General features: G+C 67.3%; 111 protein-coding genes, 2 tRNA genes, 1 pseudogene and 1 riboswitch (2 of these 115 cut by a window edge). Of the genes and pseudogenes, 72 read left to right on the top strand and 42 right to left on the bottom strand.

Annotation, left to right across the window (positions count from 1 at the left end; all coding sequences use genetic code 11):
- The 9 genes from carA to ACZ46K_RS19820 all read left to right on the top strand — a co-directional run.
- Window positions 1-80, top strand: partial view of a glutamine-hydrolyzing carbamoyl-phosphate synthase small subunit gene (gene carA / locus ACZ46K_RS19860; protein ID WP_464744332.1) — the 3' portion only. It extends 1,105 nt beyond the left edge of the window; the window shows 80 of its 1,185 coding nt (coding positions 1,106-1,185); its start codon lies off the left edge, out of view; the stop codon is at window positions 78-80.
- Complete coding sequence (gene carB, locus ACZ46K_RS19855) at window positions 80-3,418, top strand: carbamoyl-phosphate synthase large subunit (RefSeq protein ID WP_464744330.1); 3,339 nt, start codon at window positions 80-82, stop codon at window positions 3,416-3,418. The genes carA and carB overlap by 1 nt, the downstream gene beginning before the upstream one ends.
- A complete protein-coding gene (gene pyrF / locus ACZ46K_RS19850; protein ID WP_464744328.1) occupies window positions 3,415-4,275 on the top strand; it encodes an orotidine-5'-phosphate decarboxylase in 861 nt (286 codons plus the stop codon). Before carB ends, pyrF begins: the two co-directional genes overlap by 4 nt.
- Before the next feature lie 375 nt (window positions 4,276-4,650).
- On the top strand, window positions 4,651-4,971 hold the full coding sequence (gene mihF / locus ACZ46K_RS19845) for an integration host factor, actinobacterial type (RefSeq protein WP_054807928.1): 321 nt from the start codon (window positions 4,651-4,653) through the stop codon (window positions 4,969-4,971).
- 5 nt (window positions 4,972-4,976) lie between these two features.
- Complete coding sequence (gene gmk, locus ACZ46K_RS19840; RefSeq protein ID WP_464744326.1) at window positions 4,977-5,588, top strand: guanylate kinase; 612 nt, start codon at window positions 4,977-4,979, stop codon at window positions 5,586-5,588.
- Between the two features lie 122 nt (window positions 5,589-5,710).
- Window positions 5,711-5,983 carry a DNA-directed RNA polymerase subunit omega gene (gene rpoZ, locus ACZ46K_RS19835; RefSeq protein WP_464749411.1) on the top strand — a complete coding sequence of 91 codons (273 nt, stop codon included), beginning with the start codon at window positions 5,711-5,713 and terminating at the stop codon, window positions 5,981-5,983.
- Window positions 5,980-7,251, top strand: coding sequence for a bifunctional phosphopantothenoylcysteine decarboxylase/phosphopantothenate--cysteine ligase CoaBC (gene coaBC, locus ACZ46K_RS19830; protein ID WP_464744324.1), 1,272 nt, complete (start codon window positions 5,980-5,982; stop codon window positions 7,249-7,251). The genes rpoZ and coaBC overlap by 4 nt, the downstream gene beginning before the upstream one ends.
- 161 nt (window positions 7,252-7,412) lie before the next feature.
- A complete protein-coding gene (metK, locus tag ACZ46K_RS19825) occupies window positions 7,413-8,627 on the top strand; it encodes a methionine adenosyltransferase (RefSeq protein ID WP_464744322.1) in 1,215 nt (404 codons plus the stop codon).
- 17 nt (window positions 8,628-8,644) lie between these two features.
- Complete coding sequence (locus tag ACZ46K_RS19820; protein WP_464749410.1) at window positions 8,645-10,663, top strand: primosomal protein N'; 2,019 nt, start codon at window positions 8,645-8,647, stop codon at window positions 10,661-10,663.
- 6 nt (window positions 10,664-10,669) lie between these two features.
- On the opposite strand, the gene ACZ46K_RS19815 is transcribed toward ACZ46K_RS19820, so the two are convergent.
- The gene (locus ACZ46K_RS19815; protein WP_464744320.1) at window positions 10,670-11,089 is read right to left on the bottom strand and encodes an NUDIX hydrolase; all 420 of its coding nucleotides are present in this window, start codon (window positions 11,087-11,089) and stop codon (window positions 10,670-10,672) included.
- A 144-nt stretch (window positions 11,090-11,233) separates the two neighbouring features.
- On the opposite strand from ACZ46K_RS19815, the gene ACZ46K_RS19810 reads away from it, so the two are divergent.
- The 9 genes from ACZ46K_RS19810 to ACZ46K_RS19770 all read left to right on the top strand — a co-directional run bounded on the left by ACZ46K_RS19810 (window position 11,234) and on the right by ACZ46K_RS19770 (window position 20,980).
- Window positions 11,234-12,196 (top strand): esterase/lipase family protein, encoded by a 963-nt coding sequence (locus ACZ46K_RS19810; RefSeq protein WP_464744318.1) that lies wholly within the window; start codon window positions 11,234-11,236, stop codon window positions 12,194-12,196.
- Window positions 12,197-12,349: 153 nt separating this feature from the next.
- Window positions 12,350-13,273 (top strand): methionyl-tRNA formyltransferase, encoded by a 924-nt coding sequence (gene fmt, locus ACZ46K_RS19805; RefSeq protein WP_464744316.1) that lies wholly within the window; start codon window positions 12,350-12,352, stop codon window positions 13,271-13,273.
- A complete protein-coding gene (locus ACZ46K_RS19800; protein ID WP_464744314.1) occupies window positions 13,270-14,706 on the top strand; it encodes an RsmB/NOP family class I SAM-dependent RNA methyltransferase in 1,437 nt (478 codons plus the stop codon). Before fmt ends, ACZ46K_RS19800 begins: the two co-directional genes overlap by 4 nt.
- A gap of 360 nt (window positions 14,707-15,066) precedes the next feature.
- A complete protein-coding gene (locus ACZ46K_RS19795; RefSeq protein WP_464744312.1) occupies window positions 15,067-15,231 on the top strand; it encodes a hypothetical protein in 165 nt (54 codons plus the stop codon).
- Between the two features lie 274 nt (window positions 15,232-15,505).
- Entirely contained in the window at window positions 15,506-15,955 is a 450-nt protein-coding gene (locus tag ACZ46K_RS19790; RefSeq protein ID WP_464744310.1) for a hypothetical protein, read from the top strand.
- Window positions 15,924-17,519, top strand: a complete 1,596-nt coding sequence (locus ACZ46K_RS19785; RefSeq protein ID WP_464744308.1) for a sensor histidine kinase — start codon at window positions 15,924-15,926, stop codon at window positions 17,517-17,519. The genes ACZ46K_RS19790 and ACZ46K_RS19785 overlap by 32 nt, the downstream gene beginning before the upstream one ends.
- Complete coding sequence (locus ACZ46K_RS19780; protein ID WP_054811079.1) at window positions 17,516-18,175, top strand: response regulator transcription factor; 660 nt, start codon at window positions 17,516-17,518, stop codon at window positions 18,173-18,175. Before ACZ46K_RS19785 ends, ACZ46K_RS19780 begins: the two co-directional genes overlap by 4 nt.
- Complete coding sequence (locus ACZ46K_RS19775) at window positions 18,172-19,677, top strand: SLC13 family permease (protein WP_464744306.1); 1,506 nt, start codon at window positions 18,172-18,174, stop codon at window positions 19,675-19,677. Before ACZ46K_RS19780 ends, ACZ46K_RS19775 begins: the two co-directional genes overlap by 4 nt.
- Before the next feature lie 55 nt (window positions 19,678-19,732).
- Window positions 19,733-20,980: a glycerate kinase family protein gene (locus tag ACZ46K_RS19770; RefSeq protein ID WP_464744304.1), complete on the top strand. Its 1,248-nt coding sequence runs from the start codon at window positions 19,733-19,735 to the stop codon at window positions 20,978-20,980.
- Window positions 20,981-21,150: 170 nt separating this feature from the next.
- Here the strand turns inward: ACZ46K_RS19770 and ACZ46K_RS19765 are convergent.
- Window positions 21,151-21,741: pseudogene (locus ACZ46K_RS19765) on the bottom strand (LLM class flavin-dependent oxidoreductase); the annotation flags it as partial.
- A gap of 15 nt (window positions 21,742-21,756) precedes the next feature.
- On the opposite strand from ACZ46K_RS19765, the gene ACZ46K_RS19760 reads away from it, so the two are divergent.
- Together ACZ46K_RS19760 and ACZ46K_RS19755 are read left to right on the top strand one after the other, a co-directional pair.
- Window positions 21,757-22,308 (top strand): dihydrofolate reductase family protein, encoded by a 552-nt coding sequence (locus ACZ46K_RS19760; RefSeq protein WP_054810877.1) that lies wholly within the window; start codon window positions 21,757-21,759, stop codon window positions 22,306-22,308.
- A gap of 80 nt (window positions 22,309-22,388) precedes the next feature.
- Window positions 22,389-23,318, top strand: coding sequence for a 1-phosphofructokinase family hexose kinase (locus ACZ46K_RS19755; protein WP_054810878.1), 930 nt, complete (start codon window positions 22,389-22,391; stop codon window positions 23,316-23,318).
- A gap of 120 nt (window positions 23,319-23,438) precedes the next feature.
- On the opposite strand, the gene ACZ46K_RS19750 is transcribed toward ACZ46K_RS19755, so the two are convergent.
- Window positions 23,439-24,287 (bottom strand): SDR family oxidoreductase, encoded by an 849-nt coding sequence (locus tag ACZ46K_RS19750; protein ID WP_464744302.1) that lies wholly within the window; start codon window positions 24,285-24,287, stop codon window positions 23,439-23,441.
- A 126-nt stretch (window positions 24,288-24,413) separates the two neighbouring features.
- Here ACZ46K_RS19750 and ACZ46K_RS19745 point away from each other — a divergent pair, with 126 nt between their 5' ends.
- The 15 genes from ACZ46K_RS19745 (at window position 24,414) to tpiA (ending at window position 38,603) form a co-directional block, all read left to right on the top strand.
- Window positions 24,414-24,926 carry a MarR family winged helix-turn-helix transcriptional regulator gene (locus tag ACZ46K_RS19745; protein WP_464744300.1) on the top strand — a complete coding sequence of 171 codons (513 nt, stop codon included), beginning with the start codon at window positions 24,414-24,416 and terminating at the stop codon, window positions 24,924-24,926.
- Window positions 24,916-25,413 (top strand): SgcJ/EcaC family oxidoreductase, encoded by a 498-nt coding sequence (locus ACZ46K_RS19740; RefSeq protein ID WP_054807916.1) that lies wholly within the window; start codon window positions 24,916-24,918, stop codon window positions 25,411-25,413. Before ACZ46K_RS19745 ends, ACZ46K_RS19740 begins: the two co-directional genes overlap by 11 nt.
- A gap of 317 nt (window positions 25,414-25,730) precedes the next feature.
- Entirely contained in the window at window positions 25,731-26,414 is a 684-nt protein-coding gene (gene rpe / locus ACZ46K_RS19735) for a ribulose-phosphate 3-epimerase (RefSeq protein WP_464744298.1), read from the top strand.
- On the top strand, window positions 26,411-27,430 hold the full coding sequence (ribD, locus tag ACZ46K_RS19730) for a bifunctional diaminohydroxyphosphoribosylaminopyrimidine deaminase/5-amino-6-(5-phosphoribosylamino)uracil reductase RibD (RefSeq protein ID WP_464744296.1): 1,020 nt from the start codon (window positions 26,411-26,413) through the stop codon (window positions 27,428-27,430). Before rpe ends, ribD begins: the two co-directional genes overlap by 4 nt.
- Before the next feature lie 34 nt (window positions 27,431-27,464).
- Complete coding sequence (locus ACZ46K_RS19725; protein WP_054807530.1) at window positions 27,465-28,070, top strand: riboflavin synthase; 606 nt, start codon at window positions 27,465-27,467, stop codon at window positions 28,068-28,070.
- Window positions 28,071-28,144: 74 nt separating this feature from the next.
- Window positions 28,145-29,395 (top strand): bifunctional 3,4-dihydroxy-2-butanone-4-phosphate synthase/GTP cyclohydrolase II, encoded by a 1,251-nt coding sequence (locus tag ACZ46K_RS19720; RefSeq protein ID WP_054810745.1) that lies wholly within the window; start codon window positions 28,145-28,147, stop codon window positions 29,393-29,395.
- Complete coding sequence (gene ribH / locus ACZ46K_RS19715) at window positions 29,395-29,877, top strand: 6,7-dimethyl-8-ribityllumazine synthase (RefSeq protein WP_464744294.1); 483 nt, start codon at window positions 29,395-29,397, stop codon at window positions 29,875-29,877. The genes ACZ46K_RS19720 and ribH overlap by 1 nt, the downstream gene beginning before the upstream one ends.
- Window positions 29,874-30,347: a PH domain-containing protein gene (locus ACZ46K_RS19710; protein ID WP_464744292.1), complete on the top strand. Its 474-nt coding sequence runs from the start codon at window positions 29,874-29,876 to the stop codon at window positions 30,345-30,347. The genes ribH and ACZ46K_RS19710 overlap by 4 nt, the downstream gene beginning before the upstream one ends.
- A 10-nt stretch (window positions 30,348-30,357) precedes the next feature.
- Window positions 30,358-32,517 (top strand): excinuclease ABC subunit UvrC, encoded by a 2,160-nt coding sequence (uvrC, locus tag ACZ46K_RS19705; protein WP_464744290.1) that lies wholly within the window; start codon window positions 30,358-30,360, stop codon window positions 32,515-32,517.
- Window positions 32,514-33,437 (top strand): RNase adapter RapZ, encoded by a 924-nt coding sequence (gene rapZ, locus ACZ46K_RS19700; RefSeq protein WP_054811015.1) that lies wholly within the window; start codon window positions 32,514-32,516, stop codon window positions 33,435-33,437. Before uvrC ends, rapZ begins: the two co-directional genes overlap by 4 nt.
- Window positions 33,434-34,459 (top strand): gluconeogenesis factor YvcK family protein, encoded by a 1,026-nt coding sequence (locus tag ACZ46K_RS19695; protein WP_464744288.1) that lies wholly within the window; start codon window positions 33,434-33,436, stop codon window positions 34,457-34,459. The genes rapZ and ACZ46K_RS19695 overlap by 4 nt, the downstream gene beginning before the upstream one ends.
- Window positions 34,456-35,433, top strand: coding sequence for a DNA-binding protein WhiA (whiA, locus tag ACZ46K_RS19690; RefSeq protein ID WP_464749408.1), 978 nt, complete (start codon window positions 34,456-34,458; stop codon window positions 35,431-35,433). The genes ACZ46K_RS19695 and whiA overlap by 4 nt, the downstream gene beginning before the upstream one ends.
- A gap of 123 nt (window positions 35,434-35,556) precedes the next feature.
- Entirely contained in the window at window positions 35,557-36,573 is a 1,017-nt protein-coding gene (gene gap / locus ACZ46K_RS19685) for a type I glyceraldehyde-3-phosphate dehydrogenase (RefSeq protein ID WP_464744286.1), read from the top strand.
- Between the two features lie 29 nt (window positions 36,574-36,602).
- The gene (locus tag ACZ46K_RS19680) at window positions 36,603-37,814 is read left to right on the top strand and encodes a phosphoglycerate kinase (RefSeq protein ID WP_054807757.1); all 1,212 of its coding nucleotides are present in this window, start codon (window positions 36,603-36,605) and stop codon (window positions 37,812-37,814) included.
- A 3-nt stretch (window positions 37,815-37,817) separates the two neighbouring features.
- On the top strand, window positions 37,818-38,603 hold the full coding sequence (tpiA, locus tag ACZ46K_RS19675; RefSeq protein ID WP_464744284.1) for a triose-phosphate isomerase: 786 nt from the start codon (window positions 37,818-37,820) through the stop codon (window positions 38,601-38,603).
- Between the two features lie 80 nt (window positions 38,604-38,683).
- On the opposite strand, the gene ACZ46K_RS19670 is transcribed toward tpiA, so the two are convergent.
- Window positions 38,684-39,595 (bottom strand): tyrosine-protein phosphatase, encoded by a 912-nt coding sequence (locus ACZ46K_RS19670; RefSeq protein WP_464744282.1) that lies wholly within the window; start codon window positions 39,593-39,595, stop codon window positions 38,684-38,686.
- 211 nt (window positions 39,596-39,806) lie between these two features.
- Here ACZ46K_RS19670 and secG point away from each other — a divergent pair, with 211 nt between their 5' ends.
- The 4 genes from secG to ACZ46K_RS19650 all read left to right on the top strand — a co-directional run bounded on the left by secG (window position 39,807) and on the right by ACZ46K_RS19650 (window position 44,559).
- Complete coding sequence (secG, locus tag ACZ46K_RS19665) at window positions 39,807-40,040, top strand: preprotein translocase subunit SecG (protein WP_054807959.1); 234 nt, start codon at window positions 39,807-39,809, stop codon at window positions 40,038-40,040.
- Between the two features lie 47 nt (window positions 40,041-40,087).
- Complete coding sequence (gene ppc / locus ACZ46K_RS19660; RefSeq protein WP_464744280.1) at window positions 40,088-42,844, top strand: phosphoenolpyruvate carboxylase; 2,757 nt, start codon at window positions 40,088-40,090, stop codon at window positions 42,842-42,844.
- Between the two features lie 106 nt (window positions 42,845-42,950).
- Window positions 42,951-43,295 (top strand): YciI family protein, encoded by a 345-nt coding sequence (locus ACZ46K_RS19655; RefSeq protein WP_054807989.1) that lies wholly within the window; start codon window positions 42,951-42,953, stop codon window positions 43,293-43,295.
- Between the two features lie 4 nt (window positions 43,296-43,299).
- A complete protein-coding gene (locus ACZ46K_RS19650) occupies window positions 43,300-44,559 on the top strand; it encodes an RNA polymerase sigma factor (protein WP_464744278.1) in 1,260 nt (419 codons plus the stop codon).
- Window positions 44,560-44,570: 11 nt separating this feature from the next.
- Here ACZ46K_RS19650 and ACZ46K_RS19645 read toward each other — a convergent pair whose 3' ends face one another.
- Window positions 44,571-45,059: an SRPBCC domain-containing protein gene (locus tag ACZ46K_RS19645; RefSeq protein ID WP_464744276.1), complete on the bottom strand. Its 489-nt coding sequence runs from the start codon at window positions 45,057-45,059 to the stop codon at window positions 44,571-44,573.
- A 290-nt stretch (window positions 45,060-45,349) separates the two neighbouring features.
- Window positions 45,350-45,541, bottom strand: coding sequence for a hypothetical protein (locus ACZ46K_RS19640; RefSeq protein WP_464744274.1), 192 nt, complete (start codon window positions 45,539-45,541; stop codon window positions 45,350-45,352).
- Window positions 45,542-45,644: 103 nt separating this feature from the next.
- Here ACZ46K_RS19640 and ACZ46K_RS19635 point away from each other — a divergent pair, with 103 nt between their 5' ends.
- Window positions 45,645-46,595, top strand: coding sequence for a GlxA family transcriptional regulator (locus ACZ46K_RS19635; RefSeq protein ID WP_464744272.1), 951 nt, complete (start codon window positions 45,645-45,647; stop codon window positions 46,593-46,595).
- Window positions 46,596-46,609: 14 nt separating this feature from the next.
- Here ACZ46K_RS19635 and pgl read toward each other — a convergent pair whose 3' ends face one another.
- The 5 genes from pgl to tkt are packed head-to-tail and all read right to left on the bottom strand — an operon-like array spanning window position 46,610 to window position 53,060.
- On the bottom strand, window positions 46,610-47,365 hold the full coding sequence (gene pgl / locus ACZ46K_RS19630; RefSeq protein ID WP_464744270.1) for a 6-phosphogluconolactonase: 756 nt from the start codon (window positions 47,363-47,365) through the stop codon (window positions 46,610-46,612).
- Window positions 47,358-48,266 (bottom strand): glucose-6-phosphate dehydrogenase assembly protein OpcA, encoded by a 909-nt coding sequence (gene opcA, locus ACZ46K_RS19625; RefSeq protein ID WP_464744268.1) that lies wholly within the window; start codon window positions 48,264-48,266, stop codon window positions 47,358-47,360. The genes pgl and opcA overlap by 8 nt, the downstream gene beginning before the upstream one ends.
- Window positions 48,263-49,804, bottom strand: a complete 1,542-nt coding sequence (gene zwf, locus ACZ46K_RS19620; RefSeq protein WP_464744266.1) for a glucose-6-phosphate dehydrogenase — start codon at window positions 49,802-49,804, stop codon at window positions 48,263-48,265. The genes opcA and zwf overlap by 4 nt, the downstream gene beginning before the upstream one ends.
- Before the next feature lie 2 nt (window positions 49,805-49,806).
- Window positions 49,807-50,952 carry a transaldolase gene (gene tal / locus ACZ46K_RS19615; RefSeq protein ID WP_464744264.1) on the bottom strand — a complete coding sequence of 382 codons (1,146 nt, stop codon included), beginning with the start codon at window positions 50,950-50,952 and terminating at the stop codon, window positions 49,807-49,809.
- A gap of 5 nt (window positions 50,953-50,957) precedes the next feature.
- Entirely contained in the window at window positions 50,958-53,060 is a 2,103-nt protein-coding gene (tkt, locus tag ACZ46K_RS19610) for a transketolase (protein ID WP_464744262.1), read from the bottom strand.
- Between the two features lie 211 nt (window positions 53,061-53,271).
- Between tkt and ACZ46K_RS19605 the strand changes: the two genes are divergently transcribed.
- The gene (locus ACZ46K_RS19605; RefSeq protein ID WP_464744260.1) at window positions 53,272-54,249 is read left to right on the top strand and encodes a heme o synthase; all 978 of its coding nucleotides are present in this window, start codon (window positions 53,272-53,274) and stop codon (window positions 54,247-54,249) included.
- Between the two features lie 79 nt (window positions 54,250-54,328).
- Here ACZ46K_RS19605 and ACZ46K_RS19600 read toward each other — a convergent pair whose 3' ends face one another.
- A complete protein-coding gene (locus ACZ46K_RS19600) occupies window positions 54,329-55,294 on the bottom strand; it encodes a quinone oxidoreductase family protein (protein WP_464744258.1) in 966 nt (321 codons plus the stop codon).
- Between the two features lie 22 nt (window positions 55,295-55,316).
- On the opposite strand from ACZ46K_RS19600, the gene ACZ46K_RS19595 reads away from it, so the two are divergent.
- Entirely contained in the window at window positions 55,317-55,658 is a 342-nt protein-coding gene (locus tag ACZ46K_RS19595) for a hypothetical protein (protein ID WP_464744256.1), read from the top strand.
- Between the two features lie 73 nt (window positions 55,659-55,731).
- On the opposite strand, the gene ACZ46K_RS19590 is transcribed toward ACZ46K_RS19595, so the two are convergent.
- The 4 genes from ACZ46K_RS19590 to mptB are packed head-to-tail and all read right to left on the bottom strand — an operon-like array spanning window position 55,732 to window position 60,232.
- Window positions 55,732-56,697 (bottom strand): COX15/CtaA family protein, encoded by a 966-nt coding sequence (locus ACZ46K_RS19590; protein ID WP_464744254.1) that lies wholly within the window; start codon window positions 56,695-56,697, stop codon window positions 55,732-55,734.
- Between the two features lie 57 nt (window positions 56,698-56,754).
- A complete protein-coding gene (locus ACZ46K_RS19585) occupies window positions 56,755-57,555 on the bottom strand; it encodes an ABC transporter permease (protein ID WP_464744252.1) in 801 nt (266 codons plus the stop codon).
- On the bottom strand, window positions 57,552-58,496 hold the full coding sequence (locus ACZ46K_RS19580; protein WP_464744250.1) for an ABC transporter ATP-binding protein: 945 nt from the start codon (window positions 58,494-58,496) through the stop codon (window positions 57,552-57,554). The genes ACZ46K_RS19585 and ACZ46K_RS19580 overlap by 4 nt, the downstream gene beginning before the upstream one ends.
- Window positions 58,493-60,232: a polyprenol phosphomannose-dependent alpha 1,6 mannosyltransferase MptB gene (gene mptB / locus ACZ46K_RS19575; protein WP_464744248.1), complete on the bottom strand. Its 1,740-nt coding sequence runs from the start codon at window positions 60,230-60,232 to the stop codon at window positions 58,493-58,495. The genes ACZ46K_RS19580 and mptB overlap by 4 nt, the downstream gene beginning before the upstream one ends.
- Window positions 60,233-60,351: 119 nt before the next feature.
- Between mptB and ACZ46K_RS19570 the strand changes: the two genes are divergently transcribed.
- The 8 genes from ACZ46K_RS19570 (at window position 60,352) to ACZ46K_RS19535 (ending at window position 67,386) form a co-directional block, all read left to right on the top strand.
- On the top strand, window positions 60,352-61,095 hold the full coding sequence (locus ACZ46K_RS19570; protein ID WP_464744246.1) for a helix-turn-helix transcriptional regulator: 744 nt from the start codon (window positions 60,352-60,354) through the stop codon (window positions 61,093-61,095).
- 100 nt (window positions 61,096-61,195) lie between these two features.
- Window positions 61,196-62,644, top strand: coding sequence for a Fe-S cluster assembly protein SufB (sufB, locus tag ACZ46K_RS19565; protein ID WP_054807034.1), 1,449 nt, complete (start codon window positions 61,196-61,198; stop codon window positions 62,642-62,644).
- Entirely contained in the window at window positions 62,645-63,871 is a 1,227-nt protein-coding gene (sufD, locus tag ACZ46K_RS19560; protein WP_464744244.1) for a Fe-S cluster assembly protein SufD, read from the top strand. It begins immediately after the preceding gene.
- A 52-nt stretch (window positions 63,872-63,923) separates the two neighbouring features.
- Complete coding sequence (gene sufC, locus ACZ46K_RS19555; RefSeq protein ID WP_054807033.1) at window positions 63,924-64,724, top strand: Fe-S cluster assembly ATPase SufC; 801 nt, start codon at window positions 63,924-63,926, stop codon at window positions 64,722-64,724.
- 4 nt (window positions 64,725-64,728) lie between these two features.
- The gene (locus ACZ46K_RS19550; RefSeq protein ID WP_054807032.1) at window positions 64,729-65,985 is read left to right on the top strand and encodes a SufS family cysteine desulfurase; all 1,257 of its coding nucleotides are present in this window, start codon (window positions 64,729-64,731) and stop codon (window positions 65,983-65,985) included.
- Window positions 65,985-66,464 (top strand): Fe-S cluster assembly sulfur transfer protein SufU, encoded by a 480-nt coding sequence (gene sufU, locus ACZ46K_RS19545; protein ID WP_054807031.1) that lies wholly within the window; start codon window positions 65,985-65,987, stop codon window positions 66,462-66,464. Before ACZ46K_RS19550 ends, sufU begins: the two co-directional genes overlap by 1 nt.
- Window positions 66,461-66,871 (top strand): metal-sulfur cluster assembly factor, encoded by a 411-nt coding sequence (locus ACZ46K_RS19540; protein WP_054807030.1) that lies wholly within the window; start codon window positions 66,461-66,463, stop codon window positions 66,869-66,871. Before sufU ends, ACZ46K_RS19540 begins: the two co-directional genes overlap by 4 nt.
- The gene (locus ACZ46K_RS19535; RefSeq protein WP_464744242.1) at window positions 66,868-67,386 is read left to right on the top strand and encodes a MarR family winged helix-turn-helix transcriptional regulator; all 519 of its coding nucleotides are present in this window, start codon (window positions 66,868-66,870) and stop codon (window positions 67,384-67,386) included. The genes ACZ46K_RS19540 and ACZ46K_RS19535 overlap by 4 nt, the downstream gene beginning before the upstream one ends.
- A 30-nt stretch (window positions 67,387-67,416) precedes the next feature.
- On the opposite strand, the gene ku is transcribed toward ACZ46K_RS19535, so the two are convergent.
- Both ku and ACZ46K_RS19525 read right to left on the bottom strand, forming a co-directional pair.
- Complete coding sequence (gene ku, locus ACZ46K_RS19530) at window positions 67,417-68,376, bottom strand: non-homologous end joining protein Ku (RefSeq protein ID WP_054807029.1); 960 nt, start codon at window positions 68,374-68,376, stop codon at window positions 67,417-67,419.
- 116 nt (window positions 68,377-68,492) lie between these two features.
- Window positions 68,493-69,647, bottom strand: coding sequence for a lycopene cyclase family protein (locus tag ACZ46K_RS19525; RefSeq protein ID WP_464744240.1), 1,155 nt, complete (start codon window positions 69,645-69,647; stop codon window positions 68,493-68,495).
- 165 nt (window positions 69,648-69,812) lie between these two features.
- Here ACZ46K_RS19525 and ACZ46K_RS19520 point away from each other — a divergent pair, with 165 nt between their 5' ends.
- Complete coding sequence (locus ACZ46K_RS19520) at window positions 69,813-71,444, top strand: ABC-F family ATP-binding cassette domain-containing protein (RefSeq protein ID WP_464744238.1); 1,632 nt, start codon at window positions 69,813-69,815, stop codon at window positions 71,442-71,444.
- A 139-nt stretch (window positions 71,445-71,583) separates the two neighbouring features.
- Window positions 71,584-71,838 (top strand): helix-turn-helix domain-containing protein, encoded by a 255-nt coding sequence (locus tag ACZ46K_RS19515; RefSeq protein WP_464744236.1) that lies wholly within the window; start codon window positions 71,584-71,586, stop codon window positions 71,836-71,838.
- Window positions 71,839-71,870: 32 nt separating this feature from the next.
- Here the strand turns inward: ACZ46K_RS19515 and ACZ46K_RS19510 are convergent, their stop codons facing one another.
- Both ACZ46K_RS19510 and acnA read right to left on the bottom strand, forming a co-directional pair.
- Window positions 71,871-72,437, bottom strand: coding sequence for a TetR/AcrR family transcriptional regulator (locus tag ACZ46K_RS19510; RefSeq protein WP_054807356.1), 567 nt, complete (start codon window positions 72,435-72,437; stop codon window positions 71,871-71,873).
- Window positions 72,438-72,569: 132 nt separating this feature from the next.
- Complete coding sequence (gene acnA, locus ACZ46K_RS19505; protein WP_054810636.1) at window positions 72,570-75,371, bottom strand: aconitate hydratase AcnA; 2,802 nt, start codon at window positions 75,369-75,371, stop codon at window positions 72,570-72,572.
- Window positions 75,372-75,705: 334 nt separating this feature from the next.
- Between acnA and ACZ46K_RS19500 the strand changes: the two genes are divergently transcribed.
- From ACZ46K_RS19500 to ACZ46K_RS19465, 8 genes are all read left to right on the top strand, one after another.
- On the top strand, window positions 75,706-76,299 hold the full coding sequence (locus ACZ46K_RS19500) for an Rv1476 family membrane protein (RefSeq protein ID WP_054810634.1): 594 nt from the start codon (window positions 75,706-75,708) through the stop codon (window positions 76,297-76,299).
- A gap of 446 nt (window positions 76,300-76,745) precedes the next feature.
- Entirely contained in the window at window positions 76,746-78,362 is a 1,617-nt protein-coding gene (locus ACZ46K_RS19495) for an NlpC/P60 family protein (RefSeq protein WP_464744234.1), read from the top strand.
- Between the two features lie 112 nt (window positions 78,363-78,474).
- A complete protein-coding gene (locus tag ACZ46K_RS19490) occupies window positions 78,475-79,737 on the top strand; it encodes an AAA family ATPase (RefSeq protein ID WP_464744232.1) in 1,263 nt (420 codons plus the stop codon).
- A complete protein-coding gene (locus ACZ46K_RS19485) occupies window positions 79,734-80,684 on the top strand; it encodes a DUF58 domain-containing protein (RefSeq protein WP_054807046.1) in 951 nt (316 codons plus the stop codon). The genes ACZ46K_RS19490 and ACZ46K_RS19485 overlap by 4 nt, the downstream gene beginning before the upstream one ends.
- Entirely contained in the window at window positions 80,681-81,661 is a 981-nt protein-coding gene (locus ACZ46K_RS19480) for a VWA domain-containing protein (RefSeq protein ID WP_054807045.1), read from the top strand. Before ACZ46K_RS19485 ends, ACZ46K_RS19480 begins: the two co-directional genes overlap by 4 nt.
- A 64-nt stretch (window positions 81,662-81,725) precedes the next feature.
- Window positions 81,726-82,472 (top strand): 3-oxoacyl-ACP reductase FabG1, encoded by a 747-nt coding sequence (fabG1, locus tag ACZ46K_RS19475; RefSeq protein WP_054807044.1) that lies wholly within the window; start codon window positions 81,726-81,728, stop codon window positions 82,470-82,472.
- Between the two features lie 51 nt (window positions 82,473-82,523).
- Window positions 82,524-83,330, top strand: coding sequence for an NADH-dependent enoyl-ACP reductase InhA (inhA, locus tag ACZ46K_RS19470; RefSeq protein ID WP_464744230.1), 807 nt, complete (start codon window positions 82,524-82,526; stop codon window positions 83,328-83,330).
- A 17-nt stretch (window positions 83,331-83,347) separates the two neighbouring features.
- The gene (locus ACZ46K_RS19465) at window positions 83,348-84,421 is read left to right on the top strand and encodes a ferrochelatase (protein ID WP_464744228.1); all 1,074 of its coding nucleotides are present in this window, start codon (window positions 83,348-83,350) and stop codon (window positions 84,419-84,421) included.
- 8 nt (window positions 84,422-84,429) lie between these two features.
- Here the strand turns inward: ACZ46K_RS19465 and ACZ46K_RS19460 are convergent, their stop codons facing one another.
- Window positions 84,430-85,101 (bottom strand): winged helix-turn-helix transcriptional regulator, encoded by a 672-nt coding sequence (locus ACZ46K_RS19460; protein ID WP_054810464.1) that lies wholly within the window; start codon window positions 85,099-85,101, stop codon window positions 84,430-84,432.
- Window positions 85,102-85,253: 152 nt separating this feature from the next.
- On the opposite strand from ACZ46K_RS19460, the gene ACZ46K_RS19455 reads away from it, so the two are divergent.
- Window positions 85,254-86,084: a class I SAM-dependent methyltransferase gene (locus tag ACZ46K_RS19455; RefSeq protein ID WP_054807043.1), complete on the top strand. Its 831-nt coding sequence runs from the start codon at window positions 85,254-85,256 to the stop codon at window positions 86,082-86,084.
- A gap of 16 nt (window positions 86,085-86,100) precedes the next feature.
- Here the strand turns inward: ACZ46K_RS19455 and ACZ46K_RS19450 are convergent, their stop codons facing one another.
- Together ACZ46K_RS19450 and ACZ46K_RS19445 are read right to left on the bottom strand one after the other, a co-directional pair.
- On the bottom strand, window positions 86,101-87,492 hold the full coding sequence (locus ACZ46K_RS19450; RefSeq protein ID WP_464744225.1) for a family 43 glycosylhydrolase: 1,392 nt from the start codon (window positions 87,490-87,492) through the stop codon (window positions 86,101-86,103).
- Between the two features lie 127 nt (window positions 87,493-87,619).
- Window positions 87,620-88,447 (bottom strand): hypothetical protein, encoded by an 828-nt coding sequence (locus tag ACZ46K_RS19445; protein ID WP_464744223.1) that lies wholly within the window; start codon window positions 88,445-88,447, stop codon window positions 87,620-87,622.
- 116 nt (window positions 88,448-88,563) lie between these two features.
- On the opposite strand from ACZ46K_RS19445, the gene ACZ46K_RS19440 reads away from it, so the two are divergent.
- From ACZ46K_RS19440 to ACZ46K_RS19425, 4 genes are all read left to right on the top strand, one after another.
- The gene (locus ACZ46K_RS19440; protein WP_464749407.1) at window positions 88,564-89,382 is read left to right on the top strand and encodes a DUF3097 domain-containing protein; all 819 of its coding nucleotides are present in this window, start codon (window positions 88,564-88,566) and stop codon (window positions 89,380-89,382) included.
- Between the two features lie 68 nt (window positions 89,383-89,450).
- On the top strand, window positions 89,451-89,882 hold the full coding sequence (locus ACZ46K_RS19435; RefSeq protein WP_464744221.1) for an NfeD family protein: 432 nt from the start codon (window positions 89,451-89,453) through the stop codon (window positions 89,880-89,882).
- A complete protein-coding gene (locus tag ACZ46K_RS19430) occupies window positions 89,883-91,103 on the top strand; it encodes an SPFH domain-containing protein (protein ID WP_054807654.1) in 1,221 nt (406 codons plus the stop codon).
- Window positions 91,104-91,282: 179 nt separating this feature from the next.
- Window positions 91,283-91,810, top strand: coding sequence for a VOC family protein (locus ACZ46K_RS19425; protein WP_054807655.1), 528 nt, complete (start codon window positions 91,283-91,285; stop codon window positions 91,808-91,810).
- A gap of 25 nt (window positions 91,811-91,835) precedes the next feature.
- On the opposite strand, the gene ACZ46K_RS19420 is transcribed toward ACZ46K_RS19425, so the two are convergent.
- From ACZ46K_RS19420 to ACZ46K_RS19405, 4 genes are all read right to left on the bottom strand, one after another.
- Window positions 91,836-92,813 (bottom strand): DMT family transporter, encoded by a 978-nt coding sequence (locus ACZ46K_RS19420; RefSeq protein ID WP_054810944.1) that lies wholly within the window; start codon window positions 92,811-92,813, stop codon window positions 91,836-91,838.
- Between the two features lie 141 nt (window positions 92,814-92,954).
- A riboswitch (glycine riboswitch) is annotated at window positions 92,955-93,043 on the bottom strand.
- Between the two features lie 55 nt (window positions 93,044-93,098).
- The gene (locus ACZ46K_RS19415) at window positions 93,099-93,614 is read right to left on the bottom strand and encodes a hypothetical protein (RefSeq protein ID WP_464744219.1); all 516 of its coding nucleotides are present in this window, start codon (window positions 93,612-93,614) and stop codon (window positions 93,099-93,101) included.
- Window positions 93,611-94,192, bottom strand: a complete 582-nt coding sequence (locus tag ACZ46K_RS19410; RefSeq protein WP_464744217.1) for a hypothetical protein — start codon at window positions 94,190-94,192, stop codon at window positions 93,611-93,613. The genes ACZ46K_RS19415 and ACZ46K_RS19410 overlap by 4 nt, the downstream gene beginning before the upstream one ends.
- Window positions 94,193-94,223: 31 nt before the next feature.
- Window positions 94,224-94,931, bottom strand: a complete 708-nt coding sequence (locus tag ACZ46K_RS19405; protein WP_464749406.1) for a TVP38/TMEM64 family protein — start codon at window positions 94,929-94,931, stop codon at window positions 94,224-94,226.
- A gap of 250 nt (window positions 94,932-95,181) precedes the next feature.
- On the opposite strand from ACZ46K_RS19405, the gene mutA reads away from it, so the two are divergent.
- Genes mutA through ACZ46K_RS19385 form a run of 4 tightly spaced genes read left to right on the top strand, consistent with a single transcriptional unit; the run spans window position 95,182 to window position 101,058 of the window.
- Window positions 95,182-97,050, top strand: a complete 1,869-nt coding sequence (mutA, locus tag ACZ46K_RS19400; protein ID WP_464744216.1) for a methylmalonyl-CoA mutase small subunit — start codon at window positions 95,182-95,184, stop codon at window positions 97,048-97,050.
- Complete coding sequence (gene scpA, locus ACZ46K_RS19395; protein ID WP_464744214.1) at window positions 97,051-99,297, top strand: methylmalonyl-CoA mutase; 2,247 nt, start codon at window positions 97,051-97,053, stop codon at window positions 99,295-99,297.
- 1 nt (window position 99,298) lies between these two features.
- Window positions 99,299-100,354, top strand: a complete 1,056-nt coding sequence (meaB, locus tag ACZ46K_RS19390; protein WP_464744212.1) for a methylmalonyl Co-A mutase-associated GTPase MeaB — start codon at window positions 99,299-99,301, stop codon at window positions 100,352-100,354.
- The gene (locus tag ACZ46K_RS19385) at window positions 100,351-101,058 is read left to right on the top strand and encodes a lysoplasmalogenase (protein WP_054807036.1); all 708 of its coding nucleotides are present in this window, start codon (window positions 100,351-100,353) and stop codon (window positions 101,056-101,058) included. Before meaB ends, ACZ46K_RS19385 begins: the two co-directional genes overlap by 4 nt.
- Window positions 101,059-101,126: 68 nt before the next feature.
- Here ACZ46K_RS19385 and ACZ46K_RS19380 read toward each other — a convergent pair whose 3' ends face one another.
- The 6 genes from ACZ46K_RS19380 to ACZ46K_RS19355 form a co-directional block, all read right to left on the bottom strand.
- Window positions 101,127-101,729: a hypothetical protein gene (locus ACZ46K_RS19380; RefSeq protein WP_464744210.1), complete on the bottom strand. Its 603-nt coding sequence runs from the start codon at window positions 101,727-101,729 to the stop codon at window positions 101,127-101,129.
- A gap of 72 nt (window positions 101,730-101,801) precedes the next feature.
- Complete coding sequence (locus ACZ46K_RS19375) at window positions 101,802-102,749, bottom strand: sulfite exporter TauE/SafE family protein (protein WP_464744209.1); 948 nt, start codon at window positions 102,747-102,749, stop codon at window positions 101,802-101,804.
- Between the two features lie 270 nt (window positions 102,750-103,019).
- Window positions 103,020-104,264 (bottom strand): saccharopine dehydrogenase family protein, encoded by a 1,245-nt coding sequence (locus ACZ46K_RS19370; RefSeq protein ID WP_054807039.1) that lies wholly within the window; start codon window positions 104,262-104,264, stop codon window positions 103,020-103,022.
- A gap of 9 nt (window positions 104,265-104,273) precedes the next feature.
- Complete coding sequence (locus ACZ46K_RS19365; RefSeq protein WP_054807040.1) at window positions 104,274-104,666, bottom strand: DUF2784 domain-containing protein; 393 nt, start codon at window positions 104,664-104,666, stop codon at window positions 104,274-104,276.
- 18 nt (window positions 104,667-104,684) lie between these two features.
- A complete protein-coding gene (locus tag ACZ46K_RS19360; protein ID WP_464744206.1) occupies window positions 104,685-105,053 on the bottom strand; it encodes a universal stress protein in 369 nt (122 codons plus the stop codon).
- A gap of 138 nt (window positions 105,054-105,191) precedes the next feature.
- Window positions 105,192-106,667, bottom strand: a complete 1,476-nt coding sequence (locus tag ACZ46K_RS19355; protein ID WP_464744204.1) for an SDR family NAD(P)-dependent oxidoreductase — start codon at window positions 106,665-106,667, stop codon at window positions 105,192-105,194.
- 95 nt (window positions 106,668-106,762) lie between these two features.
- Here ACZ46K_RS19355 and ACZ46K_RS19350 point away from each other — a divergent pair, with 95 nt between their 5' ends.
- Window positions 106,763-107,008: a PLDc N-terminal domain-containing protein gene (locus ACZ46K_RS19350; RefSeq protein ID WP_054807359.1), complete on the top strand. Its 246-nt coding sequence runs from the start codon at window positions 106,763-106,765 to the stop codon at window positions 107,006-107,008.
- Between the two features lie 65 nt (window positions 107,009-107,073).
- Here the strand turns inward: ACZ46K_RS19350 and ACZ46K_RS19345 are convergent.
- Together ACZ46K_RS19345 and ACZ46K_RS19340 are read right to left on the bottom strand one after the other, a co-directional pair.
- Window positions 107,074-107,159: transfer RNA gene (locus ACZ46K_RS19345), tRNA-Leu, on the bottom strand.
- 210 nt (window positions 107,160-107,369) lie between these two features.
- Window positions 107,370-107,455, bottom strand: a tRNA-Leu gene (locus ACZ46K_RS19340).
- 119 nt (window positions 107,456-107,574) lie between these two features.
- Between ACZ46K_RS19340 and ACZ46K_RS19335 the strand changes: the two genes are divergently transcribed.
- On the top strand, window positions 107,575-108,927 hold the full coding sequence (locus ACZ46K_RS19335; protein ID WP_464744202.1) for a M20/M25/M40 family metallo-hydrolase: 1,353 nt from the start codon (window positions 107,575-107,577) through the stop codon (window positions 108,925-108,927).
- A 41-nt stretch (window positions 108,928-108,968) separates the two neighbouring features.
- On the top strand, window positions 108,969-109,511 hold the full coding sequence (locus tag ACZ46K_RS19330) for a YbhB/YbcL family Raf kinase inhibitor-like protein (protein WP_054807360.1): 543 nt from the start codon (window positions 108,969-108,971) through the stop codon (window positions 109,509-109,511).
- An 87-nt stretch (window positions 109,512-109,598) separates the two neighbouring features.
- On the opposite strand, the gene ACZ46K_RS19325 is transcribed toward ACZ46K_RS19330, so the two are convergent.
- The 7 genes from ACZ46K_RS19325 to ACZ46K_RS19295 all read right to left on the bottom strand — a co-directional run.
- The gene (locus ACZ46K_RS19325; RefSeq protein ID WP_054807361.1) at window positions 109,599-110,660 is read right to left on the bottom strand and encodes a quinone-dependent dihydroorotate dehydrogenase; all 1,062 of its coding nucleotides are present in this window, start codon (window positions 110,658-110,660) and stop codon (window positions 109,599-109,601) included.
- 41 nt (window positions 110,661-110,701) lie between these two features.
- Window positions 110,702-110,956: a DUF5703 family protein gene (locus ACZ46K_RS19320; RefSeq protein ID WP_464744200.1), complete on the bottom strand. Its 255-nt coding sequence runs from the start codon at window positions 110,954-110,956 to the stop codon at window positions 110,702-110,704.
- Between the two features lie 2 nt (window positions 110,957-110,958).
- Complete coding sequence (locus ACZ46K_RS19315) at window positions 110,959-111,966, bottom strand: NHL repeat-containing protein (RefSeq protein ID WP_464744198.1); 1,008 nt, start codon at window positions 111,964-111,966, stop codon at window positions 110,959-110,961.
- Between the two features lie 132 nt (window positions 111,967-112,098).
- On the bottom strand, window positions 112,099-112,884 hold the full coding sequence (locus ACZ46K_RS19310; protein ID WP_464749405.1) for a heme ABC transporter ATP-binding protein: 786 nt from the start codon (window positions 112,882-112,884) through the stop codon (window positions 112,099-112,101).
- 86 nt (window positions 112,885-112,970) lie between these two features.
- The gene (locus ACZ46K_RS19305) at window positions 112,971-114,032 is read right to left on the bottom strand and encodes a FecCD family ABC transporter permease (RefSeq protein WP_464749403.1); all 1,062 of its coding nucleotides are present in this window, start codon (window positions 114,030-114,032) and stop codon (window positions 112,971-112,973) included.
- A gap of 69 nt (window positions 114,033-114,101) precedes the next feature.
- Window positions 114,102-115,088, bottom strand: coding sequence for a heme/hemin ABC transporter substrate-binding protein (locus ACZ46K_RS19300; protein ID WP_464749402.1), 987 nt, complete (start codon window positions 115,086-115,088; stop codon window positions 114,102-114,104).
- A gap of 44 nt (window positions 115,089-115,132) precedes the next feature.
- Window positions 115,133-115,343, bottom strand: partial view of a biliverdin-producing heme oxygenase gene (locus ACZ46K_RS19295; RefSeq protein WP_054810972.1) — the 3' portion only. It continues 455 nt past the right edge of the window; only the last 211 of its 666 coding nucleotides appear in the window; its start codon lies beyond the right edge, outside the window — the gene reads right to left on this strand; its stop codon occupies window positions 115,133-115,135.

The following is a 115,343-nucleotide window of genomic DNA, read 5'->3' as shown; positions in this document are numbered from 1 at the left end:
CCGAAGCGGCAGCCGGACCGCACGATGCCGCCTACCTGTTCGATCGTTTCACCCGCATGCTCGAGGGAGAGAAGAACTGATGCCACGCCGTACCGATCTCTCCCACGTCCTGGTCATCGGATCGGGCCCGATCGTCATCGGTCAGGCCTGCGAGTTCGACTACTCCGGCACCCAGGCATGCCGGGTGCTGCGCGAGGAGGGCCTGCGGGTCTCCCTCGTCAACTCGAACCCCGCGACGATCATGACCGACCCGGAGTTCGCCGACTCCACCTACATCGAGCCGATCACCGCCGAATTCGTCGAGAAGGTCTTCGCGACCGAAGCCGCGAACGGCACCCCGATCGACGCCGTGCTCGCCACCCTCGGCGGGCAGACCGCGCTCAACACCGCGGTCGCGCTGTCCGAGCAGGGCATCCTCGACAAGTACGATGTCGAACTGATCGGCGCCGACTTCGATGCCATCCAGCGCGGCGAGGACCGGCAGAAGTTCAAGGACATCGTCGCCAAGGTCGGCGGGGAGTCCGCGCGCTCGCGGGTCTGCTACACGATGGACGAGGCCTACGACACGGTCGCCGAACTCGGTTACCCGGTCGTCGTGCGCCCGTCGTTCACGATGGGTGGTCTCGGCTCCGGCATGGCGTACGACGCGGCTGACCTCGAACGTATCGCCGGTGGTGGTCTCGCCGCGTCGCCGACCGCGAACGTGTTGATCGAAGAGTCCATCCTCGGATGGAAGGAATACGAACTCGAATTGATGCGCGACGGCCGCGACAACGTCGTGATCGTGTGCTCGATCGAGAATGTCGACCCGGTGGGTGTGCACACCGGCGACTCGATCACCGTCGCCCCGGCGATGACGCTGACCGACCGCGAATACCAGGCGATGCGCGACCTGTCGATCGATATCCTGCGTGAGGTCGGCGTCGACACCGGCGGCTGCAACATCCAGTTCGCGATGGATCCGCGCGACGGCCGACTCGTCGTCATCGAGATGAACCCGCGCGTGTCGCGCTCGTCGGCGCTCGCATCGAAGGCCACCGGTTACCCGATCGCGAAGATGGCCGCGAAGCTCGCCATCGGCTACACGCTCGACGAGATCGTCAACGACATCACCAAGGAAACCCCGGCGTGCTTCGAGCCGACGCTCGACTACGTCGTGGTCAAGGCCCCGCGATTCGCGTTCGAGAAGTTCCCGGGCGCCGACGGCACCCTCACCACGACCATGAAGTCGGTGGGAGAGGCGATGTCCATCGGCCGCAACTTCACCGAGGCCTTCGGCAAGGTGCTGCGCTCGCTCGAAACCAAGCGCGCCGGATTCTGGACCGGCCCCGCGGTGGACGGCACCCTCGAAGAGCTGCTCGAAGCGATCAAGACCCCCACCGACGGCCGGTTCTACCAGATCGGGCGGGCCCTCGACCTGGGCGCGACCGTCGAGCAGCTGTTCGACGCCACCAAGATCGACCGGTGGTTCCTCGACCAGTTCCAGCAGATCATCGAGCTGGGCGAGGATGTGCGCTCGGCCGAGGAATTCGGCGCGACCGAGCTGCGCTACGCCAAGCACCACGGCTTCTCCGACCGGCAGATCGCGGAGCTGCGACCCGCACAGTTCTCCTCCGAGGACGACGTGCGGGCACTGCGCAGCGAACTCGGCATCCACCCCGTGTACAAGACCGTCGACACGTGTGCGGCCGAGTTCGAGGCGAAGACCCCGTACCACTACTCGACGTACGAGCTCGACCCCGCCGCCGAGACCGAGGTCGCGCCGCAGCCCGACAAGCCGAAGGTGCTCATCCTCGGCTCCGGCCCGAACCGCATCGGCCAGGGCATCGAGTTCGACTACTCGTGCGTGCACGCGGCACTGACCCTGTCGGAGGCCGGGTACGAGACCGTCATGGTCAACTGCAACCCGGAGACCGTCTCCACCGACTACGACACCGCCGATCGCCTGTACTTCGAGCCACTCACCTTCGAGGACGTGCTCGAGGTGTACCGCGCCGAATGCGAATCCGGCACGGTCGAGGGCGTGATCGTTCAGCTCGGCGGTCAGACTCCGCTGGGGCTCGCGCGCCGGCTGAAGGACGCGGGCGTCCCGATCGTGGGTACCAGCCCCGAGGCGATCGACCTGGCGGAGGATCGCGGCGAATTCGGTCGTGTCCTCGACGAGGCGGACCTGCCGGCCGCGAAGTACGGCACCGCCACCACGTTCGACGGCGCACGGGAGATCGCCGCAGACATCGGGTACCCGGTGCTGGTGCGCCCGTCGTACGTGCTCGGCGGCCGCGGTATGGAGATCGTCTACGACGAGAAGGCCCTCGCGACCTACATCGAGAACGCCACCGAGATTTCCGACGACCGCCCCGTGCTGGTCGACCGGTTCCTCGACGACGCGATCGAGATCGACGTCGACGCCCTGTGCGACGGCACCGACGTGTACATCGGCGGCATCATGGAGCACATCGAGGAGGCCGGCATCCACTCCGGCGACTCGGCGTGCGCGCTGCCCCCGATCACCCTCGGCCGTGCCGACATCGAGAACGTGCGGCGCTCCACGGCGGCGCTCGCGAAGGGCATCGGCGTCAAGGGCCTGCTCAACGTCCAGTACGCACTCAAGGACGACATCCTCTACGTCCTCGAGGCGAACCCCCGGGCGAGCCGCACGGTGCCGTTCGTGTCGAAGGCCACCGCGGTGCAGCTCGCCAAGGCGTGCGCGCGGGTGATGCTCGGCGAGACGATCGCCGAACTGCGCGCCTCGGGCATCCTGCCCGCGAGTGGCGACGGCAGCGACACCCGACTCGACACCCCGGTCGCCGTCAAGGAAGCGGTGTTGCCGTTCAACCGGTTCCGCCGCGCCGACGGAACCGGCGTCGATACCCTGCTCAGCCCCGAGATGAAGTCGACGGGTGAGGTCATGGGCATCGACGACGACTTCGGCACCGCATTCGCCAAGAGTCAGGCCGCCGCGTACGGCCCGTTGCCCACCTCGGGTGTGGTGTTCGTCTCGCTCGCCAACAAGGACAAGCGGTCGATGATCTTCCCGGTCAAGCGGCTCGCGGATCTCGGGTTCCACGTGATGGCCACCGTCGGTACTGCGGATGTGTTGCGCCGCAACGGTATCCCGTGTGAGCAGGTGTACAAGGTGTCGGGCGAAGACCGCCCGGAGGGTGCACTGGACATCGTCGACCGGATCCGCGCCGGCGACGTGGACATGGTGATCAACACCCCGTGGGGCAACTCAGGTCCGCGTGTCGACGGATACGAGATCCGTAGCGCGGCGGTCGCGGCCAACATTCCGTGTGTCACCACGGTGCAGGGCGCATCTGCGGCGATCCAGGGTATCGAAGCGGCCCTGCGCGGCGACATCGGCGTCTCCTCGATCCAGCGTCTGCAGGCGCGGCTGCGCGACAGCGTCGCACAGTGACAGAGAACACCGCAGTGGCCGAACACGCAGCACCGGCGCCGTTCGGACGGCGGCTCGCCTCGGCTCTGGCCGAGCGTGGGCCGCTGTGCGTGGGCATCGACCCACACCCGCAACTGCTCACCGCATGGGGCCTGACCGTCGATGTCGCCGGACTCGGGACGTTCTGTGACCGGTGCGTCGAGGCGTTCGACGGGGTCGCACTGGTCAAGCCGCAGGTGGCGTTCTTCGAGGCATTCGGGTCGGCGGGAATCGCCGTCCTCGAACGCACCCTGGATGCGTTGCGGAGCTCGGACACCCTGGTGCTCGCCGACGCCAAGCGTGGCGATATCGGCTCGACGATGGACGCCTACGCACGCACCTGGCTCGCCGACACCTCTGAGCTGCGCTCCGACGCCGTTACCGTGTCGCCCTACCTGGGCTTCGGAGCGCTCGCTCCGGCGCTGGAGCTGGCCGCACAGACCCAGCGCGGGGTATTCGTGCTCGCGGCCACCTCCAACCCCGAGGGGGCCCAGGTGCAACGCGCCCGGGTGGAGGACGGTCGCACCGTCGCGCAGGTGATGGTCGACGAGGCGGGCGGCCGCAACGCGGGCGCCGAGACCCTCGGGTCGGTGGGTGTGGTGGTCGGCGCAACTCTGACCGATGCACCGGACCTGAGCGCGTTGCACGGGCCGATCCTGATGCCCGGTGTGGGTGCGCAGGGCGGTACCGCCGACGATGTGCGTCGTCTCGCGGGCGATGCGCTCCGGTCGGTGGTGCCGAACGTCTCACGTGAGGTCCTGCGAGCCGGTCCGTCCGTCGCAGCGTTGCGCGATGCGGTCGCCCGCACGGTCGACGGGTTCGCGTTCCTCCAGGCCTGAACATGCACAGTGCATGTCTTTGTGCAGCTCTGTGCCCTGCGCGACACGCGCAGGGCACAGATTTTTTTCAACTTGTGCTTCGAACGGGTCGCGCTCGATGTGCGGTGCTGGGGTGCACAAGCTGCGGTGACGTGGCGCGCACGACAAGACGTGCCTCTCACCAGGGCTTTTTCATCGACAGTGGAGATGTTGGATGGTCCGGTCGTGCGTCGACCTGCGGGTTCGCGACCACGGGATCGGAATGCACTACCGCACGGATATTCGAGTGGAACGGCGGGGGTCGGGTTCGCAATCGTCGGCGCGTCTGAGTACGGTCGCTATCGCCGCTGGTTACAGCGGTCGAAGACTGTTTTCCAACGATGAGACGGAGGAACCGTGGCCCTTCCCCAGCTGACTGCCGAGCAGCGCGCCGCTGCTCTGGAGAAGGCGGCTGCTGCCCGTCGTGTCCGGGCGGAGCTCAAGGAGCGCCTGAAGCGCGGCGGCACCGACCTCAAGCAGGTGCTCAAGGATGCCGAGAGCGATGAGATCCTCGGCAAGATGAAGGTGTCTGCCCTGCTCGAGGCACTGCCGAAGGTCGGCAAGGTCAAGGCGCAGGAGATCATGACCGAACTGGAGATTGCTCCGACCCGCCGTCTGCGCGGACTCGGCGATCGCCAGCGCAAGGCGCTGCTTGCCAGGTTCGATTTCGAAGCCTGAGCACAGTGGTAGCTGACGCACAACCCGTGTCGGACAGCGCGCCCGAGACGCGAAGGGGCCGGCTGGTCGTTCTGGCCGGCCCCTCCGCCGTCGGGAAGTCGACTGTCGTGCGCGTCCTGCGCACCTTGGTTCCCGACCTGCTGTTCAGCGTGTCGGCGACGACCCGCGACCCGCGACCCGGTGAAGTCGAGGGACACGACTACTACTTCGTCACCCGGGATACCTTCGATCGCATGATCGAAGGCGGCGATCTGCTCGAATGGGCGGACATCCACGGTGGCCTGCAACGATCAGGAACCCCGGCGGCTCCCGTCGAGGAAGCGCTCGCGTCCGGTCGGCCGGTGCTCGTCGAGGTCGACCTCGCCGGAGCCCGCGCTGTCCGCGCCGCGATGCCCGAGGCCACACTCGCGTTCCTCGCACCGCCCAGCTGGGAGGTGCTCGTCGAGCGACTGACCGGTCGTGGCACCGAATCCGAGGACGTGGTGGCCCGCCGGCTCGAGACCGCGCGCACCGAACTCGCCGCGAAGGACGAGTTCGACATTGTGATCGTCAACGACGATGTCGACCGCGCTTGCGCAGAGTTGGTATCCTTGTTGGTTGGACCCCACGCCACCTAGCCGATGTTCACGACCGACCCGTCGGTCGAGGGCGGTCGGGGCGCGCGTCCGCCACAGTTTTTCAATCCCGCCAATACTCAGGAGAACACCGAGTGAGCAGCATTCAGGCAGCCGCGACCGACATGGCGGGCAACGCCCTCCCGGTCTACGACACCCCGCTGGGTATCACCAACCCGCCGATCGACGAGCTGCTCGAGCGTGCGTCCTCGAAGTACGCGCTGGTGATCTATGCGGCCAAGCGTGCCCGCCAGATCAACGACTACTACAACCAGCTCGGCGACGGCATTCTCGAATACGTCGGCCCCCTGGTCGAGCCGGGCCTGCAGGAGAAGCCGCTGTCGATCGCGATGCGCGAGATCCACTCGGATCTGCTCGAGCACACCGAAGGCGAGTGAACGCTCCGGCTGTCGACGGCGCCCCGGACTCCGGGCGCCGTCGCGTCGTCGTCGGGGTTGCCGGTGGCATCGCCGCCTACAAGTCCTGTGCCCTGATTCGTGCACTCACCGAGTCCGGACACCAGGTTCGTGTCGTGCCGACCGAATCCGCTCTGGAATTCGTCGGGCGCGCGACCTTCGAAGCACTCTCGGGGAACCCGGTACACACGGGTGTGTTCACCGATGTGCCGCAGGTGCCGCACGTGCGGCTCGGTCAGGAGGCCGACCTGGTCGTGATCGCCCCCGCGACCGCCGACCTGATGGCGCGCGCCGCGTCGGGCCGTGCCGACGATCTGCTGACCGCGACATTGCTCACCGCGCGTTGTCCGGTGATGTTCGTGCCCGCGATGCACACCGAGATGTGGGAACATCCCGCCACGGTCGAGAACGTCGCCACCCTGCGCCGCCGCGGCAACATCGTCGTCGAGCCCGCGTCGGGACGCCTGACCGGCAAGGACACCGGGGCCGGGCGCCTGCCCGAACCGGATGAGATCTTCGCGCTCGCCTCGCTGCTGCTCGAGCGTGCCGATGCGCTGCCCCGCGATCTCGCCGGACGTCGCCTGGTGATCTCCGCCGGTGGCACCCGTGAACCGCTCGACCCGGTCCGTTTTCTCGGCAATCGCAGCTCCGGCAAGCAGGGCTACGCGCTCGCTCGTCTCGCCGCGCAGCGCGGCGCCGACGTCACCCTGGTGGCCGGGGCGGTCGCCGGACTCGACGATCCCGCCGCCGTCGACGTGGTGCGGGTCCAGACCGCCCAGCAGATGGGCGACGCCGTCGCCAAACACGCCGTCGGTGCCGATGCCGTCATCATGTCGGCCGCGGTCGCCGATTTCCGCCCTACGGCCTTCGCCACCAGCAAGATCAAGAAAGGCGCGGGGGTGCCGGACTCGATCGCACTGACCAAGAACGACGACATCCTCGCCGGCCTGGTGAATTCCCGCAACGGCGGCGCCCTGTCGGCAGAGACGGTCATCGTCGGGTTCGCCGCAGAGACCGGTGACGAGCAGGGTGACGTCCTCACCTACGCCCGTGCGAAGCTCGCCCGGAAGGGGTGCGATCTGCTGGTGGTCAACGCGGTCGGCGAAGGCAAGGCCTTCGAAGTCGACCACAACGACGGATGGCTGCTCGCGGCAGACGGTTCGGAGACCGCGCTCGCGCACGGATCCAAGGCTCTGATGGCCAGTCGCGTGCTCGACGCGTTGCGCCCGCTGCTTCCCCCGTCCAGTTGATCGGGACTCACTCGGTACTTGTGCTCGAGTGATTTTCAGCACTCGCGCCGACGCGCCGGGAGCAGTAGCGTCGGCACATGGTCGGATGTGTTCCGATCGGCAGCGTTCGTGTTCCACCAGGTACGGTTCAGCGCTACATCCAACAGTCGAGAGGGAGTTCTGTGAGCAAGACCGGCGGTCGGCTTTTCACCAGTGAGTCCGTGACAGAAGGACACCCGGACAAGATCTGTGACGCGATCAGCGACTCCGTCCTCGACGCGCTGCTCACCGAGGACCCCCGCTCGCGCGTGGCGGTGGAAACCCTCGTCACCACCGGACAGGTCCACGTCGTCGGTGAGGTCACCACCTCCGCCTACGCGGACATCCCCAAGATCGTGCGCGATCGTGTCCTCGAAATCGGATACGACTCGTCGTCGAAAGGCTTCGATGGCAACTCGTGTGGGGTCAACGTCGCGATCGGCGCGCAGTCGCCGGAGATCGCCGGCGGCGTCGATGTCTCCCACGAGGCGCGCACCGGCACACTGACCGATGACGAGGTGGCGCTTCAAGGCGCCGGCGATCAGGGCCTGATGTTCGGCTATGCCTGCTCGGACACCCCGGAACTGATGCCACTACCGATCTCCCTGTCGCACCGGCTCGCACGCCGGCTCACCGAGGTCCGCAAGACCGGTGTGCTGCCGTACCTGCGGCCCGACGGTAAGACCCAGGTCACCATCGAGTACGACGGCGACACCCCCGTTCGCCTCGACACCATCGTCATCTCGACGCAGCACGCCGCGGACATCGACCTGAACAACCTGCTCGCACCCGACCTGCGCACCCATGTCGTCGATGCCGTGCTGGCCGACCCGAACCTCGCGCAGCTCGACACCTCCGACATCCGATTGCTGGTCAATCCGTCGGGGTCGTTCATCCTCGGCGGTCCCATGGGTGACGCCGGACTGACCGGCCGCAAGATCATCGTCGACACCTACGGCGGCATGGCCCGCCACGGTGGCGGCGCATTCTCCGGCAAGGACCCGTCGAAGGTCGACCGGTCGGCCGCATACGCCATGCGGTGGGTCGCGAAGAACGCCGTCGCCGCAGGACTGGCCGACCGCATCGAGGTGCAGGTCGCCTACGCCATCGGCAAGGCCGCGCCCGTGGGCCTGTTCGTGGAGACCTTCGGCACCGAGAAGACAGATCCCGCGCAGATCCAGCAGGCTATCGGCGAGGTGTTCGATCTGCGTCCCGGCGCGATCATCCGCGACCTCGACCTGCTGCGCCCCATCTACGCGCAGACCGCCGCGTACGGCCACTTCGGCCGCACCGACATCTCCCTGCCGTGGGAGAGCACCGACCGCGCCGAGAAGCTCCGCGCGGCTGCCGGTCTGTAACCCGGCGACGGGCAATGGTGGCCGAGCCGCGCCGCGCTGCCGAGACCGACCCGGTCGCGCGGATACTTCCGCTGCTTCCGCTGCCGCATCTCGACCGCGAATTCGACTACCTGATCCCGCACGACCTCGACGCGGACGCCCGACCGGGCGTCCGCGTCCGTGTGCGGTTCGCAGGTCGCCTCGTCGACGGATTCCTCCTGGCCCGAGTCGCCACGAGTGACCATCCAGGCAAACTGGGCTGGCTCGACCGTGTGGTGTCTGCGGAGGTGGTCCTCACCGAGGAGATCGTCGAACTCGCCGACGAGGTCGCCACCCGCTACGCCGGGACCCGCGCTGATGTCCTGCGGCTCGCGGTGCCGCCGCGACACGCCCGCGTCGAAGCCGAAGACTCCCGCGTCACCGAGGTGCCACCGGCACCCGAGATCGATCACGCCGCATGGGCCCGTTACCGACACGGCGCAAACTTCCTGGAAGCACTCGGCGCCGGTCGCGCTGCCCGCGCCGCGTGGCAGGTACTCCCTGGGGACGACTGGCCGCGTCGACTCGCCGAACTCGCTGCGGTCGTCTCGTCCACCGACCGCGCCGCAGTCCTCGTCGTACCCGATCAGCGCGATCTCGACCGGGTCCTGGCGGCATGCATCGAAGTGGCGGGCGCCGACCACGTGGTCGGTCTCACGGCCGGGCTCGGCCCCGCCGAACGGTACCGACGTTGGCTCGCCGCGCTGCGCGGCTCGGCCCGCATCGTCGTGGGAACCCGCGCCGCGGTGTTCGCACCTACACCGCGCCTCGGACTGATCGTGATCTGGGACGACGGCGACGACCTGCACTGCGAACCACGCTCGCCCTATCCTCACGCCCGGGAGGTGGCAGCGCTACGCGCCCACGCGACCAGTGCGTCGGTGGTCGTCGCCGGGCACGCGCGCACCGCGGAAACCCAGGCGCTAGTCGAGGCCGGGTGGGCACACGATCTCGTCCCGGCCCGTGAGGTGCTGCGCGCATGGGCACCGAAGGTCACCGCGCTCGCCGATAGTGACCAGGCCTTGGCCCGTGATCCCGCGGCCCGCGCCGCCCGGATCCCCGCGATCGCCTTCGCGGCAGCCCGTTCCGCGCTCAGTGCCGGGCACGGTGTGCTGGTGCAGGTACCGCGCCGCGGATACGTCCCCGCCCTGGCCTGCGGTAAGTGCCGAGCACCCGCCCGGTGTCGCCGCTGCAACGGGCCCCTTGCCCTGCCGTCTGCGGGCGGACCCGACGGTGCGGCGGTGCCGGCCTGCCGCTGGTGCGGAGTCGCCGACGCCACCCATCGATGTCATGCCTGCGGTGCCCGATCGTTGCGTGCCGTCGTGGTCGGGGCGGGTCGCACCGCAGAGGAACTCGGCCGCGCGTTTCCCGGTGTGCCGGTGGTGACCTCGGGAGGCTCGGATGTGAAAGCCGTCGCACCCGAAGGTGCGGCGCTGGTCGTCTCCACCGTCGGCGCGGAACCTGTCGCGCCCGGCGGATACGGCGCCGCGCTGCTGCTGGACGGATGGGCGCTGCTCGGCCGCGCCGACCTGCGGGCCACGGAGGAGACGATGCGCAGGTGGCTCACCGCGTCGGCGCTGGTGCGGTCGTTCTCGGATGGCGGTCAGGTCGTCGTGGTCGCGGATTCCGGGATCCCGACCGTGCAGGCGCTGGTGCGCTGGGATCCGGTCGGGCATGCCCGCAACGAAGTCGCCGAGCGCGCCGAGGTCGGTTTCCCACCCGCCGTGCACATGACCGCGATCGACGGGGGAGCGACGGCGGTGGCAGAACTGATCGAGGCCACACATCTGCCCGACGGTGCGGAGGTGCTGGGACCGGTTCCGTTACCGCCCGGTCAGCGGCTGCCGTTCAGCGCCGACGATCCGGAACCCGACGAGGTGCACCGCATGCTCATCCGGGTCGCCCGCAACCGTGGACGGGAACTCGGCCTGGCGTTGCGACAGGCGCAGGCGACCCGCACCGCACGCCGAGCGAACGGGCCGCTGCGCGTCCAGATGGACCCGCCGAAGATCGGCTGACGGGGGTCAGTGCCCGCGCAGATCGTCCCTCAGCGCGGGAAGCATCTGTGCGGTCAGTGGCGCGATGTCGTCCGGGATGTCGTCGAGGCCGAGGTCGAGCCAGCGCACCTCGTCGATTTCGGCGGCCGGCCCCCCGATCGGCACCGTCGGATGTTCGAACACGGTGGCCTCGACTTCGAAACCGGCTTCGTTGGCGGCCGCGGCCCGGAACACTCCGAGCGGTCGCAGGGCGGCGGGGTCGAGACGCACGCCGAGTTCCTCGTCGAGCTCACGGATCAACGTCTCGGCGGCCGTCTCACCCGGTTCGGGCTTTCCGCCGGGAAACATGAAGCGATCGGTTCCGCGCTTGCGGACGGTCAACACCGACGAGCCCTCCGCATTACGCAACACGACTGCACTGACGGTGATCACTCCGGTCGTTGCCACCCCGACATGCTAGCCGCGCGGCGCGGGTGACCTACCTCTCTCCCTGTGGAATCTCCTGTCGGCGAGACAGGTCCACTGTTCCAGGTCACAATTGTGTCGGGTCGGGTTCAGAGGAAGGAAGGCGCTGTGCGGACACATCGGACGGTGGGTGCAGCAGTTGTGGGTGCGCTGTGCAGCCTCGCGCTCGTCGCAGGTCCAGCGGGTGCCCAACCTGCAGGAAGCTCCACTGCGTTCGTGCCCTCGACCCCCGGTCCGGTAGTTCACACTCACGCAGAGGCCGCCGAGTACGCCGACAATCACCGGGGTGCAGCGCCGGCCGGCTCCAATGACTTCAGCTGCCGGCCGTCGAGCGAACATCCCAAGCCGGTGATCCTGGCGCACGGCACCGATTCCAACAGTTACTCGGACTTCGCTGCCCTCGCCCCATTGCTCGCGGAGTCCGGTTGGTGCGTGTTCGTCCTGAACTACGGCCTCGCCGCGGGCGACGAGGAGTACGGCACCGGAGACATCCGTGTCAGCGCCGCCCAGCTCGGCGGATTCGTCGACACCGTCCGCGCGGCCACCGGCGCCGACGAGGTCGACCTCCTCGGCTACTCGCAGGGCGCCACTGTCGCCCGTTATTACATCAACGAACTCGGCGGCGCCGACGTCGTCGACCGCTGGGTAGGTGTCGCGTCGCCGAGCTACGGAGGAACCTTCTACGGTCTCGGTGCCGCTGCCGCGCTGATACCCGGAGCGGTGGAGATCGCAGAGGAGTCGTTCTCCGAAGCGCTCGTCCAGCAACTCGAGGGCTCGGAGCTGCTCGCCGAGGTCAACACCCCCACCGATACGGTGCCCGGAGTGCGGTACACGACGATCGGCACGAATGTCGACGAGGTGATCCAGCCCCCCGGCAATGTCGCACTGCACAGCAGTGGCGCACTGAACTACGTGATCCAGGAGCTGTGCCCGCCGAACCTGACCGGGCATTTCAACATGGTCTACGACCCGTTCTCGCTGTCCCTGATGCGGCATGCTCTGGATCCGGACCGCTACGGTCTCGGCGAGTGCGTTCCCGTGGCGTTGGGCACCGGAATCCCCGAGATGATCATCCAGAGCAACTTCTGAGTTGCCGACAGTCGGCTGCCTCCGATCCGCCACCCGTCGACTCCCTAGACTGTGGGAATCATCGTCGTCGAGATTCGGGAGCAGTATTCGTGACACGTCCGGACGGACCCCGCCCCACCGCACCACCTCGAGTCGAAGCGGTGGTCGGCTGACATGCGCGTCGTATTCGCGGGCACACCCGTACCCGCTGTCCCGTCGCTTCGCCGACTGATCGAGTCCGACCGGCACGAGGTCGTGGCGGTGGTGACCCGCCCCGACACCACCGCAGGCCGCGGGCGCAAAGCCGTACGGTCGGCCGTGGGCCGGCTCGCCGACGAGCACGGCATCGAGGTGCTCACCCCACGCTCGCCGCGCGACCCAGAGTTCGTGACCCGCCTGACCGAGTTGGCACCCGACTGCTGCCCGGTCGTCGCGTACGGCGCGTTGATCCCGCAGGACGTCCTCGACATACCCGCCCACGGATGGGTCAACCTGCACTTCTCGCTGCTCCCGGCGTGGCGCGGCGCCGCACCGGTACAGGCCGCACTCGCCGCAGGAGACGAGATCACCGGCGCGAGCACGTTCCGGCTCGAATCCGGTCTCGACACAGGCCCCGTCTACGGGGTGGTCACCGAGACCATCCGCTCCACGGACACCGCCGGTGACCTCCTCGATCGCCTCGCAGACGCCGGCGCTGTCCTCCTCGAGTCGACCCTCGACGGCATCGCCGACGGCATCCTCGGTCCTGTACCCCAACCCACCGACGGTGTCTCACTGGCGCCGAAGATCACCGTCGATGCGGCCCGTGTCACCTGGACTCTTCCTTCGCACGTCGTGGACAGGCACATCCGTGCGGTCACCCCAGCGCCCGGCGCGTGGACGATGATCGGCGACCTGCGCGTGAAGATCGGACCGGTCGCTGCGACGGACGAGACCCTCGAACCGGGTGAGATCCTCGCGCGCAAGGACGGTCTGTTCATCGGGACGGCGACCACCGCGGTCCGGCTCGGGACTGTTCAGCCACCCGGTAAGAAGGCGATGGCCGCCGCAGATTGGGCGCGCGGCGCCCGCCTCGACGAGAAGGTGCGTGCACAGTGACCGAATCCCGTAGGCCCGCTCGGCGACCCGGTACGGGTACCGGAGATCGCAACGCGAAGCCGCGTCAGGCGCGTCGACCGTCGCAGTCCGCGATGGACCCGGCGCGCACGGCAGCCCGCGACGTGCTCCGCGCGGTCCGTGAGCGCGACGCCTACGCAAACCTGGTGTTGCCCGCCCTGCTGCGCGAACGAAAACTCGATTCTCGCGATGCGGCGCTCGCCACGGAACTGACCTACGGCGCCGCCCGCGCGCAGGGCCTACTCGACGCCGTCATCGAATCGGCGGCGCAGCGTCCGGTCGACGAGATCGACGGTGCGCTGCTCGACGTGTTGCGTCTGGGTACCTACCAACTGCTGCGTACTCGAGTCGCGCACCATGCCGCCGTTGCTACCAGTGTGGATCTGGTGCGCACCGAATTCGGCCAGGGCCGCGCGGGATTCGTCAACGCAGTGCTGCGGAGGGTGGGGGAGCAGACCGAGGACCAGTGGATCGAGCGACTCGCGCCGGACGCCGACCGTGATCCCGTCGGGCATCTCGCGTTCAGGTACGCGCACCCGGTGTGGATCGCCCAGGCCTTCGCGCACGCGCTCGGCGCGGACGCCGGTGAACTCGCCGAGGTGCTCGCCGCCGACGATGCCCGACCAATCGTGCATCTCGTTGCGCGCCCCGGAATCATCACCGCAGAGGAACTGGCCCTCATCACCGGCGGGGAACAAGGACAGTGGTCGCCGTACGCAGTGCACCTCGATCACGGTGATCCCGGACGGCTCGAACCCGTCCGCGAGGGCATGGCAGCCGTGCAGGACGAGGGCAGCCAACTCGTCGCACGGGCCTTGACCCTCGCACCGGTCACCGGCGACGACGGCGGGCGCTGGCTCGACCTGTGCGCCGGCCCGGGTGGCAAGGCGGCGCTGCTCGGTGCGCTCGCCGACCTCGACGGATTCACAGTGGACGCCGTCGAACCGATCGAACACCGCGCAGAACTGGTCCGCAAGACCACCCGCGGCATGCCGGTCACCGTGCATGTGGCCGACGGACGCGATCCCGGGCTCGACCCCGGCTACGACCGTATTCTCGTCGACGCACCCTGCACCGGGCTCGGTGCACTGCGTCGCCGGCCCGAGTCGCGGTGGCGCCGCCAGCCCGGCGACGTCGCCGACCTGGTGCGCCTGCAGAAGCAGCTCCTCACGTCCGCGATCGAAATGCTGCGGCCCGGCGGCGTCGTACTGTATTCGACGTGCTCGCCGCACGTCTCGGAGACGGTGGCGATCGTTGCCGATGCGGTGCGCCGCCACGGTGTCGAAGAACTCGACACACGGGAACTCGTGCCCGGGGTGCCGGAGCTCGGTGAGGGGCCGGGTGTACAGCTGTGGCCGCACCGGCACGGAACCGATGCGATGTTCATGGCGGCGCTGCGCAAGCCGGCGGAGTAACGACACCGCACTCGGGGGTGCGGGCCGCTACTAGGGGTCGACGCCGGGCACGACCACGCCCGATTCGCCGACACCCACTCGGGTCAGGACGTCGCGTTCCCGGTCGGGTGAGCGGGTCGGGCAGTTCCGGTTTCACTGCGCGATCCGGTTGTGCCGTGAGGTAATCCATCACCTTCGTGGCAATGGTCGGGGACAACAACGAGTCCCCGGCTGCGACCGTCCGGATTGCGGTGCGGAGGCCACCGTATCGATCGGTGCGGCCAGATCTTCCGGCGCGACCGTGAAGTCGGTGGTCACCTCGATCCCAGAGGTGCGTGCGCGGTCGACCGGTCACCGGTCGTTCCGATCCTGCTGACCGTCGTGATCTCCGCCGTCTGGATCGCAGTGGTCGGCCTAGGGCGCATCCACCCGATCGCAATCGTCCCCATGCTCGTGGTCAACGCACTGTGGGGACTCGTCACGGGATGCGTCGCTTACCTCGTCACGGGCGCCCGCACCGGCCGTGACGTATCCCACCGGAATTGACCGACCCGTGCGCAGGGTGGGCGTCGGAGTGGTCGGTGGTCTGCTGTCGGCGATCATCGCGGTGGACCTTTTGGCCGGGAGTCCGGTCGGGGATGCCGTGGCGGTCTTGATGCCATTGTGCAGATTGCTGGGTGCCCTTGTCGCGCTCGGACTCGACAACCGGGACCAGCGCGCCTCGAGGCCGCAGCGTCCGAACGAGCTGCACCGCCGAAGATGAAGACTCCCTCATTTTCGTTTCACGAACTGTTCACCACAGCGATAGAACATAGTTGCCATGGCAGTCGCGAAGCGGATATCCGCACTGGTGGCCCTCCTGGTGATCCCCGCCGGCCTCGCATGGGCCGGCCAGCTGCTCGGCGGCCACGCCGGATCCCCGGACGTGGGAAATGCATCGATCACCGTGTCCGTCGATCCACGCAGCCCCGGCGACGCTGACTACGTTCCCGGTACGCACTCGTCGTCACCCGGTCCCGGCAGCGTCGGGGAGCCCATCGCGCCGGGTCCCGACGTAGTACCCCCCGCCCCGGTTCCCACGGTGGAGCCCGTCACGCCGCCGGCGGCGAACACGGCGCCCCCTGCATCTCCGCAGATCTCCGATGTGCAACGTCAGCCGCTTCCCGCTCCTGCGACGCAGTGGGATGACGACTGGGACGATGACGATGACGACGACTGGGACGATGACGGCTGGGACGATGACGACGACTGGGACGACGATGACGAGTGACGAGGAGAGGCAACCGCGAGGATCCGCGCTCCCGGCCCGCTGGCGCATCCTCACGTGGATTCTCCTCACCACCGCCGTCGCACTGGTGTCGGTCGTCGTGACGACCCGTGCGCTGCTGCTCAACGATGTCGACCACGACGCGAACGCCGACATCACGCAAGAGATCGACGAGTTCCGCGCGTTCGCGGCCGTCGGTGTCGACCCGACCACCGCTGCACCGTTCACTTCCGTCGACCGGATGCTCGAGGTGTACCTGAACCGGCAGCACACCTCGGAAGGTGAGGTGATCGTCGGGGTCGTCGGTGGTGACCTGTTGTTCGACCGGCGTATCGCACTCGATCGACCCGACCTGCCGCCTGGCCTGACCGAGGACGGAAAGCTCTTCGACCAGATGCTCGGCACACCCACCAACTCGGGCGTCATCGACGTCGAGGGAGGCCGGGTCCGGTGGGCCCGCTCCGACGTCACCTCGGGTAACAACGACGGCGCGCTGATCGTCGCGGTGTTCACCGCCGAACAACGAGCGCAGGTCGGCGAGACCATCCGCACCATCGCGCTCGTCGCGGTCGGTGGGCTCGGACTCACCGCAGTAATCGGCTGGCTCGTCGCCGGCCAGATCCTCGCCCCGATCAGGCAGGTGCGCGAGGTCGCCGCAGCGATCGGGGAGAAGGATCTCATCAGCCGGGTACCTGTCCACGGGCGCGACGACATCGCCGCGCTCGCCGAGACCTTCAACTCGATGCTCGATCGCCTCGAACAAGCCCACGACACCCAGCAACGGTTCGTCGACGACGCCGGACACGAGCTGCGCACGCCGATCACCGTGATCCGCGGGCACCTCGAGGTAATGGAGCTCGACCGGACCGTCGATGCCACCACCCGCGCCGCGACCCTTCGCCTCGTCGAGGACGAACTCGATCGCATGGCCCGCATCGTCAGTGACCTGTTGGTGCTTGCCAAGGCCGAACGCCCCGACTTCGTGACGTGCCGCGAGGTCGACGTGACCGACCTGACACTCGACATCGAAGCCAAGGCACAGATGCTCGGCACCCGCGACTGGCAGCTCATGGAAGTGGCGGAGGGGGTCGCCGACATCGACAGCCAGCGTGTCACCCAGGCTGCGTTGCAGCTCGCCACCAACGCCGTCTCTCACACTCACGTCGGCGATGTGATCCAGTTCGGATCCGCATTCGTCGACGACGACGGCCGGCGTCTGTTCCGTGTGTGGGTACGAGACACCGGCCCCGGCGTGGCACCGGAGGACACGAGCCGCATATTCGAGCGTTTCCGGCGCGGCAACCCTGCACCCGCAGACGTGGGCGGACCCGCACCCGAACGCGGCGGTGCGGGACTCGGATTGGCGATCGTGCGTGCTATCACCGACGCCCACCACGGTTCGGTGTGGGTCGACAGCATCCCGGGAGAGGGCGCCACTTTCGGCGTCGATCTCCCCGCACACGACCCCGATCTCCGGCTCCGCGCCACCGACCACCGCGAACAAGCCGATCCGGAACCCCACGACGCCGAATCCGCACCCGATTCCCGAAAGACCGTAACCTCGTGAGCCGCATCCTGATCGCCGAAGACGACACGCGCATCGTTGCCTTCCTGGAGAAGGGACTGCGCGCCGCCGGCTACACCATCACCCATGCAGGTGATGGGGACACGGCGCTGCTGCTGGCCCGCAGTGACGCGTTCGACCTCGTCATCCTCGATATCGGGCTGCCCAAGATGGACGGGTTCACCGTGCTCGACCGGCTCCGGGGCGAAGGGGTCCGGACTCCCGTCATCGTGCTCACCGCCCGCGACAGCGTCACCGATACCGTTGCCGGACTCGAGGGCGGCGCCAACGACTACGTGAGCAAGCCGTTCCAGTTCGCCGAACTCCTCGCCCGGATCCGGCTCCGCATCGGCGACGCCGGCGCGACCGACCCGACGTCGATGCTGGGCGACGGCGATCTTGCACTGGACCTGCGGACCCGCCGCGTCGAGGTCGGCGGTGCCACCGTCGACCTCACCAGCCGCGAATTCTCGCTCCTCGAGGTGTTCCTGCGGCATCGCGGGCAGGTGCTCTCCCGCGAACAGATCCTCGGGCACGTGTGGGGCTACGACTTCGACCCGGCCTCCAACGTCGTCGACGTGTACGTGCGGGCGTTGCGCAACAAGATCGGCGGCGACCGCGTCGAGACGATTCGCGGAGCGGGATACCGGCTGCGATGACCTATTACGCCACCACACCGCCGCGCGTCCCGACGTCCCCGCCGGCGCCAGCTCCGCGCGTCCGACGTCGTCCGGGACCCGGCCGTCTCGCTGCCCTCCTCGTCCTCATCGTGATGTGCGCCGGCATCGTGCATCTCGCACGCACCGATGTCGCTCTCAGCGCGGACGCGGCCGTCACCCTGATCGTGTTCGTGATTGCGGTGTGGTTGTGGATCTTCACCCGCGTCGACGACACCTATGTGGCGCTCGGCGCTGCCGCCTCCCTCACCGTCGTGGGAGTCACCCACGCCGACGCGCTCTTCGCCACGCTCGGCGACGACATCGTCTGGCTGCTGCTGTCGGCGTTCGTCATCGCCGCCGGCGTTGCCTCCTCGGGCCTCGCCACCCGCGGCGCCGCGTTTCTCCTCACGGGCGCCCGCACCCCACGTGCCTTGATCCACCTGGTGACCGCGGCGCTCGTGGTGACCGCGTTCGCAGTGCCGTCGACATCGGGGCGCGCGGCGATTGCGTTGCCGGTCTTCGTCGCGATCGCCACCGTCCTGGCGGACCGTCCCCGGCTGGTGCGAGGCCTGGCGCTGCTGTTCCCGACCGTGATCCTGCTGTCGGCCGTGGCATCGCTGCTCGGTGCCGGCGCACACCTGATCACCAGCCAGATCGTCACCACCGCCATCGGTAGCGGATTCGATTTCGCGACGTGGATGCTGCTGGGACTGCCACTCGCGATCGTGTCGTCGCACGCTGCGGCGGAACTGGTGCTGTGGATGTTCACCGACGCCGACGACCGTCGCCGGCACCTTTCGATCACCGCCGAGGACGTCGGCGCGCAATCCTCGACCCCGGTGACCGGTCCACTGACCGTCGCCGAGTCCCGGTCGGCGCTGTTGCTCGCCGTCGTGACCGTGCTGTGGTGCACCGAACCGCTGCACGGCATCCATCCCGCTGTGGTGGCGCTGCTCGGTGCGCTCGTCGCGACGTCGCCGCGCTACGGATCCGTGAAGCTCGGAGCCGCGCTGAAGACCGTGCCGTGGACACTGTTGCTGTTCATGGCCGCGACCCTGTCGATCGGCACCGCGCTCACGACCAGCGGCGCCGCGGACTGGCTCGCAACCACCGCGTTCGGTCCGCTCACCTCACGCGGCGCGGCGGCGGGACCGCTGTTCATCGTGGTCGTCGTCGTGATCTCGACCGCCGCGCACCTGGTGATCCAGTCGCGTTCGGCACGGTCTGCGGTGCTCATCCCCGTGGTCGTGGCGCTCGCACCCACCGTCGGCGTCGATCCGCTCGCGGCAGCATTCCTCTCGACCGCCGCAGCCGGCTTCTGTCATACATTGCCCAGTTCCGCGAAACCGGTGACGCTGTTCTCGTCGGTGCCGGACGTTCCCACCTACACGAGCAAGGACCTGCTGCGGTTGTCCGCGGTGCTCGGCCCGCTCAGCGCGGCCCTGGTGCTTCTGTTCGCCTGGTTCGTGTGGCCGCTGCTCGGCATGCCGCTGTTCCCATGATTCCACCCGTGGTCACCCACTGAATTGTTCTCCCCTCATCGATAGGAGTGGCGTAATGGCACTGAAGGTTCCGCACCGAATTCTTGTCGCACCCAGCGGATTCAAGGAGAGTCTCGACGCGCCCTCCGTTGCGTCGGCGATCGCCATAGGGGTCCGGAGGGCGCTGCCCGGCGTCGCCGTCGACGCCGTCCCGATCCCGGACGGAGGGGAGGGCACCGCCGAGATCCTCGCGGCAGCCACCGGCGGCACTCTCGTTCCGGCCACGGTCACCGGCCCCGTCGGCGAGCCTGTCGTCGCGCAGTGGGCACGACTCGGAGGTGCCTCCACGGGCACCGCAGTGGTCGAGATGGCTTCGGCCGCCGGCCTGCGACTCGTGCCCGGCGACCGCCGCGACCCCGGCGCGACCACCACCCGCGGTGTCGGCGAACTCATCGCCGCTGTGCTCGACGACGGGATCCGCCGCATCGTCGTCGGATGCGGTGACTCCGGAACCAGCGACGGCGGCGCCGGCGCCCTGCGCGCGCTCGGCGTTCGGATCCTCGACCGGGACGGACATGATCTTCCCGACGGCGGCCGCCACCTCGTGCGAGCCGATCGACTCGACCTCGATGCCCTGCACCCGGCCCTCGCCGACGCCGAGATCGTCCTGGCCGGCAACACCCACAACGTGCTGTGCGGGCCGCGGGGGGTCGCCCGGGTGTTCGGTCCCCAGAAGGGCGCGACTCCCACGCAGGTCGACGAACTCTCCGCCGCGCTGGACAGGTGGGCGGAGATGCTCGAACAACACTGCACTACTACCGGATTCGATATCCGGACCGGTCCCGGAACCGGGGCGTCCGGTGGGCTCGGCGCGGGACTCGCAGCGCTCGCCGGGGCACGTATCGCGTCCCGTTTCGACGTGCTGCTCGACAGCGGACTGTCCGGCATCGACCTCGACGTTCTCGTCGCCCGCGCCGACCTGATCATCACCGCGGAGGGAAGCATCGACTTCCAGACACCGCACGGCAAGGTGCCCGCCGAGATCGCGCGGCGCGCTCAGCAGGTCGGGGTTCCGGTGCTTGCGCTCGCCGGGTCGCTCGGCCGCGGCGCCCCGGACGTGCACGACGTCGGGATCGGCGCGATCGCCTCGATCATCCCCGTTCCGATGAAACTCGAGGACGCCGTAGCCAACGGACATGATCTGCTCGTCGAGGCTGCCGCACGGTCGATGCGGTTGCTCATGCTCGGCTCTGCCGTCGCGTGCCGGAGCAAGGGGCGCGGCAAGAAGACCAAGCGCCAGGTCGCCGCGGTGAGCGCGGCCTGACTCGACTGCGGTCCGCTGCTTGCTTCCGATGCGCCCTGGGCAGGTCGAACACGCTCAGAGTACTGCGCGGGCCGCGGCAACCGGTCGGCGCCCGCCGCATGGAATTCGGCGAACACCTCGGCGAGTTCGTGCGGGGTGCGTGCACGCATCGGGACGCTCGGCGCCTGCTCCGGTGGGAGCCCGTGTACTTCCACGAGGTTGCGTACGAAGGCATCGTGGGCCCCGCGGGCGTTCGCGTCGTCGCCCACGATGAGGTGACCGCCGACGGTGACTCCCGGCATCGGCACCCCGCGTTCGACGGCCGTCTCGCGCAGCCGCTCGACCGCGCGGGCAAGCCCCGCCGGGGAGATCAGCGACGGGAACCAGTCCGCACCGTGCCTCAGGACTCTGCGGAACGCGTGCTCTGTACCGCCGACCAGCAGGGGCGGCATCATCGCTGCCGGTGCCTGGACCAGCGGTGGAAGCGAACCGTTCAGTTCGACCGGCTCTCCGATGAGCAGCCGCGGCAACATGTCGAGTATCGCGTCGGTCACCCGGCCACGATCGCGGCCCGGTACTCCGACGGCGTGCCAGAACGGGTTGTCGGGAAAGCCGCCTGAGCCGACGCCGAGTTGTAGTCGGTTGCCGGACAGATGCTGCAGAGTGGCGACCTGCGCTGCGAGCCATGGTGCGGGACGGAGCGGTACGACGAGGACGCTGAAACCGATCCGCAGTTGCTCTGTCGCGGCTGCTGCTGCAGCGATGATTCTGCAGTCCCGCATGGGTCGATACTCGATATGAGGACACTTGCGATCACCCAGAACATCACCGTTGACGGTGCCATCGAGATGCTCGGCGACTGGTTCGATCCGACAGGCCAGGACCCCGAAGTGCTGGACGCAACCCGCTTACAGTCCGAGGACTCCGACGCGATCCTGCTCGGTCGGCGAACCTTCGAGGACTTTCGTAGCTTCTGGCCCGAGCAGACCGACGACGAAACCGGGATAACCGACGAACTCAACCGCATCGAGAAGTACGTCGTCTCTTCGACTCTCGCCGATCCGCAATGGCAGAACTCGACCGTGCTCACCGGTGACTGGAGCGCCCGGGTGCAGGCACTGAAAGAACAGAAGGGCCGCGACATCGTCGTTACCGGCAGCATCATGCTGACCCACGGCCTGATCGAGTCCGGTCTGGTCGACGAGTACCGACTGTTCGTCTATCCCACCGTTCAGGGCAGGGGGAGACGGCTGTTCCCCGACGGGTACCAGACGTCGAGTCTCCAGCTGATCGAGGCCCGAGGTTTCCCGAGCGGCGTCTCCCTGCTGCGCTACACCGCTGATCGATAGGACAAGCGTCGCTGCTGCAGGCGCGCGGTCTCCCGCGACGTGAGTCGACGTGTGCGCAGCGCTGCCCATAAGGTTCGCATATGCCCGACATCGTCACGCTGACCATGAATCCTGCCCTCGATGTCACCACGTTCACAGACCACGTGGTGCACACCCGGAAACTCCGGTGCGACGAGCCGTTCTACGACGCCGGCGGGGGCGGGGTGAATGTCGCGAAGGTCGCCCGCGTGCTCGGTGTGTCGGCCGCAGCGGTGTATCCGGCCGGGGGTGCGCGCGGCGAACAGATGAGCGGGCTACTCGACGACGATGATGTCGAAGAACACATCGTTCCCATCGCCGACGACACCCGGGAATGCTTCACCGCGATCGACCGTACGAGCGGTCTCGAATACCGGTTCGTCACCCCGGGCCCGGAACTGACTGTCGCGGAGCAGGGAGAGTGCCTCGCCACGCTGACCAAGGTGGCGAAGGACGCGAAATACGTCGTCGCCAGCGGAAGCTTCCCGCCCGGCGTGCCAGGCACCTTCGTGCGGAAGGTCGCTGATGCAGCCCGCGACGCCGGCGCGCGATTCGTACTCGATTCCTCGGGCGACGCACTCGCGAGCATCGAATCGGGTGTGTTCCTCGTCAAACCATCGTTGGACGAACTGTGCGAATGGGTCGGTCACGACCTCCCCTCGTCGGACGACCGGATCGGCGCAGCCCGCGAGCTCATCGAACGTGGTGTCGCGGAGGTCGTCGTGGTGTCGCTGGGTGCGGACGGCGCCATCATGGTCACTGCCGACGACGCGGTGCAGGTGCCTGCCCTCGACGTCGAGGTGCGCAGCGCGGTCGGGGCCGGCGACAGCATGGTCGCGGGGCTCGTCGTGGGATTGTTGCAGGACCGGTCGCTGCGCGACGCGTTGTCGCTGGGTGTCGCCTGCGGCACGGCTGCCTTGCTCACTGCGGGCAGCCACGTCTGTCGCCGCGAGGACATAGACCGGTTCGATGCGCTCGCCCGCGGCCTGTGACTCCGAGACTCCGGCAGCACCGCGACGCCCGAACTTTCCTCCATCTCTCTGGGTTTCCGCATTTCGACGACCTACGGAAACCCGTGTGAACGGAGGAATGTCACGGTAGTCGACGCGCGGTCAGTCGAGGAACAGATCGAGCTGCAGTTCGCCGTCGCCCGCTCGGTATCGCTCGAGATCGGTGATGCCGGCGTTCGCGAGCACTTCGTCGTCGATGTAGAAGTTGCCGGTCGCCTCGCGACTCGGCGACGTGAGAACCACGTGCGCGGCGTCGGCGTAGATGTCCGGTGTCCGTGACGAATTCACCATGTCTTCACCGCCGAGAAGGTTGCGCACCGCAGCGGTGGCGATGGTTGTGCGCGGCCACAACGAGTTGACCCCGATGCCGTCGCTCCTCAGTTCCTCGGCGAGTCCGAGTGTCGTCAAACTCATCCCGTATTTGGCCATTGTGTAGGCAAGATGGCCGCCGGCCCACTTGGGTGAGAGGTTCAGCGGTGGAGACAACGTGAGGATGTGCGGGTTGCGCCCGGCCTTCGCGGAGTCGCGCAGCGCGGGAATCGACAACTTGGACAGCAGGAATGTGCCGCGGCAGTTGATGTCCTGCATGAGGTCGTACTTCTTCATGGCGATATCGGGAGTGGGGGACAGGTCGATCGCGGAGGCATTGTTCACGACCACGTCGATTCCGCCGAACCGTGCGACCGTCTGCTGGACGGCATCGGCCACGGCGTCGTCGTCTCGGATGTCGCCGACGAACGGCAGCACCCGCCCGCCCGCCCGCTCGAGTTCTGCGGCGGCGGTGTGGATGGTGCCCGGAAGCTTCGGATTCGGGGTGTCGGTCTTGGCGATCAGTGTGATGTTGGCGCCGTCGCGCGCGGCGCGCAGCGCGATGGCGAGGCCGATCCCTCGGCTGCCTCCGGACATGATCATGGTTCGGCCGGACAGGGATGTCGAATCTGGAGCGCGCATCGGTGCCTCCTTCGTCGGTTGCGTTCGAGTATGGGCGCACCCTGGCGCTCCCGGAAGACATTCGCCCTTGTCGCAAACATATTTACCAAGTAGCTTAGATGCTAAGTGAAATCGGAAGGGGGAGATGTGAACGGGTCGATGTGGGAGGGCCGCGGCGATCTGGCCGACGTGGTCACGAGTGATCTCTCCCGTCGGTTGAGCACGGCCACTGTCCTGTTTCATCACGCCGTTGCCGAACGGCTCGGGCTCGGTCCCACCGACCACAAGTGCCTCGATCTGCTGTACGAGAGGGGGGCGATGACCGGCAGCGAGTTGGCGGCAATCACAGGGTTGACCACTGGCGCGGTCACCGGGGTCGTCGCGCGGCTGGAGAAGGCGGGGCACGTGACACGTGAGCCCGACCCTCGTGACGGGCGTAAGCAGATCTTGCGTCCGGTGTTCGATGCCTCGCCCGAGATCGCCGAGGTGTTCGGGAGCATCCGAGACGACGCTGCCGGCCTGGTCGCGGGATTCGACGATCACGAACTCGCCACTATTGCCGAGTTCCTCTCCCGCAGCATCGAATTCTCGTACCGACGGGCCGCGATCATGCGCGCAGAGGCGATATCGAGAGGAAAGGAGAATGATCATGACCGATGATGCTCAGCTCAGGGGTCTGTTCGATCGGATGTGCCGAGCGTGGACCGACGGCGACGCCGAGGCCTACGGTGCGTGCTTCACCGAGGATTGCGACTATGTCTCGTTCGACGGCACCCGAATCATCGGGCGCGGGGCGGTGGTCGAATCCCACGACGCGCTGTTCCGAGGTGTGCTGTTCGGTAGCGCCCTGGTCGGCGAGATCGACTCGATACGTCACCTCGGTGACGATGTCGCGCTGCTGTACGGTACCGGTTCGGTCGTCGTTGCATGGCGGTCGCAACCGCCGAAACGGCGACTGACCCGCAACACCATCGTTGCGGTTCGAACCGTGGAGGGGTGGCGGTTCACGGCGATCCACAACGGCCGGATACGTCCGGTGCGGATTCCGGTGTCGGATTCCTTCGCCGCACGAGCGGCCCGTTCCTTGGTGCAGGCAACTCGTGCGGTGGGATTGGGGCGCGCACAACCCACCGGCGTGCCGGCGTGATCGACGTTGCGTGCGTCGTGCCCGTCGACCGATGCGATCTCCGGTGCGGAGCGCGCATCCTCTACGACCGCACCGCGGTCGCGATCACCGGAGCACCCCCCTGCGGCGCTGAGGCGACCGCGACCGAGATGGTGCGGTGGACAAGGTCGGATGGCACCTCGCCGAGTTCGGCGGATTACCCGCGGTAGCGGGCACAGTACCGTGACCTTCCTTCAGGGAACCATCCCGTCGGCACGCTGACCAGGGCAGAAAGTCCCCGATTCAGTGTCGTGCCCGCACCGACACGGACGTCACCGCGCGCACTAGACTCGACCGATGTGGCCCACCCGATGATTGCCCCCTCCATCCTGTCCGCGGATTTCGCACGCCTCGCCGACGAGGCTCAGGCCGTCGCCGGCGCCGATTGGTTGCATGTCGATGTCATGGACGCGCATTTCGTACCGAACCTGACTCTCGGCCTGCCGATCGTGCAGTCGTTGCTGAAGGCAACCGACATCCCTCTCGACTGCCACCTGATGATCGAGGATCCGGGCAGGTGGGCGCCCCCGTACGCGGAAGCCGGTGCACACAACGTCACCTTCCATGCCGAGGCCACCGACGACCCTGTTGCCGTCGCGCGGGATATTCGTGCAGCAGGTGGAAAGGCGGGACTGTCCGTCAAGCCCGGCACACCCATCGAGCCGTATCTCGAACTCCTGAAGGAATTCGACACGCTCCTCGTGATGAGTGTCGAACCAGGATTCGGTGGCCAGTCGTTCATCCCCGACGTGCTCGGCAAGGCCCGCGCGGTGCGGCGGCTCGTGGATTCCGGCGAACTTCGCTTGATCGTCGAGATCGACGGTGGGATCAACGCGGACACCATCGAGGCCGCCGCCGAAGCCGGTGTCGATTGCTTCGTCGCCGGCTCCGCGGTCTACGGCGCGGAGGACCCGGGCGAAGCGGTGCGCAAGCTGCGTGCGCAGGCCGCGAAGGCCTCGGCGCACCTGACCCTCGCGCCGTGACCGCACCGGAACTCGCCGAAGCGCTGCAGTTCGCGCTCGACGCCGCGGAAGCCGTTCGTGGGACGACGAGCCCCAACCCGCCGGTGGGTGCGGCAATTATCGACGTGGACGGTCGCATCGCCGGGGTCGGTGCCACCGCGCCCCCCGGCGGTCCGCACGCCGAAGTGCGTGCACTCGCGGCCGCCGGGGAACGGGCGCGCGGTGGCACCGCTGTCGTCACCCTCGAACCCTGTAACCACACCGGTCGCACGGGGCCGTGCGCGCACGCCTTGATCGAGGCCGGAATTGCGGCCGTTCATTACGCGATCGCCGATCCCAACCCGGTCGCCGAAGGCGGTGCGGCCACGTTGCGTGCCGCAGGCATCGCGGTCCACGAAGGTCTCGGCGCCGACGCCGTGGCGCACGGCACGCTGCGTGCGTGGCTGCACCAGCAACGCACCGGCCGTCCGCACGTGACCTGGAAATACGCGGCGGGGCTCGACGGGCGCAGTGCGGCCGCCGACGGAACCAGCCAGTGGATCTCCGGCCCGGACGCCCGCACACGGGTGCACGACGAGCGCAGCCGGCTGGATGCGATCGTCGTGGGTACCGGCACCGTCCTCGCTGACGACCCGTGGCTGACCGCGCGTCTGCCCGACGGCGACCTCGCACCGCATCAGCCCCTGCGGGTGGTCGTCGGGTTCAGCGACCTCCCCACCGATGCACGGGTGCTCGACGACAGCGCACCCACCCTCGTGCTGCGCACTCATGACATCGACGAGGTCCTCGCTGCGCTCTCCGACCACCCCGATGTGCTCATCGAGGGCGGCCCGCGTCTCGCCGGGGCGTTCCTCGCTGCCGGTCGCGTCGACCGCATCCAGGCGTACGTGGCGCCGGTTGTGCTCGGGGCCGGGACTGCCGCTGTGCAGGATGCGGGCGTCACAACGATCACCGAGGCGCTACGGTTTCGTCGGGAGCGCGTCGAGACCGTCGGCGCCGATGTCCTCATGACCCTCGTCCCGGATCGGGACTGCTGAACCTGGTTTTCGACCGGGAGTGAAGGAGCCGAACGTGTTCACCGGCATCGTCGAAGAACTGGGTGAAATCGTGGCGCGCGAAGACCTCACGGACGCCGCGCGTTTCACTGTGCGCGGACCTGTGGTGACCACCGACGCCAAGCATGGCGACTCGATCGCCGTGAACGGGGTGTGCCTGACCGTCGTCGATGTGCTCGATAAGGACTCGTTCACCGCGGACGTGATGCAGGAGACACTGAACCGCTCGAGCCTCGACAATCTGGCCGCGGGAAGCCGTGTCAACCTCGAACGCGCAGCGGCGGTCGACAGCCGCCTCGGCGGTCATATCGTGCAGGGGCACGTCGACGGCACAGGCTCCGTGATCTCTCGCACGCCCTCCGAGAACTGGACGGTCGTCCGGATTTCGTTGCCCGCGAGCATCTCCAGGTACGTCGTCGAGAAGGGATCGATCACTGTCGACGGTGTGTCGCTGACGGTCTCGGCGCTCGGCGGCGAGCCCGGCGACGAATGGTTCGAGATCTCGCTGATCCCGACGACGTTGTCGCTGACCACACTCGGTGGCGCCGAGGCGGGCACCACCGTGAACCTCGAGGTCGATGTGATCGCGAAGTACGTGGAGCGACTGCAGAACGCTCGGTGACAGGTCGTACTGTGGAGCAGGACAGTGGACGCGAAGCACGAGTCGTCCGACTAGAAGATTTGGAGTCAGGGCAAGTGACGAGGTTCGACACCATCGAGCGCGCGGTCGCCGACATCGCCGCCGGTAAGGCGGTCGTCGTGGTCGACGACGAAGACCGTGAAAACGAGGGCGACCTCATCTTCGCTGCGGAGAAGGCCACTCCCGAACTTGTGGCGTTCATGGTGCGCTACACCTCCGGTTATCTGTGTGTGCCGCTCGACGGCGACGACTGCGACCGGCTCGGTCTGCCCCCGATGTACTCCACGAATCAGGACAAGCACGGGACCGCGTACACGGTCACGGTCGACGCGAAGGAAGGCGTCGGCACCGGTATCTCGGCGTCCGACCGCGCCACCACGATGCGGCTGCTCGCCGACCCCGATTCGACCGTGCTGGACTTCACCCGTCCCGGACACGTCGTGCCGCTACGTGCCAAGGAAGGTGGCGTGCTGCGCCGTCCCGGCCACACCGAGGCCGCCGTCGACCTCGCGCGCATGGCGGATCTGCGTCCGGCAGGGGTGATCTGCGAGATCGTCTCGCAGAAGGACGAGGGCCACATGGCCCGCACCGATGAGCTGCGGGTGTTCGCCGACGAGCACGATCTCGCGTTGATCTCCATCGCTGATCTCATCTCGTGGCGCCGCAAGCACGAGAAGCATGTCGTGCGTGTCGCCGAGGCCCGCATCCCCACCCGCCACGGTGATTTCACCGCGGTCGGCTACCAGAGCATCTACGACGAGGTCGAGCATGTCGCGCTCGTCCGCGGCGACCTCGCCGGAGTCGACGGGGACGGTGCGGACGTGCTCGTGCGCGTGCACTCCGAATGCCTGACCGGTGACGTGTTCGGATCGCTGCGTTGCGATTGCGGTCCGCAGCTCGACGCTGCACTCGAGATGGTGGCGGCGGAAGGCCGCGGTGTCGTGCTCTACATGCGTGGCCACGAGGGCCGCGGTATCGGTCTGATGCACAAGCTGCAGGCCTACCAGTTGCAGGACGCCGGGTCCGACACCGTCGACGCGAACCTGGAACTCGGGTTGCCGGCCGATGCCCGCGACTACGGCATCGGCGCGCAGATCCTCGTCGATCTCGGTATCGCGTCGATGCGGCTGCTCACCAACAATCCGGCCAAGCGGGTCGGGTTGGACGGGTACGGCCTGCAGATCACCGAGCGTGTCCCGATGCCGCTGCGCGCCAACGCGGAGAACCTCACCTACCTGCGTACCAAGCGCGACCGGATGGGTCACGACCTGATCGGGCTCGACGACTACGAGGCCGGGGACGCCTGATGAGCGGTGAAGGGCTGCCCGATCTGCAACTCGCGGACGCCGCCGGTCTGCGTCTGGCGATCGTCGCGGGACGCTGGCACACCGCGATCTCCGATGCGCTCATCGCCGGGGCACAGCGCGTCGCCGAGGACGTCGGGGTCACCGACGTCACCGTCGAGCGAGTCGCCGGCGCGATCGAACTGCCCGTGGTCGCGCAGCAACTCGCCCGTACCCACGATGCTGTGGTCGCGTTGGGTGTCGTCATCCGCGGCGGGACCCCGCACTTCGAGTACGTGTGCGACGCGGTCACCTACGGGTTGACGCGCATAACCCTCGACGAGGGCACTCCCGTCGGCAACGGTGTGCTCACCACCGACACCGAGCAGCAGGCACTCGACCGTGCGGGCCTGCCGGACTCGGTCGAGGACAAGGGCGGCCAGGCGTGCGCGGCCGCACTCGATACCGCCGTCACCTTACGGCGGCTCCGAGGAGTCGCGCCGTGACTGCAGCAACCGACACCGAGTGGGAACTCGACGTCCGCGCTCGCAAGATGACCGTGGCGGCGCAGGTCGTCGCCGGGTTCCTGGTGGTTGCACACATCGGCGCCGCCGTCGTCCTGCGGGCGGGCGGCGACACCGGTGTGCACCTGCGTGTCGCCGATCAGGTCGCGATGGTCATGATCGGGCTCGTGGTCGCAGCCGGGGTACTGCTCTTCACTCGACCGCGTCTGCGCGCCGGTGCGAGCGGTATCGCAGTTCGGAATATGTTCCAGGAGAAACACTTCCACTGGAATCAGGTGCACGGCATCTCGTTCCCACACGACGCGCCCTGGGCACATCTCGAGCTTCCCGGCGACGAGTATCTCGCCGTGGTCGCCGTGCAGGCCCGTGACGGTGTACACGCTGTCGACGCCCTGGAACGCTTTCGCGAGATCGAAGCACGCTACGGCCGAGGTGTCGGAGAAGACGACTAACCTGGACGTCGTGCCCGACCCCTCGACATACCGCCCCGCAGCCGGCACCATCCCCACGGAACCGGGGGTGTACAAATTCCGCGACCCGCACGGCCGGGTCATCTACGTCGGCAAAGCCAAGAGCCTGCGCTCACGACTGAACTCGTACTTCGCCGACGTCTCCTCGCTGCACCCGCGCACCCGGCAGATGGTGACCACCGCCGGCAGCGTCGAGTGGACTGTGGTGCGCACCGAAGTAGAGGCGCTGCAGCTCGAGTACAACTGGATCAAGGAGTTCGATCCGCGCTTCAACGTGCGGTACCGCGACGACAAGACGTACCCGATGCTCGCCGTCAGCGTGGGGGAGAAGTTTCCGCGCCTGTTCGTCTACCGCGGTCCCCGACGTAAGGGCGTGCGCTATTTCGGCCCCTACTCCCACGCGTGGGCGATCCGGGAAACCCTCGACCTGCTGCTGCGAGTATTCCCGGCCCGCACCTGCTCCGCCGGCGTCTTCAAACGACACTCGCAGATCGGGCGGCCGTGCCTGCTCGGTTACATCGACAAGTGTTCGGCCCCCTGCATCGGTCGGGTCGACGCCGACGAACACCGCCGGATCGTCGACGACTTCTGCGACTTCCTCGCCGGTCGCACCGACCGGCTCGTCCGCGACGTCGAGGCACGCATGCACGCCGCCGCCGAGGAACTCGACTTCGAACTCGCGGCACGCCTGCGCGACGACCTCGGCGCGCTCCGCAAGGCGCTCGAGAAGCAGGCCGTGGTGCTCGGTGACGGAACGGACGCCGATCTCGTTGCATTCGCCGGCGACGAATTGGAAGTCGCCGTCCAGGTGTTCCATGTACGCGGCGGTCGCGTGCGCGGTCAGCGCGGCTGGGTCGTCGAGAAATCCGGCGATGTCGTCGATCGTCCCGCCGACCGCGCCGCGCGGCCGACCCGATCCGACGACGCCGATCGTGACGAAGAGTTGTCGCTGCTCGTCGAACAGTTCCTCACCCAGTTCTACGGGGAGGAGGTCGCGCTCACCACCGCCGTCGACAGCGACCGTGCCGCAAGCGCGGTGCCGCGCGAAGTGCTCGTTCCGGCGCTGCCGCCGGACCCGGACGAGATGAGCCGCTGGCTGTCCGGGCTCCGCGGCGGACCGGTGCGGCTGCGCGTACCGCAGCGCGGCGACAAGAAGGCGCTCGCCGAGACGGTGCTGCGCAACGCGAAGGAGGCGTTGACCCAGCACAAACTGCGGCGGGCGGGCGATTTCACCGCACGATCGGCGGCGCTGCAGGGCATCCAGGAAGCTCTCGACCTCGACTCAGCGCCACTGCGCATCGAATGCGTGGACATCAGCCATGTGCAGGGCACGGATGTCGTCGCGTCGCTGGTGGTCTTCGAAGACGGATTGCCGCGCAAATCCGACTATCGGCGCTACGCGATCAAGGAGGCTGCCGGTGAGGGACGATCCGACGATGTCGGTTCGATCGCCGAGGTCACCCGCCGGCGGTTCCTCCGGCACAACCGCGACACCGCACACGCCGTGATCGGTGAGGACGGTGCCGACGGCGGCGATGCCGCGCCGGAGGCAGCGCTCGACCCGGCCACCGGCAGACCGCGCCGCTTCGCGTATCCACCGAACCTGTACGTGGTGGACGGTGGTGCGCCGCAGGTGGCGGCGGCTGCCGAAGTGCTCGACGACCTCGGCATCACCGACGTCGCCGTGATCGGTCTCGCCAAGCGACTCGAGGAGGTGTGGGTGCCCGGCGAGGAAGACCCGGTGATTCTGCCGCGGGCGAGCGAGTCGCTGTACCTGCTGCAACGGGTGCGCGACGAGGCACACCGGTTCGCGATCACCTTCCACCGCAGCAAACGTTCGCAGCGGATGACGGCGTCGGCGCTCGACGGGATCCGCGGTCTGGGCGACACGCGCCGCAAGGCGCTCGTGACGCATTTCGGGTCGGTCGCGAAACTGCGTGAGGCCACGGTCGAGGAGATCACGGCGGTCCCGGGAGTCGGCCGCGCGACCGCGCAGACCGTGCACGATGCACTCCGCGGCGCGACGTCGAACGGCGCCTCGAATCCGCCGTCCGATTCGACTCCGGCATCCGACCCGGATGCAGGAGACACGCCGGTGGGCAATGATGGCACCGTCGGCGTGTCGGAAGTACGAGCGGAGTCGCAGCAATGACGGATCTGGGTAGAGACACCATCGGATCGAGTGAGAACGGTGCCGCTCGTCGCGCTGAGGTGATCATCATCACCGGATTGTCCGGAGCCGGGATGAGTACCGCGGCCACCGCACTCGAAGACCTCGGGTGGTTCGTCGCCGACAATCTTCCGCCGCAGTTGGTCATCTCGATGATCGATCTCGCGGTTCGCGCCGATCCACCGCTCGAGCGACTCGCCATCGTCATGGATGTGCGCAGCCGTTTGTTCACCGGTGATCTCGGGCAGGTCGTCAACGAGTTGGCCGCGCGACCCGTCCAGACCCGTGTGCTGTTCCTCGAGGCCAGCGATGCTGTGCTCGTCCGGCGCTTCGAGCAGGTCCGTCGAAGTCATCCGCTGCAGGCCGACACCGCAGACCGCACCCTCATAGACGGGATCGCGGCCGAACGCGGGCAACTCGCCCCGGTGAAGGGTGCGGCCGATCTGGTGGTCGACACCTCCGCGCTCACCGGCCCGGAACTGCGCCGCAAGATCGAAACGGCCTTCGGGGATGCGACCTCCGACACCATCCAGGTGACGGTCGAATCGTTCGGATTCAAGTACGGTCTGCCGATGGACTCCGACCTCGTATGCGATGTGCGCTTCCTCCCGAACCCACACTGGGTTCCCGAACTGCGTCCGCAGACCGGCCGCGACGCGCCGGTGCGCGACTACGTCCTGGCCCACGAGAGTGCGCCGGAATTCCTCGACAGTTATCAGCGGATGCTCGAACTGACGACGGCCGGCTACCGTCGCGAGGGCAAGCGCTACATGACGATCGCGGTCGGGTGCACAGGTGGCAAGCACCGCAGTGTTGCGATGACCGAAGCCCTGGCAGGTCGGTTGAGCGGCGAACCCGGACTCGACGTGCATGTCGTGCACCGTGATCTGGGGCGCGAGTGAGCACGTATCTCGGAGACTCCCCGACAGGTCCGGCGATCACGGCACTCGGCGGGGGGCACGGCTTGTTCGCGACACTGCGCGCTGTGCGTCAGCTCACCGACCGGGTCACGGCCGTGGTCACCGTCGCCGACGACGGCGGGTCGTCGGGTCGGCTGCGCGCCGAGCTCGGCGTGATCCCGCCCGGCGACCTGCGGATGGCGCTCGCCGCGATGTCCGCCGACGATCCCGAGGTGGGCATCTGGACGGAGACCGTGCAGCACCGCTTCGGCGGCACCGGCGCCCTCGCCGGGCACTCGGTGGGCAATCTCATCCTCGCGGGCCTGACCGAGGTGCTGGGCGATACCGTCGCCGCCCTCGATACCGTCGGCCGCCTGCTGCAGGTGCGTGGACGGGTCCTGCCGATGTCACCGATTGCCCTCGACATCGAAGCGGACGTCTCCGGGCTCGAAGCGGATCCACGGGCGAGCCGATGCATCCGCGGGCAGGTCGCGGTCGCGACCACGCCCGGGAAGGTGCGGCGTGTCCGGCTGATCCCGGCCAATCCGCCGGCCGGACCCGATGCGTTGGACGCGGTGTGCGATGCCGACATGGTGGTACTCGGACCGGGTTCGTGGTTCTCGAGTGTCATCCCGCACGTGCTGGTCCCGGACCTGAACGATGCCCTCATCCACACCAGCGCCCGTAAGGTGCTGGTACTCAATCTGGCCGCCGAGCCGGGGGAGACCGCAGGGTTCTCCGCGGAACGGCACCTGCATGTCCTGGCGCAGCATGCGCCGGACTTCCGTGTCGACAACGTCGTCGTCGACGCCGCATCGGTACCCGCCGGGCGCGAACGGGAGCATCTTCGCCGCGCCGCAACCGGATTCGGTGCCGATGTCGACTTCGTCGATGTCGCCGAGACCGGTACACATCGGCACGACCCCGCCAAGTTGGCGGAGGCACTCGCACAGTATCTGACCAGGTCGCGCGGGAGCAGCAGCTCCGCGGACGGTGGCGGAAGGGAGATCGTCTCGTGGCAATGACAGCGGAGGTCAAGGACGAGCTGAGCAGATTGATGGTCACGCGGACCAGCAATCGCAAGGCCGAGGTGTCGTCGTTGCTGCGGTTCGCCGGCGGACTGCACATCGTCGCGGGACGCGTCGTCGTCGAAGCCGAGGCCGACCTCGGGTCGATCGCGCGACGGCTGCGCAAGGAGATCTTCGAGCTGTACGGCTACCAGGCGGAGGTCCTCGTTCTCGGTGCCGGTGGGCTCCGTAAGAGTTCGCGCTACGTGGTTCGGGTCGGCAAGGACGGTGAGGCGCTCGCTCGGCAGACCGGGCTGCTCGACAGCCGCGGCCGGCCGGTGCGGGGCCTGCCTGCGCAGGTGGTCGGCGGCAGTGTGTCCGACGCCGCGGCAGCGTGGCGTGGCGCGTTCCTGGCGCACGGTTCGCTCACCGAACCGGGACGTTCCTCGGCACTCGAGGTCAGCTGCCCCGGGCCGGAGGCGGCGCTCGCTCTGGTGGGTGCTGCCCGTCGTCTCGGGATCACCGCGAAGGCGCGTGAAGTGCGCGGCGCCGACCGCGTTGTGATCCGGGACGGTGAGGCCATCGGCGCGCTGTTGACCCACATGGGTGCCCAGGACACCCGGCTGACCTGGGAGGAGCGTCGTATGCGTCGCGAGGTGCGCGCGACGGCAAACCGACTTGCCAACTTCGACGACGCGAACCTGCGGCGGTCGGCGCGTGCCGCAGTGGCGGCGGCCGCACGGGTCGAGCGGGCTCTGGCGATCCTCGCGTCCGATGTCCCGGACCATCTCGCGGCGGCCGGCACGCTACGGGTGGAGCACCGACAGGCGTCACTCGAGGAACTCGGTCAGCTCGCGGATCCGCCGATGACCAAGGACGCTGTCGCGGGTCGGATCAGGCGGTTGCTGTCGATGGCCGATCGCCGCGCGAAAGAACTCGGGGTCCCCGACACCGAGTCTGCGGTGACCGCGGAGTTGCTCGAGGAGGCATAGCGCGTCACTCTGAAGTGGTGATCCGTGCCACCCAAGGGCGGATCCCATGCGGTGAACCACGCACATTAGGGTAGTGGTTACACCAGCACAATCATCTTAAATTCTGGGCAAAGGAGCTTCACTGTGACTGTCCGCGTAGGCGTGAACGGCTTCGGTCGTATCGGACGTAACTTCTTCCGTGCGGTGGAGGCGCAGAAGGCGCTCGGTACCACGGATATCGAGATCGTCGCGGTCAACGACCTCACCGACAACGACACTCTGGCGACGCTCCTGAAGTACGACTCGATCCTGGGTCGCCTCGACAAGGATGTCCGTGTCGAGGGCGACTTCATCGTCGTCGGCGACCAGAAGATCAAGGCACTGTCCATCAAGGAAGGTCCCGCCGCGCTTCCGTGGGGCGATCTCGGTGTCGACGTCGTCGTCGAGTCCACCGGTATCTTCACCGACGCGGCCAAGGCCAAGGGCCATCTCGACGCCGGCGCCAAGAAGGTCATCATCTCCGCGCCCGCCAAGGGCGAGGACCTCACCGTCGTGATGGGCGTCAACGACGACAAGTACGACGGCAGCCAGAACATCATCTCGAACGCCTCGTGCACCACCAACTGCCTCGGCCCGATCGCCAAGGTCCTCGATGACAGCTTCGGCATCGAGAAGGGCCTCATGACGACGGTGCACGCGTACACGCAGGACCAGAACCTGCAGGACGCCCCGCACTCGGATCTGCGTCGCGCCCGCGCCGCCGCTCTGAACGTCGTCCCGACCGGCACGGGTGCGGCCAAGGCCATCGGCCTGGTCCTCCCGCAGCTGCTCGGCAAGCTCGACGGCTACGCGCTGCGCGTGCCGATCCCGACCGGCTCGGTCACCGACCTCACCGCTCAGCTGCGCACCAAGGCGACGGTCGAGGAGATCAACGCCGCGATGAAGGCTGCCGCGGAAGGCCCCCTGAAGGGCATCCTCAAGTACAACACCGACCCGATCGTGTCCTCGGACATCGTCACCGACCCGCACTCGTCGATCTTCGACGCGCCGCTGACCAAGGTCATCGACGATCAGGTCAAGATCGTGTCGTGGTACGACAACGAGTGGGGCTACTCCAACCGCCTGGCCGATCTCATCGGTCTCGTCGCCAAGTCCCTCTGACACCTCACATCGAACAGGACATCCGAACAGTGGCAGTTCAGACGCTGAAGGATCTGCTCGACGCCGGGGTGGAGGGTCGAGGCGTGCTGGTGCGCTCCGACCTCAATGTCCCCCTGGACGGCGAGACGATCACCGATCCCGGCCGCATCCTCGCGTCCGCGCCCACGATCAAGGCTCTCGCCGAGGCAGGGGCCAAGGTTGTCGTGACCGCGCACCTGGGCCGCCCCAAGGGGGCACCCGACCCGAAGTTCTCGTTGGCGCCCGTCGCCGCGACGCTCGGTGAGGTGCTCGGTCGCAACGTCCAGCTCGCGGGCGATGTCGTCGGGCAGGACGCCCTGGCACGCTCGGAGGGCCTGACCGACGGCGACATCCTCCTGCTCGAGAACATCCGTTTCGATCCGCGCGAGACCAGCAAGGACGAGGCGGAGCGTCAGGCGCTCGCCCGTGAGCTCGTCGAGCTCGTCGGCGACGACGGCGCGTTCGTCTCCGACGGTTTCGGCGTGGTGCATCGTGCGCAGGCATCGGTGTACGACGTGGCGAAGCTGCTCCCGCACTATGCGGGCGGTCTCGTCGCCGCGGAGGTGGAGGTGCTGGCGAAGCTCACCACCGACACCGAGCGTCCGTACGCGGTGGTGCTCGGCGGGTCGAAGGTCTCCGACAAGCTCGCCGTGATCGAAGCGCTCGCACCGAAGGTCGACACTCTCGTCATCGGCGGCGGAATGTGCTTCACCTTCCTTGCTGCGCAGGGTATTTCGGTGGGAAATTCGTTGCTCGAGGAATCGATGATCGACACCTGCAAGAGCCTGCTCGACCGCTACGCGGACGTTCTGCACATCCCGCAGGACGTGGTGGTGGCCGACAGCTTCTCCGCGGATGCAGAAGCGAAGACGGTCCCGGTTTCCGAGATCCCGGACGGCTGGATGGGTCTGGACATCGGACCGGAGTCGGTGCAGCGCTTCACGTCGCTGCTCACCTCCGCGAAGACAGTGTTCTGGAACGGCCCGATGGGCGTGTTCGAGTTCGCGAAGTTCGCTGCGGGCACCAAGGGTGTCGCCGAGGCCATCGTCGAAGCCACCGGCAAGGGCGCGTTCAGCGTCGTCGGGGGCGGCGACTCCGCCGCGGCAGTGCGTCAGCTCGGTCTGCCCGACGACGGGTTCTCGCACATCTCCACCGGTGGTGGAGCGTCCCTCGAATACCTCGAGGGCAAGGAACTGCCCGGCATTTCGGTTCTGGAAGGTTGAGAGATGGCACGTAAGCCGCTCATCGCGGGCAACTGGAAGATGAACCTCAATCACCTCGAGGCCATCGCGCTGGTGCAGAAGATCGCGTTCACCCTTCCCGACAAGTACCTCGACAAGGTCGACGTCACGGTCATCCCGCCGTTCACCGACATCCGTTCGGTGCAGACCCTGATCGAGGGCGACAAGATCGGGCTCACCTACGGTGCGCAGGATGTGTCGGCCCATGATTCCGGCGCCTACACCGGGGAGATCTCCGGCGCGATGCTCGCCAAGCTCGGCTGCACCTACGCGGTCGTCGGGCACTCCGAGCGGCGCACGCTGCACGGTGAGACCGACACGATCGTCCGCGACAAAGCGAAGGCCGCGCTCAAGTACGGCTTGACCCCGATCGTGTGCATCGGTGAAGGTCTCGATATTCGCGAGGCGGGCAACCACGTCGCGTACAACGTCGAACAGCTGAAGGGCTCGCTCGCCGGACTGTCCGCCGACGACATCGCCAAGATCGTCGTCGCGTACGAGCCGGTCTGGGCCATCGGCACGGGCAAGGTGGCCTCGGCCGCCGATGCCCAGGAGGTGTGCGCCGCGGTGCGCGCCACCTTGGCCGAGCTCGCCTCGGCCGAGATCGCGGCCTCGGTCCGCGTTCTCTACGGCGGTTCCGTCAACGCCAAGAACGTCGGCGAACTCATCGCGCAGACCGACGTCGACGGTGGCCTGGTGGGCGGTGCGTCGCTCAAGGCGGACGAGTTTGCGCAGCTCTCCGCGATCGCAGCGGGCGGCCCGCTGCTCTGACAGTGGCGCAGTAGTGACGCCTGTGGGTGTGGGATCGACGACGATCCCACACCCACAGGCATTTTTCGTAGCCGGTCGGGTCAGGCGACGAGCTTCGCGGACAGGGCCGCGATCGTCTGAGGGCTCAGGCCCAGGCCGGTGAGCAGATAATTGTGCACTGTGCCGTAATCCGCTTCGAGCTGGTCGAATCCGGCCTCGAGGAATCCTCGCTCCACCCCCAGCATCGGGGCGTACACGGCGGCCTTCTCGGGTCCCCGAGCCTCCGCGGCTGCAGCGAGTGTCGCCTCGATACGTTCGGCCGAGTAGTCGTTGGTGAGCAAGTAGTCGGCGTACACCGTTTCGCGGTCGACTCCGACGAGGGACAGGAGCATCGCAGCGGTCCAGCCCGCGCGATCCTTCCCTTCCGTGCAGTGGAAGAGCTGAGGACCGTCGGTGGTGGCGAACTCGGTGAACATCGTGCCGAGTTCGGCGCGGACCTCCGGGTCCGTCACAAAGGAACGGTTGATGCCCCTCATGAACTCGCGTGCATCGTCAGGCGTCTTCAGATCCGCGGTCGCACTCAGATCTCCCGACAGCAAGGGATGCCGCACATAGGCGGCACCGGTGGGAACCCTGTCGGGCTTGTCTGCGACCTCGGGATCGGTGCGCAGGTCGTACACCGCGGAGATTCCCAGTGTGTCGAGGGTCGCTGCATCTGTGTCGCTGGTGGTCAGTGCATTCGACCGATAGAACACACCCGGTTCGACGTGAAGCCCGAATGCGGCCGGATATCCGCCGCCGGGCCCGGCCACATCCCGGAAGTTGTCAACAGAGGCGAGACGGAGCGCCGGGGCGGATGTGTCGGGGTTACTGTGTCCGGTCGATCCGCTGGGAACGTCGAGCGGGGCCGCGAGGGCGGCGGCGCCAGGTAGCGCGAGGGTGCAGGCCAGTGCGAACGCGGCCGCGAAACGTGTGACGCGGTGGCTGGGGGTGGTGCTCTGGAAATCGGACACGCAGGTCCTTTCGCTCGGTGGATGGCTCCGAGCGAACATAAATCCAAATTGCGAGAATGTGTACTCTCGAATAGAGAACTGAATTCTTGTAGGGTGGTTGCCCGCGGACGGTGACTCTGGTGGCGATGGGTGCCACGATCCGCACGTATCCGCTCACCGGGTAAGCTGACGGCCGACGTCACCCACCAGCCGAAGGGCACTGAACACCGACATGGCACTGTTCCTGGACATCCTGCTGATCGCCACCAGCCTCCTGCTGATCCTGCTGGTGCTGCTGCACCGCGCCAAGGGCGGCGGCCTGTCGAGCCTGTTCGGTGGCGGAGTCCAGTCGAGCCTGTCCGGCTCGACCGTCGCGGAGAAGAACCTCGACCGGGTGACCCTGTTCGTCGGCATCGTCTGGGTCATCTCGATCCTCGGCATCGGACTGCAGATCAAGTTCAGCTGAGTCGCTAGCGGTCGCGGAGCGGCAACCGGCCGCGGATACTGGGCGGCATGACCGACACCGCTCCGGCTTCGGCCACCGAACCGCTCCGCGACGACATCCGACTGCTCGGCGGCATACTCGGCACCGTCGTCCGTGAACACGCGGGTGACGAGATCTTCGATCTCGTCGAGGCTGCGCGTGTCGCCAGCTTCCAGATACGGCGTTCCGAGCTGGAACGCCCCGAACTGGCCGCGCGCCTCGCCGCGGTCCCCACCGTCGACGCGATCCCGGTGGTGCGTGCGTTCAGCCACTTCGCGCTGCTGGCGAACCTCGCTGAAGATCTCCACCGCGAGCGCCGCCGCACCGTCCATGTGCACGCCGGCGACCCACCTCCGGACAGCTCCCTCGCTGCGACCTACGCCCGGCTCGACGCGGCGCACCTCGACTCCGACACTGTCGCCGATGCACTGGCCGCGGCGCTCGTCGCTCCCGTCGTCACCGCGCATCCGACCGAAACCCGCCGCCGCACCGTCTTCGACGTGCAGACCGCCGTCACCGATCTCATGCGTCGCCGTGAGTACACCGTCGAACCGCAGGCTCGTGAGGCACTCGAGAACGACCTGCACCGTCAGATCCTGACGTTGTGGCAGACGGCCTTGATCCGGTTGTCCCGGCTCCGGATCAGCGACGAGATCGAGAACGGTCTGCGGTACTACGAGCTCGCGCTGTTCGACGTGGTCCCCGAACTCAACACCGAGGTTCGACGCGAACTGCGACGCCGCTGGCCCGACGCCGCGATCCTCACACAGCCGCTCGTGCGTCCCGGATCGTGGATCGGCGGCGACCGCGACGGCAACCCCAACGTCGACGCGGGTGTCGTGGCGACGGCCTGCGACCGGGCGAGCGCCGCGGCGTTGCGCCACCACCTCGGCGAACTCGCCGCACTCGAACGCGAACTGTCGATGTCCGGGCGGATCACTCCGGTCACCGAACAGTTGAGGGCACTCGCGGACAACTCCGGCGACGATGATCCCGCCCACCGCGACGAACCGTACCGCCGCGCGATCCACGGGATCCGCGGCCGGCTCTCCTCGACCGCGGCGCACCTGCACCCGAACATCGAATTGGCGAACACCGTCGACGACGGGCGAGTGGGCTACGAGACACCCGCCCAGCTGCTCGCCGACCTCGGAATGCTCGACGCATCACTGCGCGGCGCGGGTAGCGCCGTGATCGCCGACGACCGTCTGGCCCGGCTCCGCGGCGCCGTCGAGGTATACGGATTCCATCTGGCCCCGCTCGACCTGCGCCAGAACTCCGAGGTCCACGAACGCGTCGTGGCCGAATTGTTCGCCTGGGCAGGTGTGTCGGACCGCTACGGAGAACTCGACGAGGACGCCCGTATCGCGCTGCTCGCCGCGGAACTGCGCATCCGTCGACCATTGACCACACCACAGGCACACCTGACCGAGGAGACCGCGAAGGAACTCGCCATCCTCCGTGCCGCGGCGGCCGCCGTGCGTCGCATCGGCCCCGCGGCGATCGAGCACTACATCATCAGCATGTGCACGTCGGTCTCCGACCTGCTCGAAGTGGAAGTGCTGCTCAAGGAGGTCGGCCTGCTGGATCTCGACGCCGGCTATCCGCGCTGCACGGTACAGGTCATCCCTCTGTTCGAGACCATCGAGGACCTACGCGGGGGAGCGGCGACCCTGACTGCGGCGCTCGCCGTCCCCGAGTTCCGCAGCCTCGTCGACGCCCACGACGGCGTGCAGGAAGTGATGCTCGGTTATTCGGACTCGAACAAGGACGGCGGCTACCTCGCTGCGAACTGGGCGCTGTACCGGGCGGAACTCGACCTGGTGGACGCGGCCCGCGCCACCGGAATCCGGCTGCGCCTGTTCCACGGCCGGGGCGGCACCGTCGGCCGCGGCGGAGGGCCGAGCTACGACGCGATCCTCGCGCAACCACCTGGTGCGGTGAACGGGTCACTGCGCCTGACCGAACAGGGCGAGGTGATCTCCGCGAAGTATCGCGATCCGGTCCTGGCCCGCCGCAATCTCGAGGCGCTCGTCGCGGCCACGCTCGAATCCACGCTCCTCGACGTCGAGGGTCTCGGCACCGACGCACCCGCGGCGTACCGGATCTTCGACGAACTGGCAGACCTCGCACATCGGGCTTACCGGGATCTGGTGCACGAGACTCCGGGCTTCGTCGAGTACTTCACCACCTCGACACCTGTCGCGGAGATCGGTGATCTGAACATCGGGAGCCGCCCGGCGTCCCGCAAACCGACAAAGGCGATCGCCGACCTGCGCGCCATCCCATGGGTGCTGGCCTGGACCCAATCCCGCGTCATGCTGCCCGGCTGGTACGGCACGGGAAGCGCCGTTGCGGACTGGATCGGCGACGACCCCGACCGGCTCACGACGCTGCAGGACCTCTACCGTCGGTGGCCGTTCTTTCGATCCGTGCTGTCGAACATGGCGCAGGTCCTGGCCAAATCGGATCTGGGGTTGGCGGCGCGCTACTCGGAACTCGTGGAGGACGAAGCGCTGCGCGAGCGGGTGTTCGGCCGGATCGTCGCAGAACACGAACGCACCGTGCGGGTGTACCGGCAGATCACCGGATACGACTCGCTCGTCGCTGACAACCCCGCATTGGAACGGTCGCTGCACAACCGGTTCCCGTATCTCGAACCGCTCAATCACCTGCAGGTCGAATTGTTGCGGCGTTATCGTGGCGGTGAGGACACCGACGAGGTCAGACGCGGTATCCAACTCACCATGAACGGACTTGCCACCGCGCTGCGCAACAGCGGCTGAGATTCCCGAGAAAGAATCTTCGCGCGGTGTGTCGATTCGGAGCGGGTCCGATCGTCGTCATCATGTACGGCAACCCGGCCGCACAATCCCTCATAGGAGAACCGTTGTGAAGTACATGTTGATGATCTACGCAGACACCGGCTCGGACATCGAGCCCACCTGTGACTTCGAGGACTGGCAGCAATACGACAAGGACTTGAAGGAGGCGGGCGTCTTCGTCTCCGGACATGCCCTCGAAGACCTCGTCACCGCCACCTCCGTCAGGGTGGACACCGACGGCCGCCGCAGCATCACAGATGGTCCGTTCGCAGAGAGCCGTGAGGTTCTCGGGGGATACGACGTCATCGACGTCCCGAATCTCGACGTCGCACTCGACTGGGCGGCACGCTGCCCGGGGTCGCGGGACGGCGGCCGAGTAGTGGTGCGGCCCATCGCCGAGTTCGGGGCGTAGAACCGTGACCGACCCGGACACCTCCGTCGACACCGCGCTGCGGGTCGAGGTGGTGTTCCGGGAGGAATACAGTCGGCTGCTCGCAGCGCTCGTCCACCGGTTCGGCGACCTCGACCTTGCTGAGGAAGTCGCGTCCGAGGCAGTCGAGGCGGCCTTGGTGCACTGGCCGGTGGACGGCGTCCCGGACCGACCCGGGGCGTGGCTGCTCACCACCGCGCGGAGGCGCGCACTCGATCGCCTCCGCCGCGATCGCACCTACGCCGATCGGCTGGCGATCCTCGCGGTGGAATCCGAGAGATCCGAACCCGTCCCGATCCCTGTCGGGAACGACCTGCCCGATGACCGGCTCGAACTGTTCTTCGCGTGCGCGCATCCCGCGTTGTCGCCTGACGACCGCATCGCGCTGATCCTGCGGTGCCTCGCCGGATTGAACACCGGCGAGGTCGCGCGCGCCTTCCTCGTCCCTCACAGGACCATGGCCCAGCGGATAGTTCGGGCCAAGAACAAGATTCGCGGTGCGCGTATCCCGTTCCGTGTGCCGCGACGCGATGAGCTGCCCGAGCGGATCCCGGTGGTGCTCAGCGCCGTGTACTCGATCTTCACCGAGGGATACGCTGCAAGCGCCGGCGACACACTGCAGCGCCTGGACCTTGCGGAGGAAGCGCTCCGGCTGGCCCGGATCCTGCACCGGCTGATGCCGTCGGAACGCGAGGTGACCGGACTTCTCGCCCTGATCCTGCTCGTGCACGCCCGTCGTGAGGCACGCACCGACCCGTCGGGTGCGCTGGTGTTGCTCGCCGACCAGGACCGCACCCACTGGGACCGACCGATGATCGACGAAGGCCGGGACCTCGTCGAGCAGGCGTTGACGGGTGGCCGTCCCGGCCCCTACGCCGTGCAGGCAGCGATCGCGGCGGTCCACGACGAGTCGGAGCGAGCAGACGACACCGACTGGCCGCAGGTCGTGGCGCTCTACGACGTGCTGGGCGCACTGGCGCCGTCGCCGATCGTCGCGTTGAACCGCGCGGTGGCGGTGGCGATGCGAGACGGCCCCGCTGCGGGACTCGCGCTGCTCGATGATCTGGCCGAGGAACCGACGCTGCGCGATCACCACCCGTATGCCGCGGCACGGGCCGAACTGCTGTACGGCCTCGGTCGCCACGAGGAGGCCGCCGAGTCGTATCGGCGCGCGCTGGGCCTCGCCGGTACCGCGCCGGAACGTCGGTATCTGGAGATGAAACTCAGCGAGATCACCCTGCAGTGAGGTCGCGAGAATCACCGGTATTCGTCCGCGAGATCCGGATACTCGTCCCACCGCGGGAGTCGAGACCCGAGCAACGCGGCCTCGAATCGGTCGAGGTAGTACTGCCAGCCGGGGCCGATCTCCCCGACCTGCGACCGTGGCACGTGTCGATGGGAGAACTCGACGGTGGTGACCCGACCGACCGAGTGCAAGGCGACCTCGAGCAACCATCCGTCGATGTCGACGACGAACCCTGTCGGGGGAGTGCACTTCACCACCCGCACATCGGTGGTGCTGGTGTCGTGCTGGTCGGTCATGGTCAGTCGAATCCATCCCGTCATGGGATCGCCGGTGTACGAGCCATACCATCGCGACAGCGATTCGGGGTCGGTCAGAGCTCTCCACACCTCGCCGAGCGAGCGGACGACGACTCGTTGGTACTTCAACGTGACCAGGTTCGAGCCGTCCGGGCAATCCTGCTCGGGCCGAACCACTCCGGGGGTGGTCGTCGGAGTGCTCATCGTGACGCTCCTCTCCCGCATTCAGAATGTTGTGCTGGACCCATTGTCGCGCAGTGTGCCGGGGCTGCGGTGACCTATTCGACGCGAGAGGGAACCGTTCGGGCCTTCGCCGCGTCGAACTTGACGAGAGGAAATCACGCGGCGACAGGCCGCGGCAACCACGTGAGGAGCCCGACGCATGGATCCACGCACGGCGCGATGTGTACCGACCAGGTCACCACTGCGGACCCTGCGCGCAACGAGCGGTCCGCGTTCCCTGACGCAGATTCGTTGCGTGCACGTGGGAGGGGCTACGCCGCAGCCTCGGTCGGGTCAGGACGACACGGACCGGAACGGCCCGGAGGAATGATCGGCGGGCAGTCGTCCTTCGCTGCGCGTGCGAGGTGGGCCGGCGGAATGGGAACACCGTGACGAATTCGGGTCGCGGCGTCCAGACCCGCGAGGAAGTCACGCAGATTCGAGATCATCGAGTGGGAGCTCATGGACATGCCTCCTTGTGGTCACTGCTTCTGGCACTCCTGAGCACACCACTGTCGGTTCAACGGAAACAGTGGCAGCAGTGCCAGTCATCGGTAAGATCTGGTCATGACGCATGTGGTGGCGCTCCCGGTGTACGACGGCATGACGCTGCTCGAATACGGTGCCGTGGTCGAAGCTCTGGGATTTCGGTGGTCCGAGCTACCCGAGCTCGACTACGAACTGCGCACCTGTGGGCCGGAGACGGGCGTGTCCACGCTCAGTGGCGCTGCGCTCGTCCCGCAGTTCCCGATGGAGGCGATCGCCGACGCCGACACCGTCATCGTGACGGGCGTCCGCGATGCCTACCACGATCGCTGTGCCGAGTGGGCAGATCTGCTCCGCGGTGCCGCAGCACGCGGTGCCCGGATGGTGTCGGTGTGCACCGGTGCGTTCGCCTTCGCCGAGGCAGGGCTCCTCGACGGTCGCAGGGCCACGACCCACTGGCGGCACGAGCACCTCATGAGGTCCGTATTCCCGGCTGTCGACCTGAATATCGCGGCCATCGTCGTGCGGGACGGTAACTTCCTCACCAGCGCCGGAGCATCCGCGGGCCTCGATCTCAGTATCGCGCTCATTCGAGACGACCACGGGGTCGAGCGGGCCAACGACATCGCCAGGCGGTTGGTGGTGACCCCGCATCGCCATGCAGATCAGTCCCAGTTCGTCGACGTCGACCGAGTTCAGGTGCGCGACGACCCTGCCTTCACGCGCATGCTCGACGCGGTCGGCGACGAAGTCGGCCGCCCGTGGACGGTTCAGGACCTTGCCGACGAAGCGAATCTGTCGCCGCGCACACTCCACCGGAGATTCCGCGCGTACACGGGGTTCTCACCTTTGGACTGGGTTGTCCGCCAGCGCATTCGAGCGGCGATGTCGCTGCTCGAATGCACCGATCGGCCGGTCGAGGCGATCGGGCGCGCAACCGGATTCGATGCCGCGGAAACCTTTCGCTACCACTTCAGGCGTGTCGCAGGGACCAGCCCGCGCGACTACCGCATGAGCTTCCGCGGAGCGTGAGACCGAGCGGACGATCAGGACTTCGGAAGGTCCGCTGCCGCAGCAGGATCGACGAACCACACCGTCCGCTCGCGGCCCCGTGCACCCGCCGCGGGGACGTCGTGCGGATCAGCGCCACCGACCGCCGCTGCCACAGCTTCGGCCTTGGCCTCACCGGTGACGAGCAGCCACACCTGTCGCGCGCGCTGAATCGCGGGCAACGTCAGCGTCACCCGCGCGGGTGGGGGTTTCGGGGAATCGTCGAGGCCGACCACGAACCGGGTGTCCTCACGCACCGCATCCGTCTGCGGGAACAACGAATTGATGTGCCCCTCGCCGCCCATGCCGAGCAGGTGCACATCGAAGGTGGGGACGGTGCCGTCGGGGGAGTGCTGCGCGAGCACCTCCGCGTAGCGAGCAGCGGATTCCTGCGGGGTGGTGCAGCCGTCCTCACCGAGCGCCGGCATCGCGAGGACACGCGACGGGTCGATGGGTACGAGATCGAGCAGCGCGGCTCGGGCCTGGACCTCGTTGCGGTCGGGATGGCCGGGCGGCAGGAACCGCTCGTCGCCGAAGAACACGTTCACCGCCGACCAGTCGATGCCGCCCTGAGCGCGGCGGACATACTCGAGCACCGCGATGCCGGTGCCCCCGCCCGTCAGTACAACCGATGCCTGCACACGCTCCCGCTGCGCGGCGACGGTCGCCTCGACGAAAGCCGCTGCAGCCGCCTTCGCGACGGCGTCGGCATCGGCGAACTTCGCAACCTCGACAGGACCCAGTTCAGACATATTCCACCTTCGGCAGTTCGGCCAGCGCGGCCTCGTAGATTTCGTCGGGATCGAGGCGTCGAAGCTCCTCTGCGAGACATTCGGCAGAGTCTCGGCGTGCCAGCGTGATCAGCGCGTCGGGCTTGTCGGTGCGCAGCAACGTCGCCACACGACCGTCCTGCGGGCGATCGAGCACGATCGTCTGGGTTTCGGTGTGCAATTCGACGCGCAGCTCACCGACCGCGCGCTGCACCGGGCAGTCGAGCCGACTCGCGAGCCATCCGGCCAGGAGATCGATCGCGACCTCCCCGTGCAGACCCGACACCCTCGCCGAGAGCACCTTCTCGTGCGGCGGCTGGTCCAATGCGGACACGAGCAGTGCACGCCAGTACGTGATCCGGGCCCACGCAAGGTCGGTGTCGCCGGGCCGGTACCCGGTGAGACGTCCCACGATGTCGGCTCGCGGATCGATCGCGTTGGTGGCGTCGGTGATGCGTCGCACGGCGAGCTTCCCGACCGGATCCTCGGCCGGAACGGCAGGGGCCTGATTCGGCCACCACACGACCACCGGGGTGTCCGGAAGCAGGAACGGTACGACGACCGATTCCTGATGGTCGCCGAGTTCGCCGTGCAACGCGAGGATCAGCACCTCGGAGGCACCCGCTTCTCCGGCGACTCGGATCTCCGCATCGAGACGGGGCGGGCCGTCGATGCGCCCCCGACCGATCACGATGACGCGACACGGATGTTCGCGGGACGCGTCGGTCGCCGCCGAGATCGATGCTTCGAGGCGTCGTGCGTCGCCGGCGCACACGATCAAGGTGAGTACGCGACCCTGAGTGACGACGCCACCCGTCCGCCGCAGTTCCACGATCTTCTTGCTGACATCCACGGCGGAGGTGTCGCGCAACTGAACCCTCACGGTCGCCTCCATTCGCGGCCGGAACGGCGCAGCATCTCGTCGGCGGTCGCCGGGCCCCAGGTACCGGACTCGTATCCTTCGGGGCGACCCGACGCCGCCCAATATTCGAGCACCGGATCGAGGATGCGCCAGGACAATTCGACCTCCTGGTCGACTGGGAACAGCGACGGCTCGCCGAGCAGGACATCGAGCAACAACCGCTCGTACGCCTCGGGGGACGACACCGTGAAGGCCTGACCGTAGCTGAAGTCCATGTTCACGTCACGGACCTGCATCTCGGAGCCGGGCACCTTGGACCCGAAGCGCATCGTCACACCTTCGTCGGGCTGGACTCTGATGACGAGGGCGTTCTGACCGAGTTCCTCGGTCATCGTGGTGTCGAACGGCAAGTGTGGTGCGCGTTTGAACACCACCGCGATCTCGGTGACGCGGCGACCGAGCCGTTTGCCGGTGCGGAGATAGAACGGCACACCCGCCCACCGGCGAGTATCGACCTCGAGGGTGATCGCAGCGTAGGTCTCCGTCGTCGAATCGGACGCGAAGCCCTTCTCCTCGAGCAACCCCACAACGGGTTCACCGCCCTGCCAGCCCGCGGTGTACTGGCCGCGTGCGGTGGTCTCGTCGAGCGGCTCGGCGAGGCGGGTGGCGGAGAGCACCTTGATCCTCTCGGCGCGCAACTCGGACGGCGCGAAGCTGACCGGTTCCTCCATCGCCGTGAAGGCGAGCAGCTGAATCAGATGGTTCTGGATGACGTCGCGCGCCGCACCGATCCCGTCGTAATACCCCGCGCGACCCCCGAGACCGATGTCCTCGGCCATCGTGATCTGCACGTGGTCGACATAATGGGCGTTCCAGATCGGATCGAACAGCTGGTTCGCGAAACGCAGTGCCAGGATGTTCTGGACTGTTTCCTTGCCGAGATAGTGGTCGATGCGGAACACCGAATCCTCGGAGAACACCTCACTGACGACGGAGTTGAGGTCGCGGGCACTCTCCTGGTCGTGCCCGAACGGCTTCTCGATCACCACGCGGCTCCACGCACCGTTCTCCGGTTCGGCGAGTCCGGATCGGGACAGCTGCCCGCAGACCACAGGGAACGCGGCCGGCGGAACCGACAGGTAGAACGCGTGGTTACCGCCCGTGCCGCGCTCACGATCGAGCTTTTCGAGTGTGGCCGTCAGTTCCGCGAAGGCGTCGTCGTCGTCGAACGAACCCTGCACGAAGCGGATACCTTCGGCGAGACGCTGCCACACCTCCTCACGGAACGGGGTGCGTGAATGCTCGCGCACCGCGTCGTGCACGACCTGACCGAAGTCCTCGTCGGCCCAGTCCCTCCGGGCGAAGCCGACCAATGCGAACCCGGGCGGCAGCAGACCTCGGTTGGCAAGGTCGTACACCGCGGGCATCAGCTTCCGTCGGGCCAGGTCGCCGGTGACCCCGAAGATCACCAGCGCGCACGGTCCCGCGATTCGGGGAAGTCGACGGTCTCTGCTGTCCCGCAGCGGGTTGACCCACGCCGCCGCGCCGGATTCGCGCACGCTCAGCCCTCCGCGCCCGGAGCGTGCGCGGCCAGCTGCTCGGAGGTGGCCGTCAGCAACTCGTTCCACGACACCTCGAACTTCTCGACGCCCTCGTCCTCGAGCTTGCGGAAGACGTCGGGCAGATCGACACCGATCTTGGTGAGCGCATCGAACACCTGCTGAGCGGCCGCGGTGTTGCCGGTGACGGTGTCGCCGGTGATCTCCCCGTGGTCGGCGACGGCCTCGAGCGTCTTCTCCGGCATCGTGTTGACCGTGTTCGGCGCCACCAACTCCGTGACGTACAACGTGTCGGAGTAGGCGGGGTTCTTCACACCCGTCGACGCCCACAGTGCCCGCTGCGGGTGGGCACCTGCGGTCTCGAGCTGGGTGAAGCGTGCCCCGCCCTCGAACGCCGCCCGGTAGGCCGCGTAGGCGAGGCGAGCGTTGGCGACGCCGGCCTTGCCGCGCAGCGCGAGTGCGGCGTCGGTGCCGATCTCCTCGAGGCGAGGATCGATCTCGGTGTCGACGCGAGAGACGAAGAACGATGCCACCGAACGGATCTGGGACAGGTCGTGACCGGCGGCCTTGGCGGCGGTGAGGCCGTCGAGGTAGGACTCGATGACCCGCTCGTACCGGTCCACCGAGAAGATCAGCGTCACGTTCACGCTGATACCTTCACCGATGACCCGCGCGATGGCCGGCAGGCCGGCGACCGTTGCGGGGATCTTGATGAACAGGTTCGGGCGGTCGACGATCTTCCACAGCTCGATCGCCTGCTCGACGGTCTCGTCGGTCTTGTGCGCGAGCCGAGGATCGACCTCGATGGACACGCGCCCGTCGAGCCCACCGGACGCCTCGAATACGGGGGCGAGCACGTCGCACGCTGCGCGCACATCGTCAGTGGTGACGGCGAGGATCGTGGCGTCGACATCGGTGCCCGACGCGGCGAGTTCCCGGACCTGAGCGTCGTAGGCGTGACCCTTCGACAGCGCAGCCTGGAAGATCGACGGATTGGTCGTCACGCCGACGATGCTGCGGGTGGCGACGAGCTCGGCGAGGTTGCCGGACTCGATGCGTTCTCGCGACAGATCGTCGAGCCATACCGACACGCCTTCGGCGGACAGCTGTGCCAATTTCTCGTTCTGGGTGGAAGTCTGTTGGGTCATCGGGGTCATCCCTTCACACGGGTGAGCGAGCGGCGGGCGGCGTCGACGACGGCCTCGGCGGTGATGCCGAACTCGCGGTACAGGGTCTTGTAATCGGCGGAGGCGCCGTAGTGCTCGAGCGAGACCGGCTCGCCGGCATCACCGAGGAGTCGGTACCACGGCATTGCGAGGCCTGCCTCGACCGAGACGCGGGCCTTGACCGTCGGGGGCAGTACCTCGTCGCGGTAGGCCTGGTCCTGCTCGAGGAACCAGTCGAGGACAGGAACCGACACCACTCGTGTCGGGACGCCGTCGGCCTCGAGCGTGTCGCGTGCGGCGATGGCCAGCTCGACCTCGGAACCGGTCGCGAGCAGCACGACCTCGGGGGATCCGTTGGACGCCTCGGTGAGGACGTAGGCACCACGGGCGACGCCCTCGGCGGCCTTCTCGCGGGTGCCCTCGAGTACCGGCACGTTCTGGCGGGTCAGGGCGAGTGCGGTGGGGCCGGTGCGGTTCTCGAGCGCCGACTTCCACGCGAACGACGTTTCGTTGGCATCCGCGGGGCGGATCACGGCGAGGTTCGGGATTGCCCGCAGCGCGGTGAGGTGCTCGATCGGCTGGTGGGTCGGGCCGTCCTCTCCGAGACCGATCGAATCGTGCGTCCACACGTAGATCGCCGGGGTCTGCATCAGCGCAGCGAGACGCACCGCGGGACGCATGTAGTCGGAGAACACGAGGAAGGTGCCACCGTAGGGGCGGGTGGGGCCGTGCAGCGCGATGCCGTTGAGGATCGACCCCATGGCGTGCTCGCGGACACCGAAGTGCAGGGTGCGGCCGTACGGCTGAGCCGTCCAGTCCTTCGTGGAGATGGACGCCGGGCCGAACGACTCGGATCCGGAGATCGTGGTGTTGTTGCTGCCCGCGAGGTCGGCGGAGCCGCCCCACAGTTCGGGCAGGATCGGGCCGAGAGCAGCGAGTGCCTTACCCGACGCGGCACGCGTGGCAGGACCCTTCTCGACCGGCTCGTAGGTGGGAAGCGCATCGACCCAGCCGTCGGGGAAACTGCCCTCGTGCAGACGATCGAACAGTTCCTTGCGTTGTGGCTCACGTGCGGCCCACGCATCGAAGTCTGCCTGCCAGGCCTCGCGGACCTTGGCGCCGCGATCGACGACACGACGGGTGTGTTCGATCACGTCGGCCGCGACATCGAAGCTCTTCTCGGGGTCGAACCCGAGGGCGGTCTTGACCGCGGCGACTTCGTCGGCGCCGAGCGCGGCACCGTGCGCATCGCCACTGTTCATCTTGGTGGGGGCGGGATAGCCGATGATGGTGCGCACAGAGATGAACGACGGACGGTCGGTGACGGCCTTCGCGTTCTCCACGGCCTCGAGCAGCGCGGAGACGTTCTCGCCCCCCTCGACGGTCTGCACGTGCCAGCCGTACGCCTCGTAGCGCTTCGCAACATCCTCACCGAGGGCGATCGCGGTGTCGTGCTCGATGGAGATCTTGTTGTCGTCGTAGAAGACGATCAGATTGCCGAGTTCCTGCACCCCGGCGAGCGAGGACGCCTCAGAGGTGACGCCCTCCTCGATATCGCCGTCGGAAGCCACCACATAGATGTAGTGGTCGAACGGGCTCGAGCCCGATGCGGCTTCGGGGTCGAACAGGCCACGCTCGCGGCGGGCTGCCATTGCCATGCCCACGGCGGAGGCGAGTCCCTGACCCAGCGGGCCGGTGGTCATCTCGACACCGGCGGTGTGTCCGACCTCGGGGTGTCCGGGCGTGAGCGAACCCCAGGTGCGCAGCGACTCGAGGTCGGCGAGTTCGAGGCCGTAGCCGGACAGGTACAGCTGCACGTACAGCGTCAGGCTGGAATGACCGCAGGAGAGCACGAAGCGGTCGCGGCCGACCCACGCTGGGTCGGTCGGGTCGTGTCGCAGTACACGCTGATACAGCGTGTACGCCAGCGGAGCAAGGCTCATTGCGGTGCCCGGGTGCCCGTTGCCGACCTTCTGCACGGCGTCCGCGGCAAGAACCCGCGCGGTGTCGACGGCCTTGGTGTCCAGGTCGGTCCAGTCGGTCGGATGGACCGGCTGGGTAAGGGTGCGGATCTCGTCTGTGATCGACACGAGCAGAAGTCTCCTGACATGGGTGTACGGGGTGCCGACGGGCGTGAATGCCCCACGCGCTCCTCCAGACTAATGCCCGGTGGTGAGTGGGTCGATTCGGTGCGCAGGTGGCTGCGGTCTACCATCGTCCGTAGTAGTGGCGCGTCCGAAAGACCGGGCGACCGTGAGCGGGCGAGCGAAGGTGCGTAGTCGCGTGGTGCAAGGAGACAGTGTGCGAGCAGGGCGGCGACCGGGCGGTCACGGCTTGGGCGCCCCGGACGTTCCCGCCACACCGCGACCGGATACCGCGTGGGGTCGTTTCACCGGCAGGGTGCTCGCCTATATCGCGTTGACCAAGCCGCGAGTGATCGAGTTGCTGCTCGTGGCGACGATCCCCGCGATGTTGTTCGCCGACCGCGGCAGCGTCGACATCGTCCTGATCCTGAGCACCCTGTTCGGTGGGTGGATGGGTGCTGCGAGCGCGAATGCACTCAACTGCGTCGTCGACGCCGACATCGACAAGGTGATGAAACGCACGGCGCTGCGGCCTCTTGCGCGTCAAGCGGTCCCGACCCGCAACGCCTTCGTGTTCGGTGTGGTGTTGGGACTCGCGTCCTTCCTGTGGTTGTGGTGGCGCGCGAATCTCCTCGCCGGCCTGTTGGTCGTCGTGACCATCGCGTTCTACGTGCTCGTCTACACGATGGTGCTCAAGCGCCGCACATGGCAGAACGTCGTGTGGGGTGGTGCCGCAGGGTGCATGCCGGTCATGGTCGGCTGGGCCGCGGTCACCGGGTCGCTGAGCTGGGAACCGATCGTGTTGTTCCTGGTGATCTTCTTCTGGACCCCGCCGCATACCTGGGCGCTCGCGATGCGCTACAAGGAGGACTACAAGGCGGCCGGGGTGCCGATGCTCCCGGTGATCGCCACCGAACAGCACGTCACCAAGCAGATCCTGTTCTACACGTGGGCGACGGTCTTGGCGACGCTGGTCATCGTTCCTGCGGCCGGTCTCGTCTACGCAGTGGTCACGGTGCTGGCGGGGGCGTGGTTCCTGTATGTCGCACACCAGCTCTACAACAGCGTTCGCGGCGGCGCGTCGGTCAAGCCACTCAAGCTGTTCCTGCAGTCCAACAACTACCTTGCCGTCGTATGCCTCGGCCTGGCCGTCGATTCGGTGCTGGATCTGCCGACCATCGCGTCGTACTTCTGACACCTTTCCCGCGACGATTCTCGCTTCCCGCGCTGGTAACGACCATCGCGGGAAACAAGAACCATCGCGGGAAGTTCTTTTACGGGAGCAGCACGATCGAGCCGGTCGTGCGGCGCGACTCGAGGTCGGTGTGTGCCCTGGCCGCGTGGGCGAGGGGATATGTCGCGCCGACCCGAATGTTCAGCGTTCCCGCTGCGATCGCCGCGAACACGTCACCGGAGCGCCACAGCAACTCCTCACGGGTCAGCGTGTGGTGCGCCAATGTGGGACGGGTGACGAACAATGACCCGGCCGGGTTGAGACGCTGCAGATCGAACGGGGGCACCGGACCGCTCGCGGCCCCGAACAGCGCGAGGGTGCCCCGGATGCGCAGCGATGCCAGCGACGCCTCGAACGTCGAGGCACCCACCCCGTCGTACACCGCGGCGACCCCATCGCCGCCGGTAAGTGCCCGGACCTGCTCGGCGAGGTCGTCGTCGTACCGCAGGACCTCGGCGGCGCCGGCCTCCCGCGACAAGGTCTCCTTCTCGTCCGTCGAGACCGTGGTGATCACCCGGACGCCTTTGGCGATGGCGAGCTGCGTGAGGAGCAGTCCGACCCCACCCGCTCCCGCGTGCACGAGTACGGTGTCGCCCGGCTGAGCAGGATAGGTCGATTCGATCAGATAGTGCGCCGTCATTCCCTGCAACAGCACCGCCGCGGCCTGTTCGACGGGAACGGCGTCGGGGACGGGCACTGCGACGGTGGCCGGGACACGGACCAGTTCGGCGTACGAGCCCGGCGCCGCACACCACGCGACACGCTGACCGACGGTGACGTCGTCGACGTCGGAACCGACGGCCACCACCGTTCCGGTGCCTTCCGAGCCCGGGACGTGCGGCAGTTCCGTGCCGTACAGGCCGGTCCGGAAGTAGGTGTCGATGAAGTTGACGCCGATCGCGTCCGTCCGAACGAGCAGGTCGCCGGGGCCGGGTTCGGGGTCGGGGAGTTCGGCCGGGACGAGGACTTCCGGGCCACCGTGCTGTGCCACTTGTATTGCGCGCATACAGCCACAGTATTCTGCAGTCATGAGCGTCGAAATCCAGACCGCGCCGGCACCGGCCGACATCGTCTCGTCCCTCCGCAGCTTCGTCGCCGAGCACGGCAAGACCGCCACGGCGGTCATCCAGCCCATCGGGTACGTCGGTGTGCGGATCACCGTCGTCGCCGAGGACGGCGTTCTCGGTGATCGTGTGGTCGCCGATCTACCGACCGCCCACGCGGTGGTCGAGGCGCTGCCGAACGTCACCGTCTCAGGATGGGAGCGTGAGGTCACCAGCATCGCCACACCGGCCCGGGGACACTGGGAGAAGATGGCCGGCTGGGTCGCGAAGCAGACCCGCTTCCCGAAGGCCCGCAACGAACGCTGAGTGCACCGCGTAGATCCGACACTTCGGCCGCCCGAGATCATCGGGCGGCCGAAGTCGTATCTGTGGAGGCGGCTCAGGCAGTGACAGGCTCGCGGTCGGGCGCGTTGGTGCGGATCAGACCTGCAGCCCACACAGCAGCGGTGGCAGCGGTGCACAGACCCGCGCCGGCGACGTGCAACACCACGAGCAGGGCGGGCACGTCCGTCCAGAACTGGACCAGACCGATCGAGGACTGTGCAACGACGAGTGCCAGCACGACCTTGAGACGCAGTTTCACCGCGTTGGTGGTGTGCACCGCGTACACGGCGAAGGTGAGTCCGACCAACAGGGCCAGGTAGGCGACGAGCAGTTCGGCATGCAGGTGCACGAGTGTGGTGATGTCGATATCCAGGCGAGGCACAGGCCGGTCGAGGCTCTTGTCGCCGGCGTGCGGACCCGCTCCGGTGACCATTGTGCCGGCGATCAGAACCCCGGCGAGCGTGACACCCGAGAGCGCGGTCAGCCATCGCAGCGGCTGGGGGAGCGTCCGTACTACGACACCGTCGTCGGGTTCGCTGACCTTCGAGAAGAGCACGGTAGCGAGCCAGACCATCAGCATCGACACCAACAGATGGATCGCAACGGTCCACCACAGCAGACCGGTCAGGACGGTGATGCCACCGATGATCGCCTGCAGCACTGTGCCCGCCGGCATCAGCCACGCCCAGGCGATCACCTCGCGGCGGCGACCCGCGCGCGTCACCGCGAGCACGATCGCGGCCGCGACGATCACCACGACAAAGGTGAGCAACCGGTTCCCGAACTCGACGATCTGGTGCAGCGTGTTCACGCCGCTGGACACCCCGACCGGCACCAGCGACCCGGGGAAACACTGCGGCCATGTCGGGCACCCGAGCCCGGACGCGGTCACGCGTACCACCGAGCCGGTGACGGCGATGCCGCCCTGCACCACGATCGACAGGAACGCAATGATCTTCTGCGTCCGAAGAGATGGCAGGGGCAGACGGTCGACAAGACTCAGATAGCCGCGATACAGCACGGACACGATAGTACGACCCCGTCCACTACAGCCTGTAGTTGGGTAGTTCGGCGTCTCTCAGGTGAACCGGAACCAGCGGGCGGCAGCCGCGCCACCGATCAGGGCCCACACCGCCATCACCACGATAGACAACCAGTCCACCCCACCCGCGATCGCGGAGTCGAGCGCCAAGGTCAAGGCGCCCGACGGGACCAGGCGCACCACGTGCACGAGTGCCTCGGGGATCACCTCGTCGAGGAGGACGACACTGCCGATCCCGAGAAGCACGAACCACACGATATTCGCGAGCGCCAGCACGATCTCCGCGCGCATCGTGCCGCCGAGAAGCAGTCCGAGCGTCGCGAACATCACCGTGCCGAGCGCGATGACCACCGCTCCGATGACCAACCCCACGACACTCGGGCGCCAGCCGAGCGCCAGTCCGATAGCACCCAGGAGAATTGATTGCATCACCACTACGATCCCGACCGCAGCGCTCTTACCTGCGATGATTCCCCATTTCGGGAGGGCGGTCGCACCGATTCTTTTCAGTGCACCGTATCTGCGGTCGAATCCGACGGCGATTGCCTGTCCGGTGAACGCGGTGGACATCACCGCCACCATCATCACCGCGGGCAGGACCCGCTCGACGCGGGGGTCGCCGAGGTCGCCGATGGGCAGCAGAGTGAGTCCGATCAACAAGGTGATCGGGATGAACATCGTCAGCAGAAGCTGCTCGCCGTTGCGCAGCAGCAGCGTCAACTCCATCCGGGTCTGTGCCACGAGCATCTTCGCGGCCGCGTTGGGTCGCGGATCCGGCGTGAACGTGCCGGGGGTGAATCGATTGTCGACCAGGCGGTCGCGGGGCGTCACACTCAACCTCTCAGTTCCCGTCCTGTGAGTTCGAGGAACACGTCCTCGAGGCTGCGCTGATCGACGCGGATCTCGGTGGCGAGCACACCTTGCTCGGCGCACCACGCGGCCGCCGCGGCGACTATGGTCGGATCGATATCGCCTTCGACGAGATAACGACCGGGCAGAGCTTCACGTACCCGGTAGGGGTCCGCGAGAGAAGTCCGCAATGCAGCGACGTCGAGGTCGGGTGGTGCCGACAGCCACAGCTGACCTTCCGCGCCGATCCGGGTGACCTCCTCGGGAGTGCCCGCGGCGACGACCTTGCCGTGATCGATGATGACGATCTCGTCCGCGAGTTCTTCCGCTTCGTTCATCAGGTGAGTGGTGAGCAACACGCTGACCCCGTCGCGGCGCAGGGCATCGATCAGTTCCCACACCAGCAGCCTCGCCTGCGCGTCCAATCCGGCGGTGGGTTCGTCGAGGAACACAAGTTCGGGGCGGCCGACGAGCGCGCACGCCAACGCGAGGCGCTGCTGTTGCCCACCGGAGAGTCGCCGGTACGGGGTGCGGCGGGAGTCCTCGAGTCCGAGGCGCTGCAACAGCCAATTCGGATCGAGAGGGTCGGCGGAGTAGGCCGCCACAAGATCGAGCATCTCCCCGGCCTTGGAACCCGGGTAGGCGCCGCCGCCCTGCAACATGACCCCGATCCGTGGCCGCAGGAGGTCGGACTGGGTGATCGGGTCGAGCCCGAGAACGCGGACGGTGCCCGCGTCGGGGGTGACGAACCCCTCGCACATTTCCACTGTGGTGGTCTTACCGGCACCGTTGGGGCCGAGCAGAGCGAGTACCTGAGCGGGTTCGACTGTCAGGTCGAGCCCGTCGACTGCGGTCACACCCCCGAACTTCTTGACGACGCCGTCCAGACGCACAGCGGGAGCCGCACCTGCGGCAGATTTCGAGGTCACGGGTTTCCAGCGTAGGCGTCGACGCTTTCTGTGGGTCGCGCTGGTACGTGATCCTCGCCGCGCCACGGCAGTAGATTGCGGGTCGCGATGATAAGGAGACCGGCGACCACGACCGTGGCGATGGCCGCCTGCACGATGATGAACGGTTGATATTCGCCACCGTTGGGCATCAGGATCACGCTGACCACCGATGAGAACACGATCGTCGGGACGCGGAAGATCGGCCGGGTCGCCCACGCAGCCAGCGGAATCACCGCCCACAGCAGGTACCACGGCTGGACCACCGGGAACAGCAGCACGATCGCGCCCAGCGAGACACCGAGTGCTCCGACGGGGTGCAAACGACCGGTCAGGACGGCCAGCAGCATGCGCACAGTGATGAACGCCGCCACCAGTGCGGCGATAGGCCGTGTGATGGACAACACCGCGGTCGTGTGGTCTCCGAGGCCGAGCAGGACTCCGGCCAGACCGGTGCCCACCCCGAGCAGGGTCGGGATCGACATCCAGCTGCGGACCTCGGTCGCGGTGCCCAGAGTGTGTGTCCAGCCCAGGCCGAGGCCGCTGCCCCAGCTGATGAGGGCGATCACCGCGAGTGCGACGACACCGAGCGCCGCCGCTGCCGTGAGCACCGAGCGCACCGATCCGCCCCGTTTGCGAGCCAGCGCCATGCCGACGAAGCCGAGCGCGAGCAGTGACGGCACCTTGATCATCGACGACAACGCGATCACGGACGTGCCCGCCGCGAGCCACGCGACGACCTGCCACCGCGGCGTGCAGTCGGTGTCGCTGTAGACCCCGCGCAGCGCCAGTTCGACACCGGCGAGCATGAGCCCGAGCATCAACGCTTCGTTGTGGATCCCCGCCACGAGGTGGAACAGCAGCAGCGGATTCGCGGCACCGAGCCACAGCGCGCTCACCGATGCCACACCGCACCTCCGCGCGAGGCGGGGCAGGGCCCACACGATCAGCGCGACGCCGAGCAAGGCGAGCAGCCGGTGCACGAAGATGCCGGCGACAATGTTTTCGCCGGTGAGGAACGTGACCTTCTCGCCGAGCCAGATGAAAGCGGGTCCGTACGGTGCGGAGGTGTCGCGCCAGATATTCGGCACCGTCCTGGTCAGGACGTGATCGACGCCGAGCGCACCTGCCGGGCCGATGCCGTACGGGTCCATGCCGCGTGCGGCGATCTCGCTCTGTGCGAGATAGGAGTACACATCCTTGCTGAACATCGGCGGCGCGACGATCAGCGGAAGGATCCACAACAGCAGGGTGCGGTCGAGCTGCGACCGGGTCAGCCGGCGCGGTTGCCCGTCGGGGTCGCGGCGTCCGATCGCGAAACGCCCGAGCAGCAGCCAGGCGAGGACGACGAGCACCGTTCCCGTCATGGTCAGGGTCAGTGCGGCGCTGGGCATCCGGGCGGCGAGCCCGAGTGCGCGGACACCTTGCACAGGGTTCTGAAGCACGGGCTGTGCACCGGCACCGAGTGCGCCGACGGCCATGAGGACGGCGCCGGTCGCACCGAACAGTCGGATGCGGTGCAGCTGGACGGTCTCTGTGGCATCGAGCCCGCGTCCTTCTGGTTCGTCGCCGTGCAGGACGGCGGCGACGTCGGGGCGTGCGCCGCGGCCGTCGAGGCCGAGAGCTCTCTGTGCGAGCGTGAGCGCGCGGGTACCGATGCCGGTTCCGCCGGCGGTGCGATCCGAGGGCGAATCGGGTTCGGGTGAAGTCGACGGCACTCAGGAAGCGTAACGGGCGTGTGGAGACCGCCCGGACGTGTCCGGTGTGGGGCTTGTTCCCACGGTGAGGAAGGGCACCCTTGGTGGACCGCCGTGCTGAATTCCGTCACACTGGTGTTGTGAAAAGCCCGTCGGAGTTCGTGGAGCAAGTGGAACGCGCAGGTCAAGCGCCTGCCGCGGGTTCCGCGCGCCCCGCGACCGGACGCGAGCATCAGGAAGGCCAGACCCGCGCTGCGGTCGTACAGCTGCTGGTCGAGAACGGACCGATCACCGCAACCGGCATCGGCGAGCGGCTCGGTCTGAGCGCAGCGGGGGTGCGCCGCCACCTCGACGCCCTCATCGAATCGGGCGAGGCCCAGGCGGTAGTGCCGCCGCGCGCGAAAACGCGTGGTCGCGGCCGACCCGCCCGGCGCTTCCAGCTCACCTCCGTCGGCCGCGCCCGACTCGGACACTCGTACGACGACCTCGCCGGGGCTGCAATGCGCCACCTACGGGAACTCGGTGGCTCGGCCGCAATCGAAGATTTCGCGCGTCGCCGGGTCCAGTCCATCGTGGGCGGGATCGAACCCGTCGAATCGGACGACGAGATCGACACGGTGGCCGACGAGATCGCCGAGGCATTCAGTGCAGCGGGATTCGCGGCCTCGACACGTCGGGTCGGCACCGGCGTGCAGATCTGTCAGCACCACTGCCCGGTCTCTCATGTCGCCGAAGAGTTTCCCGAACTGTGCGAGGCGGAACAGGACGCATTCGTCCAACTGCTCGGCAGCCATGTGCAGCGTCTCGCGACGATCGCCAACGGCGACGCATTCTGCACCACCCACGTGCCGGTCGTCCCGGTCAAGGAGCCGCCGAGCCCGTGACCCGCCGAGAACTGCCAGACAACAGAAACACCAGACAGCCCGAAGTTCGCCCGTCGGTACAGCCCGCGCCGACATCCACCCCACTCCGGAAGGAGCCCGCATGACCGTCACATCGGACCAGACGTCCGGCGCCGGTACACCGCTGACGCAGGAAGAGGCCATCGACTCGCTCGGCCACTACGAATATGGCTGGTCGGACTCGGACGCGGCCGGTGCGGTGGCGCAACGCGGCCTCTCCGAAGACGTCGTCCGCGACATCTCCTCGAAGAAGAACGAGCCCGAGTGGATGCTCGACATCCGCCTCAAGGCGCTGCGTACCTTCGACAAGAAGCCGATGCCGGTGTGGGGTTCGAATCTCGACGGGATCGACTTCGACAACATCAAGTACTTCGTGCGTTCCACGGAGAAGCAGGCGGCGAGCTGGGACGACCTGCCCGACGACATCAAGAACACCTACGACAAGCTGGGCATCCCGGAAGCCGAGAAGCAGCGCCTCGTCTCGGGTGTCGCCGCCCAGTACGAGTCCGAGGTCGTCTACCACCAGATCCGCGAGGACCTCGAGGCACAGGGCGTCATCTTCCTCGACACGGACTCGGGCCTGCGCGAGCATCCCGAGCTGTTCCGCGAGTACTTCGGCACGGTGATCCCGGCCGGCGACAACAAGTTCTCTGCGCTCAACACCTCGGTGTGGTCGGGTGGCTCGTTCATCTACGTCCCGCCAGGTGTCCACGTCGACATCCCCCTGCAGGCCTACTTCCGGATCAACACCGAGAACATGGGCCAGTTCGAGCGCACGCTGATCATCGTCGACGAAGGTGCGTCCGTGCACTACGTCGAAGGCTGCACCGCACCGATCTACAAATCCGACTCGCTGCACTCCGCGGTCGTCGAGATCATCGTCAAGAAGGGCGGCCACTGCCGCTACACGACGATCCAGAACTGGTCGAACAACGTCTACAACCTGGTGACGAAGCGCACCAAGGTCGAGGCGGGTGGCTCGATGGAGTGGATCGACGGCAATATCGGTTCCAAGGTGACGATGAAGTACCCCGCCGTCTGGATGATGGGCGAACACGCTCGCGGTGAGGTGCTCTCGGTCGCGTTCGCCGGCGAGGGCCAGCACCAGGACACCGGCGCGAAGATGCTGCATCTTGCGCCGCACACCTCCTCGACGATCGTGTCGAAGTCCGTCGCGCGCGCCGGCGGCCGTGCGTCCTACCGCGGCCTCGTGCAGATCAACAAGGGCGCCTACGGTTCGAAGTCGACCGTCAAGTGCGATGCGCTGCTCGTAGACCAGATCAGCCGCTCCGACACCTACCCGTACGTCGACATCCGTGAGGACGACGTGACGATGGGCCACGAAGCGACCGTCTCCAAGGTCAGCGACGACCAGTTGTTCTACCTGATGAGCCGCGGACTGAACGAGGACGAGGCGATGGCGATGATCGTGCGCGGCTTCGTCGAGCCCATCGCCAAGGAACTGCCGATGGAGTACGCACTCGAACTCAACCGGCTGATCGAACTGCAGATGGAAGGGGCAGTCGGCTAAATGACTGCGGAAGCGAAGAACATTCCCACCACCGGCGAGCCGGCTGTCCGCAACGGCGTCCAGGACGCTGTTCGCGGTGAGAACCGCACACCGGCTGTCAATAAGGGCGAGGTGTTCACGTCGTTCGACGTGAACGCCTTCGAGATCCCCGGCGGCCGCGACGAGGCGTGGCGATTCACCCCGCTGCGCCGGCTGCGTGGACTGCACGACGGTACCGCCGTCACCGACAGCGTCGCGACCATCGAGGTAAGCGATGTCGAGGGAGTGCAGGTCGAGATCGTCGGCCGTGACGACACCCGACTGGGTCAGGGCGGCGTGCCGTTCGACCGGGTCGCCGCGCAGGCGTACTCGTCGTTCGAGACGGCGACGGTCCTCACCGTGGGTCGCGAGGTCGAGGTCGCCGAACCCGTCACCATCACGGTCACAGGTCCGGGCGAAGACCACGTTGCCTACGGGCATGTGCAGATCCGTCTCGACGCGTTCGCGCAGGCCACTGTCGTGCTCGATCAGAAGGGCAGCGGCACCTACGCGGAGAACATCGAATTCGTTCTCGGCGACAGCGCGCAGCTGAGGATCGTCGCGATCCAGGACTGGGCCGACGACGCCGTGCACGTCGCAGCACACCATGCCCGACTCGGACGCGACGCCGTGCTGCGGCACTTCACCGTCGGGCTCGGCGGCGACCTGGTGCGCCTCTCGGCGACCACCAAGTACGACGGCCCCGGCGGCGACGCCGAACTCCTCGGCCTGTACTTCGCCGACGCCGGACAGCACCTCGAACAGCGTCTGCTCGTCGATCACTCGCAGCCGCACTGCAAGTCGAACGTCGTGTACAAGGGTGCGCTCCAGGGCGACCCGGATTCGGGTAAGCCCGATGCGCGCACCGTATGGATCGGTGACGTGCTCATCCGCGCCGAGGCCGAGGGCACCGACACCTTCGAACTCAACCGCAACCTCGTGCTCACCGACGGTGCACGTGCCGACTCGGTCCCGAACCTCGAGATCGAGACCGGCGAGATCGTCGGCGCCGGACACGCCTCGGCGACCGGACGCTTCGACGACGAGCAGCTGTTCTACCTGCGTTCCCGCGGTATCCCCGAGGACCAGGCCCGACGGCTCGTCGTGCGCGGCTTCTTCCATGAACTGCTCGAGAAGATCACCGTGCCCGAGGTCCGCGAACGCCTCGAAGCCGCGGTCGAGGCCGAACTCGCTGCGGTCGGCGTCTGACACGCCGCCCCGCCGTTACTCCCATTGACTTTCGAAGGAATTCAGTAGACCGATGTCCAGCCCCCAGAACGTCCTCGAGATCAAAGACCTGCACGCACGCGTCGCCCAGACCGACGCGAATGCCGAGCCGATCGACATCCTCAAGGGCGTGAACCTCACCGTCCGCTCCGGCGAGACCCACGCGATCATGGGCCCGAACGGTTCCGGTAAGTCCACGCTGTCGTATGCGATCGCCGGACATCCCAAGTACGAGGTCACTTCCGGTTCGATCACCCTCAACGGCGAGAACGTCCTCGAGATGAGTGTCGACGAGCGGGCCCGTGCCGGCCTGTTCCTCGCCATGCAGTACCCCGTCGAGGTGCCGGGTGTGTCGATGTCGAACTTCTTGCGCACCGCCGTCACCGCCGCACGGGGCGAAGCACCCAAGCTTCGTCACTGGGTCAAGGAGGTCAAGGAGGCGATGAGCGAACTCGACATCGACGCTGCCTTCGGTGAGCGCAGCGTGAACGAAGGCTTCTCCGGCGGTGAGAAGAAGCGCCACGAGATCCTGCAGCTCGGACTACTCAAGCCGCAGATCGCGATCCTCGACGAGACCGACTCGGGACTCGACGTCGACGCGTTGCGTGTCGTGTCCGAGGGCGTCAACAAATACCGCGAACGCGAGCACGGCGGCGTCCTCCTGATCACCCACTACACGCGCATCCTGCGCTACATCAAGCCGGAACATGTGCACGTGTTCGTCGGTGGACGCATCGTCGAGTCCGGTGGACCCGAGCTCGCCGACGAACTCGAAGCGAACGGCTACGAGCGCTTCACCGCTGCTGCAGCGACGGCAGACACCCAGGGAGCGTGACCGTATGACGGTACCGGTGCGGACGTTCGACGTCACCCGGATACGGGAGGATTTCCCGATCCTCGCGCGCACGGTGCGCGACGACAAACCGCTGGTCTACCTCGACTCGGGGGCGACCTCGCAGCGTCCTGTGCAGGTGCTCGACGCCGAACGCGACTTCCTCCTCACGTGTAACGCCGCGGTACACCGCGGCGCCCACGCATTGTCCGAGGAAGCGACCGACGCGTACGAAGGTGCACGCGCTGTCCTCGCTTCGTTCGTCGGCGTCGATACCGACGAGGTGGTGTTCACCAAGAACGCCACCGAGTCGCTCAACCTCGTCACCTACGCGTTCGCCGACGCGAGATTCGTGCACCGGCTCGGCCCGGGCGACGAGATCGTCATCACCGAACTCGAGCACCACGCCAACCTGGTGCCATGGCAGGAACTGGCCCAGCGCACGGGGGCCACCCTGCGCTGGTACGGCGTCACCGCCGACGGGCGTATCGACCTCGACTCGCTCGAACTCACCGACGCGGTCAAGGTCGTGGCGTTCACCCACCAGTCCAACGTCACCGGTGCGGTCGCCCCGGTCGAGGAAATCGTCCGACGCGCGAAGGCGGTCGGCGCGCTGGTGGTGCTCGACGCATGCCAGTCCGTGCCGCACATGGCGGTGGATTTCCGCGCACTCGGTGTCGACTTCGCCGCGTTCTCCGGACACAAGATGCTCGGACCGTCCGGCGTCGGCGTCCTGTACGGGCGTCGCGCGCTGCTCGCCGAGGTACCGCCGTTCATCACGGGCGGATCGATGATCGAGACCGTGACGATGGACGCGACGACGTTCGCAGCGCCGCCGCAACGATTCGAGGCCGGCTCGCCGATGTCGTCGCAGGCCGTCGGTCTGGGCGCTGCCGTGCGCTATCTGCAGGACATCGGCATGGACGCCGTCGCAGCGCACGAACACGAACTGACTGCTGCCGCGTTGACCGAACTCGGCGGCATCGGCGGGCTGCGTATCATCGGCCCGACCACCCCGGAACAACGGGGAGGCGCGGTGTCGTTCGTCGTCGACGGTATCCATGCTCACGACCTCGGACAGATCCTCGACGACGAGGGCGTGGAAATTCGCGTCGGACACCACTGCGCGTGGCCGCTGCACCGCCGATTCGGGGTCGCCGCTACCGCACGTGCGTCCTTCGCGGTGTACAACACGCTCGACGAAGTGACCGCGCTCGGCGCCGCGATCCGTCGCGCACAGGACTTCTTCGGGGTGCGTGGCTGATGCGAATGGAACAGATGTACCAGGAAGTGATCCTGGACCACTACAAGCGCCCCCATCACCGGGGCCTGCGCGATCCGTATGGCGCGGAAGTGCACCACGTCAACCCGACGTGCGGCGACGAGGTGACGCTGCGAGTGAATATCGACGAGGGTGTCGTCGCCGACGTGTCCTACGACGGTCAGGGCTGCTCGATCAGCCAGGCCTCGACCTCGGTCCTCACCGATCAGGTGATCGGCATCCCCGTCGAGGAGGCGCTGGCGACCGTCGCGAGTTTCGCGGAGATGGTCGGCAGCCGCGGCACCGTCGAAGGCGACGAGGATGTACTCGGCGACGGTATCGCTTTCGCCGGCGTGGCGAAATACCCGGCGCGGGTCAAGTGCGCGTTGCTGGGCTGGATGGCGTTCAAAGACGCGGTCGTGCAGATCGCCGACAGCACGAGCGACGACGAAACCGTTTCGAGCGGAGGACAGAACAGATGACCGAACCCGCCCCCGACACCGCTGTCGGCGACACCCAGCAGGCTACCGACGAGGCGGCCTCCACCTTGGTGGCCGACACGGCACCACCGATGGACCCCGTGCGTCTCGACGAACTCGAGGAGGCGATGCGCGACGTGGTCGACCCAGAACTGGGCATCAATGTCGTCGATCTCGGACTCGTCTACGGAATCTCGGAAGCCGACAAGGCTGTCACCGTCGACATGACGCTGACCTCGGCCGCATGCCCCCTCACCGACGTGATCGAAGATCAGGCCCGCGGCGCGCTGGTTCGCAGCGGATTGTGCGACGAGTTGCGCATCAACTGGGTGTGGATGCCGCCGTGGGGCCCTGACAAGATCACCGACGACGGGCGTGAACAACTGCGCGCGCTCGGTTTCACGGTGTGACCAGTACGGAAACCTCCGAATCGGCGGATTCGTCGTCGGCTTCATGGCCGGCGGCGGCCGCCGATTCGGTCTCTGGGACCGATCCGATTCTCGGACTGGAACAGGGCCTGGTGATCTTGTGGCGCCGGGTCCGCGGTCTGATCCGCGATCGAGCCGCGGCGGTGCATCCCAAACTCGATCCGGTCTGTTATCCGATGCTGATGATGCTGCGCCGCGCCGACGCCGTAGCGATGGCAGATCTACATGCAGACCTCGGCATCGAGAAATCCACTCTCACCCGCCGGATCGACAGCACGGTTCGGCTCGGACTGGTCGAGCGGACCCCCGACCCGAACGATGCGCGTGCGCGTCTGCTGGCGCTGACCCCGTTGTGCCGAGAACGGCTCAGCGAACTCGAGTCGGTGCAGACCGAGCAGTGGCGCACCCGATTATCGGATTGGGACAGTACGGACATCCGTCGACTCAGCGAACTCCTCGGTCGTCTCGGCGACTCGATCGAAGGCCACGACAGCTAGATCGGCGCCGACCGCCGGGGTCTGCTCGCCCTAGGCGCGCTTGCGCGTATCGCGCCTCTTCGCGGTGCTCTCGGACGCCGGAGTCTTCTTCGGTGCCGCCTTCTTTGCAGAGGTCTTCTTCGCGGCGGCTTTCGCAGGTGCCTTCCGTCCGGCCGGCTTCGCCGAGGACTTCTTCGTGTCGGAGCCCCGTTCGCCGGTGCCCTGTGTCCCACCTGCAGCTTCGACACTGCGCTGGAGTGCGGCCACCAGGTCGAGGACCTCGGCGTCCTCACCTTCGGTCGACGCTTCGGCGACCTGGAAGACCTTCTCGCCCCCGCGTTCGATCGCGTCGTCGAGCAGCGCGCGTAGTTCCATCTGATATTCGTCGGTGAACTCGGCAGGGTCGAAGTCCTCCGACATCGATTCGACGAGGGTCTCGGCCATCGCGAGTTCCTTGTCGGTCGGTGCCGCCACGTCGTCGAGCGCACCGAAGTCGGCGGCACGCACCTCGTCCGGCCACAACAGGGCCTGCAGGACGAGGATGCCGCCGGTGGTGCGCAAGGCGGCGAGCCGGGTGCGTTGACGCAGAGTGAAATGCACGAGCGCGGTGCGATCACTACGTTCGAGTGTCGCCGCGAGCAGTGCGTATGCCTTCGGGGAGGCCGAATCCGGCTCGAGATAGTACGACTTCTCGAGCAGAATCGGATCGATCTGTTCGGTGGGGACGAATTGCAGGACCGGGATTTCGTGTTTTTCGGCGGCGGGCAGCTTCTCGAAATCGTCGTCGGTGAGCACGACGCGCACACCCTCGTCGGATTCGTAGGCCTTGTCGATGTCCTGGAACGGGATGATCTCGCCGCATTCGCTGCACACACGCTGGTACTTGATCCGGCCGCCGTCGGCGGCGTGGACCTGATGAAACCTGATGTCGTGGCTTTCCGTGGCCGAGTACACCTTCACTGGTACGTTCACGAGCCCGAACGCGATTGCACCCTTCCAGATCGATCGCATGGTTCCATCATGATCGACGCGGGCCCGGGACGCTGCGCTTCACCGGATCCGTTGCCTTCTGAATCGCGGCACGTGCCGGCTCGGGCGGCTTCACACGCCTTGTGGAACACATTCGATCATGGGTGTTCACGTCTGCTCACAGTATGTCGAGTAGTTCGTAACCCCTGCAGGATCGACCACCGCACACCCGAGGGAGCGGCGCCGAACACCCGGCGCATCCCGTCCAGGGTTCCCACGACGTCGGTCCTTCCCGACAGGTAGGCGCGTTGCCGCGCGATCGGTAGGTCGAAGAACGCGGCGAAGAACTCGGGAACCTCCGGCGGGCGCAGGCCGAGCAGCACCCGCAGCCCGATGGTCCGTAGCGTCGCGACAGTGCGCGCAGACCTCGGCCACAGCAGCCGGTAGGGATCCGACCCCGACCGGATCGCCGATGCCAGCGGATCCGCTGCTGCGAGCGCTGCGGCGACCGCGTAACCCGTCGCCGGGTGCATCAGCCCGCCGCAGGCACCGAACCCGAGCACACCGTCGTGCCGTCGCGGACCGCCTTCGACCGAGAACCGAACCCGCTCCACGGGGGCGGTGGCGTCGACCTCGACGCCGCGGGCGGCCAGCCGCGTCGCGAGCCTGCGCTGCAACTCGGCGAGAGGAAGTGCGGGCCGTCCTACCAGGCACGTCTCTTCGAGAAGAACCCGTTCGTCGTCCAACGGCACGGCATACAGGAACGACGGTGTGTCCGTCGCGGTGGCGCCGTTGTCCTGCCGCCAATCCATGAACCACGCCGCATGATCCTCGAGGGCAGGCGCCGCGGTGTGCGCGTCGGTCACCACACCGAATGCCGTTTGCTGCGCGGAATCGGAGGTCGCCTGGATCCCGCGGGCATCGAAGACATGAACGGCGCGCAGTCGCTGACCGTCGTCGAGGACCACTTCACCGGGACCTACCGAGCGGACGCGGGCCCGTGTCACTGTCACCGATTCGAGCGACAGCGACTCCTGCAGCGCCGCGGTGTCGAGCACGACATAAGGACGGTCGAGGACATGGGGACGGGTGGTCCACGCACCCGGAGAGGGGACCCGGGCCGCGAGGACATTGTCCGGTAGCCACGCCGGAACTTCGTCCTCCCATGCGCCGTAGGTGGCGGTCCATGCCCGGTGCGGTGACGGGTCGACGGCACGCACCACCAGACCGGCCTGCGCGCAGCGCGCGGCCAGCGCGCGCCCGGAGGGGCCCAGGCCCGCGACCAGGACATCCGCGGTCCGTGCCGCCCTCATTGGGTCCTCGCGGTGATCATGGCGCCACAGTAAACCGCTCACGCGCCGACGTAGTGCATCTCACCTCGTGAAACAGCGCGTGGCGCGGTAAAATCAATGGTTCGTGTGCCGCATGTTCGGCATGATGACCCACACACCAGTCTCACCCATCGAGGAGCTTCACGCGTGATCACCGCCACCGACCTGGAAGTCCGCGCCGGCGCGCGGACGCTGCTCTCCTCACCGGGATCAGCGCTGCGCATCCAGGCGGGTGACCGGATCGGGTTGGTCGGGCGCAACGGCGCCGGGAAGACCACGACGCTGCGCATCCTCGCGGGGGAGGGCGAACCGTACGCGGGCACCGTGATCCGGTCGGGTGACCTCGGATACCTCCCGCAGGATCCGAAGGAAGGCGACCTCGACGTCCTCGCCAAGGACCGAGTGCTCTCCGCGCGGGGGCTCGACGAGATTCTCCGCAGCATGGAGAAGCAGCAGGCGCTGATGGCCGAAGCGGCCGACGACAAGGTCCGCGACCGGGCTGTGCGCAAGTACGGGTCGCTCGAGGAGCGGTTCTCGACCCTCGGCGGGTACGTCGCCGAGTCCGAGGCCGCCCGAATCTGCCACAGCCTAGGTCTTCCCGATCGCGTCCTCGGTCAGGCGTTGAACACCCTGTCCGGTGGCCAGCGTCGCCGCGTCGAACTGGCCCGGATCCTGTTCGCCGCTTCCGATGGATCCGGCGGCAAGTCGGACACCACCCTGCTTCTCGACGAGCCCACCAACCACCTCGACGCCGACTCGATCACCTGGTTGCGCGGTTTCCTGCAGAGCCACGAGGGCGGCCTCGTGGTCATCAGCCACGACGTGGACCTTCTCGCCGACGTGGTCAACAAAGTGTGGTTCCTCGACGCCGTGCGTGGTGAGGCCGACATCTACAACATGGGGTGGAAGAAGTACCTCGACGCCCGTGCGACAGACGAGGCGCGCCGTCGCCGCGAACGCGCCAACGCGGAGAAGAAGGCCTCGGCCCTGCAGAAGCAGGCAGCGAAGCTCGGTGCCAAGGCAACGAAGGCCACCGCCGCCCAGAACATGGCCAAGCGCGCCGAGAAACTGATCAACGACCTCGACGACGTGCGGGTGGCCGACCGGGTCGCCAAGATCCGGTTCCCCACGCCCGCGGCCTGCGGCAAGACACCGCTCATGGCGAAGGAACTGACCAAGGTGTACGGATCCCTCGAGATCTTCACCGGTGTCGATCTGGCCATCGACCGCGGCAGCCGCGTCGTGATCCTCGGACTCAACGGTGCAGGCAAGACGACGCTGCTGCGCCTGCTTGCGGGTGTCGAAACCCCCGATCTCGGCGAGCTCGAGCCCGGTCATGGTCTCAAGGTGGGCTACTTCGCGCAGGAACACGACACGATCGACGACGCGGCAACGGTGTGGGAAAACATCCGGCACGCGGCGCCCGACGCCGGAGAACAGGACCTGCGCGGTCTGCTCGGTGCGTTCATGTTCACCGGTCCGCAGCTCGATCAGCCGGCCGGTACACTGTCCGGTGGTGAGAAGACTCGTCTGGCGCTCGCCGGTCTGGTGTCGTCCGCGGCGAATGTGCTGCTGCTCGACGAACCGACCAACAACCTCGATCCGATCTCGCGTGAGCAGGTACTCGATGCATTGCGGAGCTACGAAGGCGCCGTGGTTCTGGTGACGCACGATCCGGGAGCTGCCGAGGCGCTCAATCCGGAGCGCGTCATCATGTTGCCGGACGGCACCGAGGACCATTGGTCGCAGGACTACCTCGAGCTGATCCAGCTCGCATGACAACCGGGGCCGGGAGCAAATGCTCCCGGCCCGAGGTTTCTTTCCGTCGATCCGGTCGGCGTTTCGCGATCCGCTCCGGGCGCTGCCTGCGTGAACTAGCCTGGTTGTGAGACCTTCGGCGAGGCGACGGGAGGATTCGATGGCGCGAAATCCTGACACTGGGCAGCCTTCGTATGCGAAGGGAACCAGAGTGACCGGGGAGTCCAGAGACCGGTTACAGGCCGAACTCAAGCGACGCTACGAGGCGGGCGCGAGTATTCGGACATTGGCGCAGGAAACCGGGCGCTCATACGGCTTCGTGCACAACGTGCTGGTGGAGTCGCAGGTGCGCCTGCGCGGTCGCGGCGGCCCGAACCGTCGGCGTGCGGCGCCGGCGAGCACCAGCAGCGGTTGAGAACTCTTCCACGCGTCCGGCGCTGAGTGCGGTCAGTCGCGGCGGCGGACCGACTCCTCGACGAGATCGAGGACCCGGCCGAGTTCGTCTTCGGCATGGCCTGATGCAAGTCGCGAAATAAGCCCGTCGAGGACCAGATCGAGATATGCGACGAGGACTTCGGTGGGTACGTCGTCGCGGAGTTTTCCGGCCTCACGCTGACGCTCGAGGCGACCGACGGTGGCCTCGGTCAATTCGGCCGAGTGCTGGGTCCACGCCTTCGCGAACTCGGGATCGGTGCGAAGTCTGCGCGTGATCTCCAGTCGGGTTCCGAGCCAGTTGAACTGCTCGGGGCTCGAGAGCATGTCGCGCATGACCTGGACGAGGCCCTCGTTGCTGGCGACATCCGCCATGCGTCGGGCGTCTTCTTGCGCGAGGGCCAGGAACAGCCCGTCCTTGTCTTTGAAATGGTGGAAGATTGCGCCTCGGGAGAGGCCGGTGGCGATCTCGAGGCGTCGTACGGTCGCTCCGTCGTAGCCGAAGTCGGCGAAGCAGCGTCGTGCTCCGTCGAGGATCTGGCTGCGCCGCGCGGCGAGGTGATCCTCACTGACCTTGGGCACTACCCACATCCTTCCGGAATCGGACCATGGCGGGGAACAGGACGGTCGCTGGTGGCAGAGCGGGCCCGAGACGAGAGGTGTCCCGGGCCCGCCGCTGTCGCACCGGAGTGACCGTGACGGTCACGAATCCGATCAGTTACGGATCATGTTTCGCAGCACGTACTGCAGGATGCCGCCGTTGCGGTAGTAGTCGGCTTCGCCGGGCGTGTCGATGCGGACGACCGCGTCGAACTCGACCTTCTCGCCGTTCTCCTTGGTGGCAGTGACCTTCACGGTCTTCGGGGTGACGCCGTTGTTGAGCTCGACGATGCCCTCGATGTCGAAGACCTCGGTGCCGGTCAGGCCGAGCGAACCGGCCGACTCGCCCTTCGGGAACTGCAGCGGCACAACGCCCATACCGATGAGGTTCGAGCGGTGGATACGCTCGAAGGACTCGACGATGACGGCCTTGACGCCGAGCAGGCTGGTGCCCTTGGCGGCCCAGTCACGCGACGAACCCGAGCCGTACTCCTTGCCGCCCAGGACGACCAGCGGGATGCCGGCAGCCTGGTAGTTCTGCGACGCGTCGTAGATGAACGCCTGCGGAGCGCCTTCCTGCGTGAAGTCGCGAGTGTAACCACCCGAGACGTCGTCGAGGAGCTGGTTCTTCAGACGGATGTTCGCGAACGTGCCGCGGATCATCACCTCGTGGTTACCGCGGCGCGAGCCCAAGGAGTTGTAGTCCTTGCGCTCGACACCGTTGGCGTCCAGGTACTGCGCGGCCGGGGTGCCGGGCTTGATCGGGCCGGCCGGGCTGATGTGGTCGGTGGTGACCGAGTCGCCGAGCAGCGCGAGCACGCGTGCACCCGAGATGTCGGTGACCGGAGCCGGATCCATCGTCATGCCGTCGAAGTACGGAGCCTTACGGACGTAGGTCGAGTTCTGGTCCCACTCGAAGGTGTCACCTTCGGGGGTCGAGAGGTTCTGCCAACGGCTGTCGCCGGCGAAGATCGTGGCGTAGGACTTGCGGAACATGTCCTGGCTGATCGCCGTCTTGATCGTCTCTTCGATTTCCTGCGTGGACGGCCAGATGTCCTTGAGGAAGACGGGGTTGCCCGCAGTGTCGTTGCCGAGCGAGTCGGTTTCGAAGTCGAAGTCCATGGTTCCGGCAAGACCGTAGGCAATGACGAGCGGCGGGGACGCCAGGTAGTTCATCTTGACGTCGGGGGAGATGCGACCCTCGAAGTTGCGGTTGCCCGAGAGCACTGCGGTGACCGACAGGTCGTTGTCGTTGATCGCCTTGGATACGGCTTCGGGCAGCGGCCCGGTGTTACCGATGCAGGTGGTGCAGCCGTAACCGCCGAGGTAGTAGCCGAGCTTCTCGAGGTACGGCCACAGGCCGGCCTTCTCGTAGTAGTCGGTGACGACCTGCGAACCGGGCGCCATATTGGTCTTGACCCACGGCTTGGTGCTCAGGCCCTTCTCGACGGCATTGCGTGCGAGAAGCGCGGCACCGAGCATGACGGACGGGTTGGACGTGTTGGTGCAGGACGTGATGCCGGCAACGACGACGGCACCGTGATCGAGCACGAACTCGCCGGCATCGGACTTGACGACCACCGGCTTGCTCGGACGGCCTTCTGCGCCGTTGGCAGCAGACAGAACGTCGACGGCTCCGTCGTCAGCGAAGGACAAGGCAGCCGGATCGGAGGCGGGGAAGGACTCTTCGACGGCCTCGTCGAGCTGGGTGTGCTCGGCCGGAAGGTGCTCTTCCACGTAGTTGTGGATGTCCTTGCGGAACGCAGTCTTGGAATCCGACAACAGGATCCGGTCCTGCGGGCGCTTCGGACCTGCGATCGAGGGAACAACGGTTCCAAGATCGAGCTCGATGTACTCGGAGAAGACGGGCTCTTCGTCGGGGTTGTGCCACAGACCCTGTTCCTTGGCGTACGCCTCGACGAGCGCGAGCTGCTCGTCGCTGCGGCCGGTCAGGCGCAGGTAGTCGATCGTTTCGCTGTCGATCGGGAAGATCGCTGCGGTGGAACCGAATTCGGGGCTCATGTTGCCCAGGGTTGCGCGGTTCGCGAGCGGAACCTCGGCGACACCCTTGCCGTAGAACTCGACGAACTTACCGACGACACCGTGCTGACGCAGCATCTCGGTGGCCGTCAGCACGACGTCGGTTGCGGTGACTCCGGGCTTGATCTCGCCGGAGAGTTTGAAGCCGACGACGCGGGGGATGAGCATGGAGACCGGCTGGCCGAGCATCGCGGCCTCGGCCTCGATGCCGCCGACGCCCCAGCCGAGCACGCCGAGGCCGTTGACCATGGTGGTGTGAGAGTCGGTGCCGACGCATGTGTCGGGGTAGGCCTGTCCGTTACGGGACATGACGGTCGGTGCCAGGTACTCGATGTTGACCTGGTGGACGATGCCCATTCCCGGGGGGACGACCTTGAAATCGTCGAATGCGCCCTGACCCCAACGGAGGAACTGGTAACGCTCGCCGTTGCGCTGGTATTCGAGGTCGACGTTGCGCTCGAGTGCGTCGGCCTGGCCGAAGACGTCGAGGATGACCGAGTGGTCGATGACCATGTCGGCCGGGGAAAGCGGGTTGACCTTGTTCGGGTCGCCACCGAGTGTGGTGACGGCCTCACGCATCGTCGCGAGGTCGACGATGCAGGGAACGCCGGTGAAGTCCTGCATGACCACGCGGGCGGGCGTGAACTGGATCTCGACGCTCGGCTCGGCGGACGGATCCCAGGCCGCGATCGCGCGGATGTGGTCGGCGGTGATGTTCGCGCCGTCTTCGGTACGCAGCAGGTTCTCGGCGAGGACCTTGAGGGAATAGGGCAGTTTCTCGGTGCCGGGGACCGACGACAGGCGGAAGATCTCGTACGAGTTCTCTCCGACCTGCAGCGTCCCCTTGGCGCCGAACGAATCAATACTGGTGCTCACATCAGCTCCACTCGTCGTTACGGCTCGCCGTCGACGGGGCTGTGTCGACGGCTCAAGCGAGGCTCACGACCATGTCCGGGGTTGACCGGTGCCGCGGCATCTCGTCACCAGTCTAACAGTACGCTTGTCCTACATAGACGGCGCGGGTTCGAAACCAACGTGACGGTCGGTCGCCGAAGGAGGCTCGTTTCCGATCCGGTCCGGTTCATCGCGTAATGTGCGGTGGTGCCGTGCGAGTGCGGCATACCTGCGACACCGACGGCGTCCCCGCCGCTCTCGGCTGTCGCAGCGAGTGCGGTTCGTCCGCTTCCGACCAGCACCACCGGAGAGAGAGATGTCTGCGCCACTGCTTCGTATACCCGGGCCCGCGGCCACGGACCTTCCTCCCGGAGTCACTCTCGAGACCATCCTCGCCGATCTGGTCGACGACCAGTTGTCGGTCCCTGAGAATGTCGAGAACTCGGAACTCGATCCCTCGGAGCTCGTCGAACAGGTGCAGCGTGCACAGGATCACGGTATCGACCTCAGCGTCGTCGTGGTCGAGAGCAACCCGTACATGGACTCGCAACTGCGCGACCTCGCCACCGCGGTCGGTTCCGAGGACGGCGGCACCGTCCTGGTGCTCAGTCCCGACTGGGTCGGTACGTTCAGTGATTCGCTGGACCGCGTGACGCTCGAGGCGGCACAGGACCGCACGTACACAGGCGACCCGGTGGTGTCGACGACCAACTTCGTCGACTCGTTACTCGAACCGGGGCAGCCCTGGACGTTGATGACCCTCGTGTTGATTCTGGTGGTGGCGGCCGTCGGTGGACTGACGTATCTCGCCAAGCGGCGGCGTGCGGACACCGCACCCGCTGCGGGTTCGGTGGACGCAGCGGGTTCTACGGGCACGCAGCTCACGCCCGGAGGCGCCGGCTCTTCCTGATCTCGTTACTCGGATTCTGAGCCCTTCATTCGATCAACGCCGATTCTTCGGCTTCGGCGACAACCCGGTCACGCCTGTGGTCCGGGGAGTCGCCGACATTCTCTTGTGAGTGACCTGGGCTTTCCGGATGAATATCTGTGACTGTCGTGCGGGAGGTGCGTGCTGTGTCGTACGGTTCACGTGGCGCTCTTGGGGAAGAAGTGTCACAAACCGAGTCGCGGGACGCTGACCCGTGATCGGTACGAGACCATCAGCGATCGGCCGCGCGACCGCGGGCGATCGGTGCTGCGCGCTCTTCCCCAGGCGTCGGGGTCGACCGGTGCGATCGGTCGGCACGACCGAGGGAGAGCACAGTGCGACGGTTCGGCATCCACGGGGGGATTCCGCGACGGTCTTCGTCACCGGACCGGAACGCGTCCTCCCGAACAGGGCGGCGCGTTCCGCGGTTGGTCGCGGGACTCGGACTGATCACAACCGTGCTCGTCGGGCTCGGCTCCACGGCCGGGGCGGTGCCACCGCCACCACCGAATCCGAGTGAGGCCGAACTCGATGCCGCCGATGCTGCGGTGAGTTCCGGCGTCGACCGGATCGGCTCACTGATCGTGCAGATCGCCGGCGCCGACCAGCAGCTGGCCGAACTCGACGCGCAGGTGGCGATCAAGCGTGAAGACGTCAACCGTGCGCTCGTGGATCTGCAGTCGGCCCGCGACAACGCGGATGCAGCCGCGCACGAGGTCGTAGCCTCGGAACTGGCGCTGCAGGACGCGGGAGCCCGGATCCTGCACGCACAGGACGATTTCGACGACTTCGCACGCAGCAGCTACACGAAAGGCGTCAACGGGGCCTCTCTCGCATCCTTCTTGTCGACGGACGGACCCGACGATCTTCTCGACAGAGCCCAGGTGATGCGACTGTTGTCTTCAGGCAGGACCGCGGTGCTCGATGCACTGGAACGGGCGCGCGCGACCGAGGCCAACAGCAACTCCCGAGCCCGTGCCGCGAAGCTCGACGCCGACGCCGCGGAGGCCGCGGCCGAACAACGCCGCTCCGAGGCGGAATCTGCGATTTCGACGGCCCGTGCGGCACTCGAGACGCAGACGAGCGAGAAACAACGCATCGAGCAGGAACGCGCACAGGCCCAGGCCGCACTCGAGCAGGCTCGGACGAATGTTGCAGGACTCGAGGGACAGCGCGCTGAATACGTGGCGTGGGACGACCGTCGTCGCGCCGAGGACGCCGCCACAGCAGCGGCGGCGCAGGTCGCTGCGCAGGCCGCATCCGAAGCTGCGGTGCGGGTGGCCGCGGACGCCGCCGCGCGAGCGCGTGCTTCAGAACTCTCGAACGGGCAGCGGCCCCACACGCAGCTCGACATTCCTGCACCGACGGTGACTGCGCCGACCGACACGGAAGTAGCCGAGACCGACATCTCCGAATCCGACGGTACGGCGGTCGGCGCAGAGCCGGACGACACGGGCGGTGACACCGGAACAGACACCGACACCGGCATCGAAGAGGAAGAGGACGAGGACGTCCGTGAATGGACGAACCCCGACCCCGCCGACGAGACCGGTCCGTCGACCCCGCGCGAGTCCGGCCCCCGCTCGTCCCCGCGCACGACCCAGCGTCCGACTCTGACCGGGACGGCTGCCGTCGAAACGGTGATCGACCGAGGACTGTCACAGATCGGCGTGTCCTACGCATGGGGTGGCGGTGACGAGAACGGTCCTACCCGCGGGATCCGTGACGGTGGTGTCGCCGACAGCTACGGCGACTACAACAAGGTCGGATTCGACTGTTCCGGACTGATGATATATGCGTTCGCAGGAATCGGCGTCTCTCTACCGCACTACACCGGGTACCAGTACACCGCCGGCACCCAGGTCCCCGCGTCGGAGATGAAGCGCGGCGACATGATCTTCTACGGACCGAATGCCAGCCAGCACGTAGGCCTGTATCTCGGCGACGACACCATGCTCGAGGCGCCGCAGTCGGGTGCGCACGTGAAGATCTCGCCGGTACGCTGGGACGGCATGACACCGTATGTGGTGCGCATGGTGTCGTGACGGCAACGCGGCGCAGGTCGCGCGGGGGTGACGACATGGAAGGCCGGTACCTGCAATAGTGGTGCCGGCAGGTGATTCCAGCGGAGCGACAGGCGAAAGCGGTGGATTGTTGGTGACCTCACGCGAGGGTGGGACGTCGGGGACTGCAGGGTCGAACGACAAGAGCGAATCGACCGTCCGGAAGAGCGGCGAGCGTAACAACGCAGTGAATGCCCCGGCGGGGAACAACGCGGCAGTGAACACGACGAAGGCACAGCAGGCCTCGCCACGCAATGACCGCCCGAAACCCGACGGACGTACCCAGGACGGCCAGGGCGCGCCGACGGCGGTCGATCCTGCGCAGGACGTCCGGCTCCTCGAACGGGCGATCTACGAGGTCAAGCGGGTCATCGTCGGACAGGACCTGCTCGTCGAGCGGATGCTCGTCGGCGTCCTCGCCAGGGGCCACGTGTTGCTCGAAGGCGTGCCCGGTGTGGCCAAGACCCTCGCGGTGGAGACCTTCGCCAAGGTCGTCGGCGGTTCGTTCTCCCGCGTGCAGTTCACCCCCGACCTCGTTCCGACCGACCTGGTCGGCACCCGGATCTACCGGCAGGGTCGCGAAGAGTTCGATACCGAACTGGGCCCGGTCGTCGCGAACTTCGTCCTCGCCGACGAGATCAACCGCGCCCCCGCGAAGGTGCAGTCGGCACTGCTCGAGGTGATGGCCGAGCGGCACGTGACCATCGGTGGGAAGACCTTCCCGATGCCAGACCCGTTCCTCGTCATGGCCACCCAGAACCCGATCGAGAACGAGGGCGTCTACCCCCTTCCCGAGGCGCAGCGCGACCGTTTCCTGTTCAAGGTCCTCGTCGACTACCCGACGGTCGAGGAAGAGCGGGAGATCGTCTACCGAATGGGTGTCGCCGCACCTGAACCCAAGCAGATCCTCGGCAGCGACGAACTGGTCCGCCTGCAGGAGGTCGCGAGCCGCGTGTTCGTGCACCATGCGCTCGTCGATTACGTGGTGCGGGTGATCTTTGCAACCCGTACCCCGGCCGAAGTCGGTCTCGACGACCTGCAGGGCTGGATCGCCTACGGCGCCTCGCCCCGCGCGACGCTCGGCATCATCTCCGCTGCCCGCGCGCTGGCACTGGTGCGTGGACGCGACTACGTCATCCCGCAGGACATCATCGATGTCATCCCCGACGTGTTGCGCCACCGTCTGGTGCTGTCGTACGACGCGCTCGCCGACGACGTCTCACCGGATCACATCATCGGCCGGATCCTGCAGACCGTCGGCCTGCCTCAGGTCGCTCCGCTTGCGTCCGCGCCTCCGCAGCCGGCACGTGTCGGCGCGCCGTCCACCGGACCCGAGGCGGGTGCGGCGCCCCGGTGAGTGAACGCGCCCCCGGGTCGCCGCCGACGTTCCGTGCCGGTCAACTACGTGAACCCGAGCTCACCGCTGCGCTGCGCACGCTGGAACTGACAGTCCGGCGCCGCCTCGACGGTGTCCTGCACGGCGATCACCTCGGTCTGATCCCCGGTCCCGGATCCGAGCCCGGCGACGCCCGCGAATACCAGCCTGGTGACGACGTCCGGCAGATGGACTGGTCGGTCACCGCCCGCACCACCCACCCGCACGTACGGCAGACCGTCGCCGACCGTGAACTCGAGACCTGGCTGGCACTCGATCTGTCGGCCAGCCTCGATTTCGGCACCGGATCGTGCGAGAAACGCGATCTCGCCATCGCTGCGGTCGCCGCGATCGCCTATCTCACCGGTGGCGGCGGAAACCGTATCGGCGCGGTGGTCTCCAATGGCCGCGACTTCGCACGCATGCCGCCGCGCGGCGGACGACTGCACGCACAGTCGATGCTGCGTACGATCGCCACGACCCCGCGCCCACCGGATGGCACCCGAGGCGATCTGGGCGGGGTCATCGATTCACTTCGCCGCCCGCAACGACGCCGCGGACTCATCGTCGTCATCAGTGACTTCCTCGGCCCCATCGACTGGGAACGACCGCTCCGGGCACTGTCCGCACGGCACGACGTGCTCGCCGTCGAGGTCCTCGACCCGCGAGATCTCGAATTGCCCGACCTCGGCGATGTCGTACTGCACGACCCCGAAACCGGCCGGACCCGCGAGTTCACCACCACCCCGCAACTGCGCGCCGACTTCGCGCAGGCCGCCTCGGACCACCGCGCCGCGGTGGAACAGGCACTACGACGGTGCGGCGCACCCCGGTTGAGCCTGCGCACCGACCGCGACTGGATCGGCGACGTCGTCCGCTTCGTCGCGTCCCGCAGGCACAGTATCGGCGCGGGACAGGGGGGACGATGAGTTTCTCCGGATTCGCCTCCCCGTGGTGGCTGCTGTTCCTGGTCGTCGTCGCGGCACTCGCCGTCGGATACGTCCTCGTGCAGCGCCGCCGTCTCACCCACACCCTGCGGTTCACCAATTTCGAACTGCTCGAGAAGGTCGCACCCGACCGGCCTGGCCGTGCGCGGCACATTCCTGTCGCGCTGCTCCTCGTCGGACTCGCGCTGCTGACGGTCGCGCTGGCCGGACCTACCTCCGAGCAGAGGGTTCCCCGGAACCGCGCGACCGTCGTCCTCGCGATCGACGTGTCGTTGTCGATGGAAGCCACCGATGTCGCACCGTCCCGGTTGGCGGCGGCACAGGAAGCGGCCAAGTCGTTCGCCGACGACCTGACCCCCGGCATCAACCTCGGGCTCGTCGCGTTCTCCGGGACGGCATCGGTCCTCGTCTCACCCACCACGAACAGGGAAGCGACGAAGACCGCGATCGACCATCTCCAACTGAGCGAACGCACCGCGACCGGCGAGGCGATCTTCACCTCGCTGCAATCCATCGAAACCCTTGCCGCGGTACTCGGCGGCAGCGACCAGGCCCCACCGGCCCGCATCGTGTTGCTTTCGGACGGCAAACAGACCGTGCCCGAAAGCCCGGACGATCCCCGCGGCGGATTCACCGCGGCCCGTCAGGCAGCCGAGAAGGACATCCCGGTGTCCACCATTTCGTTCGGGACCCGATACGGCAGCGTGACGATCGAGGACGAACAGATCCCCGTCCCCGTCGACGATCCGTCGCTCGAGGAGATCGCCGAGCTGTCCGGCGGCAGTTTCTTCGCCGCGTCCAGCCTCGAAGAACTCGAAGGCGCCTACGACACGCTCGAAGAGCAGATCGGATTCGAGACCACCCGCGGCGACGCCAGCCGTCCGTGGCTCATGCTCGGTGTCTTCGCCGTCGCCGGGGGTCTGATCTCATCCATGGTGCTCCGTCAGCGACTGCCCTGACCCGAGTTGTGGCAGCCGCGGTGCATTTTCCGTACTCGATTCACTACCAGATAGGTTTGTCGGCATGACTGACGCAACCAGCGCCACACCGTCGCGGCACGTGACCACTCCCCGTTCGGTCCTCGTCACCGGAGGAAACCGGGGCATCGGCCTCGCCATTGCCCGTCGCCTCCAGGCGGACGGACACAAGGTCGCCGTCACCCACCGCGGGTCCGGTGTGCCCGAGGACCTGTTCGGCGTCGTCTGCGATGTCACCGACAGTGACTCCGTCGACCGCGCATACACCGAGGTCGAAGAACATCAGGGGCCGGTCGAGGTACTGGTCGCCAACGCAGGAATCACCGACGACACCCTGCTGATGCGCATGACCGAAGACCAGTTCACGAACGTCCTCGATGCGAACCTCACCGGCGCGTTCCGGTGTGCCAAGCGAGCCAACCGCGCGATGCTGCGGGCGCGCTGGGGACGGATGATCTTCCTCGGTTCCGTTGTCGGCATGGCCGGTCAGGCAGGACAGATCAACTACGCATCCTCGAAGGCCGGCGTCATCGGTCTGGCGCGCTCGGTGACCCGTGAGCTCGGCTCGCGGTCGATCACCGCCAACGTCGTCGCCCCCGGCTTCGTCGAGACCGACATGACCGCCGATCTGTCCGACGACATGCGCGACATGGCGAAGAAGTTCATCCCGCTGCAGCGCCTCGGCAAGCCCGAGGACATCGCCGCGGTGGTCAGCTTCCTTGCCTCCGACGACTCCGCGTACGTCTCCGGCGCGGTGATCCCCGTCGACGGCGGTATGGGCATGGGCCACTAGCAGCCCGCCAACCGGACCACAACCGAAACTCACTGGAGGATCGACACACTCATGGGCGGACTGCTCGAGGGCAAGACCATTCTCGTCACCGGCATCATCACCGATGCCTCGATTGCGTTCCACACCGCGAAGGTCGCGCAGGAACAGGGCGCGAAGGTGATCATCACCGGATTCGACCGGCTCAGGCTGATCGACCGCATCGCGCAGCGTCTGCCTCAGCCGGTACCTCCCGCGATCGAACTGGACGTGCAGAACCCCGAGCATCTCGCCGGCCTCGCCGGCAAGATCCGGGAGGTCGTACCCGAAGGTCTCGACGGCGTCGTCCACTCGATCGGTTTCGCACCGCGCTCGTGCCTGGGCAGCCCGTTTCTCGACGCGCCCTGGAATGACGTGGCCGTCGCGCTCGAGGTGTCCGCGTACTCGTACGCGGCGCTCGCCAAGGCCGTGCTCCCGGCGACGAATGACGGTGCCTCCCTCGTCGGCATGGACTTCGACCCGGCACGGGCTGTCCCGTTCTACAACTGGATGGGCGTCTCCAAAGCCACTCTCGAATCCGTCAACCGGTACGTCGCGAAGGAAGTCGGCCCGCGCGGTATCCGATCCAATCTCGTCGCGGCCGGACCCATCAAGACCCTCGCCGCCAAGGCCATCGCCGGCGACGCCACCGGTCCGGGCGCCGAGATGAACAAACTCAACGACGGCTGGTCCGCTGCGTCGCCGATCGGCTGGGACGTCGACGACCCGACTCCCGTCGCGAAGACCGTGTGCACCGTGCTGTCCGACTGGCTGCCCGGCACCACCGGTTCCATCGTCTACGTCGACGGCGGTTTTCATTCGCAGGTCGGCTTCGGCGCCTGACGGCAGGAGCATCGATCATGGTGAACACCCCCGAGGTCTACGACGCGCTGATGGTGCTGTCGTTCGGTGGGCCAGAAGGCCCCGACGACGTACGCCCGTTTCTCGAGAACGTCACCCGCGGTCGCGGTATCCCGCCGGAACGGCTCGACGACGTGGCCCAGCATTATCTGCACTTCGGGGGTGTCTCACCGATCAACGCGCTCAACCGCGCGATCATCGACGACGTCCGCGCGGAGTTCGACGCGCACGGCATCGACCTGCCGATCTACTTCGGCAATCGCAACTGGCACCCGATGATCGAGGAGACCGTCGCCACGATGCGCGACGACGGAATCCGTAACGCCCTGGTGTTCGCGACCTCCGCGTGGGGCGGGTACTCCGGGTGCCGGCAGTACCACGAGGACCTCGCGCGAGCACGCGCCGCTGTCGACGGTGCCCCGGACCTGACGAAGGTGCGCCAGTTCTACGACCATCCGCTGTTCGTCGAGGCGGTCGCCGACGCCGTCCGCGCAGCACGTACGGAACTCCAGAACGACGCGGAATCCGCGCGCCTGGTATTCACCGCGCACTCGGTTCCGACCGCCACCGATGCGACCGGCGGCCCGCCGGACGCGGGTGGCCAGCTCTACAGTCGCCAGGTCGCCGAGGCGGCGCAGCTGGTCGCACAGGCGCTCGGTATCGGCGACTACGACCTGGTATGGCAGTCCCGTTCGGGCCCGCCCCAGGTGCCGTGGCTCGAACCCGACATCGTCGATCATCTCGACGCCCTCCACGGCCGGGGTGTGGGTGCGGTGATCGTCGTGCCCGTCGGGTTCGTATCCGACCACCTCGAGGTCGTCTGGGATCTGGATACCGAAGCACGCGACCGCGCCGCCGAACTCGGAATGGGATTCGCCCGGGCGGGTACGGCCGGAACGGACCCGCGCTTCGCGTCACTGGTCCGCGAACTGGTTGGGGAGCACCTCGGAACCACGACCCCACGGCGTCTCGGGACGGAACCGCAGTTCGGCGTCGGGTGCAACGGCCGGTTGTGCGCGGTGCGGTGCTGCGAACCTCCCGCGCGACCGTCGCGACCTGCCGCTGCCGACTGAGCGGCCTGCTACCGGTGATCAGCCACGGCGAGCGGTGAGACGAACCAGGTGGGCAGAGTCCGGCGCAGTGTGGCCGCGCCTTCGACCGTCACGGCGCCGGAACGCACCGCATTCGCCCAGTTCAGTTCGCCGCGCCAGATCTCGGTGAGCTCCCGCAGCCCGGCGGTGACGGAGACCGACACCTCGAACCCGGGGTCGACGTCGCAGAGGTCGACCCCGTCGGTAGTGAGAACCATCCACCACCGCCGCGACCCACGCGGTGCGTCGGTGAATGCGAACTGCACCACCACTCGTGTGTGCCCGATCGCGGTGTGGTCGACATGGCGGTGCATGTCCCACATCAGAAGTGTCGGATCCAGGTCCTGATCGCCCAGTCGGCCGGTCCACTTCGAACCCCACGCGCCGAGTGACTCGACGACCGGTTCGAGGTCGTGGCCCGCAGGCGTGAGGACGTAACACACGTTCGATCCGTTCGCTGTCCGCTCCACGATGCCTGCGACAGTGAGTTGGTGCAGTCGTTTCGACAACAGAGTCGGAGACATCCGCGGCAGACCGCGCCGCAACTCGTTGAAATGCTCGCTCCCGAGCACCAGTTCACGCACGATCAGCAACGTCCAGCGCTCGTCGAACAGCTCCATCGCCTTCGCGACGGGGCAGAACTGGCGGTACGACGACCCCATGAACGAATGCTAGGCCTGTCCGCTGCGTCGAACCAGATCTCGCCCGCGTGAGCAGTACAGATCGTGTACTGGAGGCGTGTGCATGTTGCTTCCTACTGTCGAACTACACGCACTCGGAGATGGGTTGCGTACGTCCAGTCAGGAGCATAGACATGACCGACTCCACCACTCTCACCGCCGACCGCGAGCTCAAGGCGAAGCACCGCGCGATGTGGGCACTCGGTGACTACCCGGCTGTTGCGGACACCGTTATTCCCACCCTCGGCGCACGGCTCGTCACCGCCGGCGGCGTGCATGCCGGTGACCGGGTTCTCGACATCGCCGCGGGTTCGGGTAACGCGTCGATACCCGCTGCGCTGGCGGGCGGCATTGTCACCGCCAGTGACCTGACCCCGGAACTGTTCGAGATCGGTCGTCGCTACGCAGCCGCGGCCGGTGCGCGGCTCGACTGGACCCAGGCCGACGCGGAAGCCCTGCCCTTCGACACCGGAACCTTCGACACGGTGCTCTCGTGCGTCGGCATCATGTTCGCGCCGCATCACCAGGCAGCGGCCGACGAACTCGTGCGCGTGACACGCACGGGCGGACGGATCGGGCTGCTTGCCTGGACACCCACCGGTTTCGTCGGGGAGATGTTCGCGACGATGAAGCCGTACGCGCCGCCGCCCCCACCCGGAGCACAACCTCCACCTCTGTGGGGAGACGAGACGCACGTGCGCGCGTTGCTCGGCGATCGGGTGCGCGACGTCGACGCGTGGACGGAGACAGTGCGCGTCGACGCCTTCGCTACTGCCGCCGAGTTCCGCGACTTCTTCAAGAACAACTACGGGCCCACCGTCGCTGTCTACGCCTCGCTGGCGGACACACCGGATCGTGCTGCTGCACTCGACCGCGACCTCGACGATCTCGCCCGCCGATACGACCTCGGTGGAGGAGCGATGGAGTGGGAATACCTACTGGTCACCGCCCGACGCTCAGCGTGACCTGCCGCGGTGAATCCTACGACGACCCGGTCGGCGGTGCGGGATCCGCCACCGTCGCTTCGACGCCGTGTACGGCGCCGAACTCGTCGATGTCGGTCGGGGTGGTGCCGGCGACGGCATACAGATCGAACTGGCCACCCGAGGTGCCGGGCGGTGCGGGGAACGTCGCAGTCTCCTCGCGGATCTCGCCGGGCTGCAGGTTCACCTCGATCGGCCCGAACACTGTCTCGCCGGGACCGCCCTCTGCGGCGTCCGCGGTCACCCAGACCCGGCCGGTGTACGGCCGATCCGGTGCCGCCGTGAGTTGTACCGTCGCCGTGACCTGCTGCGACGTGAGCGGATCGAGCGCCAGAGACACCTTGACCGGCACGTCGATGTCCGGCAACTCGGGGCGGGTCGACGACGGTGAGCCGTCTCCGATCTCGGGCCAGTCGTTCGACCAGACGATCCGGTCGATCAACCCCTCACGACGCTGAGCGCCGCTGGGCAGCGTGATGTCGTACCGGGGACTCGCGTGGTAGATGATCCAGTCGTTGCCCGCGTCGTCGGCGACGATGGCGTTGTGTCCGGGACCGGCCCAGCGGTCACTGCCGGCGAGGAGCAGTGCGCCGCCGCCGTCGTCGAGATCGTCACCCTTGCGGCCGATGTACGGCCCGGTCAACGAGGTTGACCTGCCCGCGAGCACGCGATAGGCGGTGTTCCCACCGTTGCAGCAGTTCCCGGCCGAGACGAACAGATAGTAGAAGCCGTTTCGATACTCGACGAACGGCCCTTCGAAGCGGGTGTCCGCGACCTGGATCGGCGTACCGTCCGGAGCAGTACCGTCGGTGGTCAGCGGTATGGCGTGGATTCCCTTGAAGTTTCCGACGAGCATGGTGAGATTCGTGCCGTCGTCCCACACGAACGGATCGATCGTCCCTTCGATACCCACATCCTGGGCGCAGAACACAGGACGACCCAGGTCGGTCCACGGACCTGCGGGATCGGTGGCAGTGGCCAACCCGATGCACGGGTTCGCTACGTCGTAGAGCGAGTAGTAGAGGTGATACATCCCGTCGACCTCGTGGACGCTCGGTGCCCACGCATGTTTGCCGGGTGGATGCCACGCCGGGAGTTCATCGAACACGTCGCCGACGTACATCCAGTCCACGAGATCGAACGAGGTGAACATCGACATGGCGTGCATGCCGCGGCCGTTGCCCCAGTCGTCGGCGGTGGTGAACATGTAGAACGCGCCGTCGTCGTCGCGGATGACAGTGGGGTCGGCGGCGACCGGTTCGACGACGGGATTCGCGTGTCCGATCTGCGGCGCGAGTACGAAGGCCAGCAGCGATACGAGCGTGACGACCCATCTGCGCGTCGGAGAGGTTCGCAGGGAAACAGCATGGGCCGATTCGGGGAAGTGCACGTAGTCCCTCGCTGTCGCTCGAACCACCGGAACGCGACAAATGTATACGGATGTGACGAGAGTTAACTGAAGTGACGCCAGGTATAGGGGACCGTGACCGAACTGTGTTCTCCGAAGTGATGCGACGTCAGCCGCCGGTGGCAGGTCGATCTTCGGCGACCGCTCCGAGGGTCGCCGCGACAGCACCGAGGCGCGCCAGCCGTACCGCCGACCGCAGTGGTCGCAACGCTTCCTCTCGGGACGTCGCCGCAGACACCGACCCCGCCTGCAGGCCTCGGCCCCTGGCCGCGACCGCAAGGATCGCGGCGACCTGGTCGGCGGAATCGAGAATTCGTATCGTCCGTGACGGCAGAACACCCGGGTATGTGTGTCGGGCGAACTCTGCCACCTGCTCGGCGATCTCCGCCCGTGGATCAGTGCCGGCACCGTCCGTGTCGACGGTCTGGATCCCGGTCAGGGCCGCCGCGGCGCCGCGTACGGCTTCGCGCAGTGCGAATTCGGCCTCTCCGAGACCCGGTGGAGTGGCAGGCCCGGGAAGTGCTGATAGTGCGAACACATTCCAGCGCAACACATCCGGACCCTCAGTGGTCGGTACGAGCCCGAGCCCCGGTGTGCCGGGCACTCCCACCAGGACGCCCTCGCCGGCCGCGAGGGCTGCCGCCCCGAACGCGGTGCCCGGAGGCAGCCCCTGCACGTCGCCCGGCGCCGGGAGCACCAGTCGGATCCCGGAACGACCAACAGGATCGGCACGGCGGATCGCAGTGAGCAACACCGCCGCACCGTCCACCGGTCGCGTTCCGCGTAACCCTGCGGCCGCCGCGGCATCCTCGCCCTGAGGGGCCACGAGATGCATCGGTGCCCACATGTGCAGCGCGTCGATCACGTCGTCGGAGGCGGCGTGGCCGGACAACCACGAACCTGCCCACAGAGTCAGACTCAGACTGGGGGAACTCATCGGACGAGCATAAGGTCGGTCGTCGGCCGGACTCCGGTCGCGCCGCAGCATTCGGCGTGGCGCGACCGCGTTGGTGATGCTCTGTCCTAACGTGGTCGGGCGTGAGCTCACGAGACATGTACGGCGCCGACATCTATTCCGGCCACGGCCGGACCAAGAAGAAGCCGGTTCCGGAACTGGCAGCCGAAAAGAACCTCGTGGTCGAGGACGTGGCGTCCGGGTGGTGCGGTGCGGTCGTCGGGTTCGAGCGCACCTACGACGGTGATTTCGTTCGCCTCGAGGACGCCGCAGGACGCACCCGCCTGTTCGCGATGCGCCCGGCCGCGTTCCTCGTCGACGGTGCACCGGTGACCCTGACCCGCCCGAACCCACGCTCCGCAGCGGCACCGACCCGGTCGGCGTCCGGGTCGGTGCGGGTCGAGGGTCTCCGTGCCAGGGTGGCGCGTGGTAGCCGCATCTGGGTGGAGGGCGTGCACGATGCGGCGCTCGTCGAGCGCGTGTGGGGGCACGACCTGCGTGTCGAAGGTGTGGTCGTCGAGCAACTCGAGGGCCTCGACAACCTCGGAGCGCGGCTCGCCGAATTCCGCCCGGGCCCCGGACGTCGGGTCGGAGTGCTCGCCGATCACCTGGTCTCCGGGTCGAAGGAGGAAAGACTCACCCAGAATCTGGGCCCGCACGTGATGGTGACCGGGCATCCCTTCATCGATGTCTGGGAAGCGGTTCGTCCGGCCGTATTGGGGATCGATGCGTGGCCGAAGATCCCCCGTGGTCAGGACTGGAAGACCGGGGTCTGCCAAGAGTTGGGTTGGGGCTCACCGCAGGAAGGATGGCGCCGCGTATACGGCGCCGTGTCGGGATTCCGGGACCTCGAATCACCGCTGCTCGGCGCGGTGGAACGCCTGGTGGATTTCGTTACCGAGCCCGAAGGCATCTGACCACCACACGTCGAGGTCTCCTCGCAGCGCATCTGCGGGAGGTGTCCGGATTGTGCCAGGATGGGCATGTGACGGCATTGATTTGGCTCATCGCCGGTGTCGCGTTGGCCGCCGGCGAGGCATTGACCGGCGACTTCGTCCTGTTGATGTTGGGTGGAGCTGCGCTGGCGACCGCGGGTGTTGCTGCCGTCACCGATCTGCCCGTGTGGTTCGACGCCTTGGTGTTCGCGCTCGCGTCCGTCGTCCTGTTGTTGGGAGTGCGCCCGCCGCTGCGGCGTCGTTACGCGCAGCCGCCGGCCCTGACGACGGGAATCGATGCGTTGCCGGGCAAGCACGCGCTGGTACTCGAGTCGGTCGATGCACATGCGGGTCGGGTCAAGATCGACGGCGACGTCTGGACGGCGCGACCGCTGGACGAGACCGAATCGTACGAAGCCGGAACAACCGTGACCGTGATGGAGATCGACGGCGCAACCGCTGTCGTGTGGAGGGGTCCGTAGATGGAAGCATTGATCGTGCTCGCCGTACTGGTGGCACTGGTAGTGATCGTGATGATCAGGTCGGTGGCTCTGGTGCCGCAGGCCGAGGCCGCCGTGATCGAACGACTCGGCCGGTATTTCCGCACGGCGTCGGGACAGTTGACGTTCCTGGTGCCGTTCGTGGACAGGATCCGCGCGAAGGTGGATCTGCGCGAACGCGTCGTGTCGTTCCCGCCGCAGCCGGTGATCACCCAGGACAACCTGACCTTGAGCATCGACACGGTGGTGTACTTCCAGGTCACCAACCCGCAGGCAGCGGTCTACGAGATCAGCAACTACATCGCCGCCGTCGAACAGCTCACCGTGACCACGCTGCGCAATGTCGTCGGCGGTATGACGCTCGAGGAAACCTTGACATCGAGGGACTCGATCAACGGACAGCTCCGCGGAGTACTGGACGAGGCCACCGGACGGTGGGGTCTGCGGGTGGCTCGCGTCGAACTGAAGAGCATCGATCCGCCGCCGTCGATCCAGGAGTCGATGGAGAAGCAGATGAAGGCGGATCGTGAGAAGCGCGCGATGATCCTGACCGCCGAGGGGCATCGCGAATCCGCGATCAAGACCGCCGAAGGCGACAAGCAATCCCGCATTCTGTCGGCGGAAGGCGCCAAGCAGGGGGCGATCCTCGAAGCGGAGGCCGATCGGCAGTCGCGGATCCTGCGTGCGCAGGGTGACCGGGCTGCCAGCTACTTGGAGGCCCAGGGTCAGGCGAAGGCGATCGAGAAGGTGTTCGCGGCGATCAAGGCGGGCAAACCGACACCGGAACTGCTTGCCTACCAATACCTGCAGACGTTGCCGGAGATGGCGCAGGGCGACGCGAACAAGGTGTGGCTGTTGCCCAGCGATTTCGGGGATGCCCTCAAGGGGTTCGCGAAGAACCTCGGCGCCCCGGGCGACGATGGGGTGTTCCGATTCGAGCCGAGTCCGGTCGAGGAGGACCTGCAGCGCCCCGAGGACGACTCGGCGGAGGTCGAGGACTGGTTCACCACCAAGAGCGACCCGGCGGTGGCGAAGGCCGTCGCCGAAGCCGAGGCCGTCGCGCGCAAGCCTGTCGATCCGGCAGTCCCCGCTTCGGCTCCGCAGGCTCTGCCGCCGTCGCGACCTGCGCGGGGCGGATTTATGCCCACCGGCGAACCCGAGCAGGCAGCAGACCCACAACAGCAGAATCCGCCCCAGCAGTAAGGTATTTCTGCTCGTACTCGTCGCGGCCTGCACATCCGATGTGCGGGCCGCGATGCTGCCTCCATCCCATGACGGGACGGCCGTCGCTCAGGTCGGTGTGCGATCTAGGACAGGATCTGACCTAGTTTGTTCCTACTGTTGTCGAGAGCGACCAAGGCAGCGATGAAGGGAACCGAGAAATGACGAGCACCGAGACTCCCGCTGGTTACACGACGATCGCCCCGTGGGTGGTCACCGACGACACGGGAGCGTTCCTCGACTTCGTCACCCAGGTGTTCGACGGTGAGGAACTTGCGAGCGTGATGACCGAGGACGGCTCGATCGGGCACGGCGAGATCAGGGTCGGCGACACTGTCGTGCTGGCCTTCGACCGCCGTCCGGACTGGGAGACGATGCCGAGCTTGTTGCGCGTCTTCGTTCCGGACGCGGACGACGCGTTCTCGAAGGCCGCCGCGGCAGGCGCTCGGGTGATCACGTCACTGTCGGACAATGCCTTCGGGCAGCGCGGCGGACGCATCAAGGACCCTTTCGGCAACATCTGGTGGGTGATGAGCCACGTCGAGGATGTCGCCGAGGACGTGATGTGGGAGCGGCTGCAGAATCCCGTGTACGCCGAAGGTATGCGCGTGGCGCAGGAAACCCTCGACGCCGAATTGAGCGGACGGAGTCATGGACGGAGCAGCGCACCGGTGATGCCACCGACCTGACCTGCCGCGGCGGTGATGCAGTGCCTCAGCGCCGGTGACCGGTCGCGAGGGGCAGCGTCATCGCCGCGACGATCATCCCGGCTCCGAGGACGGCGAGGAGTGAGATGGATTCGCCGAACGCCAGGGCGCCGAGGATCAGCGCGACCACGACCTCGAGATACGACAGACCCGACAGTTCCGCCGCCCTCAGATGCTTGCCTGCGACGACGAGCAGGCCCAGAGCGAGCAGACCGCACACCACGAAGAAGCCGGCGGCCCACGCCCAGTTCGTGGCGGTCATGCCTGTCATGTCAGGGCGGGTGACCACGACCATGGCTGCGGTGGCGACGGCGCCGAAGGCGAAGTTCCAGAAGCTACGGACGTCGGCGGGCATGTCGGAGCGGTACCGGTAGCAGAGCAGGGCCAGGCCGTAGAAGATGCCCGACGCGACGCCGAACACCGTGCCCAGGGTCTCCTGTTCGGACCCTGCCGACGGGTCACCGCCGATCAGACCGGCGGCCAGCAACATCCCTGCGAACGCGGTGACCAGGGACAGGGCGTCCAGGCGCGTGATCGATTCTTTGAGGAGAACCCTGGCCAGCACCGTTGCGAGGACCGGACCGAGGTAGTGCAGCACCACGGCGCGCGACAGATCGATGAGCAGCGTGGAAGACATGTAGGTGGCCAGCGACAGACCGAGGAACACGCCGCCGAGCACGATCGACGGGGACAGTCGCGTGCGGCGGATCGCGCCGAGCCGGCGCGAGAAGACGATCAGGAGCATCATGCCCAGGGCGCCGACGAGCATGCGGCCCAGTGTCAGTGCTTCGCCGAGTGCCGCGCCGGGCGGAGTCGCCATGCGACCGAACAACCCGGCGGCTCCCATCGCGGTCGCGGAGATCACGATCGCCGCGATGCCGAGGTGTCGATTCGGGCTGGGCCGCGACGGCGGGGGAGTAGGCGACGGTGTGACAAGGGACGGAACAGGCTGGACGCGCATGGGCGCGCCGACGGTCGAGGCCACGGAACTTCCTCAGGACAGGGTGCATCACGCACCGGGGGCGGTGGTTCCCCGCTCTGTCATGGGACCTGAGAGCTTTCGCGGATCCGTTCGGATGCGCCTACACCGTCGGTGAGCCCCGAAGGGCTGCTTTCCAGAGTTGCCTCGCATGCGGCGGTCTGTGGGCCTGAGAGATTCCCGGAGAGGTTGCTCCTTCGGCGCCCGCAGATGCGGGACTCTCCCGCCGCGGTTCAATGGCATATTCAATTGCGTCCGTGAGTATGCCAGGAAGGTCGCGGACGCGTGGTCTCAGGTGATCAGAGCGTGGCCGACCCCACACGCCGCCGCGGCCCACAGCACGCTCGTCGATGTACCGATGATGAATTGCTCGGATGCCTGCGGTTCGCGTAGTTCCGGATACCGGGCCAGGCCTTTGACGGCCATGATGATCGCGATGCCTTCCGGCCACCCGGCCAGGATCGATGCGGCGACCGCACCGCGTTCGAGGACGCCGATGACCCGGCCGCCGCGCAGTGGTCCCGGTGGTGGTGTCGGCGTCGGCCCCGCGTCCGGTTGCCGGCGGGCGATCCGGAACGCGACGAGCACCGCCGGGCCGCCGCCGGTGATGGCGACGAGGGTGGTGAGGGTGAGCGTCGCCCCGAGCGCGAAGCCCTGAGCGGGGCCGGTGGCGGTCGCGGTCAGCGCCGCGATACCGAGTGCGATGCCGGTGATCGCCGCTCCGATCCACACCGGGAGACGTGGAATCAGGGACAGTGCCGGCGCGACGGCTGCGACAGCGAGGAGCACCAGTGAGGCGACGGTCAACGGTCGGCCCTTTCGAGGAGTCGGTGCAGGAGGGCGCGGCCGGCGAATTCGGCTTGCCACCCGGCAGTGAGCAGACGCTGGGACACAGCCTGTTTGCTGATGGCGAGTCGGGTGGCGATCTCGGCCTGGGACAGTCCGGTGCGGGCAAGTGCGACAGCTTCGACACCGTGATCGGTGCGGCGCAGCACGATCGTCGCGAGCAGGGTCAGAGCGGCGTCGACGTCGGATGCGCATTCGGTGTCGGCGCCGTCGGCAGCGATACGGCCGGGTGCGTTCTTGGCGCGCTCGACGGCAGTTCGGGCGTGCTCGAACGCGGGACCGCGACCGGCGCGGGTCTGGGCGGGCAGTGGTGTCTCGACGGGACCGATCCCGATGCCGATGCTCCAGTGGTTCCGGTCGAGGAGAGCCAATGCGAGATCGACGACGGTGCCGGGGTCGTCGGACACGGCCTGGACCTCGTCGCCGGCGGTGCGTTCGAACTTGCGGAGCATGGGAGCGTCGCGGAGTTCGTCGAGCAGATCTGCGACGCGGTCGACGTCGCGGCGACTGCCGCGTTGGTCGACCGTCAGCACGTACATGAATCAAGGATGGAGCCTTGAATGGTGAAAATCAAGCCTTCAGGCTTGCCTCGTCCACGTTCTCTTCCGGGTCGGTGATGGCATCGAGTGCCGACCCTGCCGGCTGAGGCAGCCGCGCCTCGAGTAGAAGTCCGCCGACGCCGAGCGTGATACAGATCGCCGTCACCACCATCAGAGCAGGACTCGACTCCCCGGTGAGCACATCCCCCAGAAGCACCACGGCGACCGTGCCCGGCAGAATCCCGACGATCGTCGCGAGGGTGTAGGGGAGCAGACGAACCGCCGACACCGCGCAACAACAGTTCACGACGAAAAACGGCGCCGCGGCGATCAATCGCAGTGATCCGACCGCGAGCCAGCCGCGTCGCGCGAGGCGCAGATCGACGGCCTTTGCTGCGGGGTGCGTCAGATACGACGCCACGACGTTTCGGCCCAGGGCTCGTACCAGCACGAACGCGAGAATTGCGCTGACGGTGGTTGCTGCACCGGTGACTGCGATGCCGACCACGGGACCGAACAGCACGCCGGCGCTGAGGGTGAACACCGTGCGCGGTATCGGGCTGATCGTCACCAGGGCATGGACGGCGAAGAAGATCAGGATCAGAAGGGGGCCGTCGACCGATTCCGACCATTCGCGGATCTGAGCGATCGACGGATGGGGGAGCAGAAGCGCTGCTGCGACGAAGCCTGCGAGAAGAACGAGGATGCCGATGACCCTGCGGTCGCTGAGAATCCTCATCACAGGACGCCAGCCTACCTGCCGCCGTGCGCCCACACCGGGCACGGAGGGATACGGACTGCAGGATCACACCGCCGCATCCATCCGGTTAACGATCGTTAGAGAAACTGTGGTGATCCCCACGTGAGCGGACCGGAGTGTGCGGCTAGCATCACAACCACATCGGCTTAGTGTCTTGCGAGGCGTCATGCCCCGCGGCCCACCCCGGCCGCCCGAGAGCCTGCCCACCCGCAGTAGGAGGAAATCGCACGTGTCATTAGCAGCAGAGGCCGAGGACGCCGCACGCGCATACGCGCAGTGGCAGCAAGCGGTCGCGGGCGTACTCGCGAAGTCGCGCCGCGTCGATCCGGCAGAACTCGGCCCGGAGCCGCAGCGTCTGCTCGAGACCACCACCTACGACGACGTGACGGTCGCCCCGCTCTACAGCGGCCGTGACGAACGCCCGGAGGCACCCCTGCCCGGGCAGTTCCCGTACACCCGTGGCGGCTCGTCCACCCGCGACGTCAACGCCGGTTGGCTGGTCAGTGCCCGATTCGACGGAACCGACGCCAAGAACCTCAACGAGCGCATCCTCGACGCCCTCGAGAACGGCGTCAGCGCGCTGTGGCTGCAGGTCGGCGACGGCGCACTGCCCGTCGCTGGACTGTCCGCGGCACTCGACAAAGTGCTCGTCGACCTCGCGCCCATCAGTCTCGACGCCGGCAGTGACCTCGCTGCCGCCACCGAGGCCCTCTACACGCTGCTCGACGCCCGTACCGACGTCGCCGACCGCGGCGCAGTGCGTATCGCACTCGGCGCCGCACCGTTGACCAGTGCTTTCTCCGGCCGCGCCGACATCACGGTCGACGAGGCCGTCGCACTCGCCGCCGCGGCCGCAGAGCGAGTCGAGACCGTCCGCGCCTTCACCGTCGACGGCACCGCCTTCCACAACTCCGGTGCATCCGACGCCGAGGAACTCGGCGCGGCCATCGCCGCCGGTATCGAGTACGTCCGCGCACTCGTCGCGGCAGGGCTGTCCGCGCAGCAGGCCCTCGGCCAGATCGAGTTCCGGTTCGCGGCCACGGACGACCAGTTCCAGACCATCGCGAAGTTCCGCGCAGCGCGTCAACTGTGGGCGCGTGTCGCCCAGGTCGCCGGAGCGAGCGACGCCGGAAACGCACCGCAGCACGCGGTGACCTCCGCGGCCATGATGGCGCAGCGCGACCCGTGGGTGAACATGCTCCGCACCACCCTCGCTGCGTTCGGCGCCGGAGTCGGCGGCGCCGACGCCGTCACCGTCCTGCCGTTCGACGCTGCGCTGCCCACCGGCGCCGTCGGAGTATCCGAAGCGTTCTCCGCGCGCATCGCCCGCAACACGAACCTGCTTCTGCTCGAGGAATCCAACCTCGGACGCGTCCTCGATCCGGGCGCCGGATCCTGGTACATCGAGGACCTGACTGCGCAGGTCGCGGCCAAGTCGTGGGAGTTCTTCCAGCAGATCGAGTCGGCCGGTGGTTACCGCGCGGCGCTCGATGCCGGGCTGGTTTCCGAGCGCATCGCCGCGACCCGCGCTCGCCGCGACTCCGACATCGCGCACCGCAAGACTTCCGTGACCGGCATCAACGAGTTCCCGAACCTCGGCGAGGACCCGCTGCCCGCCGGCGTCGCCGACTCGGGTGCCTTCGCCGCGCGCTACGCGGCGCCGTTCGAAGCGCTGCGTGACCGCTCCGATGTGTACCTCGCCGTGCACGGCTCCCGTCCCACGGTGCTGCTCGCACCGCTCGGACCGGTCGCCGAGCACAACGTCCGCACCACCTTCGCCAGCAACCTGCTCGCGGCAGGTGGCATCGACGCGGTCAACCCCGGACCCGTGGATCCGAGCGACGACACCCTCGCCGCCGCGGTCCGCGACTCCGGCGCCACCATCGCCGTGTTGTGTGGCACCGATGCCCGCTACGGCGAGCACGCCGGCACCGCCACTGCGGCGCTGCGCGCCGCCGGGATCGACACTGTGCTGCTCGCCGGCCCCGAGAAGGCCGTGGGGGATGCACAGGGCGACAACCGTCCGGACGGTTACCTGACCGCGCGTATCGACGCGGTCGCTGCACTGACCGACCTTCTGAACACCCTGGGAGCGTAAGTGAGCATCCAACCCGAGATCGGCAGCTTCGCCGATGTCCCGCTGACAGATCCGGATTCCCCGGACACCACTGCTCCCACCGCAGAGCAGACCGCCGCGCTCGTCGACTCCGTTGCGTCCGCGAACAACTACACCGCCGACGACGTCGTGTGGAACACCCCCGAGGGCATCGACGTCAAGCCGGTCTACACCAAGGCCGACCGCGACGCCATCGCAGCAGAGGGCTACCCCCTCGGCAGCTACCCGGGCATCGCGCCTTTCGTGCGCGGCCCGTACCCGACGATGTATGTCAACCAGCCGTGGACCATCCGCCAGTACGCGGGCTTCTCGACAGCCGCCGAATCCAACGCCTTCTACCGCCGCAACCTCGCGGCCGGTCAGAAGGGGCTGTCGGTGGCCTTCGACCTCGCGACACACCGCGGCTACGACTCCGATCACCCGCGCGTCCAGGGTGACGTCGGAATGGCCGGTGTCGCCATCGACTCGATCCTCGACATGCGTCAGCTCTTCGACGGTATCGACCTGTCGAAGGTGTCGGTGTCGATGACGATGAACGGCGCGGTGCTGCCGATCCTCGCGCTGTACGTCGTGGCCGCCGAAGAACAGGGAGTCACCCCCGAGCAGCTGGCCGGAACCATTCAGAACGACATTCTGAAAGAGTTCATGGTCCGCAACACCTACATCTACCCGCCGAAGCCCTCGATGCGGATCATCTCCGACATCTTCGCGTACACCAGCACGAAGATGCCGAAGTTCAACTCGATCTCCATCTCCGGCTACCACATCCAGGAAGCCGGAGCCACGGCCGACCTGGAGCTCGCCTACACCCTCGCCGACGGTGTCGAGTACATCCGCGCAGGCCTCGACGCCGGCATGGAGATCGACAAGTTCGCACCGCGCCTGTCGTTCTTCTGGGCCATCGGCATGAACTTCTTCATGGAGGTCGCCAAGCTCCGCGCCGGCCGCCTCCTGTGGGCCGAGCTCGTCGAGAAGTTCGATCCGAAGAACGCGAAGTCGCTCTCCCTGCGCACGCACTCGCAGACCTCCGGCTGGTCGCTGACCGCGCAGGACGTGTTCAACAACGTCGGTCGAACCTGTGTCGAGGCGATGGCTGCGACCCAGGGCCACACCCAGTCGCTGCACACCAATGCGCTCGACGAAGCGATCGCATTGCCGACCGACTTCTCGGCCCGCATCGCGCGCAACACCCAGCTGCTGCTGCAGCAGGAGTCCGGCACCACCCGGCCCATCGACCCGTGGGGTGGCTCGCACTACGTCGAGTGGCTCACCCACGAGCTCGCCAACCGGGCCCGCGCACACATCGCGGAGGTCGAAGAGGCCGGTGGTATGGCGCAGGCCATCTCCGAGGGCATCCCGAAGCTGCGTATCGAGGAAGCCGCTGCCCGTACCCAGGCGCGCATCGACTCCGGCCGCCAGCCGCTGATCGGCGTCAACAAGTACGTCCCGGCCGAGCCCGACAGCATCGAGGTTCTCAAGGTCGAGAACTCGAAGGTGCGCGTCGAGCAACTCGCGAAGCTCGAGCAGCTCCGCGGCGATCGCGACGAGGCGGCCACTCAGGCTGCGCTCGGGGAGCTGACCCGTGCTGCCGCAGCCACCGAGGGCGGCATCGAGAACAACCTGCTGGCGCTCGCGATCGACGCGGCCCGCGCGAAGGCCACCGTCGGGGAGATCTCCGACGCTCTCGAGAAGGTCTACGGTCGGCACCAGGCCGAGATCCGCACGATCAGTGGCGTCTACCGCGACGAAGCTGGGGAGGCGAGCAACATTTCCACGACCATCGCACTCGTCGAGAAGTTCGCGGAGGAAGAGGGACGTCGTCCCCGTATCCTCGTCGCGAAGATGGGCCAGGACGGCCACGACCGTGGACAGAAGGTGATCTCCACCGCCTTCGCCGACCTCGGTTTCGACGTCGACGTCGGACCGTTGTTCCAGACCCCGGAAGAGGTCGCCCGGCAGGCGGCCGACAACGATGTGCACGTCATCGGCGTGTCGTCGTTGGCCGCGGGACACCTCACGTTGGTGCCCGCGCTCAAGCAGGCGCTTGCGGAGGTGGGCCGCGCAGACATCATGATCGTGGTCGGCGGAGTCATCCCGCCCGGCGACTTCGACGAGCTGTACGAGGCCGGCGCTGCGGCGATCTTCCCGCCCGGCACCGTCATCGCCGACGCCGCGGCGGGCTTGCTCACCAAGCTCGCCGATCAGCTCGGACATTCCCTCGAGAGCTGACATGGATGACACCTCGATCGGGGATACCGTGACGCGCCGACGTCCGGTCGACCTCGACGCCCTCGCGTCCTCCGTGCTCGCCAATGAGCGAGCCGGACTCGCGAAGGCGATCACCTTGATCGAATCGACTCGCGACGACCATCGGGAGCAGGCACAGCAACTGCTGCTGCGTCTGCTCCCGCAGGTGGGAGGGGCGATTCGGGTCGGTATCACCGGCGTGCCCGGGGTCGGGAAGTCGACTTTCATCGATGCGCTGGGCATGTACCTGATCGGTAAGGGGCACCGGGTCGCAGTGCTCGCCGTCGACCCGTCGTCGACGCGGACCGGAGGGTCGATCCTGGGCGACAAGACCCGGATGGCGCGGCTGTCCGGGGAACAGGACGCCTTCATCCGCCCGTCCCCGACAGCCGGCACCCTCGGCGGTGTCGCCAAGGCGACCCGCGAGACGATGGTGCTGCTCGAGGCCGCCGGGTTCGACGTGATCCTCGTCGAGACCGTCGGTGTCGGGCAGTCGGAGGTCACCGTCGCAAACATGGTGGACTGCTTCTGTTTCCTGACGCTCGCCCGTACCGGCGACCAACTGCAGGGAATCAAGAAGGGTGTGCTCGAGCTCGCCGATCTCGTCGCGGTGAACAAGGCGGACGGCAACCACGAGCGCGACGCACGTGTCGCCGCGCGCGAACTGTCCGGTGCGATGCGGATGGTGCATCCTCACGATGCGTTGTGGAAGCCGCCCGTGATCACCATGAGTGGTCTCGAAGGGCTGGGACTGGACACATTCTGGGACACCGTCCTCGAGCACAAGAAGGTGCTCACCGAGGCCGGACAGTTCGACGAGAACCGCAGCCGCCAACAGGTCGACTGGACGTGGACGATGGTGCACGACCAACTACTCCGACGACTCGAGAGCAACCCTCGCGTCAAGGCGATCCGCGGTGAAGTCGAGTCCGGAGTGCGCGACGGATCGCTCACCGCGGCTATCGGTGCGCAACGGATCCTCGATGCTTTCGACGGTGTCGACGACGGCGCCGCCGAGAACGTCGATCCCGCACGGTGACCCAGCACGTCGCTGCGCGGATCGCGTTCACGGGTTTCGGTGTGCTCGCCGCGGTGCATCTGATCACCCAGCTCATCGACCCCGACGCCATGCTGGTCGACGCCACCCAATGGTTGCTGATGCCGGTTCTGGCTGCAGCGCTCGCGTTGGGTACGCCCGCGCCCCGGTCGCGGCTCATCGAGCTGACATTGGTGGCGTTGGCCTTCTCGTGGCTCGGTGACACCGCACCCGATCTGTTCGGAGGCGACACCTCGTTCCTCGTACTCGTCGGATTCTTCCTGTGTGCGCAGGTGACGTACATCGCGGCGTTCGCGCCGTACCGGGCCGTGAGCGTCCTGCACACCCGACGGTGGGTGCTCGCGGTCTTCGCAGTCGCTGTCGTCGCACTGGTTGCCGTGTGCGCTCCGGGTGCGGGCCCGCTACTGGTCCCGGTCATGCTCTACGGGTTGTGTCTGGCCACGATGGCGGTCCTCGCCACCGGTGTCGGGCCCACCGTCGCGATCGGCGCGGTGATCTTCGTGGTCTCCGATTCGCTGATCGCATTGCGTGCGTTCATCGACGACTTCCCCCTGCCGCTGTCGGGTTTCTGGGTGATGCTCACCTACATCGCGGCGCAGGTTCTCATCACACACGGTGTGATGACCCGAGCCCGGGCGGACCGGGATGAGAACGTCGATCGGACTGCGGTCCGTCAGCTCGACTGACCGACACGACAACGGGCGCGGTCACCACATCGGTGGTGACCGCGCCCGTGTCGTTCACGACCGGTTGTTCAGAGGCCGAGAAGTTCCGTGGTGGCAGCGACCGCCGCCGGCCCGTCCAAGCTGGGGACGTCGGCCCACTGCCCGCCCGTGATCGAGACACGCACGTCCGGGAACTCGACGGTGGTGACGGTGATGCCGGCCACGTCGGTGCCCATGTTCATCGTGTACGCGACGCCACCTTTCGACTCGACAGCGCTGTCGGAGAGCACCTCGAGACCTGCGGTGCCGAGTACCGAGGTGTCCGACACGGCGCCGTTCCCGGTCTCGATCATGACCTCGACGGTGCGGATGTCGTCGAGGCTCGCGGCACTGTCGGGCGTCGACCAGGTGCAGTACACGCCGTAGTCGCTCGAGCCGTTGTTCGGGTCGGCGTCGAGTCCTTCGATGTACTGATCCACGGCGGGAGCCACGTCGTCGCAGCTCGAGAATTTCGCGAGGAGGTCGGCGTCGAGCGCCTCGACGCTGACATCTCCGTCGGAGAACGAGGCGTCGGCGGTCTGAGAGGCGCTGCCACTCTCGGAGGCGGACGTGTCTTCGTCGGACGAGCAGGCGCCGAGGGCGAGCGCACAGGCAAGAACGGCGGGGAGGGCGGCAACACGGAGTCGATTCACGCGGCGAATGCTATCGGGTGTGGTGCGCCGAACTGATCTTGGTATGGGTGTTTTGTCCGGTCGGGGCGCGTGCTAGATTTTTTGGCCCTGCGGGTCTTCTTGCAACGCTGTCGGGGTCGGAGCCTCGAGCTTCTCGAGACCGCCCGACGACTCGGTGGGGGTGAGCTTCGAACGCTTCCACGACACGACCAGCAGGGCGATCCAACCGGCGATGAGCAAGATGTAGAGCAGCGTCGCGACGGTACTGGACACGTCGAACGTGTCGAACAACTTGTACAGGTTGGTCACGACGATGACGCCGCCGACCGCAGTCCCCAAAAGTGTCGCCGGAACACGGGAGACCAGCCATGCGGCCACTGGTGCGGCCAGCGCGCCGCCGATCGCCAATCCCGCGACGATCAGCAGGTTGTCGAGTGATTCACGTCCCAGACCGATCAGGAAGCCGAGGCTCGCTGCGACCGCGACGAGGAACTCCGAGGCACTCACCGACCCGATTACCGTGCGCGGCGCGGTCTTCCCGCGGGAGAGCAGCGTGCTGGTGGTGATAGGGCCCCAGCCACCGCCACCGCTCGCGTCGACGAAACCACCGAAGAATCCGAGTGGCGAAAGGAACCTCGCGGTGTGCGGTGAGGTGCGGGCATCGGCCACGGCCGGCGGGCGCACCGAGAACCGCAGCGCCACGTATACACCGATGATCAACAGGATCGTCGCCGTGACCGGCACGGCCGCTTCCGTGGACAGACCGGACAGGACAGTGGCACCGAGGAACGCGCCGATCGCGCCGGGCACACCGAGCCGCAACACGACCTTCCAGTCGATGTTGCGGAACCGCCAGTGCGCGACACCGGATACCAGGGTAGTGCCGACCTCGGCCAGGTGGACCGCGGCACTCGCGTGGGCTGCGCCGACACCACTGAAGATCAACAGGGTGGTGGCAGTGACACCGAACGCCATGCCGAGTGCACCATCGACCAACTGGGCACCGGCGCCGACCAACGTGAAAACGAGGAGATTGAGCATGCAACGCTCCATGCGACTGGAAGGAACCTAGACGAACACGACGAGCGGTGCGACACCGCTCAGAAGGACATCCAGGAACAACACTCGCAGTCGAAGCATGCGCCACGACGGGTAGGCCAGAACGCCATGAGCGCAAGCCGAGCGGCCGGAGCCGTCTCGATACTCATTGCGTGCATGGTGCCCATCTTCCGTCGGATACTTCGGTCGCCCGGCAGGCGACCGATCGAGCATAGCCGTTCGCCGACGCCCGTTGCACGCCGGTGCACGCGTTCAGGGGAGTCGGCGTGTCGAGATCTCGAAGCCCGCCGCCCGCAACCGCTCGGTCAGTACGTCGCCGAACGCCACCGCGGGTGTGAGCACCCCACCGCCGGCGTGCAACGCCGAACCGCCCACTGCCAACGACAGCGCGGATTCGCCCAGCATCACCGCGGTCGCCTTGTATCCGGGATCGCCCTTCGCGGCGAACCGTGCCGTGTAGCGGGCACCGGTCTCGGTGGTGGTGTACAGATCGATCGTGAAATGACCTTTCTCGCGGGTCTGCTCCGACGGACCTTCGCCGGGGGCGGGCAACACCTTGTCGAGAAGGAACCGCGTCGGGCGGAACGACAGGCCCAACACGAGGGCGCCCAGACCCGCTGCGACGGCTCCGGCGATCAGAGGCGACGCAACCGATGACCCGACGTTCATCACCTCCCGGTACCGGAACCGCGGGCCGTAGGTCCCCTCGGTGAGGGCGCTGCTGCGCCGCACCACCCGGGTGTTGACCGACGCCATCGCAAACGGTGCCTTCCATCCCGTCACCTCCGGCGCGATCGTCTTACCGTCCACCAGCGCGACATCGCTCTGCCGCCCGTGGTCGGGCTCCTGATCCCGGTCCGGTGACAACGAGTAGGGACTCGCCGCGATCTTCCGTGCGATGCGATCGCCGCGCACCACGTCGATCTGGTTTCGCAGTGAATCGATCGTGCCGCCGCTGACACCGCCACTGAACGAGGTCAGGACGAACGTGGTGTCGGTGAGTGCGCCGGCGCCGTCGGCGTCCGCGGCTTGCCGCAGGGCATGAACACCGAGATCGGACGGAACCGAATCGAACCCGCACGCGTGCACGATGCGGGCGCCGGTGCGGTGCGCGACGTCGTCGAACCGGTCGATGCTCTCTCGTTGGAACAGGACCTCACCTGTCAGGTCCACGTAATCGGTGCCGGCCTCGGCGCACGCCTGTACCAGTGGCATGCCGTATCGGGCGTAGGGCCCGACGGTCGTGATCACCACGCGGGTCTCGGTCGCCATCGCGGCCAGGGAGTCGGGGTCATCGGCATTCGCGATGATCAACGGCCACTCGGCGGCGGCGGGAGGAAGCGCCGCACGCACAGCTTCGAGCTTGTCGAGGGAGCGACCGGCGAGACCGACCGTCAGGCCGGACGGCAGGTGGTGGGCGAGGTAGTCCGCGGTGAGCCGGCCGACGAAGCCGGTGGCGCCGTAGACGACGACGTCGAGATGGCGTGAGGCAGTCATGGTGCCACCCTACTGGCGGGTAAGTCCCGGTGCCGCCTTTCTCGCGCGCGTGCGTCCGTGGCGCACCCACAGCACCGCCCACGACACCGCGACGCACACCACCACACCGGCACGGACCAGCCCGAGAGCCGATTCGGGATAGATCACGCCCGTCAGATAATGCTCGATGAAGCCGCCCGGGGGCAGCCCCGCCTCACCGGCCTCGGCCCGAGCCCAGTTCTCTGCCGACGTCAAGGGGCAGTCGAACCCCACGACCACCGACCCGGCACCCCACGCCACAGCGAGCACATGCGCGACGATCGTGCGCGGCCACCGCCACGTGAGGAACCCGCCGAACGCGACGTAGAGCACGAACAGCAGATGGACGAACGCAGTGGCGTCGGCGAGCAGCCGGTAGGCCATGCACCCAGCGTAGGCCGGTCACTCGTCCTTCACGACGAGTACCGGAACAGCCGCCTCGATGATCATGCGTTGCAGCCCGCGTTCGAGGAGGAACTTGCCGGTTGCAGTCCGGCCGCGGCTACCCACAACTGCTCTTTCGGCACCGCTGCGCGCGAGCAACTCGACCAGGGTTCCGACCGCGTCACCGTCGTGGACCTCGGTGAGAAGCTCCCAGTCGTCCTCTCCGAGGATCTCTCGTACGTCGGCGCTCACCGCGTCGCTCTCGGCGGGATCGTCGAGGGGGGCCAGCACCACCAGTTTCTGCCCGCGGTCGGCGGCTTCGCGGGCGCCCGCGCGCAGCGCGGCGCGTCCCTCGGGGGTGTCGGCATGGACGACGGCGACAGACATGATGCTCCTATTCGCGGTGGAACGGTGGACCACTGTGTACCAGTATCGCGGCAGACACCGGTGAATCCGGAATCCGATGGGTGTGGAAGTGATCTCCGTCGGCGGTGTCGTGTCGGTCGGATCTCACCGGGAAGGCCGTCACCAGGGCGCCGGTGCGTAGTCCTTCAGGAAACACCCGTACAGATCGACGCCGGTCTCGCCCTGAACAATCGGGTCGTACACCCGTGCCGCCCCGTCGACAAGATCGAGCGGTGCGTGGAAGCCTTCCTCGGCCAGCCGGATCTTCGTGTGGTGGGGTCGCTCGTCGGTGATCCACCCCGTGTCGACGGCGGTCATGAGGATGTCGTCGCTGAGCATTTCCTCGGCGCTCGTGCGGGTGAGCATGTTGAGCGCGGCCTTCGCCATGTTCGTGTGCGGGTGTCCCGCACCCTTGTATCGGCGACCCGCGAACTGTCCTTCCATTGCAGAGACGTTGACGACGTACTTGCGGCGCGCCGGGGACGAGGCCATCGACGGGCGCAGTCGGTCGACGAGGATGAACGGCGCCACCGAGTTGCACAACTGCACCTCGAGCAGTTCGAGTGGCTCTACCTCACCCACGGTCTGCACCCAGCTGTTGGTGTGCACCAGATCGGGAAGCAGGCCCCCGGCATCGATCCCGATGCCGGCGGCGATCCGTTCGGGAGTCGCGGACCCGGCCACCATCGCCAGCGACGACACGGCCGCCGGCGACAACGCACTACCCGAGAGGCTGCCGGCGAGCGCGGCGGGATGCGCGTCCGACGGCTTACCGAACGTGAGGACCTCAGGACGAGGTCCGGCCGGAAGCGACGCGGACTCGGCCTCGGCGAGCGCCGAATAGGCGCCGGGGGAGCGGCGCACGGTCTGCGCCGCATTGTTGATGAGGATATCCAGCGGGCCTTGCGCCGCGACCTCGTCGGCGAGCGCGACGACCTGTGCCGGATCGCGAAGATCGATACCGACCACCCGGAGTCGATGGATCCAGTCGGCGCTGTCCTCCATCGCGCTGAACCGGCGGATCGCGTCGTTCGGGAAACGTGTGGTGATCGTCGTGTGCGCGCCGTCGCGCAGCAGCCGTAACGCGATGTACATGCCGATCTTGGCGCGTCCACCGGTGAGGAGGGCGCGCCGGCCGGTCAGATCGGTGCGCGCGTCACGCTTGGCATGATTCTCTGCGGCGCACTCCGGGCACAGTTGGTGGTAGAACGCGTCCACCTGCGTGTATTTGTTCTTGCAGACATAGCAGCCCCGCGGACGCAGCAGCGTGCCCGCGCTCGCGTTCCGTGCGGACGACGTGAGCGGAACCCCGGCGGTCTCGTCGTCGATGCGGGTGGGTGAGCCCGTCGCGGTGGACTCGAGCACCTCACGGTCGGCGGCGGCCTTGCGGTCGCGTCGTTCGTTGCGGCGCATCCGCTTGAACTTCTTGAACATGTGCCCGACGGCGCGTTGCACCGTGACCGCATCCGGGTGGTCGGCCGCGAACCCGCCCGCCAGATCGAGAACGCGGAGGCATGTGTCGAGGTCGGCGGGATCGATCCGCTCGGATCCGAATGCGTCGGTGAGTGTCGCTGCAATGTCGCTGTGGGGGTCCATGTGCCCTTTTCCGGTGTGAGGTGAAGCCCGATAATGGTACCGGGCGAGCGCGGACGGCCCGCCGCTCGTGTCCCGAGAATCACTTCGGAGGAAAGATGAGCTCGACCGCACCAGCGGACACCACCTGTGCCAAGAAGAAGTTCGCAGACCTGTCGCCGTGGCAGCGAACCCTCGTGCTCGTGCTCGCGAGCGTCCAGCTCTCACTCGCCGCGAGCGCCTGGACCGATCTCGCGAAGCGGCCCGCGGAAAAGATCAACGGCACCAAGCTGAAATGGGCACTGATCATCGCCGTGAACTTCGTCGGGCCGATCAGCTACTTCCGCAAGGGGCGCCGCAATTGAGCGACATCCCCTCCGACGAAGATGTCCCCGAACCTGAATCAGGTTCGGGGACATCATGTTCGGTGTGTCCGAGGGGGGACTTGAACCCCCACGTCCGTTAATAGGACACTAGCACCTCAAGCTAGCGCGTCTGCCATTCCGCCACTCGGACCGGTGCCACACGGGCACGCGGCGTACTCCCGCTCTCGCGGGCGCTGTCGAAAACAGTAGCGCATGGACGCGCCGCTCCCCAATTCGCCTGCCCAGGTCGGTGAGGAGGTCGCATTCATCGGTCTGTCGTCGTATGGACGATCATCCGAACAACGACGAAGGCCCCGAACCAGATCGGTTCGGGGCCTTCGTCGTCTGTCTCGACTCAGAGTGTCCGAGGGGGGACTTGAACCCCCACGTCCGTTAATAGGACACTAGCACCTCAAGCTAGCGCGTCTGCCATTCCGCCACTCGGACTTGAATCCCGCACCCGCTCCGGCGGGCGCTGTGAAAGATTAACGCACCACGCTCCAGCTCCCAAATCGCCATCCCTACCTGCAGTGATTCACAGTGCTGTCGATGGTAGACATGCAAGCATGGCCACTACGTCGCGAGCGCACCAACCGTCCCGAGCCGAAGCAGAGGTCGTCGACCTCGTCTCCCGGCTCATCCGCTTCGATACGTCCAACACCGGCGACCTCGCCACCACCCGCGGTGAGAAGGAATGCGCGGAATGGGTCGCGTCCCAACTCCAGGAGGTCGGATACGAGACGACCTACGTCGAATCCGGTGCCCCCGGCCGCGGCAATCTGTTCGCCCGGCTCCCCGGCGCCGATCCCGACCGCGGTGCGTTGATGCTGCACGGCCACCTCGACGTGGTTCCCGCCGAACCCGCGGACTGGAGTGTGCATCCGTTCTCCGGGGCCGTCGAGGACGGCTACGTCTGGGGTCGCGGTGCGGTCGACATGAAAGACATGGTCGGAATGATGATCGCGGTCGCGCGACGCTTCAAGGCCGAGGGCATCGTGCCGCCCCGCGACCTCGTCTTCGCGTTCCTGGCCGACGAGGAAGCCGGCGGCACCTACGGCTCTCACTGGCTCGTCCAGCATCGCCCCGACCTGTTCGACGGCGTCACCGAAGCCGTCGGCGAGGTGGGAGGCTTCTCGCTGACCGTCCCGCGACCCGACGGGACGGAGCGTCGTCTCTACATGGTCGAGACCGCGGAGAAGGGCCTCGGATGGATGCGCCTCACCGCGAAGGGACGCGCTGGACACGGATCGTTCCTGCACGAGGAGAACGCCGTCACGATCCTCGCGCAGGCCGTCGCGCGTTTGGGCACTCACACGTTCCCGCTCGTGGTCCCCGACTCTGTCGCCGAGTTTCTCACCGCCGCGGGGGAAGAGACCGGACTGGACTTCGACCCCACGTCACCCGACCTCGAGGGCACACTGGCCAAACTCGGCTCGATCGCCAGGATCGTCGGCGCGACCCTGCGTGACACCGCGAACCCGACGATGCTCGACGCCGGCTACAAGGCGAACGTGATCCCGCAGACTGCCGAGGCCGTCGTGGACTGCCGGATTCTCCCCGGTCGCCGCGCCGAGTTCGAACGCACCGTCGACGAACTGATCGGTCCCGACGTGACCCGAGAATGGATCACCAGCCTCGACTCCTACGAGACCACCTTCGACGGCGACCTCGTCGATGCGATGAACGCAGCCATCGAGGCGCACGACCCCCTGGGTCGCACGGTGCCGTACATGCTGTCGGGAGGTACCGACGCCAAGGCCTTCGCGAAACTCGGTATCCGGTGCTTCGGTTTCGCACCACTGCAGTTGCCCCCGGAACTCGACTTCGCGGCCCTGTTCCATGGTGTCGACGAGCGTGTCCCCGTGGAGGCACTGCGCTTCGGCACGAGGGTCATGGAACACTTCCTCATGCACTCCTGATCACTGCAACTGATCATCGAACACAACCCGAAAGGACCGGTATGGCCTTCGATTACGACCCGTACGAGTTCCTGCCCGCGCTGCCCACTTTCCAGGTCACCAGCGAGGACTTCGCCGAAGGGGAGGAGTGGAAGCTCCCGCAGGCCAGCGGTGCGTTCGGCATCCCTGGCGGCGGCGACGTCTCCCCGCAGTTGTCGTGGTCCGGGTTTCCGGCCGAGACGAAGAGCTTCGTTGTGACCGTGTTCGATCCCGACGCCCCGACCGCGTCCGGATTCTGGCACTGGGCCGTGGCGAACATCCCGGCCTCGGTCACCGAGCTGCCGTCCGGAGCAGGCACAGCAGATGGGGCCGCCCTGCCGACCGGAGCGGTGCAGCTGCGCCACGACGGTGGCGCATTCGGGTTCATCGGAGCGGCACCGCCGGCCGGACACGGCCACCATCGCTACATCGTCGCCGTGCACGCCCTCGACGTCGACACACTCGAAGGCGTCGGGCCGGATGCGAGTTCTGCGTTCCTCGGCTTCAACGTCTTCGGACACGCCATCGCGCGCGGCCTGCTCACCGGTACCTACGAGGTGAAGTAGCAAGATAACTCTGACCGAAGGTGACATTCGTACACTTCAAGTGACCGAACGTCACCTTCGGCCGGTCGGTGGGGCGGAGTGGCGGTCTCAGCGACCACCGACCGCGTCGGCAATCGACGCGTAGCCGGAGGCCCGCAGTTTGCGGGCAAGGCCCTTGTTGAGTCGACGCGTCCAGAACGCGCCGCCGTAGATGAACCCGGTGTAGCCCTGCACCAGCGATGCACCGGCCAGGATGCGCTCCCACGCTTGCTCCGGCGTCTCGATCCCACCGACCGATACCAGCGTCAAACGATCACCGACACGCGCGTACAGCCGGCGCAGCACCTCGAGGGACCGCGTCGCCACGGGAGCACCCGACAGGCCGCCGGCCCCGATCTCCTCGATGCGGGCGGCGTCCGTACGTAATCCGTCGCGGCGGATGGTGGTATTGGTGGCCACGATCCCGGCGAGCTTCAACTCGACGGCGAGATCGGCGACCGCGTCGACATCCTCGTCGGACAGGTCGGGGGCGATCTTCACGAGCACCGGCACCGTCACAGTATCGAGGACCGCCTGCAGCAGCGGGCGCAGCGACTCGACGGCCTGCAGATCCCGCAGCCCGGGGGTATTCGGGGACGAGACGTTGACCACCACGAAATCGGCGAGCGGTCCCAACAGTTGCGCGCTTGCGGTGTAGTCCTCCGCGGCCTGCTCGGCGGGCACGATCTTCGTCTTGCCGATGTTTGCGCCGATCGGCACCGTCCGGCGACGCTGTCGCAGATGATTGGCGGCCTCACCGGCACCGTGGTTGTTGAACCCCATCCGGTTGATCAGCGCGCGGTCCTCCGGCAACCGGAACAGTCGCGGCGCCGGGTTGCCGGGCTGCGCCTGCGCCGTGACCGTACCGATCTCCGCGAAACCGAACCCGAGCGGGCCCCACGCATCGACGCCCTTGGCGTCCTTGTCGAATCCGGCGGCCATACCCACCGGATTCGGGAACCGAACGCCGAACACGGTGTTGTCCAGAATCGGATCGTCTACGGCGAGGATCTTCGACGCAAGCGCGCGGGTCGGTCCGAATCCTGTGATCAGGCGCAGCACCAGAAACACCAGATGGTGGATCCGCTCCGGCGGCACGAGAAACATCACGCGAAGAAGCAAGCTGTACACGAACAACTCCCTGCAATCCGGGCAGCGACCCGGGTGATCGATCAGCGGACGGTGGGTTCGGGGATGTGATGGCCGGTCTTGCGGCGACGCAGCAGCACCCGCCGACTGCCGTCCGGATACAACCGCAGCCGGGTCAATTCCCAGCCGTGGAACTCGGCGGAGATCGCGAGCCGGAGCGAGGCACTGATCCGCGACACTTCCTTCGGAAGCTTCAGCGGCACGTACTCGTAGTCGTCGTTGCTGGTGTCCCACCCCACGGGGAGGCGGGTGAACCGGCTCGCATTCTCGCCTGCCATCACTACCCTTCGACCGGAATCCTCTGTAGTCCGTCGCCGGTCGCGGATGCCACCACCAGCGCCGCATCGGCCGGATCGACGGCGAGCGAGTTGGGTTGCTGCACCGTCGCGAAGCGGTGGCGCTCCCTCGGAATACCGGTCGACAGATCGTAGCCCACGACCTCGTTGCTGCCGGTCAAGGTGACCCACACCAGGTCACGTTTCTCGTCGTAGGCCACCGCATACGGTGCCGGGCCTGTCGGATACCGCTGCCGCAGGACCAGCGAATCGAGGGTGTGGACAAGCAGTTCGTCGTCGTCGGTGTCGGTGACGATGACACGCCCGAACGGGTCGCTGGTCATTTGAGTGGCGCCGTCACCGGCGCGTAGCGCGACACGCAGCTTCGAATCCTCGAGGTCGAGTTCGGTGATGGACGACTGGTGCCGGTCCAGAGCAGCGACGGTGTCGCCGGCCACCGTGAGTGCGTCGACGGAGATGAGCCCGCCGATCGTCGACTCGACCTCACCCGTCTCGGGAGCGACGATGAGCACAGTGCCTCCCGCGGTGCCGACCGCCCAGCGACCGTCGGGCAGGACCGCAGCCGAGAGAGCTTCGCCGTCGACCGGCACCTCCGTGACGGTTCCGGTGGTGGCGTCGACCTGCGCGACCACGCCCGCCGCGGGAGCCAGCACGGTTCCGTCAGGTCCGGGGGAGACGGTCGCTGCGGCTGCGGGCAACACCACCTCGCGCGGGTCTGCGCCTGCGCCATCGATCAACAGCATCTGCTGCCCGTCGTCGACGAGGGCTGCGACGACGCTGGTACCGGGCGCGATGACCATCGCGTCGACCGACTCCGCGAGGGGAGTGACGACACCGGCAGGGGTGGTGGTCACCGCGGGTGCCACCGCAGCAGTGGCCGGTTCGCGGGTCGGTACCGATTCGGCCGCATCGTCGGACGAGGAGCATCCGGCGACCAGTGTCACCGCGAGCCCGATCACCACCGCGGCGCTGCGCATCACCGGTCCACCCATCGTCGTTGCTCCTCGCTGTTGTGCTGTGGCTGTGGCAGTGCCCTGAAGACGCCGCCGCCATCCAGTGTTCCCGATCGTCATCCGGCGGGTGCAGGCGCCTCCGTGCCGATCAGCGGCGGTGTGATGCGGCGCTCACAGCGTGGGTGCAGGCCCTTCCCGATGCGGCAGCACGAGCGGAGTCCCGGTCTCCGGGTGAGCGCTGACCCGCACCGGATAGTCGTAGACGCGGCTGAGTAGGTCTTCGGTGAGCACTTCCTCCGGGCCACCGTCGGCAACGAGAAGACCTTTCTCGAGCACGCAGATGCGGTCGGCGTATGCGGCTGCGAGCCCCAGATCGTGCAGGACCACCACCACGGCATGACCGTGATCGGCGCGGGACCGAACCACACGCATGATGGTTTCCTGATGTCCGATGTCGAGCGCGGCGGTCGGTTCGTCCAGCAACAACGTCTGGGTTTCCTGCGCCAGCACCCGCGCCAGCGCCACCCGGGCCCGTTCGCCTCCGGACAACGCAGGGAACGGCCTGTCGGCCAGATGCGCGACGTCGCACGTCGCGAACGCATTCCCGACGACTTCACGGTCTGCGGACTGGCGATCGGTGCGTGCCCACGCAGCCCGGCCCATCTGCACCACCTGCCGCGCTGTGAACGGAAATCCGACGGTGTGCTGCTGCGGCAGCACGGCGCGTCGCCGCGCCAACGCCAGCGGAGTCCACTCGTCGAGATCACGTCCATCGACCTCGACGTGCCCGCCGCTGAGCGGATGATCTCCGGTCAGGGCCGCGAGGAGCGTCGACTTGCCCGCGCCGTTGGGGCCGACCAAGGCCACGACCTCGCCGACGCGGACCTCGAAGTCGATGCCGTGCAGAATCTCACGTTCGCCGCGCTGCAACCGGATCCCGGTGCCGCGCAGTGTCACGGCACCGGGCTCGGATCGTTCGGGCAGGTTGTGGCGCCCGCGCAGCCGACCGAGCGAAGCGATGGGAGAGGTGAACGAGGATCTGCTCACGCCCACCCGCCCTGCTTGGCGCGGGTGCGCCGCAGCATCCAGAAGAACACCGGACCGCCGATGAGTGCGGTGAGCATGCCGAGCGGCAGATCGGCGTTGGGAACGAGGGTGCGGGCGCCGAGATCGGCCGCGAGGAGCACGACCGCGCCTCCGAGGACGCTGGCGAACATGAGTACGCGGTGGGCGGGGCCGAGTGCCAGACGCATCAGGTGCGGCACCACGAGCCCGACGAACATGATGATGCCGGTGAACGCCACCGCCCCGCTGACCAGCACCGTGACCGCGACGATCGCCACCTGGCGTACCCGCTCGACGTCGACACCGAGATGGCGGGCGACGCTCTCACCGAGGGCCAGCACATCGAGTTTGGGTGCGAGCACGATCGCGACTGCCACCCCGACCACGGTGAGCGGGGCGACGACCCCCACGATGTCCCAGGTGGCGCCACCGAGACTGCCCAGCTGCCAGAACACGATCTGATCGCGGGCCGCGGGATTTGCGATGAACGTGAAGAACGCAATGAGTCCACCGGCCATGGCGTTGACAGCGACACCGGTGAGGATCACGGTGACCACCTCGGTCCGACCCCCCGAGCGCGACATCGCGTACACCAGGAACGTGGTGACCAGACCGGACAGCAGCGCCGCCCACGCCAGCGACCATCCCGAGGAGAAGGCGCCGCCGAGCACTATCACCGCGGACGCGCCCACAGCAGCGCCGGACGACACCCCGATCACACCGGGCTCGGCGAGAGGGTTCGCGAAGATGCCCTGCAGCAGCGCACCGGAACAGCCCAGTGCGGCGCCGACGAGGATTGCCAATACCACCCGCGGGAACCGCACCTCCCACAGTGTGACCTCACCGGCCGGGTGGGCGGGCATCGGACCGATGTCGAGTCCGATGCGATGGAGCACGCTGCCGACCACTTCGGCGGGGCTGGTGGGCACCTGGCCGAGGCACGCCGACACGATCGCGAGCGCCACGAGCGCGACGACGAGACCGGCGAACACCACGGTGGTGCGGGTGGGGCCGGCCTTGCGGAGCGCTTCGGCAGGCAGCCCGGTGGTTTCGCCGACCTCGCTCACAGCGGGCACGCGATCAGGGGGTGTTGGGTCACGCGACATCGGTCACGCGGCGTCGGAAGGGTAGAACGCCTCGACGAGCGCTGCGAGAACTTCACCGGTCTCGGGTCCGAAACTCAGCAGCACCGCGTCGTCCATGTCGACGATGCTGCCGCTCTTCCCGGCCGGGGTCTGCGCGACACCCGGAAGCTCGGCCAGGCCCTCCGGTCCGCCGACGGATTCGAGACTGTGCGTCATGATCAGAATCGTGTCGGGTGCGGACGCGATCATGGCCTCGCTGGTGATCGGCATGAACTGCGATTCGAGACCGGCCACGGTTCCTGCGTCGCGCCCGCCGAGGGCTTCGATCAACGCATCGGCACCGGACCCCGGGCCGCCGAGCATTTTGATCGCTGAGCCGCGTAGATACAGGAACGCGACGGTGAACTCGGGGTGCTCCGCCGGAACGGAGGCCTGCGCCGCGGCGATCTCCTCGTCGGTGCGTTGCACCAATGCCTCGCCCGCCTCGGGCACACCGAGCGCTGAGGCGACCGACTCGATGCCCGCCGCCACGGTGTCGAGGCTGCGTTCCGGATCGACGAACACCACCGGCACGCCGGTGTCGCGCAACTGCTGCTGCACGGCCAGCGGACCGATCGAGGTGTCCGTGAGAACCACGGTCGGATTCAACGCCAGGATCGCTTCGGTGTTGAGGCCGTGCCCGCCGGGCGTGACGTTCGGCAGGTGCTCACCGGCGGGGAATATTGCGGTGGAGCGGCCGACGACATTGTCGCCGAGACCGAGCGAGAACACGGTCTGGGCGAGGGTCCCGGAGCGGTCCGCGACGACGATCCGCGACACATCGGTCACGGTGGTATCGACACCGTCGAAACTGCGCACCGTCGTGGGAAGCGTCGGGGACGGATCGGTGGTGATCGGTCGTGGATCGGGGTCGGCGACGATTGCGGTGCGCGCGCCGGCAGCCGCCGATGTTCCGGTTCCGTCGGAGGAATCGGTGCTGCAGCCGCCGAGCACGAGCACGACGATCGACATGAGCAGCGCCGACAGGACCTTCACGGTCGAACGGAACATATCGTTCAGACCCGCGCCCGGTAACGGTCGAGATCGGCGGCCAGGTCGGCAAACAACGCGCCGTTGAGACCGAAGACGAGGTTCGCCTCGTCGATCACCTGCTGCTGCTGGGTCTCGTCGAGGGGGGCGGCATCGAGCTTGGTGCGGTAGGAGTCCTTGAACGGCTTCGTCTTCGGGATTTCGTCGAAGATGTAGAAGCGCAGCCCGTCACGGTCG

This window comes from Rhodococcus sp. JCM 9793, assembly GCF_055380405.1.
Note: the sequence above shows the minus strand (reverse complement) of the source record. Positions and strands in the feature narration are given on the sequence as shown.

Excerpts from the sequence above, each read along its gene's own strand:
- ACZ46K_RS19635 (WP_464744272.1), top strand. The coding sequence starts at position 45,645 with ATGACGCATGTGGTGGCGCTCCCGGTGTACGACGGCATGACGCTGCTC.
- ACZ46K_RS19425 (WP_054807655.1), top strand. The coding sequence starts at position 91,283 with ATGACGAGCACCGAGACTCCCGCTGGTTACACGACGATCGCCCCGTGG.
- ACZ46K_RS19645 (WP_464744276.1), bottom strand. The coding sequence starts at position 45,059 with ATGAGCACTCCGACGACCACCCCCGGAGTGGTTCGGCCCGAGCAGGAT.
- ACZ46K_RS19595 (WP_464744256.1), top strand. The coding sequence starts at position 55,317 with ATGAGCGTCGAAATCCAGACCGCGCCGGCACCGGCCGACATCGTCTCG.
- sufC (WP_054807033.1), top strand. The coding sequence starts at position 63,924 with ATGTCCAGCCCCCAGAACGTCCTCGAGATCAAAGACCTGCACGCACGC.
- ACZ46K_RS19370 (WP_054807039.1), bottom strand. The coding sequence starts at position 104,264 with ATGACTGCCTCACGCCATCTCGACGTCGTCGTCTACGGCGCCACCGGC.
- ribH (WP_464744294.1), top strand. The coding sequence starts at position 29,395 with ATGAGCGGTGAAGGGCTGCCCGATCTGCAACTCGCGGACGCCGCCGGT.
- ku (WP_054807029.1), bottom strand. The coding sequence starts at position 68,376 with ATGCGATCGATCTGGAAGGGTGCAATCGCGTTCGGGCTCGTGAACGTA.
- tal (WP_464744264.1), bottom strand. The coding sequence starts at position 50,952 with ATGACCCAACAGACTTCCACCCAGAACGAGAAATTGGCACAGCTGTCC.
- ACZ46K_RS19790 (WP_464744310.1), top strand. The coding sequence starts at position 15,506 with ATGGCAGTCGCGAAGCGGATATCCGCACTGGTGGCCCTCCTGGTGATC.
- ACZ46K_RS19320 (WP_464744200.1), bottom strand. The coding sequence starts at position 110,956 with ATGGCAGGCGAGAATGCGAGCCGGTTCACCCGCCTCCCCGTGGGGTGG.
- ACZ46K_RS19770 (WP_464744304.1), top strand. The coding sequence starts at position 19,733 with ATGGCACTGAAGGTTCCGCACCGAATTCTTGTCGCACCCAGCGGATTC.
- sufU (WP_054807031.1), top strand. The coding sequence starts at position 65,985 with ATGCGAATGGAACAGATGTACCAGGAAGTGATCCTGGACCACTACAAG.
- ACZ46K_RS19525 (WP_464744240.1), bottom strand. The coding sequence starts at position 69,647 with ATGAGGGCGGCACGGACCGCGGATGTCCTGGTCGCGGGCCTGGGCCCC.
- ACZ46K_RS19405 (WP_464749406.1), bottom strand. The coding sequence starts at position 94,931 with ATGAGGATTCTCAGCGACCGCAGGGTCATCGGCATCCTCGTTCTTCTC.
- rapZ (WP_054811015.1), top strand. The coding sequence starts at position 32,514 with ATGACGGATCTGGGTAGAGACACCATCGGATCGAGTGAGAACGGTGCC.
- ACZ46K_RS19445 (WP_464744223.1), bottom strand. The coding sequence starts at position 88,447 with ATGAGTTCCCCCAGTCTGAGTCTGACTCTGTGGGCAGGTTCGTGGTTG.
- ACZ46K_RS19410 (WP_464744217.1), bottom strand. The coding sequence starts at position 94,192 with ATGTACGTGCTGACGGTCGACCAACGCGGCAGTCGCCGCGACGTCGAC.
- carB (WP_464744330.1), top strand. The coding sequence starts at position 80 with ATGCCACGCCGTACCGATCTCTCCCACGTCCTGGTCATCGGATCGGGC.
- ACZ46K_RS19740 (WP_054807916.1), top strand. The coding sequence starts at position 24,916 with ATGACCGATGATGCTCAGCTCAGGGGTCTGTTCGATCGGATGTGCCGA.
- ACZ46K_RS19360 (WP_464744206.1), bottom strand. The coding sequence starts at position 105,053 with ATGTCTGTCGCCGTCGTCCATGCCGACACCCCCGAGGGACGCGCCGCG.
- ppc (WP_464744280.1), top strand. The coding sequence starts at position 40,088 with ATGACCGACACCGCTCCGGCTTCGGCCACCGAACCGCTCCGCGACGAC.
- secG (WP_054807959.1), top strand. The coding sequence starts at position 39,807 with ATGGCACTGTTCCTGGACATCCTGCTGATCGCCACCAGCCTCCTGCTG.
- ACZ46K_RS19330 (WP_054807360.1), top strand. The coding sequence starts at position 108,969 with ATGGCCTTCGATTACGACCCGTACGAGTTCCTGCCCGCGCTGCCCACT.
- ACZ46K_RS19550 (WP_054807032.1), top strand. The coding sequence starts at position 64,729 with ATGACGGTACCGGTGCGGACGTTCGACGTCACCCGGATACGGGAGGAT.
- ACZ46K_RS19640 (WP_464744274.1), bottom strand. The coding sequence starts at position 45,541 with ATGAGCTCCCACTCGATGATCTCGAATCTGCGTGACTTCCTCGCGGGT.
- ACZ46K_RS19315 (WP_464744198.1), bottom strand. The coding sequence starts at position 111,966 with ATGGGTGGACCGGTGATGCGCAGCGCCGCGGTGGTGATCGGGCTCGCG.
- ACZ46K_RS19785 (WP_464744308.1), top strand. The coding sequence starts at position 15,924 with ATGACGACGACTGGGACGACGATGACGAGTGACGAGGAGAGGCAACCG.
- inhA (WP_464744230.1), top strand. The coding sequence starts at position 82,524 with ATGGGCGGACTGCTCGAGGGCAAGACCATTCTCGTCACCGGCATCATC.
- ACZ46K_RS19600 (WP_464744258.1), bottom strand. The coding sequence starts at position 55,294 with ATGCGCGCAATACAAGTGGCACAGCACGGTGGCCCGGAAGTCCTCGTC.
- sufB (WP_054807034.1), top strand. The coding sequence starts at position 61,196 with ATGACCGTCACATCGGACCAGACGTCCGGCGCCGGTACACCGCTGACG.
- ACZ46K_RS19350 (WP_054807359.1), top strand. The coding sequence starts at position 106,763 with ATGAGCTCGACCGCACCAGCGGACACCACCTGTGCCAAGAAGAAGTTC.
- ACZ46K_RS19760 (WP_054810877.1), top strand. The coding sequence starts at position 21,757 with ATGAGGACACTTGCGATCACCCAGAACATCACCGTTGACGGTGCCATC.
- ACZ46K_RS19500 (WP_054810634.1), top strand. The coding sequence starts at position 75,706 with ATGTCTGCGCCACTGCTTCGTATACCCGGGCCCGCGGCCACGGACCTT.
- ACZ46K_RS19460 (WP_054810464.1), bottom strand. The coding sequence starts at position 85,101 with ATGGGGTCGTCGTACCGCCAGTTCTGCCCCGTCGCGAAGGCGATGGAG.
- whiA (WP_464749408.1), top strand. The coding sequence starts at position 34,456 with ATGACAGCGGAGGTCAAGGACGAGCTGAGCAGATTGATGGTCACGCGG.
- ACZ46K_RS19515 (WP_464744236.1), top strand. The coding sequence starts at position 71,584 with ATGGCGCGAAATCCTGACACTGGGCAGCCTTCGTATGCGAAGGGAACC.
- ACZ46K_RS19750 (WP_464744302.1), bottom strand. The coding sequence starts at position 24,287 with ATGCGCGCTCCAGATTCGACATCCCTGTCCGGCCGAACCATGATCATG.
- tpiA (WP_464744284.1), top strand. The coding sequence starts at position 37,818 with ATGGCACGTAAGCCGCTCATCGCGGGCAACTGGAAGATGAACCTCAAT.
- ACZ46K_RS19465 (WP_464744228.1), top strand. The coding sequence starts at position 83,348 with ATGGTGAACACCCCCGAGGTCTACGACGCGCTGATGGTGCTGTCGTTC.
- ACZ46K_RS19440 (WP_464749407.1), top strand. The coding sequence starts at position 88,564 with ATGTACGGCGCCGACATCTATTCCGGCCACGGCCGGACCAAGAAGAAG.
- sufD (WP_464744244.1), top strand. The coding sequence starts at position 62,645 with ATGACTGCGGAAGCGAAGAACATTCCCACCACCGGCGAGCCGGCTGTC.
- ACZ46K_RS19775 (WP_464744306.1), top strand. The coding sequence starts at position 18,172 with ATGACCTATTACGCCACCACACCGCCGCGCGTCCCGACGTCCCCGCCG.
- ACZ46K_RS19300 (WP_464749402.1), bottom strand. The coding sequence starts at position 115,088 with ATGTCGATCGTCGTGCTCGTGCTCGGCGGCTGCAGCACCGATTCCTCC.
- ACZ46K_RS19365 (WP_054807040.1), bottom strand. The coding sequence starts at position 104,666 with ATGGCCTACCGGCTGCTCGCCGACGCCACTGCGTTCGTCCATCTGCTG.
- ACZ46K_RS19540 (WP_054807030.1), top strand. The coding sequence starts at position 66,461 with ATGACCGAACCCGCCCCCGACACCGCTGTCGGCGACACCCAGCAGGCT.
- meaB (WP_464744212.1), top strand. The coding sequence starts at position 99,299 with ATGGATGACACCTCGATCGGGGATACCGTGACGCGCCGACGTCCGGTC.
- fabG1 (WP_054807044.1), top strand. The coding sequence starts at position 81,726 with ATGACTGACGCAACCAGCGCCACACCGTCGCGGCACGTGACCACTCCC.
- ACZ46K_RS19375 (WP_464744209.1), bottom strand. The coding sequence starts at position 102,749 with ATGCTCAATCTCCTCGTTTTCACGTTGGTCGGCGCCGGTGCCCAGTTG.
- pgl (WP_464744270.1), bottom strand. The coding sequence starts at position 47,365 with ATGTCTGAACTGGGTCCTGTCGAGGTTGCGAAGTTCGCCGATGCCGAC.
- ACZ46K_RS19335 (WP_464744202.1), top strand. The coding sequence starts at position 107,575 with ATGGCCACTACGTCGCGAGCGCACCAACCGTCCCGAGCCGAAGCAGAG.
- fmt (WP_464744316.1), top strand. The coding sequence starts at position 12,350 with ATGCGCGTCGTATTCGCGGGCACACCCGTACCCGCTGTCCCGTCGCTT.
- rpoZ (WP_464749411.1), top strand. The coding sequence starts at position 5,711 with ATGGCGGGCAACGCCCTCCCGGTCTACGACACCCCGCTGGGTATCACC.
- ACZ46K_RS19755 (WP_054810878.1), top strand. The coding sequence starts at position 22,389 with ATGCCCGACATCGTCACGCTGACCATGAATCCTGCCCTCGATGTCACC.
- ACZ46K_RS19355 (WP_464744204.1), bottom strand. The coding sequence starts at position 106,667 with ATGGACCCCCACAGCGACATTGCAGCGACACTCACCGACGCATTCGGA.
- ACZ46K_RS19430 (WP_054807654.1), top strand. The coding sequence starts at position 89,883 with ATGGAAGCATTGATCGTGCTCGCCGTACTGGTGGCACTGGTAGTGATC.
- ACZ46K_RS19455 (WP_054807043.1), top strand. The coding sequence starts at position 85,254 with ATGACCGACTCCACCACTCTCACCGCCGACCGCGAGCTCAAGGCGAAG.
- ACZ46K_RS19480 (WP_054807045.1), top strand. The coding sequence starts at position 80,681 with ATGAGTTTCTCCGGATTCGCCTCCCCGTGGTGGCTGCTGTTCCTGGTC.